The organism is Streptomyces sp. NPDC050546 (assembly GCF_044457425.1).
Taxonomy (GTDB): Bacteria; Actinomycetota; Actinomycetes; order Streptomycetales; family Streptomycetaceae; genus Streptomyces.
In genome coordinates, this window is the sequence record NZ_JBITGX010000007.1 from 1 (window position 1) to 115343 (window position 115343).

The window sequence follows — 115343 nt, forward strand, 5'->3', positions numbered from 1 at the left end:
CTGGCGTTGACTTTTGGCACGCTGTTGAGTTCTCAAGGAACGGTCGCTTCCTTTGTACTCACCCTCTCGGGCTTTCCTCCGGGCGCTTCCCTTCGTTGTTCCAAACTCTATCAGTGTTTTTCCGGCCCCCTGACCACCGCCCTGCGGACATGCAGAAGGTGACCCCGAGATAGGATCTGACAAGTTTGGGTGCCGCCAAGGAAGGACGCGAAGTTGCGTCGCTCAGCCCCAGGCAGGAGTACGACTGTACACGCGGCCACAGAGCGCGTGCAAATCCATTTGCGGTATGGTCTAGACCACTCCGGAGTGCCCGCGCGGAACCGGCACTTCAGGTGACATACCCTGCTGAACAGTGTGCCGTCCGGTACCGACAGGGACGGCCCAACGATCTCCACCCCTGGGAGGCTTCCCATGACCACCGTGACGTCCCCGCTTGCAGGACGCACCATCGGGCTGGCAGCCGTGCCGGATCCCGTCTTCTCCGGGGCCATGGTCGGCCCGGGCACAGCCATCGACCCCGTACGTGAGCCTTCCGAGGCCGTCTCTCCCGTGGACGGCGTCATCGTCTCCCTGCACCCGCACGCGTTCGTCGTCGTCGACGAGAGCGGGCACGGCGTGCTCACGCACCTCGGTATCGACACCGTGCAGCTCAACGGCGAGGGTTTCGAGGTGCTCGTGAACAAGGGCGACACCGTCAGGCGCGGTCAGGGCATCGTGCGCTGGAACCCCGCTGCCGTGGAGGCCGCCGGCAAGTCCGCGATCTGCCCGATCGTGGCGCTGGAGGCCACGGCCGAAGCCCTCTCCGATCTTCGTATCGACGGCGATGTGAAGGCCGGCGACAGTCTCTTCCTCTGGAAGTGACGTCAGTGCCGTCCTATGACGGCGAGTAGGACAACCAACACGGCGGCGGGAGCCGCCGCACTACCGGAGACGGGTGAGATGGAGACAACGCTGCGAGGCGTCGGCGTGAGCCACGGTGTGGCGATCGGCGAGGTTCGGCATATGGGAACGGCGGTGCTCGAGCCGCCTGCGAAGCAGATCCCGGCGGACGAGGCGGAGCGTGAACAGGGGCGCGCCCGCAAGGCCGTGGAGGCTGTGGCGGCCGACCTGATGGCGCGGGGCAATCTGGCGGGCGGCGAAGCTCAGGCGGTGCTCGAGGCGCAGGCCATGATGGCCCAGGACCCCGAGCTGATGGCCGACGTGGAACGGCGGATCGCCGTCGGCAGCACGGCCGAGCGCGGGGTGTACGACGCGTTCGCCGCGTACCGCGAGCTGCTGGCGGGTGCCGGTGAGTACCTCGCCGGCCGCGTGGCCGACCTCGACGACGTGCGGAATCGAATCGTCGCCCGTCTGCTGGGCGTGCCGATGCCGGGTGTCCCGGACAGCGACGAGCCCTATGTCCTTGTTGCGCGTGACCTCGCGCCTGCCGACACCGCGCTGCTGGACCCGACTCTGGTGCTCGGCTTCGTCACCGAGGAGGGCGGTCCGACCAGCCACAGCGCGATTCTGGCGCGCGCGCTCGGTGTGCCGGCCGTGGTGGCGCTGCCGGGCGCCGGTGAGCTGGCCGAAGGCACGATGATCGCCGTCGACGGCAGCACGGGCGAGATCTTCGTGGACCCGAGTGAGGACAAGAAGGCAGAGCTGGAGGCCGCGGCCGCCGCGCGCAGGGCCGCGCTGGCTGCCTCGACCGGGCCCGGTGCCACGGCGGACGGTCACAAGGTGCCGTTGCTGGCGAACATCGGTGGTCCGGCGGACGTGGAGGCCGCCGTCGACGCAGGTGCCGAGGGTGTCGGTCTCTTCCGTACCGAGTTCCTGTTCCTGGACGACAGCAAGCAGGCGCCCTCCGAGGAGAAGCAGGTCGCGGCGTACCGGCAGGTACTCGAGACGTTCCCCGAGGGGCGTGTCGTGGTGCGGGTGCTGGACGCGGGTGCGGACAAGCCGCTCGACTTCCTGACTCCGGCCGACGAGCCGAACCCGGCGCTCGGCGTGCGGGGACTGCGGACCTTGCTCGACCACCCGGAGGTCCTGCGCACGCAGCTGACCGCGCTCGCGAAGGCCGCGGAAGGACTGCCGGTCTATCTCGAGGTCATGGCCCCGATGGTGGCGGACCGTACGGATGCCCGGGCCTTCGCGGACGCGTGCCGTGAGGCTGGGTTGCGGGCGAAGTTCGGCGCGATGGTGGAGATCCCCTCGGCCGCGCTGCGGGCCCGCTCGATCCTGCAGGAGGTCGAGTTCCTTTCGCTGGGGACGAACGACCTGGCGCAGTACACCTTCGCCGCCGACCGTCAGGTGGGCGCGGTCTCCCGTCTGCAGGACCCGTGGCAGCCCGCGCTGCTCGACTTGGTGGCGCTGTCCGCCGAGTCGGCGAAGGCTGAGGGCAAGAGCTGTGGCGTCTGTGGTGAGGCCGCGTCCGACCCGCTGCTGGCTTGTGTGCTGGCTGGTCTGGGCGTCACCTCTCTTTCGATGGGTGCGGCGTCGATTCCCTATGTCCGAGCGACGCTGGCGAAGTACACGCTGGCTCAGTGTGAGCGGGCCGCCGCGGCGGCTCGTGCGTCGGACAGTGCCGAGGACGCGCGCAGCGCGGCGCAGGCGGTGTTGTCGGGCGAGTAGGCCGGGCTTGGTCGGCTCTTGGCTGCCCGTGAGGGGCGCTCCACTGAGGTGGGGCGCCCCTCACGCGTTCAGTGGTTGTGTCCCCGGGCGGGTTGCTCCTCTCCGAGGTCGGGCGGCTCGCAGTAGTCGACATTTGATTCCGGGGAGATGAGGTCGCCGGACTCGACGTCGGTGCAGTAGGCGTCGAAGACCTCTCCCGCGGTGAGGGGGTCGAGTCCGTAGGCGCGCAGGCGCCAGCCGTAGACACGGTCGGGCATGGCTGGGGCGCTGGCGCGGATGACGAGTCCGCCAGGGCTCTCGGTGGCCAGGCCGAGAGCGAGGACTGTGGTGAACTCGAGGGCTTCGGTCTCGTCCAGCTTCAAGCTGCCGCCGGTGTCGGCGGCGTGGAGTGCGGCGATGAGGGTTTCGGGTGCTCCGGTGACGCTGCAGACGAGGTGCCGGTCGCCGGGTGGGGCCGTTTCGAGGATTTTGACGAGGAGGTTCGAGGCCCGGGCGAAGGCGGTGCGTCCGAGGTCCTCACCACAGGACGTACAGGCGCCCAGGCGCGCGAGGAGTGTCGTCGCGTACTCCCAGGTGGCCTGTCGTACGCCCTCGTCGACGAGGGCCGCCAGGAGGTCGGCCAGAGGCTGGCCCTCGTACGGAAGAGTCGGGCCTGTCACCGCGAGTTGGGCCGTGAAGCGTGTGCGGCTGGACGGGTTGTCGGGGTTCAGGCTCTTCTGCGTGCAGAACTCGGCGTACTCCTCGGGATCGAAGAGGGCCACGGTGGTGTGGCTGCCCTGGAGGGTGCGGGTCCTGAGGAGGGCTTCCACCTGCTTCAGGTAGGCCGCGTGGTCGTTGAAGGTGAAGCTGCGGTAGCAGCGCATGGCTCGGAAGTCATGCTCGTCGGTCAGCAGGCCGATGGTGCCGGCGATTTCGCGGTGCAGGACGCGCCGCATGGTCCGGCTGTCGGTGTGCGCCATTCTCTTTCCCCCTGTGCACAGTCGATCAATGCTCACTCACAGTAATCGAAGGCACTGACAACGAGAGCTGGTAGAGGTGGTGGCGCAGGTGAGCGCCATCAAAGTCGCAGGTCAGCGCTGCTATGCCGCGCAGTCCCCGTCTACGACCACGGTGACGGGGAGTGGCTTGCCGCGGCCGTGGGCGACCTCGGTCAGGCGCGTTTGCGGGCGAGGTCCTCGTAGAAAGCCAGGAGGTCGAGGTTGTCGATGGAGCCCGGGTTGACCGCCTTCTCCAGTGGGGTGCCTTGGAGGAGGCGTTTGACCGGGACCTCGATGCGCTTGCCGGTGAGGGTGTGCGGGACGCCGGGTACCTCGATGATCTCGTCAGGGACGTGGCGCGGTGAGAGTTGTTCGCGAATGGTCTGTCTGATGCGGTTCAGCAGGGCCTCGTCGAGGGCAGATCCCGGGGTCAGGTGCACGAAGAGGGGCATCCAGTAGCCGCCGTCGGGCTGCTCGATGCCGATGACGAGGGACTCCCTGATTTCCGGGAGGCGCTCCACGGCTTCGTAGATGTCGGCGGAGCCCATGCGTACGCCCTGGCGGTTGAGCGTGGAGTCGGAGCGGCCGTGGATGACGACGGATCCGTGGGAGGTCACGGTGATCCAGTCGCCGTGCCGCCATACGCCGGGGTAGGTGTCGAAGTAGCTGTCGTGGTAGCGGCTGCCGTCGGGGTCGTTCCAGAAGTGGATGGGCATCGACGGCATGGGGTTGGTGACCACGAGTTCGCCGACCTCGTCGACGAGGGGGCTGCCGCTCGGGTCCCAGGCCTGGAGGTCGGTGCCGAGGCAGGGTGCCTGGAGCTCGCCGACGTGGACCGGAAGGGTCGGTACGGCTCCGGCGAAGCAGGAGCACACGTCCGTGCCGCCGCTGACGGAGGCGATCCACAGGTCGTCGCGGACCTCGTCGTGGAGCCAGCGGAAGCCGTCGGGCGGCAGGGGCGAGCCCGTGGTGGCGACACACTGGACGGTGGAGAGGTCGAAGTCTCGTGACGGGTGCACGCTGGCTTTGCGGCAAGCCATGACGTAGGCGGCCGAGGTGCCGTAGAGGGTGGCCCGCGTGCGTTCGGCGATCCGCCACTGGGCGCCGGTGTCCGGATAGCCGGGGCTGCCGTCGTAGAGGACGATCGTGGTGCCGGTGAGCAGGCCGGAGACGAGGAAGTTCCACATCATCCAGCCGGTCGACGTGTACCAGAAGAAGCGGTCCTCGGGGCCGAGGTCGCAGTGCAGGCCGAGTTGCTTGAGGTGCTCGACCAGGATGCCGCCCTGGGACTGGACGATGGCCTTGGGCAGGCCGGTGGTGCCGGAGGAGTAGAGCACCCACAGGGGGTGGTCGAAGGGCACCTGCTCGAAGACGGGGTCCGTGTCGGCGGAGGTGAGGGCCGACCAGTCGAGGGCCCCCTCGGGTGCCTCGGTGTCGAGGAGGGGGATGTGGATGACGGCGCGCAGGGTGGGCAGTTCGCGGCGCAGTTCGGCGACGGTCTCCCGTCGGTCGTGCTCCTTGCCGCCGTAGCGGTAGCCGTCGACCGTGAACAGCACGACGGGTTCGACCTGCTGGAAGCGGTCGAGGACGCTGCGGGCGCCGAAGTCGGGTGCGCAGGAGGTCCAGACGCCGCCCACGGCGGCTGTGGCGAGGAGGGCGACCACGGCCTGGGGGACGTTGGGGAGGTAGCCGCTGACGCGGTCTCCCGGGCGTACGCCGAGGGCGCGCAGCTCGGCGGCCAGGGAGCCGACCTGGCGGCGTAGGTCGGCCCAGGTGACAGGGCTCGGTTCGTGCGTCTCGTCGACGTACAGGAGGGCCGGTTCGTCCGCGCGGCTGTCGGTGGCGCGCAGAGCGTGTTCGGCGTAGTTGAGGGTGGCACCTGGGAACCACTGGGCCCCCGGCATCGCTCGGTCTCCGAGCACGCGCGCGTACGGGGTCGAGAAACGGACGTCGAACCACTCGGTGACGGCTTTCCAAAAGGCGTCCAGCTCGTCGACGGACCAGCGCTGGAGAGCCGCGTAGCCGCCCTCGGCGGGGGCGCCGTGCTGCTCGGCTGCCCAGGCCTGGAACCTGGTGATCCGTGCCCGGTCGATGCGCTCGGGGTCTGGCTGCCAGAGCGGCTGGGGACTAGCGGTCGACATGGTCGGCTCCCGGACTGTGCGCGTCGTGTGCGTCCTCCGCGCACGGGCTGGGGTGTGCGCGTGAGCGGCTGGCACGGACAATGCCATGTGATCGACTTCGGCACCAGGGCGCGTCCCACATAGTCCGCCTCGTGAAGATGTGGTCCTGACACGGGTGAACGGCAGTTGAACGCCACGCGCGTGTGGCGCGGTCAATGACAGGGTGAGCAGCATGAACGGTCGTGACCTGGTGCGTTCGGTGAAAGCGGTGGGTTCGGTGGGGGCGGCGCAGGGTGTGCGTACAGTACGAGCAGCGTGGCGCAGGCGGCGGGCCGACGCCACCGGGCTGCCGTCGCGCGGGGCGGAGCGTGCGCGGGTGCCCGGGCCCGTGCAGGAGGTGGAGCCGGGGCCGGGGGGCGGTGTCGTCCGTTTCAGCCGGTCGGAGCTGCGGATTCTCGTCGCTGTGAACGGGGCCGTCTTCTGGGGCTGGGACGGGGCGGAGCCCGAGCCGTCGTACGCGCTGGCCGGCCGCTGTCCGGAGCCCGATCCCCGGGCGGTGCTGGAGCCGGACAAGGACGGCGGCTGGCGGGTGGTGGCCGAGCGGGTGACCGTCGTCGTCTCGCGGCACGGCGCGGTGGAGGTGCGTACGCCCGGTGGCGTGACCCTGCGGCGTGATCTGCCGCCGCGGTGGTGGGAGCCGGTCGACGGCAGCCCGGCGCGGTGGTTGCAGCGGTCGGAGGTGGCTGCCGACGCGCGCTTCTTCGGCCTGGGCGGACGTGCCGCGGGTCCGCGGCTGCCGGACGGTACGTACCGGCTGTGGAACACGGACCCCGGCCGCTCCTTCGCGCCGGGCGACGACCCGCTCTACATCACGATGCCGGTGCAGCTGGTGGTGTCCGACGGAGGTACGCATCTGGTGTTCCACGACAGCTCGTGGGACGGTGCGGTGACGCTGCGCGAGGGCGAGGAGGGCGCGGGTTCCGGGCACGACCGCGGCGGGTCGAGCGAGCTGCGGATGGAGGGCGGTCCGCTGCGTTGCTGGGTGATGGTGGGCACCCCCGCGCGCGTGCTGCTCGCCTGGGCCTCGCTCACCGGGGCGCCGGCGCTGCCGCCTGCGTGGGCGCTCGGCCACCAGCACGCGCGGTGGGGGTTCGGCAGCGAGCAGGAGGTGCGGCGGATCGTCGCGGGCTACGTGGAACACGGTCTGCCGCTCGATGCCGTGCACCTGGACATCGACCATCTCGACGCGCATCAGGTGTTCACCGTCGACCAGGACCGCTTCCCGAAGCTGCCCGTGCTGGCCGAGGAGCTCCGGCGGGACGGCATCCGGCTGGTGTCGATCGTCGACCCGGCCGTCAAGGCCCTGCCCGGCAATGCCGTGTACGACGGCGGGACGGCCGAGGACGCGTTCGTGCGGGATGCGTCGGGGCAGGTCGTGCAGGGGGTCGTGTGGCCTGGGGAGGCGGTGTTTCCCGACTTCACGCACGCGCGTGTGCGTGAGTGGTGGGGCGGCCTCTACGAGGAGCGGCTCGCGCAGGGGTTCTCGGGTTTCTGGCACGACATGAACGAGCCGACGTCGTTCACCGCGTTCGGGGAGTCGACGCTGCCTCGGTCGGCGCGGCACTCCCTGGAGGGACGGGGCGGTGACCATCGTGAGGCCCACAACGTGTACGCGCTGTGCATGGCAAGGGCGGGCTTCGAAGGGCTGCGGAAACTCGTGCCGAAGGAGCGGCCTTTCCTGTTCTCTCGCTCCGGGTGGGCCGGCATGCAGCGCTACGGCGGGACGTGGTCGGGGGACGTGGCCACCGGCTGGCCGGGACTGCGGGCGTCCTTGGCGCTGGTGATGGGGCTGGGGCTGTGCGGCGTGCCGTACTCGGGGCCGGACATCGGAGGCTTCGACGGGGATCCTTCGCCCGAGCTGTATCTCCGGTGGTTCCAGCTGGGCGCGTATCTGCCGCTGTTCCGTACGCACGCGAGTCTCAGGGCGGGGCGCAGGGAGCCCTGGGAGTTCGGGCCCGAGGTGCTGGAGCACGCGCGCGTGGCACTCGGGGAACGCCGTCGGTTGCTGCCGTACTTCATGACGCTGGCGCATCTGGCGCGGCGTACCGGAGCACCGTACGTACGGCCCCTGTGGTGGGCCGCGCCGGAGGATCGGACGCTGCGTGACTGCGAGAACGCCTTCCTGCTGGGCGACAGCCTGCTGGTGGCGCCGGTGCTGGACCCTGGCGCGGACCGGCGTGCGGTGCAGCTGCCGCGGGGGCGCTGGTACGACACGGTGACGGAGCGGGCGTACGAGGGGCCGGCGCAGGTGCTCGTCGACGCCCCCCTGTCGCGCATCCCCGTGTTCGCTCGCGCGGGTGCCGTTCTTCCTGTACGCGGGGAGGACGGCGGGTTCGCACTGGAGGTATGGGCGCCCGCCCGCGGACGGACCGGGGGCGGGCTGGTCGTGCCGGACGGGGGCGAGGGAGGGGAGGAGCCGGAGATCGAGCGCTACACCGCTCGGTGGATGGGCTCGCGGGTGGTCGTCGAGCGCGTGGGCGAGGGCGGGAGGGGCGAGCCATCCTGCCCGGTGCGCGTCCGCGGTGCCGGGGAAGGCTGAGCTCAGATGTACCGGCCCTCGAACCAGGCGCGTACGGCCACGGTGTGCAGGGGGAAGGCCAGTTCGTCCGCCCTGCGCAGGAGGCGCCAGCCCTCCGTCTCGTCGGTGGCGGCGGAGGGCGGCAGGCTCTCGACGGGGCGTTCCGGCAGGAGGCCGAAGAGCAGCAGGTGCCCGTCGGGCGAGCTCATCGCGTCGACGAGCCGTACCTCGCGGGCGGCCGCGTCGATGCCGGTCTCCTCCTTGAGTTCGCGTACGACGGCCTGCCGCCAGTCCTCCCGGTCGTCGATGTAGCCGCCGGGCAGGGCCGTGCCCCCGCGCGCGGGAGCGACGGTCCGGGTGATGACGACCAGGGCGGTGCCCTTGGTGTCGTACACGGGCTGGAGGGCCACCGCGACCGGGAGTGGATTGCGGTAGGCCACGGCGCCGCACGCCGGGCAGGGGCGGGGCCAGCCGGAGACGCCCTCTCCGTAGGGCGCGCCGCAGCTCGAACAGTGGGAGTCCGGCGCGGAGTTGGAACTGGAGTGCTGAGTTTCGGACACGCGGCGGACTGTAGCCGATCACGGAGAGGGCGTCGCGGGCGGGCGGCTCAGTGGGTGCCGGTGAGCGACTTCCTGGACACGGGAAAGTCGAAGTAGGTGTCCGGGTAGGGCTCGGGCTTGTAGGTGTAGTGCCACCACTCCTCAGCCAGGTTCACGAAACCGAGGTCTTCCAGGGCGTTCTTGAGCAGCAGCCGGTTGGCGCGCTGTTCGCCCTGAATGCGTGGGTCGAGGGTGTGCGAGAGGGTGTCGAAGCAGTCGAAGCCGGTCCCCATGTCGATCGAGTTGTCGGGGAACCGCTTGCCCATGGGTGCGAAGCACGGCACGAGGGGCTCTTCGGGGTGGTACGGCCGCGTCGGCTTCGCCGGCAGCCTCACCAGTGTGACGTCCAGGGTCGATCCGCGGCTGTGGCCGGATTTCTCGGCGATGTAGCCGTCGGCGAACAGCCGGGTCTTGTCGACGTTCGGGTAGAACTCGCCCTTCATCGCCTCGTCGTCGAGGTCCTCGGCCCAGCGGACGAAGTGGTCCACCGCGCGCTGCGGTCGATAGCAGTCGTACACCTTGAGTGTGTAGCCCTGGCGCAGGAGCTTCCTCTGGGCCTTGTGGAGGGCCTGTGCGGCGGGGCGGGTGAGGATGCAGGTCGGCTGGAGGTAGCCGTCGATGCGTTCGCCGACGAAGTTGTGCGGGGTGACGTAGCGCATCTCCTGGATGATCGTCGGGTCCACGCTTCGCAGCGCCACGAAGTCCTTCGGTGCCTTGGGCTCGGGCTTGGCCTGGGCGGTCGCGGTGGAGGCGGTCGCTGCCAGCAGGGTGGCGAGCACTGTGATGAGGCCGCGTGCCACGGTGGTGAGTCGCGTCATGGCCCTTGCGTCTACCAGGAGACGGGCCCGCCGGGGAAGGGATGCCCAATTCCGGAATGCCGTGGGAGACTTCTGACGTACCGTCAGATCTGGTGTGGGGAGGGGCTGTGTCGCGTTCACGAACACCTGTGGTGGCGGGGTGGTTCGCCGGGGACGGTGAAGCCTTCCGGCTGCTCGGCACGCGCTGTGCGGCGTGCGCCTCGGTCTTCTTCCCGCGTGAGGACCACCACTGCCACAACCCCTCCTGCACGGGCGGGGAGTTGGAAGAGGTCGCGCTGTCGCGACGGGGGCGCGTCTGGTCGTACACCGACAGCCGGTATCGACCGCCGTCACCCTATGTGAGCGATCCGGAACTTCCGTGGGAGCCGTGCGCGTTGATCGCTGTGGAGCTGGAGGCCGAGCGGATCGTGGTGCTGGGACAGGCGGCTCCCGGGGTCACCGTCGCGGATCTGACGGTGGGTATGGAGGCGGAGGTCGTGCCCGGCGTGCTCCATGAGGACACGGAGACGACCTGGACGACGTGGCACTGGCGGCCTACGGGGGCGAAGGCATGACGCAAGAGGTGGCGGTGCTCGGCGCGGGCATGCACCCGTGGGGCAAGTGGGGGCGGAGCTTCGTCGAGTACGGCGTCGCGGCGGCCCGGGTGGCGCTCGCCGACGCCGGGCTGGACTGGCGGGACATCGGCTCGATCATCGGGGCGGACACCGTCCGGGGCGGCTATCCGGGGTATGTCGCCGGAGCGACGTTCGCGAAAGCACTGGGCTGGCAGGGAGCCCGGGTCACGAGCGTGTACGCGGCGTGCGCGTCCGGGGCGCAGGCGGTCGACACCGCACGGGCCCAGATACTCTCCGGGCTCGCCGACGCGGTGCTCGTGGTCGGAGCCGACGCCGCTCCCAAGGGATTCTTCCGTCCCGCGGGCGGGGACCGGCCCGACGACCCCGACTGGCTGCGGTTCCGGATCCTCGGGGCGACCAACCCGGTGTACTTCGGGTTGTACGCCCGACGGCGCATGGCTCTGCACGGCGATACGACGGACGACTTCGCACAGGTGAAGGTGAAGAACGCGGCCATGGGCGCGCTCAACCCCAAGGCGCGCTACCGCAGGCCGGTCACGGCGGAGGAGGTCGCCGCGTCCGCTGTCGTCGCCGATCCGCTGCGGCTGCTCGACATCTGTGCGACCTCCGACGGCGGGGCCGCTGTGGTGCTCTCCAGCTTGGAGTTCGCGCGGCGGCACGGCCATGCGGAGCCGGTGCGGATCCGGGCCGTGTCCACGGTGACGCCGCGTTACCCGAACACCGTGCTGGACCTGCCGGACATCGCCACGGACTCCGCGGTGGCGGTGGATCCGCCCGGTGAGACGTTCCGGAGGTCGATCGCCCGGGCGGCCTACGAGGAGGCGGGAATCGGACCGGAAGACCTGTCACTGGCCGAGGTCTACGATCTGTCCACGGCGCTTGAGCTGCAGTGGTACGAGGACTTGGGGCTGTGCGGCGAGGGCGAGGCCGTGAAGCTGCTGCGGGACGGGGCGACCGCACTGGGCGGGCGAATACCGGTGAACGTCAGCGGTGGACTGGCCTCCTTCGGCGAGGCGGTGCCGGCTCAGGCGATCGCCCAGGTGTGCGAGCTGGCCTGGCAGTTGAGGGGTGATGCGGGTGACCGGCAGGTCGCTGGGGCGCGCGTGGGGATCAGTGCGAATCAAGGGCTGTTCGGGCACGGGTCGGCGGTGATCGCTGTGCGGTGATCGCGAGGAGCGTGATCATGGCGTTGGGAGCGGGCGCGCTGGGGCGGGCATGTGGGCCGCGGTGCCGGCGCGGGTGGGCTGGTCGTGCGGCCGTGGCGGGGCTTGGTCATACGCTGTGTGACCGCGCCGGAATCCTGCGTGAACGTCTCATGAACTGCGCTCGGGGGTGCGCCGGTGGAGTCATCATGCTTCCCGTGCACTCCTGGACGGATACTCTCCGCTTCGCCTTCCAGCCGGTGGTCAATCTGACGACCGGCGCGGTCGCGGGGCTGGAGATACTCGCCCGCCCGGAGACCGGCGACATCCTGGCCGAGGCCCGCCGGGATCCCGAGCTCGACTGCCGGCTGGCGGTCTCGGCGGTCCGCGCGGCGGTGCGCAAGGAGACCCTGCTTCCGCTGTTCGTCAACGTGTTCGCCGGTACCCTCGCCGACCTCGGCGGCCTCCCTTCACTGCACGCCGCCGTGCGCGAGGCGGGGCGGCTGCCGTGGGAAGTCACGATCGACGTCTGTCCGCCGTACACGCACGTACCGCAGCAGGCGTTGCTGGAGGCGGTGGCCGCGCTGCGCGGTCAGGGCTTCCGGATCTGCGCGGACGGCGTCGGGGACGGGGACGTGCCCCTGCGGCTGCTCTCGGACATCGCGCCCGGCCTCGTGAAGCTGGACGCGTCGCTGCTGGCTCGGCCGGCCGTGGTCCGGTCGATGCGGACGCTGTGCGACGAGCTGGGGGCGCTCCTGGCGGTCGAGGGCGTGGAGACCGAAGGGCAGTGCGCGGCGGCGCTGACGGCCGGGGCGCAGCTGGCGCAGGGCGAGCTGTTCGCACCGCCGGCGCGGCTGCCCGCAGCGGACGTCTACGTTCCGCCCCGCTCCCCCGCCGAGCCGGCGGTGCCACGGTCAGGGCCATGGGTGCGCGAGTTCGTGCGGCCCGCGGCGCTGCTGCCTGCCGCGGCGTCCGCGGGGCAGGTGCGAGCGCTGCTGACGGGGTCGCCGGACGTGTCGGGGGTGCTGCTCGTGGACCCCGCGGGCGTGCCGGTCCGGTCGGTGCACCGGTCCCGCTTCCTGCTGTCGATGTCAGGGCGCTACGGGCATGCCCTGTACGCCGACCGGCCCGCGGCGAAGCTCGGCGACCCACCGCGGACGGTGGGTGTCGACGCCACCGCCTGGGAGGTCCTGGACGTGGTGGCGGTCGGCGGGCGGGACCGTACGTCGGACGACGTGGCCGTCGTGGACGAGTACGGACGGTGTGTGGGGGTCGTACGGCTCGCGGACCTGGTGCGAGCGCTGGCCGAGACACGAGTGGAGGAAGCGGCGGGGCTCAATCCGCTGACGCGTCTGCCCGGCTCGGACGCCATCACCGGTGAGGTGGACCGACGGATCGCTGCCGGGCGGCCGTTCGCGCTCAGCTGGCTGGACGTCGATCACTTCAAGCAGGTCAACGACGGGGCCGGCTTCGCGGCGGGGGACGAGCTGATCCGGGCGGTCGGACGGGCGCTGCAGCAGGCCGCGCCGGACAGCGCGCGCGTGGGGCACATCGGTGGGGACGACTTCCTGGTGCTCGCCGATCCGGAGGGTCTCGACCCGCTGGCCACCTCTGTGCTGGACGCCCCTTGGTCGGCGGGGGGCCGGCCGGTCACGCTGTCGCTCGCCACGGTGCTGTGCGCGCCGGGCACTGTGGCGGACCACCGGCAGGCGGCGGCCTGCCTGGCACCGTTGAAGAAGGCGGCGAAATCGTTGCGCGGGGCGAGTTGGGTGCTGGGCCGGGCGGGCCTGCCCGGACATGAGACCCGCCGGGGCGCGGAGCCGGCATCGGCGGCTGCCGGGTGTGGCGTGGCGGAGCCCGGGCGTTGAGAGGGGTACCCGGCGCCCGGGCCACGGAGGGGCAGGAGCGAGGCAGGTACTGGGCTGTGAGGGGGCCGTACGGCCCCTCGTGGGGGCTCTGGCGCTGTCGTGCGACGAGGGCCCGATCGGGTGGCGATCCGCCCGCCAGGGCCCCACGCGGAGGCCTAAGGCCGTGCGTGACTCGTGCGGTTGAGAAACCGCCAGGTCAGGTGGATGCTGGTGGCTAGCAAGCGAGGAGTCAGGTGCGGCTGGGCTGGTGCCGACGGCGGAGCCCAGCGGTGGCCGGACACCACCAGCAGAGCCTCGCGCGGCTCACCCAGGCCGCGCGGTGGCCCCGACCAGATCTGAACAACGACCCGACCGGGCGCCGTCAGGCCGTGCAACCGGCCACCCGGCCCGGCAGGAGCCCGGCCGCCGTCACATGGCCGCCAACCATTGCGGTCGGCGACCTTGACGCCCCTTGGGTGCCGGTGAACACTTCCGGTGTCAGTCGACATCGCCGTACATACTCGGCGTATTCCGGCACTGCGGCGCGTGGGCGCGCCTGCGCCAAGGCCCATTCCTCCACGGGCGATTCGGCTGCGACGGCACGCTCGTCACGGATGCCGGGCGGGACACGAGATCGCTGGATCTCCCTGCATTCGGCTGAAGTCGCCATGGGAAACGCACTCTGCATGTGAGGACCGGGGCGAACCGTCCCGGGCCACGGCCTAGGAGCCGCCATGACTAACGGAGACATCTTCTTCGGCGAGATGATCGGCACGGCGATCCTGATCCTGTTCGGCGCCGGTGTGTGCGCCGCCGTCACCCTCAGGTTCTCGAAAGCACGGGCCTCCGGGTGGATCGTGATCGCGTTCGGCTGGGGCTTCGGCGTGCTGGCCGGGGCGTACACCGCCGCTCCTCTCTCCGGAGGGGTCATCAACCCGGCCGTCACCTTCGGTCTCGCCGTCGACACCGGCGTATGGAGCAAGGTCTGGGTCTATCTGCTGGGCCAGATCACCGGCGCCATGATCGGTGCGATCCTGTGCTATCTCGTGTACTACGCCCAGTTCGCGGCCAACGTGCGGCAGACGGGAACCACTGAGGGCACGGCGGACGAACCGGTTCCGACGCTCGGCATCTTCTCGACGATCCCCGAGATCCGGAACCCGGTCGCCAACCTGGTCACCGAGATCCTGGCCACCATCGCCCTGGTGTTGCCCATCCTCGCTCTGGTCGGTCAGGACAGGCACGTGGAGGGCATCGGCATCGGCCTGATCGAGGGGGGCGGCGGCATCTACGGATCCGGCATCGCGATCCTGCTGGTGTCCCTCCTGGTCGTCGGCATCGGCCTGTCCCTGGGTGGTCCCACCGGTTACGCCATCAACCCGGCACGTGACCTCGGCCCGCGCATCATCCACGCCATCCTGCCGATCCCGAACAAGGGCACCTCCGACTGGGGCTACTCGTGGATCCCCGTCGTGGGCCCACTGATCGGCGGACTGCTCGGCGGTGTCATCTACAACGCAGCCTTCTGAACCAGCCCAAGGGGTAGCCATGACGGACAACGCAGAAAAGTACGTCGCCGCAATCGACCAGGGCACCACATCGAGCCGCTGCATCGTCTTCAACCAGGACGGCGCGATAGTCGCGGTGGACCAGCGCGAACACCGCCAGATCTTTCCCAAGCCGGGCTGGGTGGAGCACGACGCCACCGAGATCTGGTCCAAGGTGCAGGCAGTGGTGGCCGGGGCGATCGCCAAGGCCGGGCTGCGCGCCGACCAGCTGAGCGCGCTCGGGATCACCAACCAGCGCGAGACGACCCTCCTGTGGGACCGCGCCACCGGAAAGCCGGTGCACAACGCCATCGTGTGGCAGGACACGCGGACGGCGGCGCTCTGCAACCAGCTGGGCGGCTCGGACGGGCAGGACCGGTTCCGCGAGCAGACGGGGCTGCCGCTGGCCACCTACTTCTCCGGGCCCAAGGCCGCCTGGCTGCTCGACAACGTGCCCGACCTGCGAGGGCGTGCCGAACGCGGTGAGATCGCCTTCGGCACGATGGACTCCTGGCTGATCTGGAACCTCACCGGCGGCACGGACGGCGGGCAGCACGTCACCGACGTGACCAACGCGGGCCGCACCATGCTGATGAACCTGGAGACCCTCCAGTGGGACTCCTCGATCCTCTCCGCGATGAACCTCCCCGAAGCGATGCTGCCCGAGATCCGGTCCTCCGCCGAGGCGTACGGCACCGCTGTCGGCCAGCTCGCCGGCGTGCCCGTGGCCTCCGCGCTGGGCGACCAGCAGGCCGCCGTGTTCGGCCAGGCCTGCTATGACGTCGGCACGGCGAAGAACACGTACGGCACGGGAAGCTTCCTGCTGCTCAACACGGGCAACCGCCCGGTGCCGTCGAAGAGCGGTCTGCTGACGACGATGGGCTACAAGATCGGCAGTGAGGCGCCGGTCTACTGTCTGGAGGGGTCGATAGCCATAACGGGCGCGCTGGTCCAGTGGTTCCGCGACCAGCTCGGCATCATCCGGACCGCCGACGAGATCGAGCCTCTGGCGGCGAGCGTGGAGGACAACGGCGGCGCGTACATCGTGCCGGCGTTCTCGGGCCTCTTCGCACCGTACTGGCGCTCCGACGCGCGTGGCGTGGTCACCGGGCTGACCCGGTACGTCACGAAGGCGCACCTCGCGCGCGCGGTGCTGGAGGCGACGAGCTGGCAGACGCGTGAGGTAGTCGACGCCATGTACCAGGATTCGGGGGTGCACATCACGACCCTGAAGGTCGACGGCGGCATGACGAAGAACAACCTGCTCATGCAGCACCAGGCGGATGTGCTCGATGTCCCGGTGGTGCGGCCCAAGGTCTCCGAGACGACCTGTCTGGGCGCCGCGTACGCGGCCGGCCTGGCCACCGGGGTGTGGAACGACCTGGACGAGCTCAAGGCCCACTGGCAGAAGGACGTCGAGTGGACGCCGTCGATGGAGGCGTCGGTGCGGGACCGCGAGTACCACAACTGGCGCAAGGCCGTGGAGAAGAGCTTCGGCTGGGAGGAGGACGGCGAGAGCTGACCACGCGCGCGTGGAGCCTCGGTTCTCCGGACTGCGGCCCGTACTCCCGTCGGCGGGGGTGCGGGCCGGGCCGGTGGGCCGGGTGGGACGTGCCGGTGGGCCGGGCGGCCCGCGTCAGGTGGTCACCGTATGGCGTTGGCCCGCCGCGTACGCCATGGCGTGCTGGACGACGCCGATGAGCGCCTCCTTGACCGACTCGCGGTCGCGGGCGTCGCACATCAGGAGGGGCACGCCGTCGTCGAGGTCGAGGGCCTGGCGGACGTCCTCGATCGGGTAGCGCGGGGCGCCCTCGAAGCAGTTGACGCCGACGAGAAAGGGGATAGAGCGCCGTTCGAAGTAGTCGACGGCGGCAAAGCAGTCCTCCAGGCGGCGGGTGTCGGCGAGTACGACGGCACCGAGCGCGCCTTCGGAGAGTTCGTCCCACATGAACCAGAACCGCTCCTGGCCTGGCGTGCCGAAGAGGTACAGCACCAGGTCCTCGCGGAGTGTGATGCGGCCGAAGTCCATGGCCACGGTCGTGGTGTGCTTGCCTTCCACGCCGCTGGTGTCGTCGACCGGGCGGCCCGCCTCGGTGAGCAGTTCCTCGGTGCGCAGCGGCCTGATCTCGCTGACCGCGCCGACGAGCGTGGTCTTGCCCACGCCGAAGCCGCCGGCCACCAGGATCTTGAGCGTGACGGGCTCGACCGGAGGCTTGCCGCGCTCAGAACGCCCGAAGATCATCGATCTCTTCTCCTGCTTGATGGGGGTCGGGCGACGGCGGGCCGTAGCCTCCGCCGCCTGGGGTTTCGATGACGAGTACGTCGCCGCCGGCGACGTCCGCGGAGTCGCTGCCGCCGAGTTCGGTCACCGTGCCGTCGGCGTGTTCGATCCGGTTGGTACCGAGAGCGCCCGGCTCGCCGCCCGCCATGCCGTACGGGGGGACACGGCGGTGCTGGGACAGCGTGGAGACGGTCATGGGCTCCAGGAGCCGGATGCGGCGCACGGCGCCGTCCCCGCCGCGCCATCGGCCGGCGCCGCCGCTGCCGGGCCGTACCGCGAACTCCTCGAGGCGCACGGGCAGCCGCCATTCCAGGACCTCGGGGTCGGTGAGGCGTGAGTTGGTCATGTGGGTCTGGACCACGGGTGCGCCGGGGAAGCCGTCGCCCGCGCCGGAGCCCGAGGCGACGGTCTCGTAGTACTGGTGGCGTTCGTTCCCGAAGGTCACGTTGTTCATGGTCCCGGAGCCCTCGGCCTGGACACCGAGTGCGGCGTAGAGGGCACCGGTGACGGCCTGGGAGGTCTCCACGTTGCCGGCGACGACGGCGGCCGGCGGCTCGGGGGCGAGCAGGGAGCCGGGCGGTACGACGATGTTCAGGGGGCGCAGGCAGCCGTCGTTGAGGGGGATCTCGTCGGCCACGAGGGTTCGGAAGACGTACAGGACGGCCGCGTTGACGACCGAGAAGGGCGCGTTGAAGTTGGTGGGCAGCTGCGCAGACGTCCCGGTGAAGTCGATGGTGGCAGCACGGTTCTCGCGGTCCACGCGCACGCGTACCCGGATGACGGCGCCCGAGTCGGTCTCGTAGGCGTAGTCGCCGTCGTCGAGGGCGTCGATGACGCGGCGTACGGCCTCTTCGGCGTTGTCCTGGACGTGCCGCATGTAGGCCTGTACGACGTCGAGGCCGAAGTCGTCGATCATGCGGCCGACCTCGTCGACGCCTTTCCGGTTGGCGGCGATCTGGGCTCGCAGGTCGGCGAGGTTGGTCTTGGGATTGCGGGAAGGGTAGGGCGCTTCGGTGAGGAGGCGGAGGGTCTCGTCCTCGCGGAAGCGGCCGTCCTCGGCGAGCAGCCAGTTGTCGAAGAGGACGCCTTCCTCCTCGATGGCGCGGCTGCCGGCGGGCATGGAGCCGGGGGCGATGCCTCCGATCTCGGCGTGGTGGCCGCGTGAGGCGACGTAGAACAGGATCTCCGGATCACTCTCCGTGATGCCCGACGGTGCGGCGCCGAAGACCGGGGTGATCACGGTGACGTCGGGCAGATGGGTGCCGCCGTGGTACGGGTCGTTGACGGCGTAGGTGTCGCCCGGGCGCATGCGGGAGCCGCGCCGGCGGATGACCTCTTTGACGCTCGTGCCCATCGAGCCCAGGTGGACGGGGATGTGCGGGGCGTTCGCCACCAGGTTTCCGTCGGGATCGAACAGGGCGCAGGAGAAGTCGAGACGCTCTTTGATGTTGACGGACTGGGCCGTGGACTCGAGGCGGGCGCCCATCTGTTCGGCGATGGACATGAAGAGGTTGTTGAAGACCTCAAGCAGAACCGGGTCGACTTTCGTGTCGAGATCGGAACTCTGCGTAATCACGGCGCGTTCCATGACCAGATGCCCGTCGTCGGTCGCCGCGGCCCGCCAGCCGTCGTCGACGACGGTCGTCGCGCCGGCTTCGGTGATGATCGCGGGGCCGGTGACGGTGTCGCCGGGGGGAAGGTCCTCGCGGCGGTGGAGGGGTACGTCGTGCCATGCGCCGCCCGTGTGGAGGCGGACGGTGCGGGACGCTGCGGGGCTGCCGCCGGTGGTGGCTTCGTAGGGGGCGAGGGCGGAGAGATCGGGGGGTTCTGTGATGCCGGTGGCTTCGACGGAGAGGGCTTCGACGACGATCGGTCGGTCGAGCGTGAAGGAGTACGTGGCGCGATGACGTTCTTCGAAGGCGCGCCGCATCGTGTCGGGCTCGGTCAGCTCGACGGTGAGGGTGGTGTCGGTGCCGTCGTAGCGGAGCTGCGCGCGGCGGGTGATCTCGATGTGTTCCTCGGGGACGTCCTCGGCGCGGAGTTCGGCGCGCGCCGCCGCTTCGAGATCTTCGGCGGTCTTGCGGACGCCGGGCATGGAGGCGGGTTCCAGGGGTGCCTCGACGGACTGTTCGCGCATGGCGGTGGTGTCGGCGAGGCCGATGCCGAGTGCGGAGAGGACACCGGCCATGGGCGGCACGAGGACGGTGCGGATGCCGAGGGAGTCGGCGACCATACAGGCGTGCTGGCCGCCGGCGCCGCCGAACGTGGTGAGGGCGTAGCGGGTGACGTCGTGGCCCTTCTGGACGGAGATCCGCTTCACGGCCGACGCGATGTTCGCGACGGCGATCCGCAGGTACCCCTCGGCGACCTGTTCGGGGGTGCGGTCGTCACCGGTCTGCTCGCGGATCTCGCGCGCGAGGGCGGTGAAGCGGTCCCGGACGAGGGCTTCGTCGAGGGGCTCGTCGCCGTTCGCGCCGAACACCTTCGGGAAGTGTGCGGGCTGGATGCGGCCGAGGAAGACATTGGCGTCGGTGACGGCGAGCGGGCCGCCGCCCCGGTAGCACGCGGGCCCGGGGTCCGCGCCCGCCGAGTCCGGCCCTACGCGATAGCGGGAGCCGTCGAAGTGCAGGACCGAGCCACCGCCGGCCGCGACGGTGTGGATGTCGAGCATGGGCGCACGGAGCCGGACGCCGGCGATCCGGCTGGTGAAGACACGTTCGTACTCGCCCGCGAAGTGGGAGACGTCGGTGGAGGTGCCACCCATGTCGAAGCCGATGACGCGGTCGAAGCCGGCCAGCTGCGACATGCGGGCCATGCCGACGATGCCACCGGCCGGCCCGGACAGGATGGCGTCCTTGCCGCGGAACTGCCCGGCCTCGGTGAGACCGCCGTTGGACTGCATGAACATCAGCCGTACGCCTTGGAGTTCGTCGGCGACGTGGCGGACGTAGCGGCGCAGTACGGGCGAGAGGTAGGCGTCGACGACGGCGGTGTCCCCGCGGGGGACGAGTTTCATCAGGGGGCTGGCCTCGCTGGAGAGCGAGATCTGCGGGAAGCCGATGCGGGCGGCGAGTTCCCCGACGGCCTGTTCGTGGGCGGGGTGGAGGTGGCTGTGCATACAGACCACAGCCACGGCCCGGATCCCGTCGCCGTACGCCTCCCGGAGGGGCCCGGCGAGGGCGTCGAGATCGGGTGCGAGCAGGACGGTGCCGTCGGCGGCGATGCGCTCGTCGACCTCGACGACTCGTTCGTAGAGCAGCTCGGGCAGTTCGATGCGGCGGGCGAAGATGCTCGGGCGGTTCTGGTAGGCGATGCGCAGGGCGTCGCGGAAGCCGCGGGTGATGACCAGCAGGGTGCGCTCGCCCTTGCGCTCCAGGAGGGCGTTGGTGGCGACCGTGGTCCCCATGCGCACGGTCTCGACGGGGTCGCCCGAGTCGGCCAGCAGCGTGCGGACGGCCTCGACCGCCGCGTCGGCGTAGCGGGCGGCGTTGTCCGACAGGAGCTTGTGCGTGAGCAGCCGGCCGTCCGGGCGTCGCGCGACGACGTCGGTGAAGGTGCCGCCTCGGTCGACCCAGAACTGCCAGCCAGTCACGTCAGTACCCCGCTTCCGCGCTGTTCACAGCGCCCGGAGGCCGTTGATCACGTCGCGCAGAATACTCTCGTCCGGCAGTTCGGCAGGGGGTACGGGCCGGTTCACATGGACGAATTCCGAGTCCACGAGATCTCCGACAAGGACCCGTACCACCCCGATCGGCAGGTCGAGTTCCGCTGCGAGTTCGGCGACCGACTGCGGGTCGTCGCGGCACAGCTCAACGATGTCCACGTGCTCCGGGGAGAGCATGTGGTCGGCTTCCGGGTCGTCCGCGTGCGGTTCCGTGACGACGACCGCGATCAGGTCCAGGCGGTGCTGGCCCTGGCTGCTGGTGCGGCCGCGTGTCATGGCGTACGGACGGACGACCGGTCCGGCTTCGTCGTCGAACCAGTGGCTTCTTCCCTGACCGTCAGCGCTCATGTCATCCCACTACCCGCCTGCGGGCAGATCGGTGCGCGGAGCGGCACCCAGATGTACACCGACCCGCTTCACGAGGAGCGTCATCTCGTAGGCGACCTGGCCGACGTCCGAGTCGGCGTCCGAGAGGACGGCGAGGCAGCTGCCGTCACCGGCGGCGGTCACGAACAGGAAGGCGTCGTCGAGCTCGACGACCGTCTGGCGGACGTTGCCGGCCTCGAAGTGGCGTCCCACACCCTTGGCGAGGCTGTGGAACCCGGAGGCGACGGCAGCCAGGTGCTCGCTGTCCTCCCTGGTCAGATCCCTGGACACTCCCGTCGCCAAACCGTCACTGGAGAGCACGAGGGCTTTGCGGATGCTCGCGACTCGGTCCACCAGGTCGTCGAGGAGCCAGTTCAGCTCCCCCTTGATGGTCGCGCTGTGGCCGGTCGCCTTCGGTGCGGTCATCGACCGTCCCCCTCTGTCGTTCCTTGTCGTGCTGCGCCGCTGTGGGCGGCATCGCCCGCGGCGTTCTCGTCACGGCCGCGCTGCCAGCCGCGCTGGAGCGAGGCCATGCGGCTGCGTACTTCCTCGGCGTCGCGTTCGACGGGCTCGGCCTTGTCTTCCGTACGCGGTTCGGTCCCCCGCTTCAGCTGCGGAGCCAGGTTGGCCTGCCGGACGCGCCGGGGCAGTGGCGTGGTGCCGGAGCCGGTTCCCCGCAGCGGGGAACCAGGTGCCGAGCCGGTGTCCTGTGGCGGGGCACCGGAGCCGGTCTCGTGGCGGGTGGGACCGCCGGTGTTCTCCGGCGCGGGCCCGGAGCGGCGGTCGGGTGCGTCCGGGCCGCTGGACGCGATCTCCGCGCGGCGGGTGCGCTTGGGCAGAGTGGGCGGCTCCGACCGGTCGCTGTCGGCCCTGCCGGGCGTGGCCGGGGATTCGGTGTGGTCGGTGTCGCGGCCGGCCGCGCCGATGGCGGGGCGAGCGGATTCCGACCCCCGCCGACGGGCCGGCAGGGGCGGGGGTGCGTCGGTCTGCGCGTCGCTTCCCCGACTGCCACTCGAGGAGTCCTCGGTGCGGCGCCTGACCGGAAGCGCGTGCTCCGGCCCGGACCGGCCCATGGCCCGGCCGCTCGCGGACTCCTCGCCCCGGCGGCGCGACGGGAGCGAGGACGCGGCACCCGATTCCGCTCGGCCGGCGGCCGTGGTGGGCTCGTCGTCGGTCTTCCCCCGGCGGGGGCGCTGGTCGATGACCGGGCGCCCGTGCGAGCTGACCAGCTTGGGGGTGTGGCGGCGGGGCGGGACGGCCGGAGCGCCGAGCTCGTCGCGGGTGTCGGTCCGGTCCCATCCGCTGCGGGCATCGCTCTGCTCCTGCGGATCGGGGCGGCCGGCTGTCTCGTCCTGGGCACGGGTGAGGGAGTGGCGGGAGCGGAACAGAGCGCCGTGTTCACCGCTCTCGTCCTCGAGGGAGCCGGGGAACCCGCTGATGGCGTCCAGGTCCACCGGGGCCTCCAGCTCGACCGGGCCGTCCAGGAGGGAGGCGGGCAGGCCCGGACGCTGTGCGGGCGCCTGGGACAGGGCGGCACGGCGGCTGTCCTGCGGCTCGCTCTCGCCGGCCAGCTGGGGGCGGTCGAGGCGGAAGCCGATGCCGTTCGTGTCCGGGATGTCGTCCGTCAGCAGCGCGTCGGGGATGAAGACGACGGCCGTCGTTCCTCCGTACGGGGAGGGCTGCAGGGAGACCCGGACGTTCTGTCGCTGGGCGAGCCGGCTGACGACGAACAGACCGAGCCGGTCGGTGTCGGACAGCTCGAACTCCGGCGTTTCGGCGAGCCGGAGGTTGGCGTCCAGGAGCGCTTCGGCGGCCATTCCGAGCCCGCGGTCGTGGATCTCCAGGGTGAAGCCGTTGGCGACCCGCTCGCCCAGGACCTGGACGGCGGTGTGCGGAGGCGAGAAGACCGTGGCGTTCTCGAGGAGTTCGGCCACGAGATGGGTGATGTCGGCGACGGCGGGGCCGGTGACGGCGATCCGCGGGAGGCGGCGCACCTCGATGCGTTCGTAGTCCTCGACCTCGGCGACGGCGGCGCGTACGACGTCCATGAGCTGGACGGGCTTGCGCCACTGACGGGAGGGGGCGGCGCCGGAGAGAATCACGAGGCCCTCGGCGTGCCGGCGCATGCGGGTGGTCAGGTGGTCGAGGCGGAACAGGTCGGCGAGTTCTTCGGTGTCCTCGGTCCGGCGCTCCATGGCGTCGAGCAGGGTGAGCTGCCGGTGGAGCAGAACCTGGCTGCGGCGCGCGAGGTTGACGAAGACCTCGGAGACGCCGGCGCGCAGCTCGGCCTGTTTGACGGCGGCTTCGACGGCGGCGCGCTGCAGGGTGTTGAGGGCCTGGCCGACCTCGCCCATCTCGTTCTTGTCGTACTCGAGGTGCGGGACCTCGGTCTCGACGTCGACCTGCTCTCCCGCGGAGAGCCGGCGCATCACGCTGGGCAGTCGCACCCCGGACGCCTCGTGGGCCTCCAGTCGCAGCTGCCGCAGATCGCGGATGAGGGTGCGGCCGACGCGCACGGACAGGAAGAGGGAGACCAAGAGCGCGAGCAGGCCGAGCACACCGGCGATGACCGCCTTGGCGATGACGCCCATGGCCACCGGGTCGACGCGGTCCTGGTAGCGGTCGTTGGCCTGGTCGTTGAGAGTGCCGAGCTCGTCGAGCACGTTTCCGGCGGCGCTGTCCCAGCTCTTCGCGGAGACACCGCGGGGAGCCCCGGCCCCCGAGGAGACGGCCGCTTCCTCGGCCACGCGCAGCGGAGCGGAGGAGGCGTTCTTCCAGAAGCTCTGGTAGCGGTCGCGCTCCGCGACGGGCAGCAGCGGGAGGTTGGCGTCGTACATCAGGGTGCGCTGGGCCACGAGGTCGGAGATGTCGCGCTCTTCGGAGTGGGAGATCCGGCCGACGATCAGGGCGGAGCCGAGGAGGGCGTCCTCACGGGAGAGGAGTTCGCGGGCGCGGGCGAGATTGACCAGCGCGCGGTACTGCTTGTCCAGTTCGACGTTGTCGACCACATGCAGGTTGGCCAGGAGGACGTAGCACGGGTCGACCAGCCGGTTGTAGAGATCGAGGGCCTGAGAACGGTTGACGGTGCCGTCCTCGACACTGCTGCGCAGCGACTCGATGCCTTCGAAGGCGTCGAGGACGGCGGTCAGCCGTTCGTCGGTTTCCTCGCCCATCGCGTCGCGCACGTCAGGGTTCCGGGCGTTGTCGCGGATGCCGTCGACGGCCTTGTCGGTGGCGGTCCGACTGCGCCGGAGCGCTGCGAGCCCGTCCGAGGCGCGGGGGTCGGCGAGGTAGACGAGGGTCTGGCGACGCTCCTCCTGGAGGACGCGGACGGTGTCCTCGATGGGGTAGGCGATCTTCTCCACCACGGACGACACGTTGAACAGGTCGGCCGCCTCACGCCCTGTGAGCACCGTGGCGAAGGCCCAGATCGCGCTCAGGGACACCAGCGGCACGAGAAGCAGCGCCACGATCTTCCGGCGGATGGACTTCCCGCGAAAGCGCATGGCCTCCCCCAGCTCGGGCCCCCGGCCTACCGGGGGTACACATGTGCGTCAACAAACGGCGCGAGCCTACTACCGACCCACAGGGAACTCGAAGACCGGTCCGGAAGGTGAACTTCCGCGCCAGCCACGAGGCATGGGGAGTTGTCCGGGCATTGCGGGAGTTGTCCTCCCGATATCGAGGGCGGCCGTATGGGCCGATCGGCGTGACCCGCCAAGGTGGTTGGCTGAAATTTTTCGGTTCTTGGGAATCTTCGTGGTGGGTTGTTCGTCCTTCTCTACGGGAGATGGGGGCGGAATCGGCCACAGGAGCCGCATCCCGCACCTGGGCGGCGTAATACAGCGCAAGCCGGGCAGCCACTGGGGAGCACGGGTCTTCGGATGCGAGCGAGCGGTCTGCTGGCGGTGGGGAGTGACACGTTGATGGGCACGGCGGAGCGGCGCGGGACGCCCAGGGCTGGTGGGGCGCAAGTGCCGGGGCATCGGAATCGCGAGGCGACTGATCGCGACATTCGGGCCGACGAGGCTGCGACAAGGCCTCACGAAAGAGAAACCCTGGTTCACCAGGTGGGCCGTGGCGTACGCGAGCAGCAGTACAACCGGCCCCTGTGGGTCGAGGAGCCGGCCCGGAGACGGCGGTTGCCGGATCCGGTACGGACGGCGGCCGTGCGGGCGGTGCTCCTCATAGCCTTGACGCTGATCCAGGCGATGGTGGCCTTCCTGTGCACGATGGCCGGGTCCTGGCTGGCGTTCCCCATGGTGATCAGCAGCGTGGTCAGCACGATCGCGGCCACCTGGGGAGCCCTCGACGTATGGGTGACGCGTCAGGTCTGGAACCAGCGCAACGGCGTGGTGTCCATGCCCAGCAGCACGGCACGGGCCCTGCGCCGCGAGCGGCGTCGAGCCCGACGGCAGGCACGCGCGGCCGTGCGGGCGCCGGGGCGGATACGCCGGCGGGGCGGGGCCGGGCAGTTGTCGCACTCGTGACGAGTGACGGCCGGGGCCCCCGGCGAGGCGTCCGGACCTTGGGCCGGACGCCGGACCGGATGCCCTTGCCGGTACTCCTCACCGCGCGGCGGACCGCACCCGCTCCTCCCCCGCGCCCCGGGCGAGTTCGCGTCGCGCCCGCATGAACGGGCGAGGGCGGTCCACGGCGAGTACCGCCGTCGTCCGGCCGTCCCGCTCGTACCGGGCGAGGAAGCCGCCCTCGGCCGCCGCGCCGTCGGAGAGTTCGCCCTCGGTGATGCGGACGGTGTCGCCGTCCGCGCGCCGGCCGGCGAACTGGATGCGGGCGCCGTACTGGTCGGACCAGAAGTAGGGCACGGCGGTCGCGGTCTCGACGGTCCGTCCGGCGAGAAGGTTGGCCACCGCGGCTCTGGGCTGCTGGGTGGCCGACGTCCAGTGCTCGGCGCGAGTACCGCCGACGCGGGCGACGTCGCCGACGGCGACCACCTGGGGCAGGGCCGTCGTACAGCCGTCGTCGCACAGGACGCCGTCGTGCAGGGGCAGGGCCGAACCGACCAGCCAGGCGGTGTTGGGGGTGGCGCCGATTCCGACGATCACGATGTCGGCGGGAAGAGTGCGACCGTCGGTGAGGCCCACACCGGTGACGGTGGTAGTACCCCGCAGTCCGGTCACTCCGGTCCCGGTGACCAGGTCCACCCCGCCTCGATGGTGCAGTGCGGCGCACACGGCGGCCATCTCGGCGCCGAGTTGGGGCACGAGTGGAAGCGGGGCGGCCTCCACGACAGTGACGGAGTGACCGAGGGAGGAACAGGAGGACGCGGTCTCGGCGCCGATGAAGCCGCCGCCGATGACGACCACGCGGCACGGGCCACGGGTGAGTTCCTCGCGCAGGGCACGGGCGTCGTCGAGGGTGCGCAGCGTGTGTACGCCGGCGAGGGTGTCGCCGGGGAGACGGCGGGCCGAGGCGCCGGTGGCGATGACGACGCCGTCGGTGGACACGGTGCGGCCGTCGTCGAGCAGCACGGTGCGGCCGCGGGCGTCGAGGGCGCGGGCACGGACGCCGAGGATCCACTCGGCGCCGAGTTCGGTGGTCTCCTCGGTGTCGGTGAGGGCGAGTCGGGTCTCGTCGGCCCGGCCGGTGAGGAAGTCCTTGGAGAGGGGAGGCCGGTCGTAGGGGTGGTGAGGTTCGTCGCCGACGATCACCAGACGCCCGTCGTAGCCCTGGGCACGCAGTTCCCGGGCCGCGTAGAGGCCTGAGAGGGAGGCGCCGACGATGGTCACGGTTCGCATGCGGCATGCCTCCTCGCGGCGTCCCACGCACTCGCTCCACCGGTCGCGGCACGCCCGATCACGGCACGCCCGATCGCGGCACGCCCGATCGCGGCAGCCGTCCTGCCGGCTCCGCCGCCTGCGGGCCTGCTGCCGGTGTCCGGGGCGTCGGCTCCGCCCGTGGTGACGCGCCTGCTCCCGGCGGCCGGCGGGCGGACGGCACCGCTCACGCCGCACTCTCGTTTCGGGTTCACGCGGCCGTCCCCTCCTCCACTGCGAGGTGGAGGTGGATGAGGCCGTCGTCTACGGTGACGCTGTGGGTGCGGACGGCGCGGCGGGCCGGGAGGCAGGTCGGGTGGCCCGTGCGCAGGTCGAACGAGGCGGCGTGCAGCGGGCATTCGACCAGACAGCCCTCCAGCCAGCCCTCGGAGAGGGAGGCGTCCTGGTGGGTGCAGGTGTCGTCGATGGCGTAGAGGTCACCGTCGTCGGTGTGGAACACGGCGACGGGCGGTGTCGTCTCGATGCGGACGGATTCGCCCTTGGGGAGGTCTTCGAGGCGGCAGACGGGAATCACGGGCCCCCCTTTCGGTCCGGGACGTGGCCGGACCGTTCGGCCAGACTGTAGGCAATTCGTGGAGTGCCACGGGCCGGGGCGGGTCCGGGCACGGAGAGGTGTTGGTGCTCGTCGTCCGGTCGCGCCGTCAGGGCCGAGTCCCCCTTGCGGGAGCTCGTCCCCTTCCGAGATCCGGACGCTTCGGTAACATGATGTTTCACATGGCGCATGAGCAAGCGCTATACGCAACAGAATCCGGGCGGGGCGACCGTCGCGTCAAGGGTTTCCCGCAGATGCGGCCCAAACAGGGCCGACAGGTGGTGAGAGTTCAGCCATGACCCGCACGCAGAAGCAGTCCGACCGCGACGAGAACCCGCAGGAGAACCCCGCGGAGAGCACGGCCAAGCCGGGTGGCAGAGGCGCGGCGAGCGCCGTCCAGTCGGTGGATCGCGCCGTGAGCGTCCTGGAGATCCTCGCCCGGCACGGCGAGGCGGGCGTCACGGAGATCGCCGACGAGCTGGACGTGCACAAGTCCACGGCGTTCCGGCTCCTCGGCGTCCTGGAGAACCGCGGCCTGGTGGCCCAGGCGAAGGATCGCGGCAAGTACTACCTGGGCGCCGGCGTACTGCGCCTCGCGGGGGCGGCGGCAGTGCGGCTGGATGTCTCGCAGGAGGGCGTCCCGGTGTGCCGGGAACTCGCCGACGAGCTGGGCGAGACGGTCAACATCGCGGTCCTGGACGACGACGCGGCGGTCAACATCATGCAGGCCCGCGGCACGGCCTCCGTCACCGCGCAGAACTGGCTCGGCCGCCGCACCCCGCTGCACGCCACGTCCAGCGGCAAGGTGCTGTTCGCCCACATGCCGCCGACCCTGCGCGAAGGCCTGCTGGCGCGCCCGCTGCACCGCTTCACGGAGCGCACGGTCACGGTCGCGTCCATGCTGCGCGGCGAGTTGGACACCGTCGTGCAGCAGGGCTACGCGATCACGGTCGAGGAGCTGGAGATCGGCCTCGCGGCTGCGGCGTCTCCGATCCGCTCGCACGACGGCAAGGTCATCGCGTCGCTCAGCGTCTCGGGGCCGGTGTACCGGCTGAGCCAGGAGCGGCTGCCCGAGGTGGCGAAGCGCACGGAGGCGGCGGCTGCCGAGCTGTCCCGCCGTATGGGATACGGCTTCTGACGTAGCCCGGGCCGGTCGGCCGGAGCGTAGGGCACACAGCGCGGGACCAGGTGGAACCCCTGGTCCCGCGCTGTTGTGTGTCCGGCGTGTTTCGCCCGTCCCGTTCCGTTTTCCAAGGCTTGACTCGTACCTCTTGACGGCTCCTTGATGCGATTCCCACTATGTTCCCCATCGCGCAACCCATCGTGCATTGCGCAACAGCAGAGGAGCTTGGTCGTGCCACACGAGGTCCGTGCCGCAGTTGCTGTCAAGAAAGGCGCACCCGTCGAGGTGCAGACGATCGTGGTTCCCGATCCCGGCCCCGGAGAGGTCCTGGTCGCCGTGCAGGCGTGCGGGGTGTGCCACACGGATCTGCACTACCGGGAGGGCGCGATCACGGACGACTTCCCGTTCCTGCTGGGCCATGAGGCGGCCGGCACGATCGAGGCGGTCGGCGAAGGCGTCACCGACCTCAAGCCCGGCGACTATGTGGTGCTGGCCTGGCGTGCTCCCTGCGGCAGTTGCCGTTCCTGTCGCCGTGGCCGCCCCTGGTACTGCTTCGACTCCCGCAACGCCGCCCAGCCGATGACCCTGCTGGACGGCACACCGCTCACGAACGCCCTCGGCATCGGCGCCTTCGCCGAGAAGACGCTGGTCGCGGCGGGCCAGGCGGTGAAGATCGACCCGGCCGCTCGCCCGGAGGCCGCCGGGCTCATCGGCTGCGGTGTGATGGCCGGCTACGGCGCCGCGGTCAACACCGGAAAGGTCGGCCGGGGCGACTCGGTCGCCGTGATCGGCTGCGGCGGCGTCGGCAACGCGGCGATCGCTGGCGCCTGCCTCAACGGCGCCATGAAGGTCATCGCCGTGGACATCGACGACAGGAAGCTCGACCAGGCGGAGAAGTTCGGCGCCACGCACACCGTCAACTCCCGGGGCACCGACCCGGTCGAGGCGGTGCGGGAACTCACCGACGGATTCGGGGTCGACATCGCCATCGACGCGGTGGGCCGCCCGGAGACGTTCACGCAGGCCTTCTACATGCGCGACCATGCGGGGCTGCTGGTCCAGGTCGGCGTGCCCTCCCCCGAGATGAAGGTCGAGCTGCCGCTGATCGACGTGTTCTCGCGGGGCGGTGCGATCAAGTCGTCCTGGTACGGCGACTGTCTGCCGAGCCGCGACTTCCCGTTCCTCGTCGGCCAGTACCTGTACGGGCTGCTCGACCTGAACGCGTTCGTCAGCGAGACCATCGCGCTGGAGCAGGTGGAGGAGGCGTTCGCGAGGATGCACCGGGGCGAGGTACTGCGCTCGGTGGTGGTCCTGTGAGCGCCGCGTAGACCCAACGTCCCATTCCCCCCGACGCGTTCATCCCATCCCGGCAAGGAGGGGCATGTCCAGCACACCCGAGATCCCCCGCGTGGTCGTCATCGGCGCCGGCATCGTCGGCTGTTCACTCGCCGACGAGCTGACCTCCCGCGGCTGGACCGACGTCACCGTCCTCGAACAGGGGCCCCTGCCCGCACCGGGCGGCTCCACCTCGCACGCGCCCGGTCTCGTCTTCCGGACGAGCCCCTCGAAGACCCTCACCGCCCTCGCCCGGTACACGGTCGAGAAGTTCAGCTCGCTCGACGTCGACGGCGTCTCCTGCTTCAACCAGGTCGGCGGCCTGGAGCTGGCCACCACCCCCGAGCGCCTCGCCGAGCTGCACCGCAGGGCCGGTTACGCCGCCTCCTGGGGCGTGCGCGGCGAGATCGTGGGCGCCGCGCGCTGCAAGGAACTGTGGCCGCTGATCGACGAGTCGGTGGTCCTCGGCGGCTTCCACACCCCGGACGACGGCCTGGCCCGCGCCCTGCTCGCCGCCCGCGCCCAGATGGCACGGGCCACCGAGCGCGGCGCCCGCTTCCTGGACCGGCACACGGTCACCGGCATCGAGCGGCAGGACGGCAGGGTCACCGGAGTCGTCACCGACCGGGGCACCTTCCCGGCCGACCACGTCGTCTCGGCGGCCGGCTTCTGGGGCCCGGTCATCGGCCGCATGGCCGGGGTCGACGTCCCGCTGCAGCCGCTCGCCCACCAGTACGCCAGGACCAAACCGCTCCCCGAGCTGGACGGTGCCACCGCGGAGGCGTCGAAGCCGATCATCCGCTTCCAGGACCGCGACCTCTACTTCCGTGAGCACACCGACCGCATCGGCATCGGCTCCTACGCCCACCGGCCCCTGCCCGTCGACCCCTTCGCGGTCCTGCCGTACGACGAGGCCCGCGCCCGGCACATGGACATGCCGTCCTCCTATCCCTTCACGGAGGAGGACTGGGCCCCCAGCTGGGCCGACTGCCGCCGCCTCATGCCCGCCCTGCGCGACACCGAGATCGAGGCGGGCTTCAACGGCGTGTTCTCCTTCACCCCGGACGGCATGCCCGTCCTCGGCGAGTCCCGGACGCTGCGCGGCTTCTGGCTGGCCGAGGCCGTCTGGGTCACGCACTCGGCCGGTGTCGCCAAGGCCGTCGCCGAGTGGATGGTGGACGGGCGGCCGTCGATCGACCTGCACGAGTGCGACCTCACGCGCTTCGAGGAGGCGCAGCGTTCTCCGTCGTACGTCCGTGACCGGGGTTCGCAGCAGTTCGTCGAGGTCTACGACGTCATCCATCCCCTCCAGCCGATGGAGCGGCCCCGGCCTCTGCGGGTCAGCCCCTTCCACGCCCGTCAGCAGCAGCTCGGCGCGTACTTCCTGGAGGGCGGCGGCTGGGAGCGGCCGCACTGGTACGAGGCGAACGCCCCGCTCGTGGACGCCCTCGGGCCCCTCCCCGAGCGCGATGCCTGGTCGGCCCGCCACTGGTCGCCCATCGCGGCGGCCGAGGCCAGGGCGACGCGGGAGGGGGTCGCCCTCTACGACATGACGCCCCTGCGCCGCCTCGAGGTCACCGGCCCCGGAGCCCTCGGCTTCCTGAACCGTATGACCAGCAACAACCTCCGCAAGAAGCCTGGCGCGGTCACCTACACCCTGCTCCTCGACGAGACGGGCGGCATCCGCTCCGACCTGACCGTGGCGCGTCTCGCCCCCGACCGCTTCCAGGTCGGCGCCAACTCCCCCGCCGACCTGGACCTGCTGCTGCGCCGGGCGCCCGCGGACGTCCACATCCGGGACATCACCTCCGGTACGTGCTGCGTCGGTGTCTGGGGCCCGCTCGCCCGTGATCTCGTCCAGCCGCTCACCCCCGACGACTTCTCGCACGAGGCCTTCGGCTGTTTCCGCGCGCAGGAGACCTACATCGGCCATGTCCCGGTGACCGCCATGCGGCTGAGTTACGTAGGCGAGCTCGGCTGGGAGCTGTACACCACCGCCGACCTGGGGCTCCGGCTCTGGGACACGCTGTGGGAGGCCGGCCGGGACCTCGGCGTGGTCGCGGCGGGCCGCTCGGCCTTCAACTCGCTGCGCCTGGAGAAGGGCTACCGGGCCTGGGGCGTCGACATGACCGACGAGCACGATCCCTTCGAGGCGGGCGTCGGTTTCGCGGTCCGTATGGACAAGGAGGACTTCGTCGGCAAGTCCGCGCTCACGAGGAAGGGCCAGGCCACCCGGCGTCTCACCCCGCTACTCCTCGACGACCCCGCCGCCGTCGTCCTCGGCAAGGAGCCCGTGTACGTCGACGGTGCCCCCGCCGGCTACGTCACCAGCGCGTCGTACGGCTACACGCTCGGCCGCTGCGTCGCGTACGCCTGGCTGCCGGCCCAGCTCGCCACGGGCACGGGCGTGCACATCGAGTACTTCGGTGAGAAGGTCCCGGCCACGGTCACCGACGAGCCGCTGTTCGACCCGAAGATGACCCGTATTCGCCGGTAGGAGGCGTTTCCCTCGTGACGACGACCCCGATCACCCCGAGCCTGATCGCCACCCTCCCCGGGCGTTACTACACCGACCCGGACGTATTCCGGCAGGAGCAGGAGCACATCTTCGAGTCGATGTGGTTCTGCGCGGTCCGCGGCTCCGACCTGGACCGGCCCGGCGCCTTCCGCACCGTCCAGGTCGGCCGCGAGAACGTCATCATCACCCGTACCCGCAAGGGCGAGCTGCGCGCCTTCCTCAACGTCTGCCGCCATCGCGGGGCGCGCCTGTGCATGGAGGAGTCGGGCGAGAACCGCCGCACGCTCCAGTGCCCGTACCACGCCTGGACGTACGACCTCGACGGCAAGTTGATCGCAGCGCCCAACTTGATCAAGATGCCGGACGTCGATCGCGTCGCCTACGGATTGATCAATGTAGCTCTGCGTGAGTGGCTCGGCTACGCCTGGGTGTGCCTGGCCGAGGAACCTCCCTCCTTCGAGGAGACGGTCGTGCGGGCCGCCGTCGAGCGGCTCGGTGACGTGGCGGCGATCGAGCACTACGGCACGGAGAACCTCGCGCTCGGGAAACGCATCACCTATGACGTGAAGGCGAACTGGAAGCTGATCGTCGAGAACTTCATGGAGTGCTACCACTGTGCGACGATCCATCCGGAACTGACCGAGGTGCTCCCGGAGTTCGCCGACGGGTACGCCGCCCAGTACTACGTGGGCCACGGCGCCGAGTTCGGCGACGAGGTCAAGGGCTTCACCGTCGACGGCAGCGAGGGCTTCGGCAGGCTTCCGGCCGTGGGCGCCGACCAGGACCGCCGCTACTACGCCATCACGATCAAGCCGGCGGTCTTCGTGAACCTGGTCCCGGACCACGTCATCCTGCACCGCATGTTCCCGCTCGCCGAGGACCGCACGGTCGTCGAGTGTGACTGGCTGTACGCGCCCGACGTGGTCGAGTCAGGGGCGGACGTGTCGAGGTCCGTGGAGCTGTTCCATCGGGTGAACCTCCAGGATTTCGAGGCCTGTGAACGAACGCAGCCGGCGATGGCTTCCCGGGCGTACCGAAAAGGAGGTGTACTCGTGCCCAACGAGCACCACATCGGGATCTTCCACGAGTGGCTCGTCGAACGGCTGGGAGGCGCGCATGCCGGATCTGTTCATTGACGGTGAGTGGCGGGGCGCCCTCGACGAGCGCACCCGTGAGATCCGCTGCCCGGCCGACGGTTCCCTGGTCGGGATCGTGGACGAGGCCGGCGGCAAGGACACGGTGGAGGCGATCGCCGCGGCCCGCCGGGCCTTCGACGAGGGGCCCTGGCCGCGGATCCCGGCGCATGAACGCGGCGACCTGCTGCTGCGCGTCGCGGACCTCCTCGCGGGGGGCAAGGCGGCCCTCGCCCGCGCCGAGTCCCTGGACACGGGCAAGCGGCTCGTGGAGAGCGAGTACGACATCGACGACGTCGCGAACTGCTTCCGCTACTTCGGGCGGCTGGTGGCGAGCGAGTCCGGCCGGGTCGTCGACACGGGCAGGGCGGACGTCGACAGCCGGGTGGTGCACGAGCCGGTCGGCGTGTGCGGGCTGATCACGCCCTGGAACTATCCGCTCCTGCAGACGGCCTGGAAGGTCGCCCCGGCTCTCGCGGCCGGCAACACCTTCGTGCTCAAGCCGAGCGAGCTGACTCCGCACACCGCGATCCACCTGGTGCGGCTGCTGGCGGAGGCCGGGCTTCCGCCGGGCGCCGGCAATCTGGTCCTCGGCGCGGGCCCGGAGGCGGGCGCTCCGCTGGGCGACCATCCGGACGTGGACCTCGTCTCCTTCACCGGCGGCCTGGAAACCGGCCGCCGGCTGATGGCCGCCGCCGCTCCGACGGTGAAGAAGGTGGCCCTCGAACTCGGCGGCAAGAACCCCAACATCGTCTTCGCCGACGCCGGCTTCGAGGCCGCCGTCGACATGGCGCTGACGGCCGTGTTCCTGCACTCGGGGCAGGTGTGCTCGGCCGGGACGCGGCTGCTCGTCGAGGACTCCCTGCACGACCGCTTCGTCGACGAGGTCGTACGGCGGGCACGGGACATCCGCCTGGGCGGGCCGTTCGACGAGCGGGCCCGGACCGGTCCGCTGATCTCGGCCGCTCACCGCGCCAAGGTCGAGGCCTATGTGGCCAAGGGCATGGCGGAGGGCGCGGTGCTGCGCTGTGGCGGCTCGCGCCCGGACCGGCAGGACCTCGCCGGCGGCTTCTACTACCCGCCCACCGTGCTGGACGAGTGCGCCGCGGGCATGTCCGTGGTCCAGGAGGAGTCCTTCGGCCCCGTCCTCACCGTCGAACGGTTCACCAGCGAGGAGGAGGCCGTACGCCTAGCCAACGACACGATCTACGGCCTCGCGGGCGCCGTGTGGACGAGCGACGAGGCCCGGGCCGCGCGGGTCGCGGACCGGCTGCGCCTCGGAACGGTCTGGATCAACGACTTCCACCCTTACGTTCCGCAGGCGGAATGGGGCGGTTTCAAGCAGTCCGGCTTCGGACGCGAACTCGGGCCCGCGGGGCTCGCGGAGTATCGCGAGACGAAGCACATATGGCGCAACACCCGTCCCACCCCTCAGGGTTGGTTCGACTGATCGAATCCGCCCCGAGGAACACCCATTGAGGAACCGCCCATGAGACCGACCGCGCAGTCCACAGACGCCCCCGGCCAGGACGACGCCGAACTCACCGAGTTCGGCTACAGACCCGAGCTCAAGCGCACCCTCGGCAACTTCCACACCTTCGCCGCCGGGATCAGCTACATATCGATCCTGACCGGCACCTTCCAGCTGTTCTACTTCGGCTACGGCAGCGGCGGGCCCGCCTACTGGTGGTCGTGGCCGATGGTCTTCGCCGGCCAGTTCATGGTCGCGCTCTGCTTCGCGGAGCTCGCCGCCCGCTATCCCGTCGCGGGCTCCGTCTACAACTGGTCGAAGAAGATAGGCAATCCGCATCTGGGCTGGCTCGCCGGCTGGATGATGCTGATCGCCTCGATCGTGTCCATCGCGGCCGTGGCGTTGGCCTACCAGTTGACGCTGCCGCAGATCTCGTCGTTCTTCCAGTTCGTGGGGGACGGCACCGGTACGTACGACGTGGCGACCAACGCGGTCATCCTGGCCGCGGTGTTGATCCTGTTCACCACCTTGGTGAACGCCTTCGGCGTCAAGTTGATGGCGAGGATCAACACGGCGGGCGTGTTCATCGAGTTGATCGCCACTGTCGTACTGATCGTCCTGTTCGCGGTCCACATCACGCGTGGCCCGCAGGTCGTCATGGAGACGCACGGCACCGGCGCGGGGTACGGCAACGGGTACCTGGGTGCCTTCCTGGTGGCCTCGCTGGCCTCCGCGTACGTCATGTACGGCTTCGACACCGCGGCCTCGCTCGGCGAGGAGTCCCTGGACCCGACCCGGAACGCGCCGCGCGCGATCATCCGGGCGATCGTCGCGTCCTTCGTGCTCGGCGGTCTGATCCTGCTGCTTGCGCTGATGAGCGTGTCCAGCCTCAAGGGCGAGAAGCTCTCCACGGACGGTCTGCAGTACATCGTCCTGGACGTGCTCGGCCCGACGGCCGGCAAGGCGATGCTGTGGTGCGTGCTGATCGCGGTGACGGTGTGCGCCCTGGCGGTCCACACGGCGGCCGTCCGGCTGGCGTTCGCGATGGCCCGCGACAACAACCTGCCCGCGTCGTCGAAGCTGGCCAAGTGCCACCCGAAGTTCCAGACGCCGGTGCTGCCGACCGTGATCATCGGGATCCTGGCGCTGGCGATCCTGGTGGTCAACATCCGCCAGCCGCAGATCTTCACCGTCGTCACCAGCATCGGCATCATCATGATCTACCTCGCCTACCTGGGTGTCACGGTGCCGCTGCTCGTCGCCCGGCTGCGCGGAAAGTGGCAGCCCGCGAGCGAGGGCCGTTTCTCCCTGGGCCGCTGGGGTCTGCCGGTCAACATCCTGGCCGTGCTGTGGGGCGGGGCCATGACGCTCAACCTCATCTGGCCGCGGGCCGCGGTCTACAACGCCGCGGCTCCCTACCACTGGTACCTGCGCTGGGGCGCGGTGCTGTTCGTCGCCGTCATCGCGGGCGGCGGCTTCGCCTACTACTGGTTCGTCCAGCGGCACCGGACCGGCGTGCTCGCCGAGCACCGCTCGGACACCACGGCCTCGTCGCCCCTCACCGCGCCGGCGGCCGACTGAAGGAGGACCCATGAGTACACATGAGTTCGACTATGTCGTGGTCGGCGGCGGCACCGCGGGCAATGTGGTGGCGGCCCGGCTGTCCGAGGACCCCTCCGTCACGGTGTGCGTGCTGGAGGCCGGCCCGAGCGACGTCGGCGACGACGACGTCCTGCGGCTGGAGCGCTGGATGGGGCTGCTGGAGTCCGGCTACGACTGGGACTATCCGGTCGAACCGCAGGCCAGCGGCAACAGCTTCATGCGGCACGCCCGGGCGAAGGTGCTCGGCGGCTGCTCCTCCCACAACTCCTGCATCGCCTTCTGGGCACCCGCCGAGGACCTCGACGACTGGGCGGCCGCCGGCTGTACCGGCTGGGGCGCGGCCGACCTGTTCCCGCTGTACCGGCGCCTGGAGAACAATGACGCGCCCGGCGACCACCACGGCCGCACCGGCCCGGTGAAGCTGCGCACGCTGAAGAGCGACGACCCGTGCGGCACGGCCCTGCTGGAGGCGTGCGCGCAGGCGGGCATCCCCACGGTCGCCTTCAACACGGGCCGGACGGTCGTCCGGGGCGCCAACTGGTTCCAGATCAACTCCGACGAGAACAACATCCGCCAGTCGTCCTCCGTCGCCTATCTGCACCCGGTTCTCGGCAAGAGGCCCAATCTGGAGGTACGCACGGGAGTACGCGCCAAGAAGCTGGTGCTCGATGGGCGGCGCTGCGTGGGCGCCGAGTACCTCGACCCGGACCTGATCCACACCCGGACGGTACGGGCCAGGCGCGAGGTGATCGTGTCGTGCGGGGCGATCGACTCGCCGAAGCTGCTGATGCTGTCGGGCATCGGACCGGCCGGGCACCTGCGTGAGGCCGGCGTCGAGGTGGTCGTGGACGCGCCGGGCGTCGGCGAGAACCTCCAGGACCACCCTGAGGGCGTGATCATGTGGGAGGCCCGGCAGCCGATGACCACCACGTCCAGCCAGTGGTGGGAGGCGGGCATCTTCTACGACACCGAGCCGGGGCTCGACCGGCCGGACCTGATGTTCCACTACGGGTCCGTGCCGTTCGACATGAACACCGCCCGGCACGGCTACCCCACCTCCGAGAACGCCTTCTGCCTCACGCCCAACGTGACGCGGGCGAGGTCACGCGGGACGGTGCGGTTGCGGACGCGGGACTTCCGGGACAAACCGAGGGTCGATCCGCGCTACTTCACGCACGAGCACGACGTGCGGGTGATGACGTACGGGCTGAGGCTGGCCCGGCGGATCGCCGAGCAGCCCGCGCTGAGCGGCTGGGCGGGAGCGGAGCTGGCGCCCGGGCCGGACCTGCGGACGGACGAGGAACTGCTCGGGTACATCCAGCAGACGCACAACACCGTCTATCACCCGTCCTGCACGGTGAAGATGGGTGCGGACGACGACCTTTCGGCTCCCTTGGACGCGCGGTTGCGGGTCAAGGGTGTCGAGGGGTTGCGGGTGGCTGACGGGTCGGTGATGCCGGATCTCGTCAGCGTCAACCCGTGCATCACGACCATGATGATCGGCGAGAAGTGTGCGGATCTTCTGAGGGGTACCTGACCGTGGGCGGCTGCGCGACCGTTGTGGCTGGTCGCGCAGTTCCCCGCGCCCCTAAGGCGTTGTGGACGCCGGGCGTTTGTACATTCTGGTCGCCGTGATCTCGCTGTGGACCGCCTCGCCTGCTTCGGGCTGCTGGGGCAGGCCCGGGCGGAGGTGTTCCTCGACGCTGATGTACTTCAGGCCGGCCCGCAGGTCGGCGTCGTTGCGCATGCGGATGACGAGGGGGAACTCGGCCAGCGCGGTGGTGTCGAACAGGCCCGTGGTGTAGAGGAGCTGGACACCGAGGGCGTCCGACACCGCTCGCTGGAGTTCCAGCAGGTACGTGGCATTGGCTCGGCCGATGGGGTTGTCGAGGAACAGGGTGCCGGCGTGCCGGTGCTTGTCACGGCCCCGGTCGTTCGAACGCAGCGCGGCCATCGTGCAGTACAGGGCGATGGCGGCGGTGAGGAGCTGGCCGCCGGAGAAGACGTCGCCCATCTGCCCGACGGGGACGCGCTCGGCGCGCAGCACCGCGTCGGGCTTGAGGATCTCGACGGCGATGCCCTTGGGCTGCAGCGCCGCGGCGACACCCCTCAGCAGCAGGGACATACCGTCGCGCCGCAGGTCGGAGTTCTTCTTGACGGCCGCGCGGGTCGCCTCGTCGATGACCTCGCCCAGCCGCTCGGTGAGCGTGGCCTGGTCGGGCTCCTCGAAGCGGATGCGGAGGAACTCCTGCCCCGACCACTCGCCGAGGCCCTCCGGGAGACGCGACAGCCGCTGGGCGGAGCGCAGGGTGGCCAGGGCCGACTCGACCAGGCCGCGCAGCCGGTCCACGATCGAGTCGCGGTTGCGCTCCAGTTGTTCCAGCTCGTCCGTCAGGACGCGGAGGCGGGGCGCGAAGGCGTCCGCCCACTTCTGGGCGTGCTCGGGCAGCGCGGAGGCGGGCAGTTCGCGGATCTGCTGCCGTGCCGGGGTGCGGACCTGCTCGTAGCGCGTGGAGTTGGCGTGCCGGACGAGGATGTCGCCGGCCTCGCGGACGGCGGCCTCGGCGGCGGACAGGTCGGCGGCGCAGCCGCGCAGGGAGCGGCGGGCCTCGGCGGCCGACTGCCGGGCCTCCTCCGGGGTGCCTGGGTAGGGCTCGGGCTCTTCGTGCTCCTCGTCCGTGGCGTGCTCGCGGAGCAGGTCGCGGAGCATGGCGGCGATCTCGTCGAAGCCGCCCGCCGCGTCCTCGGCGGCGCGATGGGCGTCGAGGAGTTCGGTGTGCGCCTCCCGTGCCTGGTTCAGCGCCTCGGTGTGGGAGGCGAGTTCGCCCGTGGCGGTGCGCAGCAGGGTCTGCGCGTGCTCGGCGTCGCACGGCCGCGATTCCTCGGGGAGTTCCGTGTGGGTTTCGCCGTCCTCCGGAGCGTGCCGTTCTGCCTCGCCGCGCAGCCGCCCGAGCTGCTCGCTCGCGTTCGACATACGGGTCTCCAGGAGCTGCACCAGCTCCTCGGCCCGGGCGGCGGCGGCCTGGCGGCTGGGGCCGTCGGAGCCGTCGGGGGATTCGAGGAGCTGCTCCGCGCGCGTACGGACCTTGTTGCTGAGCCGGTCCAGCTCCGCACGGGCCGCGCTCTCGTCGCTCTCCGCGCGGGCCTGCTCGGCCCGCAGGTCGGCACCCACGCCGACCTTCTCGTACACCTGGGACGCGGCCCGGTAGGCCTCGCGCAGGGCGGGCAGGGAGGCCTTCGGGGTCTGGGTCTCGTCCTCGGGTACGTCGTCGGGGGCGCCCGCGATCTCGGAGCGCTCGGCGCGCAGCGCGCGGGCGGTGCGGCGCGCGTCGTCGGCGGCGCGCTGGGCGCCACGCCGGTCCTCGTCGGCGGCGCGGGCGCGCTCCAGACAGGTCTGGGCGCCGGCCTCGGCCTCGGTCGCCTCGTCGGCCAGTTCCCGCAGCCTGACCTGCCAGCCGGCCCGCTCGCGCAGCCGGAAGGCGAGTCCGGCGAGGGCGTCGGCGGAGCGGCGGGCCTTCTGGGCGGCCTCCTGGCGCTCGTCCCGTACCCGGGCGGCCTCGGTGGCGGTCTCGTCGGCCTCGGCCCGCACCGTGCGCCCCTCGGCCAGTTCGGCCTCCGACTCCTCGGCGAACGCCCGGGTGTCCTGTGCCGCCCGGGCCAGTTCGGTGAGCCGGCCGGCGGGGCAGCCGGTGCGCCAGGAGGCGAGCCGAGCGGCCAGTTCGCGGTCCTTGCCGAGGCGGGCGGCGAGCGCGCGGATCTCCTCGTCACGCTCGGTCGCCCGGGCGCGCAGGGTCTGCCGCTCCTCGTCGGCGGCGTGCTCGTCGTGCATGGCCGGGTTCGGGGGGACGAGGAACACGTCGCCGCTGTCGGCGTCCGGGGCGGGGGCCGGGGCGAGCAGGGCGGCCGCCGTGCCCACGGCCACGGCGGAACGCGGCAGCAGCGCGGCGTCGCCCAGCGCGTCCCGGGCGCGTGCGTGGGAGTCGGGGTCGGTGATGATCACGCCGTCGACGAGTTCGGGCCGGGCAGCCAGCACGCGCGCGTGGTCGGCGGGGTCGACGGCCTGGGCGAGATAGCGCCAGCCGGGCAGCGCGGGGATGCCGTGCTCGCCGAGGTACTCGACCGTGGCCAGCACGTCCGGGCCGGGCGGCAGCAGCCCGCCGTCACCGAGCGCGCCGAGGATCCGGGAGTCGTCGGCGGCGGCCGTACGCAGGTCGAACAGCTGGCGTTCGGCGGAGCCGACGGCGTCGTCCAGCAGGTCGCGCAGGTCGTCGGCGAAGCGGTCGAGCTGCTCGGGGCTGAGCCCCTGTTCGCCGGACGCGGTCGGGAGGGCCGGCTCGCTGTCCGAGCCGTGACGGGGCTGCGGGATGCCCGGGCGGGTCTCGGAGGTGAGGCTCAGCAGCTCCACCAGCCGCTCCTCCCCCGCCAGCGCCTCGGCGGTGCGGCGCTCGGCCTCGTACGACCGCTCCGCCGCCGTGGCCGCGTCCGCCGCGCGGGCCGCGGTGAGTTCCGCGCGGGTCTCGGTGGCGGCTGCCTCGCGCGCGTGCTCCGCGGCCCGGTGGGACGCCTCGCGGGCCGCGTCCCAGGCCGCCACAGCCGTCTTCTCGGCGTCGCTGGCGGCGAGCGCCGCGCGGGCCGGGTCGGCGTCGGGTGCGCTGTCGTCGAGCCAGCCGGCCCGTACCGCCTCGGCGGTCTCCTGCTCGACCTCGGCGAGGCGCTGCTTGAGGTGCCCGACCTCGCTGCGGGCGCGCTGTGCCTCGGTGGCGGCGGCGGTGGAGTCGCGGTAGGCCGCGTCGCTGACCTCCTGGAGGGCGGCGGAGCGCTCCTCCTCCTCGTTGGCGAGGTTCTCGGCCTTACCCGCGGCCGCGTGCAGGGCCCGTACGAGATCGACGGCGGCCTTGGAGCGGGCGGCGAGCGCCGGGGCGGCGTCACGCTCCGCCTCCTGGATCGCTGCGGACACCCGGGCCACGCGGTCGGCGGCGGCGCGGTGGCGCAGTACGGCCTCGGCGGCCTGCCACGCGGAGTACAGCGTGCGGGCGTCGGCCAGTTCGCGCTTCTGCGCGGCGGCGGACTTCTCGGCTGCGGCGAGGGCCAGCGAGGCGTGCCGGTAGGCGAGCTCGGCGGAGATCAGCGCGCTGCGCTCGCGGGCTTCTTCGGCCTGTGTGACCGCGTACGCGGCGGCGGTGACCCGCTGCGCCAGGTCGGCGGCCCGGGTCCGCTCCTGGACACCGCGCGCGGACAGCCTGCGTGCCAGGTTCCGCGTACGCCGCTCGGCCCCGGCGTGGATGTCCCGCGCGCGGGTGCGCGCCTCGGTGGCCTCGACGATCCGCCCGAGCAGGTCGACCGATCCGGCGGTGAAGTCGCGTTCGGCGATCAGCTCGGCACGCCGGCCGAGCTTGTTGCCGAAGCCGCCTACCAGGTCGGCGAGTCCGTCGGTGTCACGGGTGTCGGTGACGGCACGCAGCAGCAGATCGGTGAAGTCGGCGTCCTTCTTGACCGCGAAGAGACCGGCGGCCTCGCCTTCGTCGGCGTTCATCTCCCGCTGGTAGCGGAAGAGTTCCGGGTCGAGGCCGAGATCGCCCAGGTGCTCGATCCAGCGGTCGTGGATCTCCTCCCAGTGCACCTCCAGGTGCGGGTAGGTCTTGCCCGCCTCGGTGAGGGCGTCGCGGAAGCCCTTCATGGTGCGACGCCGGCCGCGTGCGCCGGACTGTCCCTCGACCGGGGCCCGTACGGCGGTGGACTCGGCCACGGGGAGGTTGTCGAGGCTCAGTCCGGGCCCGGGCCGGAAGGAGTACCAGGCCTCGGCGAACTTCCGCGGGTCGTTGGAGACCTGCCGCCCGCGCCACTCGCTGACCTTGCCGACGACGACGCACTCGCCGGTCAGCACGTGCTGCCATTCCAGTGCGACGTGTCCGCAGTCGTCGGCGAGCAGGAACTTGCGCAGCACACCGGAGCTGGCGCCGCCGAGCGTGTTGCGGTGGCCCGGCAGCATCACGGAGAAGATGAGCTTGAGCAGCACCGACTTGCCGCCGCCGTTCTCGAGGAAGAGCACACCCGCGGGCGCGGGCCGGCGCGGCGGGCCGACGGGCTCCTCCTCGAAGAACTCCGCCTGCGTGGGCGCGGGGTCGGGCACGGCCTCGCCCACACCGCGCAGGTCAAGCACGGTGTCGGCGTAGCGCGCACCGGCGGGCCCGATGGAGTAGAGGCGGACCCGGGACAGCTCGTACATGGCGGACTCTCGTAAGTCTTCGTGAAGTCGGAGGGTGTGGGGTTCAGGAGGAGTGGAACGGCAGCCCGGCGTCGGCCACCAGCTCCAGGTCGTCGCTCTCCTCGGCGGGCAGCAGCGTCGGGGTGCCGTCGGTGACCGGGACGACGCCCAGCTCCAGCAGTTCGGCCATCGCGGCACTGCCGGCCATGTCGCGCACCTGGAGCTGGTAGCGGGCGGTGGTGCGGTACGTGCCGCCGTTGTCGTCGCCGGTGCGCTGGAGGAAGCCGGATTCGGTGAGGAAGGCGACGGCCTTGGCGACGATGCCGGTGGTCGAACCGGCGGGCCGGCGCGCGTCCTTGGTGGCCCCGGTCGCGCTGCGCCGCACCCAGATCCGCCAGGCGGCCTCCAGGCCGGGCGTGTCGGTGGCCGGGTCGGTGTTCTCGCCCTGCTCGGCGGCGCGCTCCTCCAGGCGGCGGCAGGCCTGGCGCACGAAGGCGTCGACGCCGTTGACCGTGACCCGGCCGATGTAGCCGTCGTCGGCGAGGTCCTCGGGACGCGGGAACGCCATGGCGGCGACGGCGAGATGGGCGAGTCCGTGCAGGAACCGGTCGCCGCCGTCGGCGGAGGTACGACGCGCGTAGTCGCCCATGCGAACGGCGAACACCGAGTCCTCGGCGGCGGTCACGGCCATGCCCGCGCGCGGGGACACCTCCAGCACGATCAGCCCGAGACCGGTCGCCACGGCGTCGGCGAGCCGCGCGAACGGCGGGTCCTCTCGGTACCGCCGCAGCAGGTCCGCGTACTCCTGGTCGCGGGCGGGCTGCAGCTTGGGCTGCAGCCCGAAGGACACGAGCCGCGCCGCGTCGGCGGCGTCGGCGGGGGTGACGGCGGCGGTGGCCGTCGGCGCCGGTCCCTCCGGCTCACTCCACTCGACGTGCTCGCTCACGGTCGGGGCTCCTTGTTCCTCTGGTTGTCACTCATGCCGCTGGAATTCGCTCATGCAGCTGGTACTCACTCATACCGCCGGTACACACTCATACCGCTCCAGTCCGCCGGTACACACTCATGCCGCTCCAGTCCGCCGGTACACACTCATGCCGCTCCGGTCCGTCGGTACACACTCATGCCGCTTCGGTCCGGTCCGCCGCCATCCCCGCCGCGTCCAGCAACGCCGTACCCACGATCAGATCGGCCCCGCCGAACTCCGGATCATCGAGCTCCGTCCCGTCGTCCACGGCGAACAGCAGCTTCTGCTCCCCCTGGCGATAGGCGGTGCCGACCGGCGGACTGGCGGCGTGCACGGCCAGCAGAGCCACCAGGTACGGCAGTTCGGGATCCTGCCGGCGGGCCTCGGCGAGCAGCCCGGACAGCCGGCGCGGCGCGTCGGCCGGCAGGTCGAGCAGCTCCTGCGCGGCCGCCATCTGCTCCTCGCTGAACCGGCTGTCGTCAGGTGTGGCGATGACGTCCGGCTCGGGCATCTCCGCGCCCAGATGCTCACGCTCCACCGGCGGCGTCAGCAGTATGTCGACGAGGTCCCCGACCCGGACGGACACGGGCGTGCGCAACCCGGTTCCGCGGGCGAAGAAGGCGTCCGTGACGCGGACGGCCTTCTCTAGCGACAGGGGCAGGACGGGGGCGACGAGATGGCCGTAGAGGTCGATCCCGGAGGTGGTCATCGGGGTGGCGAAGGCCTGCCGGTCCTGCTCGGCGCGGAACAGCGGTCCGGCCTCGAGCAGCCGGGACTGCAACTGCGTGTGCCGCCGAATGCAGTCCTTGACGATGTCGACGAGCTCGGCGGCCCGGCGCTTGTGCTCGGGGTCCTCGGACTCGTCACGGGCCTTGCGGATGTTGGTCAGGATCGCGTTCTCATGGCGATAGCGGTCGGCGACGTGCTCCAGGGCCTCGGCGATCATGTCGGGCACGGTGGTCAGCCAGTCCACCGCGCGCACGTTGCGCCGGGTCGCGTCGAGGGCCCTGCGCAGGGTCTCCGAGTACTGCACGGTGCGGTAGCGGGCCTGTTCGGCCGCCAGCTGGGCGTCGGCGAGCCGGCCGCGGCTGATCAGCACCTCCAGCTTGACCTCGGCGGCGATCTGCGCGCTGGTGACATCGGTGTCGAGGGCGCCGACGAGGACGTTGACCGCCTCGTCCGTCGTACGGAGATACACCGTGCCGCCGGGGCCCGGGACCTCCTCGATCAGCTTGAAGTCGTAGTCACGGCGCACATATGTGCCGTCCGCCCCGAACGTGCCGTACACCGCGCGGAAGCCGCGGTCGACGCTGCCGACGTTGATCAGGTTCTCCAGGACCCAGCGGGCCACCCGCTCGTGCTCGGCGGCGGGCCGCTGCGACGCCTGCGCGGCGATGCGCGGGATGAGGCGGGCGACGATCTGGTCGTGGTCCGCGCCCGTGTCGAAGTCCATGTTCAGCGTGACCAGGTCGATGGCCGAGAGGGCGACCTCCGCCATGCCGTACACCGAGTACTCACCCGCGAGGTTGGCCTTGCGCGCGTCCAGGTCGTGCAGCGGCGCGGTGCAGGCGAGCGCGCGCAGGCGCCGCGCCAGGCCCTCGTCGGCGGCCGGCCCCGGCGCGGGGCGCGGCCCCGCGCTGAGCTGGGGCGGAACGCTGTCCGTCGATGCAGGCGAAGTCACGGTGCACAGACTAGGTCCTGGGTCTGACAACCACCCAAACGACGCGGGTACGCCCCCCTCGACGGGCCTTCGGCGGCCCTCTCAGCCGTCCTCGCCGACCCGCCGCCGGTACACCTCGACGACCCGCTCCAGCGAGTCGTCCAGGTAGCCGGCGAGCAGACGCTCGGCCTTGCCGCGCTCCCCGCCCTGAAGAGCCTCAAGAATCGCGACATTTCGCGTGATGTACGGCTCATGCAGCCGCTGCGGCTCGTCCACCACGTGGAACGCGAGACGCAGTTCGGCGAAGACGCTGCGCATCAACTCGTCGGTGCGCTCGCTCGCGGCGAGGGCGACCAGCTCCCGGTGGAAGTGGATGTTGGCCGTACCCACCGCCTTCCAGTCACCTTCCCGGGCCGCCCGCCGCCCCTCGGCGACGGCACCGGCGAGCCCGTCGAGGCCGTAAGGCGGTTCGCCGAGGCCGCGAACGACGGCGCACTCTACGAGTCGGCGCGTGCGGTAGATGTCCTCGACGTCCTCCACGGTCAGGACCCGGACGAAGACGCCCCGGTTCAGCTCGTGGACGAGCAGGCGTTCGTGGGTGAGCAGGCGGAACGCCTCGCGCAACGTGTTGCGGGAGACGCCGAGCGCGCCGCCGATGCTGTCCTCCGACAGGCGCGTCCCGGGCGGGAAGTAGCCCTCGGCGATCCGGCTCCTGAGGATGTCCGAGACCCGTTCGGCGGTACTGGTGCGCCCCAGGAGAGCCCGGTCGTCGGCGAGGTCCTTCAGCTGCTCTGCCATGCCGGAATTCAATCGCAGATCACAAGAAGAACCAACATGGGTATTGAGGGATCGTTGAACAATCCCCTACGGTGCTGGGCACGGCGTCGCCTCCCCCACCGCGGCGCCGACCGCTTCCGCACGGCACGGCTCACCCCGAAGCACCCCCCGTCCTCCCTCTGCGAGGTGCCCATGAGCACGACCCCTCCACCGCAGGCCCTGACCGACGAGACACGCCCCGACGCGGCCGAACGCACCTCCGACGACGGGGCGTTCGGCTGGCTGCGCGCCCTCGGGCCCCGCGGCCGCCGCGCGTTCGGCGGCGCCTTCGGCGGCTACGCCCTCGACTCGTACGACTACTTCACGCTGCCGCTGAGCATGGTCGCGCTGTCCGCCTACTTCGGGCTGAACAGCGGCCAGACCGGTCTCTTCACCACGGTCACGCTGGTGGTCTCCGCGATCGGCGGCGCCCTCGCCGGCGTCCTCGCGGACCGCATCGGCCGGGTGAAGGCGCTGATGATCACGGTGATCACGTACGCCGTCTTCACCGTCGCCTGCGGCTTCGCGCCCAACTACGAGACGCTGCTGGTCTTCCGTGCCCTCCAGGGCCTCGGTTTCGGCGGCGAGTGGGCGGTCGGGGCGATCCTCGTCGCCGAGTACGCGAGCGCCAAGCACCGGGGACGCACCCTCGGCGCGATCCAGAGCTCCTGGGCCGTGGGCTGGGGCCTCGCCGTGATCGCCTACACGCTGGTCTTCTCCGTGGCCGGCGACGATCTGGCCTGGCGCATCATGTTCTGGACCGGGGCGCTGCCCGCGCTGCTCGTCATCTGGCTGCGGCGCAGTGTGCAGGACGCGCCCGAGGCCGCCGCCGCCCGTGAGCAGAGCGCGGAGAAGGGCTCCTTCAAGGCGATCTTCAAGCCGGGCCTGCTGCGTGTCACGCTCTTCTCCGTGCTGCTCTCGACCGGTGTCCAGGGCGGCTACTACACGCTGGCCACCTGGGTGCCGACGTATCTGAAGTCCGAGCGCGAGCTGTCCGTCGTCGGCACCGGCGGCTATCTGACGTTCCTGATATCGGGCGCCTTCATCGGCTACCTCACCGGCGGCTATCTCACCGACAAGCTGGGCCGCAAGCGCAACATCTGGCTCTTCGCCCTGCTGTCGGCGATCTGCATACTGGCGTACGCGAACATCCCGAGCGGCGCCAACACCCTGCTCCTGGTGCTCGGTTTCCCGCTCGGGTTCTGCATGTCGGCGATCTTCAGCGGATTCGGCTCCTACCTGAGCGAGCTGTACCCGACGGCGGTACGCGGCACGGGGCAGGGCTTCACGTACAACACCGGGCGCGCGGTGGGTGCCGTGTTCCCGACGATGGTCGGTTTCCTGGCCGACAGCTGGGGTGTCGGCGGCGCGCTGGTCTTCGGGGCGATCGGCTACGGCCTCGCGGCGCTGGCGCTGCTCGGGCTGCCGGAGACGCGCGGGAAGGAGCTCACGTGAACGGCACCGACACCGACACCCGCACCCGCGCCGCCGCCCTCACCGGCACCGACGCCCGCGCCGGGACAGAAGACCGTCCCGTCGTCCTCGTGGACGAGCACGCGCACGCGTGGAGCCCGGAAACGGCCCGCACCCGCTTCCGGGAGGGCCTGACGGGCCCCACGGCCGGGGTAGCGGCGGGCCACACCCAGGTCAACCTCATCTCGGTACCCGCCGACTGGGCCTACGACATGCTGCTGTTCTGCCAGCGCAACCCCAAGCCCTGCCCGGTCCTCGACGTCACGGACGCCGGATCCTTCACCACCGTGCTCGCCGACGGCGCGGATCTGCGCACCGACCTGCCGCGCTACCGGGTGTGGCGGGACGGCGAGCTCGTGGACGAGCCGACGGACGTGCGCGCGTACTGGCGGGACGACCTGGTGTCGTTCCTGATCGGATGCAGCTTCACCTTCGAGTGGGCGCTGAGCGAGGCGGGCGTCCCGATCCGCCATGTCGAGCAGGGCCGCAACGTCCCCATGTACGTGACCGGTCGGCAGTGCCGTCCGGCGGGGCGGCTGCACGGACCGCTGGTGGTGTCCATGAGGCCGGTGCCGCCCCGGCATCTGGCGGCGGCGATCCGCGAGAGCAGTCTGCTGCCGGCGGTGCACGGCAGCCCCGTGCACTGCGGCGACCCCTCAGCGCTCGGCGTCGACGACCTCGGCCGTCCTGACTTCGGCGACCCGGTGGACACCGAAGCGGACGACATCCCCGTGTTCTGGGCGTGCGGGGTGACCCCGCAGGCGGCCGTGATGGCCTCGCGTCCGCCGTTCGCCCTCACGCACACCCCGGGGCAGATGTTCCTCACCGACGCCCGCGACGAGCAGTACCGCGTGGCCTGACAGGAGATGCGACACGTGACCTCGATCGACCTGAACGCCGACCTCGGCGAGGGCTTCGGCCGCTGGCAACTCACCGACGACGAACGGCTGCTGTCCGTGGTCACCAGCGCCAATGTGGCGTGCGGCTTCCACGCCGGGGACGCGGCCACCATGCGCCGGGTGTGCGAGCTGGCGGCCGAGCGCGGGGTACGGATCGGCGCCCAGGTGTCCTACCGGGACCTGGCCGGGTTCGGGCGGCGCGCGATGGACGTGCCGCCCGCCGAGCTGGCGGCCGAAGTGGCCTACCAGATCGGCGCCCTGGAGGTCTTCGCCCGCGCCGCGGGCTCCCGTGTGGCCTACGTCAAACCGCACGGGGCGCTCTACAACCGGGTCGTGCACGACGAGGAGCAGGCCGCCGCGGTCGTCGAAGGGATACTCCTCGCGGATGCCGCGCTGCCCGTGCTGGGCCTGCCCGGCTCGCGTCTGCTCGACCTGGCGGGCAAGGCCGGACTGCCGGTCGTCACAGAGGCGTTCGCGGACCGCGCGTACACCGACGCGGGCACGCTGGTGCCGCGTACGCGGGACGGCGCCGTGGTCACCGACCCGGAGGCCGTCGTGGAGCGGTCCCTGGACCTGGCCCGCTCCGGCGAGGTCTCCTCCCGGTCGGGGACACGCATCGAGGTACGCGCGCGTTCCCTGTGCCTGCACGGTGACACGCCCGGCGCGGTGGAGCTGGCGCGCCGGGTGCGGGAACGGCTGGAGACGTCGGGGATCCGGGTGGAGGCCTTCGCATGAAGGTCCGGCCCGTCGGTGAGGACGCGCTGCTCGTCGAGGTCGCCTCGGGCGAAGAGGCCCAGGCCCTGCACGCGGAGCTGCTGCGACGCCGCGCGGAGGGCTCGCTGTCGGCCCGCGAGATCGTCCCCGCGGCCCGCACGGTCCTCCTGGACGGCCTCGACTCCCCCGCCCGGCTGGCCGCCGAACTGACCGCCGCCGAACTTCCGCCCTCTCCCCCACGCGCGCGTGAGGTGGTCGAGATCCCCCTGCGGTACGACGGCCCGGACCTGGCCGATGTCGCCGCGCACTGGGGCGTGCCGGAGCGGGAGGTCGCCCGTATCCACGCGGAGACGGAGTTCCGGGTCGCCTTCTGCGGCTTCGCGCCCGGCTTCGGCTATCTCACCGGGCTGCCGTCGCGCGACGACGTCCCACGCCGGGCCACCCCGCGCACGGCCGTCCCCGCCGGGTCGGTGGCCTTGGCGGGCCCGTACACCGGCGTGTATCCCCGCTCGTCGCCGGGCGGCTGGCAGCTGATCGGCACGACGGACACCGTCCTGTGGGACCACGCGCGGGTGCCGGCCGCGCTGCTGTCGCCGGGCACGCGCGTGCGGTTCGTCCCCGAGGCGGCGCCATGACGGATCGTGCCCTCGCCGTCGTACGGGCCGGGGCCCTGACCACCGTGCAGGACCTCGGCCGCCCCGGCCACGCCCATCTCGGCGTCCCCCGCTCCGGAGCCCTGGACGGGCCGGCCGCGGACCTCGCCAACCGGCTGGTCGGCAATCGGCCCGGGGCGGCCGTGCTGGAGACGACGCTCAACGGCTGTGCCGTACGCCCCCGTTCGACGGTCACGATCGCGGTGGCGGGCGCGCACTGCCGGGTCACGGTGGACGGCCGGCCCGTCCCCTGGGGTGCGCCGGTGCGCGTGCCCGCCGGGGCGCTGCTGGACGTCGGTCCGGCCGTGTCGGGCGTACGCGCGTACGTGGGTCTCTCCGGGGGCGTCGCCGTCGAGCCCGTGCTCGGCAGCCGTTCGACGGACCTGCTGTCGGGGCTCGGTCCGGCCCCGCTCACCGACGGCACGGTGCTGCCGCTGGGCCGGCCGACCGGTGTGCACGCGCGCGTGGATGTCGCCCCGCAGCCGGCGCCGCCGGCCGAACTGGTCCTGCGGGTGACCCTGGGCCCGCGCGACGACTGGTTCACGCCGGATGCCGTTCGCGCCTTCGTCTCACGCGCCTACCGGGTGTCCGCCGCCGGCAACCGCATCGGGCTGCGCACGGAGGGCCCCGCCCTGGAGCGGGCCCGGCACGGTGAACTCCCCAGCGAGGGCATGGTGCTGGGCGCGGTCCAGGTCCCGCCCGACGGCAGGCCGGTGGTGTTCCTGGCCGACCATCCGACCACCGGGGGCTACCCGGTGATCGCGGTGGTCCGAGCCACCGACCTTCCGGCCGCCGCCCAGGCGGTCCCGGGTACGCCGGTGCGCTTTGTGGCCGTACGGCGCCGGTAATCCGTCCGGACCGCACCGGCCACCGCTGAACCGTGGGGCCTCGCCCGACTGCTGATCTGTCAAGCGCCGCGTCCGGCTGCTGATCTGGCAGGCCGCGTCCGGCTGCTGATCTGGCAGGTCGCCTCCGGCTACTGATCTGGCAGGTCGCCTCCGGCTACTGATCTGTCACGCCGCGTCCGGCTGCTCCGCCACCGACAGCGCGGCCAGCGCGGCCGACACCGCCGCGGAGGCCCGCAGGTCGAGCCGGGCGCTGGTACCGCGGGCACGGTGCCGCAGTTCGTCGGCGGCCAGGGTCAGGAGCTGGGGGAGCAGGTCGGTGCACCGGCGCGCCACCCATCCGGTGCCGGCCGTGGCCAGCCACCACAGGCTCGCCGACTTCGTCGGAACGGGGAAGTCGGGCTCGGGCGAGGGCGCGGGCCCCGTCGCGAGGCCGTGCTCCGCGAGCAGCGCGTGGAAGCGCAGGGCCAGCTGCCGGTGTCCCCGCTCGCCGGGGTGCAGCCGGTCCGCGCTCCACATGGCGCGGTCCGTGGTCCAGTCGCCCTCGCACGCGTGCAGATGCAGGGCTTCGTACCGGTCGGACAGGGCATGGACGACCGCGTTCACGGCCCGTTGCCGCCGCGCCAGCGGGTGGGCCAGCGCCCCCGGCAGACCCAGCATCGTGCCCGGGTCGGGCAGACACGCGGTGAGCAGGACCGCGCCCTGCTCGGCGCAGGCCTGGTACACGCGGTCGAGCCGGGCCGCCACGGCCTGGATGTCGAAGGTGCAGCGCAGGGTGTCGTTGACGCCGACGACGACGGACACGAGCTCGGGCCGCAGCTCGAGCGCGGCGGGCAACTGCCGCTCCAGCACGTCCCTGGTCTGCGCCCCGCTCACCGCGAGGTTGGCGAACCGGGCCGGCCCCTCGGCGAGCCCGTCGGCGAGCAGCGCGGCCCAGCCGCGCCACCCCTCGCCGACGGGATCGCCGACGCCCTCGGTCAGCGAGTCGCCGAGGGCCACGAAACGCGGGGCTCCCGCGAGCCGCGGGGGTCTCATGCCACGCCTCCGGGCACGTACGGGCGCACGGGGACGGCCGCGTCGTGTGCGGCGAGGAAGGCGTCGACCGCGGCGTTCCAGCCGAAGCACTCCGCACGCGCGCGTGCGGCCTCGCGCCGGTCCGCCTCCAGGCCTTCCAGCAGCAGGTCCACGGCGTCCGCGAAGGCCTCCCCGTGGTCCGCCGCGACGGACCCGGCGGAGCCGATCACCTCGGACAGCGCGGACGACGCGCTGGCCACCACGGGCGTGCCGCACGCCATGGCCTCCAGCGCGGCGAGCCCGAAGGTCTCGGCGGGCCCCGGCGCCAGGGCGACATCGGCGGACGCCTGGAGCGCGCCGAGCAGCCCGCGGTCCGTGACATGCCCGAGGAAGGTGACCGGCAGGGCGCTCTCGCGTGCCCGCTGTTCGAGCCGTGCGCGCAACGGACCGTCGCCCGCCACCACCAGCACCGCCCGTCGCCCGCGCCGCCGTAGCGTCTCCAGGGCGTCCAGCGCCGTGCCGGGCCGCTTCTCCACGGACAGCCGTGAGCACATCACCAGCAGCGTCTCGTCCCCGCGCGCGTGCCGCGCCCGCAGCTCCGGATCGCGCAGCGCCGGGTGCCGCTGCACCAGGTCGACGCCCAGCGGGGCCCGGACGACGTTGCGTGCCCCGATCCGCACGAACTCCCGCTCGGCGAACTCGGTGGTGCACACCACGCGCGCGTAGGTGTGGGCCGTACGGACGTTGAGGGCGTCGGCGGCACGCCGGGCGGCACCCTCGGGCAGGCCCCAGGTGCGCAGCACTCCGTCGGCGGTCTCGTGGGAGACCATCACGGCCGGGACCCGGGCGCGCCGCGCCCACTTGCCGGTCCACCTGAGGGTCGTACGGTCGGACACCTCGAGACGGTCCGGCGCGAGTTCCTCCAGGAGCCGGGCCACCCGCCGCTTGTCGGCGAGGACGCGGTAGCCGCCGGTGCCGGGCAGCAGCGGCCCGGGGAGGGTGATCACCCTCCCCTGCTCGGTCTCGCGGTCGCTCGTCCGTTCGCCGGGGACGACGAGGACGGGCTGGTGCCCCGCCTCCTTGAAGCCCCTGCCGAGTTCCCGCAGGGCGGTGCGCAGACCGCCGGACGCGGGGGCGACGAAGTTGGCGAGCCGGACGATCCGCAGCGACTGGCCGGTCCCGTTCCGCGCGCTCATGCCGCCACCGCCGTCCTGCGTCCGGCGAGCACGTTCGCGTAGTGCCCGATCAACTGGTCGCCGACGGCCGCCCAGGTGCGGCCCTCGACCGTGGCGCGTCCGGCGGCGCCGAAGGCGGCCCGCAGCCCGGGATCGGCGGCCAGGGACCGCACCGCGTCCCGTACGGCACTCGCGTCGCGCGGCGGCACGAGCAGCCCGGTCCGGCCGTGCGCGACCAGGTCCAGCGGCCCGCCCGCGGCGGGCGCCACGACCGGCAGACCGCTGGCCATGGCCTCCTGCACGGTCTGGCAGAAGGTCTCGAAGGGGCCCGTGTGCGCGAAGACGTCGAACGAGGCGAAGACCCGAGCGAGATCGTCACCGGTCCGGCGGCCGAGGAAGACAGCGCCGGGCAACGCCTGCTCCAGGCCGGGCCGGCTGGGGCCGTCGCCGACGATCACGACCCGCACACCCTCCAGGCCGCAGGCACCGGCGAGGAGTTCGACCTGCTTCTCGGGGGCGAGCCGGCCGACGTAGCCGACGATCAGCTCGCCGTTGGGGGCCAGCTCGCGGCGCAGGGCCTCGTCGCGGCGGTCCGGCCGGAAACGTTCGGTGTCCACACCGCGCGGCCACAGCCTGACCCGGGGCACACCGTGCGTCTCCAGGTCCTTCAGGGCAGCGCTGGACGGGGCGAGGGTGAGGTCGGCGGCGCCGTGGACGGAGCGGATGCGCCGCCAGGCGGCGGCCTCTCCTGCGCCCATGTACGTACGGGCGTATCCGGCCAGGTCGGTCTGGTAGACGGCGACGGCGGGGATGCCGAGGCGGGCGGCGGCGGCCATGCCGCGCACGCCGAGGACGAAGGGGCTGGCGAGGTGGACGACATCGGCACGGTGCTCGATGAGGGTGGCGGCCAGGCGGCGGCTGGGGAGGGCGACGCGGACCTGGGGGTAGCCGGGGAGCGGGAGGGAGGGGACGTGGACGACGCGGCACGGCGCGGAGGCGTCGGGCTTGTTCCCGGGCGCCGGGGCCGGGGCCACGACGACGGGGGTGTGACCGCGATCGACGAGGTGCCGGGCGGTCTGGAGCGCGCAGTGAGCCACGCCGTTCACGTCGGGGGGAAAGGATTCGGTCACGATGACGACACGCATACCGGTGTTGTCGCCGGGCCGGACGTGGCCGCGTCAACGTGGATCTTTCCGAACGAGGAACGTCCTATGAGCGTTCTGAGGTGCACCCGCGCAGGTCAGGCCGCGTCCATACGCTCCTGACCCGTGAGTCACCCCGCGTTCACCCGGACGGCCTGAATCCACCCTGGCGTCCTGCCGGAGGGGGGTTCACACAGCGGTCTCCTCAGGACCGATCCGGCTGCGTACGGCCGTCTGGACCTCGGCCTCCTCGGCCGGGTCTGCGGCGAGCCGGCGCAGTCGCTCCACGACCCGGGTGTCGCCGGTCTCGGCGTGCCGGGCGGCGATCTCGCGGGTGGTCTCCTCGCAGTCCCACAGGCATTCGACGGCGAAGCCGGTGGCGAAGGAGGGGTCGGTGGCGGCGAGGGCCCGGGCGGCCCGGCCGCGCAGATGGGAGGAGGCGGTCTCGCGGTAGACGTGGCGGAGCACGGGTGCGGCGCAGGCGATGCCGAGCCGTCCGGTGCCGTCGACCAGGGTCCACAGGGTCTGCGCGTCGGGGCCTTCGCCGCGCACCGCCTCCCGTAGCGCCGCGAGGACCAGGTCCCGGTCGTGCACCCCGCCCAGACAGGCGAGGACGCGTCCGGCGGCGGCTCCCAGCTCGTCGGGCCGGTGTGCCCAGCCGCGCGCCCGGTCCACCGCCGTGAGACTGCGCATCCGTTCGAAGGCGTCGACGGCGGCCTCCACGACGACCGTCGAGCCGGTGGCCACGGCGGCCTCGATCAGATCGAGGGCGTCGGGATCGTTGCCGTCGGCGAGATAGCGCAGGGCGGTGCACCGGGCTCCGTCGCCGCCGTCCTTCGCGGCCTGGACGATCTCGGCGCGGTCCTCGGGCCCTGCCACGGCGGTGAGGCAGCGGGCGGCCGGGACATGCAGTGCGGCACCCCGGTCGAGGCCCTGCTGGGCCCATTCGAAGACGGCCTGCACGCTCCAGCCCGGACGCGGACCCGTCGGCCGCATCTGCCGCTGCCAGCGGTCGAAACTGCCGGTCTCATGGGCGGCACGCACACGTGTGGCGATGGATTCGCGCGGATCCTCGGCCCACAGCCGCCACGGCCGGGGCTCGAAGGCGTCGCGGACGGTGGCGGCCAGCTCGGCCTCGCCCTCCGCATCGGCCGGGAACCGGGCGAGGACGGGCGCGGCGAGGGCCCGCAGGCCGGCGTCGTCGTCCCTGAGGGCGAGTTCGTCGAGGGCCCAGGCCCAGTTCGAGCCGTGGGCGGCGTACCTGCGCAGCAGTTCGAGCGCGTCCCGCCTGCCGTAGGAGGCGAGGTGCCCGAGGACGGCGAGAGCGAGCCCGGTGCGTGACTCCTCGGTGTCGAGGACGTCCTCGGCGTCGAAGAGATGGGCCTGGATCGCGTCCAGCTCGCCGTTCAGGTCGAGGTAGAGGCGGGCGTAGTAGAGGGAGCGGTTCTCCACCTGCCAGTCGTGGCGGGGATCGCGCAGCACACAGTGGTTCAACGCCGCGAGCGCCTCGGGGCGCGGGGCGGTGAGCGCGTGCAGCGTGCCGTCACCGCGGCCCCGCTGGAGCAGGCCGAGCAGCGTACCGCTGGGCGCTATGACCGGATCGAACATGGGAAACAGCCTCACATCAAGCGTCGACGCAACCGGGGACGTGTACTACCTGGCCGCGCGACAACACGTCGGAGTGCCCGCCGTTTCCTGCTTGCTGTAGACCATCTTCCTCTGCCTCTCGTCGGTGGCCCCTGCGGACCGCGTCACGGCCCGCGCGGTGCGGCAACACCTGCCCAACCATCACGTCCGTGAACCACGTCGTCATGATGACTCGGCTGTTCCGTCTGCCGCGACCGAAATTTCGGCGGCCCTGTACCGCCTCCCCCGTTTTCTGTGTCGTTCCAGGTCAGACTGGTCGGCTCAGCGCTCGCCGAACAGTTCGAGCAATTCCGTCCGGCCGAACATCCGGGCCGTGTCGACGGCCGAGGGCGTGCCGGCGGACGGGTCGGCGCCGCCTTCCAGGAGGGCCTTGATCACGTCCGTCTCGCCTTTGAAGGCCGCTCCCGCGAGCGGGGTCTGGCCTCGGTCGTTCACCCGGTCGGCCTCGGCACCGCGGGCGAGCAGCGCGCGCACCGCGTCGGAGTGGCCGTGATAGGCGGCGAGCATCACGAGCGAGTCGCCGCGGTCATTGGTGAGGTTGGCCGGAACACCCGCGTCGACATACGCCACGAGCGCCTCGGTCCGTCCCCGCCGGGCCAGATCGAAGATCTTGGTCGCCAGCTCCACGACCTCGGGGTCGGGGACTTCGGTCATCGGCCGGACCGCCTCTCCACTGCTCATCACGCCGGGTGCGCACGTCTGCGAGCGGTGCAGCCGTACGAGTGAATCGCCAGGGTACTGGCTCGCGCGGCACATGACCCGATGTGCCCGAGGTAAAGATCACCACAGCACCGGGCGGGCACAACACCCCAGCTCGACCGGTTCCGGAACCACGCCGCAGCCTGGGAGAAACCACCCGATTTCCACCCAGTTGCACCTTTTATCGTATGGATACATCCTGTGAGCCTGGAAGTACTCATGGTGACTGTCCCCGCGAACCAGGAGAACCCAAATGATCCTCTCCATCTCAGGCGTGGTCCTGCTCGGCATCGTCGTCTTCATCTTCTTCCGCAAGGACGGCCTCAAGGCGTCGCACGCCGTGGTCGCGATGCTCTTCGGCTTCTACCTGGCCAGCACGGCCATCGCCCCGAGCATCAAGGCAGGCGGCGAGAGCCTGGCGAGCCTCCTGGGCGGAATCAAGTTCTGACGGCCCCGCACCCCGTACGCATCCCGCCCGTAGGCACCCTCTGGAGGCAGCAGTGGCCCGGCGCCCCCTCCCCCGCATTCTGAGCAACGGCAGCGCGCAGCTCGTCCGGAGCCGGGAGCTGGCCCGAACGGCCGCCGACAGCGCCACCGACGTCCTCCATCCGCTGATCACGATCACGCGCGGTCTGCGCCGGCTGGCAGCGGCCGGACGGCGCAGGTGGAGAGAGACACCCAAGGAGAAACGGGGAGCGCTGCTGTTCCTGGTGGCCTCCGTCATCCTCGTCGTGGCCCTGATGCCGTACGGACCGCTGCTCGCCGCCATCACCCTGATGGCGGCGGCCGCATGGCAGGGCCGGGAACGGGCCGCGTCGGCGTCCGACGGGCCCGACGAGTCGCAGAGCCAGCGCCTGCAGTCCCTGTACGAGGCGCTCGTGCCGTACTTCTCCACCGCCGAGGACCCCGAGCCGCTGTACTCCCACGGCGGCACCTGGGAGAAGGCCTTCCCCACCTACGCCTTCGACGGCACCGGCCGCATCTCGCACCTGGTGCTCCACTACCCCGCGTACTTCGCCGACGGCGAGACAGAGTCCCGTGCCCGGATCGAGGGCCTGCTCGCGGCCAAGTCGGGCAAGGGACGTGAGTACCACTTCGCGTGGGAAGAGGAGGGCAACCAGTTGACGGTCAGCGTGCTCATGCCGCTCGCCGTCGACATCGCCGCCCAGCGCTTCGTCACCGCTCCGGGCGAGACGGTCCTCGGCTTCACCGACCCCACCCGGGTCCAGCGCACCCTCCCCCTGGCCTCCGGCGAACAGCGGCGGGACGTGCCCCCGGTCCTCTGGCGCACGGGCCTGCGCTCCACCGAGCCCCATCTGCTCGCCCTCGGCCAGCCGGGCACCGGCACCTCGACCCTGCTGCGGTCCATCGCCCTGCAGGCCCTCCAGCACGGCGACGTGGTGATCGTCGACGGCGGCGGCACCGGCGAGTACGCCTGTCTGACCGGCCGGGACGGCGTCCTGGCCGTCGAATGCGGCCTCCCCGGGGTGCTGGCGAGCCTGGAGTGGGCCGCGACGGAGACCGAGCGCCGGCTGATCGCCGCCAACCGTGCCCACCAGGAGGGCCAACCGCCGCCCGACGACACCAAGCGTCCCCTGTGGATCCTCCTGGACCGTCCCACGGCGTTCACCCACCTGGCCGCCGCGCAGGACCGCAAGGACCCGCAGTCCCTCCTCCAGGTCCCGCTCCGGCACGGCCGCCCGGCGAACGTGACGGTGGTCGTGGCCGAGCAACTGGACACCATGGACGCCCTCGGCGAACCGGTGCGCCAGCACACACGCGCGCGCGTGGTCCTCGGCCCGGCGACGGCCGAGCAGCTCGAGTCCGTACTGGGCGCGCCCCCGCACACCACCCCCGTCGACGAGGTCCCGCCCGGCCGCGGCTACGCCCGCCTCGGTCTGGGCCCGGTCCACCGCCTCCAGGTCCCGGCCACGCCGAACCCCTACGACGACGCCACGTCCGACGCCCACCGTCAGGCGGTGCTGGACCTGCTCCCGCCGCGCACGACACCGGCGGACGGGGAGACGGTCCCCGAGCCGGAGGGGACGGAGGCGGAGCCGCTCACGACGGGTCCGAAGCCGGAACCCGCGCCTGATCCGGTACCGGTCCTGACGAAGCCGAAGGACTCGATTCCGAATCCGGTACCGGTTCTGACGAAGCCGGCGAAGACGAAGGCGAAGGCGACCTAGCCACACCAGGCGACCTAGCCACGCCAGACGCCCCCGACCACGCCAGGTGCCTGACCACGCCAGACGCCCCGACCACGCCAGACATCCTGACCAGGCCAACAGTCCCCACCACGCCAGGCATCCTGGCCACGCCGGCGCGGAGCGCTACGCCACGAACGTCCGCGGCGCCTCTCCGGCCCCCGCGCCGCCCTCCTCCACGATCCGCGCCGCCGCGGCCAACCGCACGGCCGCCTCCTCGGCCACCGCGCCTCCCACGGTGAACGGCAGCCGCACATACCCCTCGAACGCGCCGTCCACGCCGAACCGGGGCCCGGACGGCACCCGCACCCCGACCCGCTCCCCCGCCTCGGCGAGCCGCGACCCGGAGAGCCCTCCGGTCCGCACCCACAGCGTCAGACCGCCCCGGGGCACCTCGAACTCCCACCCGGGCAGCTCCCGCCGCACGGCAGCCACGAGTTCGTCGCGGTTCTCCCGGGCCTGCTCCCGCCGCACCTCCACGGCCTGCTCCCAGCCCCCCGTCCCGAACAGCCAGTTGACGGCCAGCTGCTCCAGCACGGGAGTGCCGAGGTCGGCGTAGGCCCGCGCGGCGACCAGACTGCGGATCACGTCCGGCGCGGCCCGCACCCAGCCGATGCGCATCCCGGCCCAGAACGCCTTGCTCGCCGACCCCACCGTGATCACCGTGGACCCGGCCCGGTCGAAGGAACACACCGGCTTCGGCATGCTCACCTCCGGGTCGAGCCACAGCTCGCTCATCGTCTCGTCGGCGATCAGCACGGTCCCCGCGGAGCGCGCCGCGTCCACCAGTTGCCGCCGCTGGTCCTCGGCGGCGAGCGCACCGGTCGGGTTGTGGAAGTCGGCGACGACGTACGCGATCCGGGGCGCGGCGTCCCGCAGGACCTGCCGCCAGCGGTCCATGTCCCAGCCGGTCAGCCCCTCGGCCATCGCGACGGGCACCAGCCGGGCCCCGGCCTCCCGCATCAGCTGGAGGATGTTGGCGTACGAGGGCGACTCGACGGCGATACGCTCGCCCCGCCCGGCGAACAGATGGCAGATCGCGTCGATCGCGCCCATCGCCCCGGTCGTCACCATGATCTGCTCGGGCATGGTCGGGATCCCGCGCGCGGTGTACCGCTCGGCGATCATCGACCGCAGCGCCGGCAGCCCGGCGGGGTAGTCGCCGTGCGTGTGCGCGTACGGCGGCAGTTCCTCCAGGGCGCCCTGCACGGCACGGGTCAGCCACGGCTCGGGGGCCGGCAGCGCCGCACAGCCCAGGTCGATCATCGAGCCGAGGGTCTCGGGCGGCAGCGGTTCAAGGCCTCGCGCGGGCAGCGGGTTCCCGGCCGGTACGGCGGTCCAGCTGCCCGCGCCGCGCCGGGACTCCAGGAAGCCCTCGCCGCGCAGCGCCTCGTACGCGGCGGCGACCGTCGTACGGCTGACGGACAGGGAGAGGGCGAGTTCCCGCTCGGCGGGCAGCCTGGCGGCCACCGGGACCCGTCCTTCGAGCACCAGCAGGCGGATGCCGTCGGCGAGCGCGCGGTAGGCGGGCGGGCGGCGTGTGCCCGGTCCTGCCGGGCGCTCCTGCTGGGAGTTGAGCAGCCGGGCGAGCTGCGCCGCACCCACGGCCGAAGTCCACTGAGCCATCGGAATCAGTCCACCTTCCCCGGATTGGCCATGGATGACCTCTCCATCCAAGCCACAGGGTGTCATGCATCAGTCCACTGACACCACAGGGGAGCACATCATGTCCACGCGGCGCCATCTCACCCGGCGGCTGACGCAGCTCTACGCCGGTCTCGCGCTGTACGGCGCGAGTTCGGCGCTGCTCGTCCGGTCGGGGCTCGGGCTGGAGCCGTGGAACGTGCTGCACCAGGGCCTCGCCGAGCGGACGGGGCTGTCGATCGGCGTGGTGCTGACGATCGTGGGCGCGGCGCTGCTGCTCATCTGGATCCCGCTGCGTCAGCGGCCGGGCCTCGGCACGGTCTCCAACGTGCTGGTCATCGGCATGGCCATGGACGCGACGCTGGCCCTGGTGCCCGACGCGCAGGGCCTGGTGGTGCGCGTGACGCTGATGGTGGCGGGGATCGTCCTGAACGGCGCGGCGACCGGCCTGTACATCGCGGCGCGCTTCGGCCCGGGTCCGCGCGACGGCCTGATGACGGGCCTGCACCAGCGCACGGGGCTCTCGATCCGCCTGGTGCGCACGGCCATCGAGTTCACGGTCGTGGCGACGGGCTTCGCCCTGGGCGGCACCGTCGGCATCGGCACCCTGCTGTACGCGGTCTCGATCGGCCCGCTCGCCCAGCTGTTCCTGCGTGTGTTCGCCGTCCCTGCGGCATCCGGCGGCAGCACGGTCGTTGCCACCGGTCAACCCCGAGGAGCGATACTGCGTCCGTGACCCCGCGGATACGCCATCCCTATCTCGACCACCCCGGCCCGATCGCCTTCGCCCACCGGGGCGGGGCGGCTGACGGCCTGGAGAACACCGTGCGGCAGTTCCGGTGCGCCGTCGAGGCGGGCTATCGGTACATCGAGACCGACGTCCATACGACCCGGGACGGAAAACTCGTCGCCTTCCACGACGCGACCCTGGACCGGGTGACGGACGGCGCGGGCCGGATCGCGGACCTGCCGTGGCACGACGTACGGCACGCGCGCGTGGCGGGCGAGGAACCGCTGCCCCTCTTCGAGGAGCTGCTGGAGACCTTCCCCGAGGTGCGCTGGAACGTCGACGTCAAGGCGGAGGCCGCCCTGCTGCCCTTCCTGGACCTGGTCGGGCGGACGGGCTCCTGGGACCGGATCTGCCTCGGCTCGTTCTCCGAGGCACGCGTGGTGCGCGCCCAGCGGCTGGCCGGCCCGCGCCTGGCCACGTCGTACGGCACCCGGGGCGTGCTCAATCTGCGGCTGCGCTCCTGGGGACTGCCCGCGGCGGTGCGCCGCTCGGCGGTCGCCGCCCAGGTCCCCGAGATGCAGTCCGGCATCCAGGTCGTGGACCACCGCTTCCTGCACGCCGCCCACGCCCGCGGGCTCCAGGTGCACGTGTGGACCGTCAACGACCCCGAGAGCATGCACCGGCTTCTGGACCTGGGGGTGGATGGCATCATGACCGATCACATCGACACGTTGCGCAAGGTCATGGAGGACCGCGGCGTCTGGGTCTGACACCGCGCCCCGCCGCCTCCGCGCGTTCACGGGGAAGCGAGGGCACGGGTGGGCACCGACACCCTGCGGACACCGCAGGACGACGGGGCGGCTGATCTCAGACGCGAGCAGCGCGGCTGGTACTTCTACGACTGGGCGTGCTCCGTCTACTCGACGAGCGTGCTCACCGTCTTCCTGGGCCCCTATCTCACCTCGGTCGCCGAGTCGGCGGCCGATGCCGACGGGTACGTCCACCCCCTCGGGATCCCGGTGCGCGCCGGGTCCTTCTTCGCGTACTCGGTGTCCCTGTCGGTGATCGTGGCCGTGCTGGTGATGCCCCTGGTGGGCGCCGCCGCCGACCGCACCGGCCGCAAGAAGCCCCTCCTCGCGATCGCCGCCTACACGGGCGCCACGGCCACGGCGGCCATGTTCTTCCTGGACGGCGACCGCTATCTGCTCGGCGGGGCCCTGCTGGTCGTCGCGAACGCGGCACAGTCCGTGGCGATGATGCTCTACAACTCCTACCTGCCGCAGATCGCCCCGCCCGAGCAACGGGACGCGGTCTCCTCCCGCGGCTGGGCCTTCGGCTACGCGGCGGGATCGCTGGTCCTCGTCGTCAATCTCGTCCTCTACACGGGGCACGAGAGCTTCGGCATCTCCGAGAGCACGGCAGTCCGCATCTGCCTGGCGTCGGCCGGTCTGTGGTGGGGCGCGTTCGCCCTCATTCCGCTCCGGCGGCTGCGCGACCGCAGGTCCGCCGCGCGCGAGGCGGCCCTCCCCGGCTTCCGGCAGCTCGCGGCGACCGTCCGCGACATGCGCCGCCACCCCCTGACCCTGGCCTTCCTGCTCGCGTACCTCGTCTACAACGACGGCGTCCAGACGGTGATCTCCCAGGCCTCGGTCTACGGCTCCAAGGAACTGGGCCTCGGGCAGTCCACCCTGATCGGCGCCATCCTGCTGGTGCAGGTGCTGGCGGTGGCGGGCGCACTGGCGATGGGCCGGCTGGCCCGGACCTACGGGGCGAAGCGCACGATCCTCGGTTCGCTGGTCGCCTGGACGGTGACGCTGGCGGCCGGATACTTCCTGCCGGCCGGGGCGCCGGTGTGGTTCTTCGTCCTGGCCGCCGGGATCGGCCTGGTCCTCGGGGGCAGCCAGGCGTTGTCCCGCTCCCTGTTCTCCCATCTCGTCCCGCCCGGGAAGGAGGCCGAGTACTTCTCCGCGTACGAGATGAGCGACCGCGGCATGAGCTGGCTCGGGCCGCTGCTGTTCGGGCTCACCTACCAGCTGACCGGGAGCTACCGGGACGCGATCATCTCGCTGGTGGGCTTCTTCGTCATCGGTTTCGTGCTGCTCGCCCGGGTACCCGTGGGGCGTGCGATCCGCGAAGCGGGGAATCCGGTTCCGGACAGGATTTAGCACTCGGCGCGAAAGGGCTGTAGTGTACGCGTTTGGCCTGCCAGGCGTACCGTTACTGCGCGTCAAAGATGCCGAAACGCTAGGTTACATCTGCTAGCAGATGTGACAAACCGGGCGCTGGTGGGTACTGCAAGGGTTGACAAGGCTGCGGCTACGACGGCGACGCATGACCCGGAACGGGACTCGGAACGGGAATCTTTACCGCCGACCGGACGTTGACCGGATGACGACGACAGCGACACCTGTCCTGTGGGCGACAAGCCCGGGAGGCACGATTCATGAGTGAGCGAGCTCTTCGCGGCACGCGCCTCGTGGTGACCAGCTACGAGACGGACCGCGGCATCGACTTGGCTCCGCGCCAGGCCGTGGAGTACGCATGCGAGAAGGGGCACCGGTTCGAGATGCCCTTCTCGGTCGAGGCGGAGATCCCGCCGGAGTGGGAGTGCAAGGTCTGCGGGGCCCAGGCACTCCTCGTGGACGGCGATGTCCCGGAAGAGAAGAAGGGCAAGCCCGCGCGTACGCATTGGGACATGCTGATGGAGCGGCGCACCCGTGAGGAGCTCGAAGAGGTCCTTGAGGAGCGCCTGGCGGTGCTGCGCTCCGGTGCGATGAACATCGCGATTCATCCCCGGGACAGCAGCCGCAAGTCGGCCTGACCCTCCGGGCCGGCCGAACAGCGCATCAAAACCGCGGGCGCCGTACGTCACGTACGGCGCCCGCGGTTTTGTCGTGCTCGTGTGCGCGCACCTCGCGTGTGCATGTCGGCCGCCCGGAGCGTGTATCTGACGGCCGCCCGGAGCGTGTGCCTGACGGCCGCCCGGAGCGTGTATCTGACGACCGCCCGAAACGTGTGCCCGACGGCCGCCCGGACGCTCAGTGCGTCAGCGGCGGGCGCGGCTCCCTCGGGGCGTCGCCCGGCTCGTCCCTGATGACCTCGCCCTGGACGACCTTGCCGTCGGGCCGGTGCATACGGGCCTGCTGGAACGCACCGCCCAGGGTGCCCGCGTCGGCCTCGCGGAGCTTGCGCTCGAAGGTGCGCTCGGCGGAGCGGCTCACGGCCTTCTGGACCGGCGGCAGCAGCAGAAGCAGCCCCACCGCGTCCGACACCAGACCGGGGATGATCAGCAGCAGACCGCCCAGCATCATCAGGCCGTTGCCCTCGCTGTTCGGCCGGGCCGCCGCCGGCATCGCGCCGCTCTGCTCCTGTTGCAGCGCCTCGGAGAGCTTCCGGAAGGCGCGCCGGCCGGCTCGCTTGATCACGACCGAGCCGAGGACGAGGCCGGCGAGCAGGACGAGGAAGACCACCAGCCCGCTGGACGCCCCCGCGACCACCGTGAGCAGCCAGATCTCCAGCACGAGCCATGCGGCGATCCCCAACGGCAGGAACGTGCGCAGCCGGGAGCGGCGCGGCCGGGCAGGGGTACTGGGGGTCTGAGCGCCAGTCGTCATGCCTCCAGTGTGCCTGGACCCGGCTCAGTCCGGGATAAGGGCTGCTCAGCCGCCCCCGTCAGCGCCCCGGAGGTCCGCTACGGCTTGGCCCCCGGCTTGCCGCCGCGCCCCGTGACCTTGCCGACCCGCTCCCCCACGCCCCAGGCGGTGACCCGCCACAGCGCCTCGACCAGGATGTCGCGGCTCATCTTGGAGTCGCCGAGTTCGCGCTCGACGAAGGTGATCGGCACCTCGACGACGTGGTAGCCGGCCTTGACCGAGCGACGCGCGAGGTCGACCTGGAAGCAGTAGCCCTGCGAGGCGACCTCCTCGAGGCCGAGGCCCTCCAGGGTCTCGCGGCGGAAGGCCCGGTAGCCGCCGGTGATGTCACGCAGCGGCAGGTCGAGCGCGAGCCGGGAGTAGAGGCTGCCGCCGCGGGAGATCACCTCACGGGACTTCGGCCAGTTCACCACCCGGCCGCCGGGCACCCAGCGCGAGCCGAGCACCAGGTCGGCGCTCTTCAGGGCGGTGAGCAGACGGGGCAGTTCCTCGGGCTGGTGGGAGCCGTCGGCGTCCATCTCGATCAGCACGCCGTAGTCACGCTCCAGGCCCCAGCGGAAGCCCGCCAGGTAGGCGGCGCCCAGGCCCTCCTTGCCCTTGCGGTGCAGCACGTGGACGTGGTCGTCGTCCACCGTCAGCTCGTCGGCCAGCTTGCCCGTGCCGTCCGGGCTGTTGTCGTCTGCCACGAGCACGTGCGCCTCGGGGACGGCCTCGCGCACCCGGCCGACGATGCTCTTGATGTTCTCCGCCTCGTTGTAGGTCGGGATGATCACCAAGGCCGTGCCGAGCGGGCCGAACTTCCTCCCCTGGGCTCCTGCCGCGAGGGTTCCGTCGCCGTCGTTCACTGATGCCCCTTCAAGTCCGTACGCAGGGATCCACCATAGTGGGCCCGGCCTGCGATGACGCGACAGGACGTTCGAACAGGGGTGTCGAATCCGCGAGGCGCGGGTAAGAATGCGCTTTCGCGAGCGAGCGTACGGCGGATGGGGGCCCGGCGCCCTTCGGGCCGACCTGGGACCCGCTGGCTGCGGATCGACCGAAAGCCGTTGTCTACTGAGCGTCCGGGCCCCTCCCGGGTCACACCTCCCCGACCGGCCGGAACGTTCCCTCGGCGCTGCGCCGGCCTGAGCCTGGCTCCCAGTGGCGGTGCCCGGTGCGGCACACCGTCCCTGACCCGGCGGCGCTGCGGCGAGTGCGCGGACGTTCCCGGTCGGGCGTCCGGTGGTGGACTCCGCCGAACCTACCGGCCACCCGCTGCCGCCTGTCAACAGCCGTTTGACCTGCGCTTCTCCCGGCAAAGGCCTGGTCAGTGCGGAGGATGCGCAGGTCGCGCGCCGGGGGTGCGGCACAAGATCGCGTGCGCGCCACCCCCGTAGATCACTCGCCCGGCCGTACGAAGACCGTGCGTCCGCCCACCACGGTGCGCAGACAGACGGGCAGGTCGCGGCCGGGGGTCAGGTCGGGCAGCCCAGGGGTGCCGGAGCGGGGATCCGTCGACCAGCGGGCGACCCGGTCGTCCGGGGCCTGCACCACGAGCTCGCCGGTGTGCCACACCGCGTAGTCGGCGGGTGCGCCCGGCACCAGGACGCCCGCGTCGTCCCGCCCGACGGCCCGCCAGCCACCGCGCGTGTGCGCCGTGAACGCGGCGCGCACGGAGACCCGGTGCTCCGGCGTGCGGTGGAAGGCGGCGGCCCGGACCGTGCCCCACGGGTCGAGCGGGGTGACCGGGCTGTCGGAGCCGAAGGCGAGCGGGACACCGGCGCGCAGCAGGGCGGCGAACGGGTTCAGCGCACGCGCCCGCTCGGCGCCCAGCCGCTGCGCGTACATGCCGTCCTCGCCGCCCCACAGGGCATCGAAGGCGGGCTGTACGGAGGCGGTGAGGCCGAGTTCGGCGAAGGCCGCGATCGCGTCCGGGGTGAGCATTTCGGCGTGCTCGACTCGATGGCGGGCGGCGCGGACGCGGGCGAGTCCCAGTTTCCCGGCGGCGGTGCGCACACCCTCGACCACGGCGTCCACCGCCGCGTCGCCGATGGCGTGGAAACCGGCCTGGAGACCCTCCTCCGTGCAGGCGACGACATGGGCGGCCACGGCGGCGGCGTCCAGATAGGCGTTGCCCCGGTGGCCGGCGTCGGCGTACGGCTGGTGCAGACAGGCCGTGTGCGAGCCGAGGGCGCCGTCGACGAAAAGGTCGCCCGCGGCGCCGATCGCGCCCAGCTCCCCCGCCTTGGCGACGTCCCGCTCGGCCCAGTAGCCGACCACGCGCGGTCCGGGTTCCCCGGCGGCGAGGCGCAGCAGGCCGGTGAAGTCGTCCTCGGAGGAGATCTCCGGGCCGGCGCACTCGTGGACCGTGCCGATGCCGAGCGAGACCGCGTGCGCGAGCGCGGCGCGCTGCGCGTCGACGCGCTGCCGAGGCGTCACGGCCGCGAACGCGGCGGCCCGTACGGCGTGGTGGGCGTCGGCGGTGAGCGGCCCGTCCGCCCGGGTGACGCCGGGGACCAGGTCGAGCAGGGCCGTGGTGACGACGGCCGAGTGGACGTCGATCCGGCTGAGGTAGAGGGGCCGGTGCCCGGCGGCCTGGTCGAGCTCCGCACGGGTCGGGGGGCGGCCGCCGGGCCAGCGGGCGGCGTCCCAGCCGTGTCCGAGCAGGACGCGGTCGTCCGGCCGGGAGGCGGCGAAGTCCCGTACCAGGGCCAGGGCGGCCTCGAGAGTGGGGGCCGCGGACAGATCGAGGCCGGTGAGCGCCAGCCCGGTGGCCGTGGTGTGCACATGCGCATCGGTGAACGCCGGAGTGACCAGCGCGCCGTCCAGGTCGAGCACCTCGTCGACCCCGTCCACGAAGGCGTCGGCGGCTCCCTCCGACCCCACCCAGGCAACCTGCCCCCGTTCCACGACCATCGCGGTGGCGAACGGATCGGCAGGGCTGTGCACCTCTCCACGACGGAGCAGGACGGTCTTCGGCGGGGCGCTGGGCTCACTCATGGGCAACAGTCTCGCGCCTGACCCCGAGCACTCCGAACAAGGGTCGCCTTCCACGCCCGGCGGCGATCAGATCCGCGGCGGCCGCGCCTCGTACGGCGTGGACAACACCACCGTCGTCCGCGTCGAGACCCCGGCCAACGACCGCACCCGGGCCAGCAGTTCCTCCAGTTCGTGGGGCGTCGCGACCCGCACCTTGAGGATGTAGTTCTCGTCCCCGGCGACACTGTGGCACGCCTCGATCTCCGGCACGCCCGCGAGCCGCTCCGCGATGTCGTCCGGCGCGCTCGGGTCGAACGGTTTGACCGAGATGAACGCGGTCATGGGCAGCCCGACGGCCTCCGGGTCGACGACCGCGGCATAGCCGCGGATGACGCCGCGCTGTTCCAGCCGGCGCACCCGCTGGTGCACGGCCGACGTGGACAGGCCCGTGGCCTTGCCCAGGTCGGTGTAGCTCATCCGCCCGTCCTTGACGAGCAGCTGCACGATCTGTCGGTCCAGCTCCTCCATGGCGCAAGAACCTACAGTGCGGTTGATCTCCTCGGATACCTGAGCAGCCCAGGTCATGCCCGGTTCGTGATGTGGCCGGAAGCCGACGGTCAGCCGTCCGGGGGACAAACCGACCGCAGTGGGCACCTGCGTGCGGCATGTGACGAACGCCACAGGGCTCGAACGGTCTCCGTGATGTTCTCGTGATTACCGCCGAGAGGGGACGGGAAGTGCTTGCTGTGGCCGAGGCCGCAGCGCCGATACGGCCCAGTCCGAGGGGGAGAACCCAATGCAGAGTCTTAAGCGCCCTGGTCGCACCGCGCCCAAGCGGCCGCAGCTCGTCGTCGAGCCCGAGCCGGAGGGCGTCGAACCCGACACCTTCGACGACGAGCTCGACTCCTACGACACCTTCGAGATGTTCCGGGTCGTCTGCCCGGACTGCGCTCAGCCAATCGCGCTGCTGGCGGACGAAGAGGTTCTGCCGGAGCACGCGCTGTGCGCCTCGCCGTGGAATCCGTTCGGACTCACGGTCTGTGCCGGCACCGGCCGCAGGGCCACGGACGCCCGCCCCGCGGACGAGTCCGTGGATCCTCAGGAGCAGGACACCGCCCTGCTGTTGACGCTCCCTCAGGGGCTCGACTGGCGGACCCAGCCCTTCTCACACGTCGGTGGCCCTGGCTCGCGCCCGATGAGGGTGCCCGTCATGCGCCGCCAAGCGGCCTGAGCCCGGGCGCTCCCGGCCCGCTCGCTCCGCCCAGTAGCTGCCCCGCACCACGGCTCGCAGGCCGCCGTGGTGCGGTTCAGTGTGCCCGGAACGTGAGGCGGCACTCCACACGTGCCCCGGAGGGGACACGGGGACCGGACGCCCGTGAACGCACGCCCGATTCCGCTACCCGGTGACCTGTCCGGCCTCCTCCGCGTTGCCCTGGTATGACCCCCATCTCCTCAGCGACCGGGCGTCAGCGCCTCCTCTTCGTCCCGGCACCCGCAGAATCGGTTCGGCCGACCGCGCCGCGCTACCAGGACCCGCCGATCTACCGCGACTTGATGCGGACCTGGGCCGAGGGCGGCCGCACCCTGCCGGGTCGGCACGACCCGGAGTGGATGCGGCTCGCGGCGCCCTGGCGGGGCCTCGACCAGTTCAGCGCTCCTCTGGACCCACGAGATGGCGGGCGATGACCATCCGCTGGATCTGGTTGGTGCCCTCGACGATCTGCAGCACCTTGGCCTCACGCATGTAGCGCTCGACCGCGAAGTCCGCGGTGTAGCCGTAGCCGCCGAGGATCTGCACGGCGTCGGTGGTGACCCGCATCGCGGTGTCGGTGCAGTGCAGCTTGGCCATGGCGGCCTGCCGGGCGAACGGCCGGCCCGCGTCCCGCAGTCGCGCCGCGGCGAGGTAGAGCGCGCGGCCCGCCTCGATCTGCGTCGCCATGTCGGCGAGCATGAAGCGCAGCCCCTGGAAGTCGGCGATCGCCTTCCCGAACTGGCGCCTTTCGGCCGCGTACACCAGTGCCTCGTCGAGCGCCGCCTGCGCCACGCCGATGGCGCACGCCGCGATGCCGAGCCGCCCCGAGTCCAGCGCGGACAGGGCGATCGCGAAGCCCTGCCCCTCCTCGCCGATGCGCCGGTCGTCGGAGACCCGTACGCCGTCGAAGTGGACCTGGGCGGTGGGCGAGCCCTTCATGCCCATCTTCCGCTCGGGCGCCGCCGCGCTCACGCCCGGCGCGTCGCCGGGGACCAGGAAGGCGGTGATCCCGCGCGGGCCGTCCTCGCCGGTGCGCGCCATGACCGTGTAGAAGTCGGCGATCCCGCCGTGTGTGATCCAGGCCTTGGTGCCGGTGATCACCCAGCTGTCGCCGTCCCGCACCGCCTTGGTGCGCAGGGCCGCCGCGTCCGAGCCGGAGTGCGGCTCGGAGAGGCAGTAGGCGCCGAGCATGCCGCCGCCGAGCATCCCGGGCAGGTGCTCGACCTGCTGCTCCTTGGTGCCATAGGCGGCGAGCGCGTAGGAGGACAGGGAGTGCACGCTGACGCCGAGGCCGACCGTGAGCCGGGCCGCGGCGAGCTCTTCGAGCGCCTGGAGATAGACCTCGTACGGCTGGTCGCCGCCACCGTACTCGGACGCGTAAGGCAGGCCGAGCAGGCCGGAGTGCGAGAGCAGGGTGAACAGCTCACGCGGGAAGCGGCCGGCGTCCTCCTCCTCGGCCGCCTTCGGGGTGATCTCCTGCCGCGCGATGTCACGGACGAGCGAGATCAGTTCCCGGGCCTCCTCCGTGGGCAGTTGTCGGTCCACCGGCTGCGGGGCGCGGTCGGGCATGGCGACGCTCTCCTCCCTGTCGGGCACTGGCGGTCGGGCCCATGGGTGGGGGCGGCGCCGCCGGGTCGATCTGGTGCCTGGCCGATGCTTGCAGTCCCGGGTCTCGGAAGCTGCTGACCAGCGGCTGTGCGCTGTGAGTATGCCCGATCGGAGGCATGCAGTCACCAGTTAACGACCGCTTACTTCAGGTAATACCCGAGTGCATCCGCCGGATCGAAATTGGTCCGCACCATTGACCGAACTGGTCTAGTCCTCCTACCGTTTCGCTTCACCGAGTCATCGCGTTCATGCCAATCGGCGCGCGTTCCCTCTCCCCACGAGGAGACACCGGATGCACACCCCCCACCGTTCCCGCTTCCGGGCCATCGTGTCCGCGGCCTGTTGCGCCGTCCTCGGCGCCGGTCTCCTGGCCGGCGCGGGCACCTCGACCGCCACCGCGGCGACCTCGGCTCAGGAGGCCGCCGCGGCATCGAAGGCCGCACCCGGCTCCAGGGCCGCCGGGTCCAAGGTCATCGGGTACTTCACCGAATGGGGCACCTACGACCGCAAGTACTACGTCAAGAACATCGAGACGTCGGGCTCGGCGGCCAGGCTCACGCACATCAACTACGCGTTCGGCAACGTCACCGGCGGAAAGTGCGCGATGGGCGACGCCTACGCGGCCACCGACCGGGCCTACACCGCCGCCGAGTCCGTCGACGGCAAGGCCGACACCTGGGACCAGCCGCTGCGCGGCAACTTCAACCAGCTGCGCAAGCTGAAGCAGAAGCACCCCGGCCTCAAGGTCCTGTGGTCCTTCGGCGGCTGGACCTGGTCGGGCGGCTTCGGCGAGGCCGCCAGGAACCCGGCCGCCTTCGCCCAGTCCTGCTACGACCTGGTCGAGAACTCCAAGTGGGCCGATGTCTTCGACGGCATCGACATCGACTGGGAGTACCCGAACGCCTGCGGCGCCACCTGCGACACCAGCGGCAAGGCGGCCTTCCGGAACCTGACGCAGGCCCTGCGCGCCAAGTTCGGCTCCGGCAACCTCGTCACCGCGGCGATCACCGCCGACGCCACCCCGGGCGGCAAGATCGACGCGGCGGACTACGCGGGCGCCGCCCGGTACGTCGACTGGTACAACCCGATGACATACGACTTCTTCGGCGCCTGGGACGCCGCCGGCCCGACGGCCCCGCACTCCCCCCTGACCTCGTACTCCGGCATTCCGAAGGCGAACTTCCACACCTCGGCGACCATCGCGAAGCTCAAGGGCCTCGGCATCCCCGCCTCGAAGCTGCTGCTCGGCATCGGCTTCTACGGCCGCGGCTGGACGGGTGTCACGCAGTCGGCCCCCGGCGGGACGGCCACCGGGCCGGCGAAGGGCACGTGGGAGAACGGCATCGAGGACTACAAGGTGCTCAAGAGCACCTGCCCGGCGACGGGGACGGTGGCCGGCACGGCGTACGCCAAGTGCGGGAACAACTGGTGGAGTTACGACACCCCGGCGACCATCGGGACCAAGATGACGTACAAGAACCAGCAGGGTCTGGGCGGCACGTTCTTCTGGGAGCTGAGCGGTGACACGGCGAACGGTGAGCTGATCAAGGCCATCAAGTAAGGCGGGGCGACACCCCCCGGGGGCGGACGGGCCGTGACGGGCCCTCCGCCCCCGTTCTCACGCGTCCTGGCGCGCGGCCGCCTGCGGGGCCGGGTAGGCGGGGTCCAGGTCCTCGATCGCGCGCAGGGCGCCGCCGAGCCCCTTCACCAGCAGTTCGCACATGGTCTCGCGGGGCAGTTCGGGGCGGTCGATCCATTCGAGGGTGGCTCCCTCGACGCTGCACACCCAGGCCAGCAGGCCCATCCTCGCCAGCGGGGTGATGTCGACGCGGCCGTACGCGCCCTCGGCGATGGTGGCGACGATGGCCTCGCGCACACCGTCCCGGATGGCGTGCACCTCGGTGTCGAAGCCGACCCCGCCACTGACGATCGTGCGGTACGCGGCCTGGTGGTTCTCGGCGTAGCGCAGATAGCTGTCGATCGTGCGCTGGACGCGGTCGACCGGGGGCAGTTCGAGTCCGCTCGCCGCCAGGGTGACCAGATCGGTGACCGAGTCCTGGATGATGGCCAGGTAGTAGCCCCGCTTGGACTGGAAGTAGTAGTAGATGAGGCCCTTGGCGACGTGGGCCTGCCGGGCGATGTCGTCCATCGAGAGGGCGTCGTAGGACGTGTCGGCGAACAACCTCCGGCCGATGGCGATGAGTTCGGCACGGCGCGCCAGCGAGCGCTCGGTGCCGCGGGCTCTGGGGCGCGCGGCAGGCTGTTGACTGATATTCAATTTCGACCCTGGTTCCAGGCGGGCGAGGCGGGACATCCGCAGTATGGCAGGTCGGAGGGCCGGGGCGTGGGTCAGGTCACATTGCTCCGGGCCGGGGTCACAGCAGCCCGAGCTGTGTCACGAGCATCGCGACGACCACGACGAGCGTCCAGCCCACGACATGCTCGGCGATCTTCGGCCCGTCGTCCTTGGGGCCGCCCGTGCGGACGCCGGCGGCGGTGGCTGAGTGTGCGGTCATGGCTTCTCGCTGATCCGGTGGGGCGGGCGGACTTCCCCCGAAGTTCCGCCCACCTTGCCACCCTGAGCGGCTTTTGCGGCCGAGAGCTTGCTCACACGCGGACGCCCACGGCGGTCAGCGCCCTGCGCTGGGCAGCGGTCGGGCGCGCCGGGAAGTACAGGTAGCAGACGCCGCCGGTGCCGGAGACGACCTTGCCGGAGGCGTTGTACCGCTTGGTCCGCAGCCAGATGTTCTCCCACTCGCGCCGCCGGTAGACGCGCCGCACGGCCTCGTTGCTCGCCGAGGCGGGGTCGTTCGCGATCACGTCGCCGCCTGCCGTGAAGCCGATGACCGTCATCAGGTGCCCGGCGGTGCCGTACCCGGCGCCGGTCAGCTCCTCCTTCAGGAAGGACTGGGACGTTATGGCAGGGATGCCCGCCGCGATCAGCGTCTCCAGATCGGTGAGCGAGCCGAGCCGGGTGACCACGCCCTGGAGGTCCTTGAACGTGGCCGCGTAAGCGGCGTTGAAGGGCCAGTTGCCGCAGCCCGCGTACTGGTGGTCGTAGGTGAACCGGGCGGCGTGGCACACCTGCGGATCGGCGAACGAGGGATCCACCCAGGCCAGCTGCTCCGGGGTGAGCCGGCCGCCCCAGTACTCGACGATCATCTGGGAGGAGGTCGGGCTGCACCAGGCCTCGCCGCCGTTGTCGTACTCGGGGTACTGCCCCTTGTGGATCTCCTGCGAGTACCGCGGGACGGACAGTTCCTTCGCGAGGCCGGGCGCGGACGCCGGGACGGTGAACCGGTCCGGGACGTCGGAACCCATCGCGCCGAGCCGCCACACGGTGGGTGTGGCCTTGCCTCCGGGCTTGCGGTACAGGGTCAGACGCAGGCGGTAGGAGGCCAGACGCAGGCCGGTCGCGGGGTCGTCGACGGCCAGCGTGTCCGTCCAGACGGTGCTCTTGCCGTCGCTCTGGTCGTCGACCGACGTGCGCTTGATGTCCTTGTCGCCGGACGCCCAGCGGCCCATCACGTACCAGGGGCTGCTGGTGCCGTCTGTGTAGGTGGCCTTGAGTTCGGCCTGGATCCAGGTGCCGGCCGGGGTGCGGGCGTTCCAGGAGACGATCGCCTCCGTCGCGGGGACGGCGAGCCGGTGGACGGCGGACGTCCAGGTGCCGTACTCCCAGGAGGCGGTGGTGCCGGTGTGCGGGTCCCGGTAGTCGGCGGTTCCGGCGGGCTTCGCGATCACCAGACCGGGGCGGGCGCCCGCGACGGCGCGGGTGCCCCGGGCGGTGCCGCCCTGCCAGTCGTCGTACGAGACCCAGGCCCGGTTGTCCACGGTGCGGGCCGGGACCGCCCGGGCGGGGTCTGCGGTGTCGGTCGTCATGGGGATCTCGGTGTCGGCGGCCGCCGGCCCCGCGCTCGCGGTGACGGCGGCGGCGACCGCGGCGGCCAGGACGGTTCTGCGGGACGGCTGTTCGGCTCTGCTCATGGCGGGGACCCCCGGATGTCGGAGTCGGGCAGGGGCGGGGCAGGTCCGTTGCACGGTCGGTCGCACATGCGTGTGCGCCACATATGAGCACAGCCCGCCGGGTCCTGCCAGCACTTCGACCCGCGCCACGCCCACCAATATTGGCGTCGACCAGTGGCAGGAGCCGTGGACCGCGTGGCTCCCCAGGTCGTTAGAGTGCTGCGCGAGATGAATCCGTCCTTCCGCCCCGCACCGGGGCCCGCCGTCCGTGACCTGGCCTCCCGGATCCGCCGCCTCTCCCCCTCCTGCGGCCCGGTCCGTCTGGTCGGCGTCGACGGGCATGCCGGATCCGGAAAGACCACGTTCACCGAGTGGCTGGCCGGGGCGCTCGGCGGCTCGCCGGTGCTGCGCCTCGACGACATCGCCAGCCACGACGAACTGTTCGGCTGGACCGGACGGCTGCTGGACCAGGTGATCGAGCCGCTGGCCGACGGCCGGACCGCGCACTACGCCCCCTACGACTGGCGGGCCCGCCGCTTCGGCCCTCAGCGCCCCCTGCCCCCCGCACCGGTGATCCTCGTCGAGGGCGTCGGCGCGGGACGCCGGGCGCTGCGCCCCCACCTGGCCCTGCTGCTCTGGATGGAACTGCCGCGCGAGGAGGCCTGGGCCCGGGGACGGTCGCGGGACGGGGAGGAACAGCGGGAGTTCTGGGACGGATGGGTCCCTGCGGAGCGCCGGCATCTCGCCGACGATCCCTCTCGGCCCTTCGCTGATCTCCTGGTACGGCAGGGAGAGAAGGGGTACGAGGTGTTTCCGGGACCTGCCGGGACTGCTGGACCGGACCAGTTCCTCACGCACGGTGACGGACCGCCCGCAGTGTGCTGAACTTGTGAAGGCGCTTGCGGTGCAACTTGCCGGAGTGCTTCAACTCGGCTTGACCGGTGGGCCGTACAGGACTTACGTTCTCAATGTGCGGCCATTCGGAGCCGCCCACAGACGCGAAGCCCCCGGTTGTTCCCCCGTGATCGGGGGCTTCGTTCTGTCTTCTTCCGATTTTCCGGGCCCCGCGAGGCGCCGAACGCTCACACTCGGTCACCGTGCGCGAGTGCGCCGCATCCGCTCCCACCTCGTCGAACGGCCCGTGCGGCACCCTTCGGGGGCGCCGCCCCCGCAGGTACGATGCCCTCGTCGCGACCTACGGACGGTTGCTCCGCGCACCTCGCAACTCCGGTCCGTGGCACAGCGGTTCGAGCAGGGCAGCCGGCCGGGGGGACGGCTCGTTGGCATACCGACGGGGGCACGGTTCGTGGGGGACGTGATGGACTTCGGCACGCAGGGCCCGCAGGCCCCGGCCGACCTCGCCTGGCTGCGAGGCGTCGATGCCTACACCATGGGCGCCTATCCGCAGGCGGAGGAGGAGTTCCGCGCCGCCGTACGGATGGACCCCGGGATGGCCGACGGCTGGCTCGGGCTGCACGCGCTGCGCGTCGACACGACGACCGCGCTGCTCAGGATGTTCCGGCACCGGGACCGCTTCGGTGAGCAGCGCTCCCGCTACCGCCGCACCCTCAACTCCTGGTACTGGCTGGGCTGGTGGGTGCAGCCCGTGCTGGAGAGCCCCCGCGACCTGCTGCTCGCGCACGCCTCCCACTGGCTGGACGGCCGGCACGTCCCCGAGCTGGACCGGGCACTCGCCGGGCTGCCGCCGGTGGACACCGACGCCCAGGTCCGCTTCCTGCACGCCTGCCGCGCCTATCTGGTCAAGGACTGGGAACAGCTGGTCCGCCACACCGATCCGCTCCTCGACGACCCGATGCTCGGCATCGAGGCGGGACTCTTCGGCGGCATGGCCCGGGTCCGTCTGGAGATGTACGGCCAGGCCGAACCGCTGCTGTCCGCCGCGCTGATGCGCTGTCGCAGCGAGCAGCCCCAGCGCAAGGAGCTGCGCTACTGGCTCGCCCGGGCCCACGAGGGCACCGGCCGCAGCGCCGCCGCGCTGCCCCTGTACCGGGCCGTGCACCGCGTCGACCCCGCCTTCATGGACACCGCGGCCCGGCTCGCCGCGATCGCCGAGGGCGACGGGTACGACGACACCACCGACCTCGCGGCGATCACGCTCCCGGGTCTCGGCCAGGACGCCGTGGACGGGCCGGAGGGATTCGACCCGCTCTTCGGCACCGAGGGCCGCGACCTGAGGCTGCCCGACCTGGAGCCGCCGGGCTCCGCTCCCCTGCCGCCGGTCACGGACCCGGCCGTACGCGAGAGGTTCTCCCCGGGACCGTCCCTGCCCGCCGGGCCCACCGATCCCGCGTTACTGGAGGAGGCACTCGCCGAGCTGGAGCGCATGGTCGGTCTGGAGCCGGTGAAACGCCAGGTCAAGGCGTTGTCGGCACAGCTGAACATGGCCCGGCTGCGGGCCGGGCAGGGCCTGCCGGTCCAGCCGCCCAAGCGGCACTTCGTCTTCTCCGGCCCCTCCGGCACCGGCAAGACCACCGTCGCCCGCATCCTCGGCCGCGTCTTCTACGCCCTCGGACTGCTCGGCGGCGACCATCTCGTGGAGGCCCAGCGAGCCGACCTGGTCGGCGAGTACCTCGGGCAGACGGCCGTGAAGGCCAACGAGCTGATCGACTCGGCCCTCGGCGGCGTCCTCTTCGTCGACGAGGCGTACTCGCTGTCCAACTCGGGCTACGGCAAGGGCGACGCGTACGGCGACGAGGCGCTCCAGGTGCTGCTGAAGCGTGCGGAGGACAACCGCGACCATCTCGTGGTGATCCTGGCCGGCTACCCGGAGGGCATGGACCGCCTGCTCGCCGCGAACCCCGGGCTGTCCTCCCGCTTCACCACCCGCGTCGACTTCCCCTCCTACCGTCCCCTCGAACTCACCGAGATCGGCAAGGTGCTCGCCGCGGAGAACGGCGATCTGTGGGACGAGGAGTCCCTCGACGAGCTGCGGTCCATCGCCGGGCACGTGGTCGACCAGGGGTGGATCGACGAGCTGGGGAACGGGCGGTTCCTGCGGACGCTGTACGAGAAGAGCTGTGCGTACCGGGATCTGCGGTTGTCCGTGTATCCCGGGGTGTTGGGCAGGGACGATCTGGCGACGTTGCGGTTGCCGGATCTGATGCAGGCGTACGGGGAGGTCTTGTCGGGGCGGGGACCGCAGGATCCGTCGGCGATATGAGTTCGTCGGCCGCGGGCCGGTGAGGGCTGGTCGCGCGGTTCCCCGCGCCCCTGAGTGGGTGCAGTGAAGGCCGGTCGAGCCCCACCCACCTGTCTGGAGGCGCGGGGAACCGCGCGACCAGCCCCCACGCGCCCGCAGCCGACCGCCTACGAAGCCAACGCCTCCTCGCTGCTCCGAGGTTCGGTGACCCGAACCTCCGGCACCTCGCGGTGCGCGGGATCCCGCACCTCCCCCACCAGCAGCTCCAGCACATCCTCCAGCGCGACCAGCCCGAGCACCTTCCCCGAACCGTCGGCCACCTGGGCCAGATGCGTCGCGGCGCGCCGCATCACCGTCAGCGCGTCGTCCAGTGGCAGCTCGGACCGCAGCGTCGTCATGGGCCGCCACAGCTGCTGCGGCACGGCCCGGTCGGAGTGCTCCAGGTCCAGGACGTCCTTCACATGCAGATAGCCCATGAACGCCCCGGTCTCCGCCGCGACCGGGAACCGGGAGTACCCGGTCCGGGCCGTCAGCTCGACAATGCGGCCGGGGGTGACCGACGGGCTGACCGTCACCAGGGACTCGCGCCTCAGCAGGACGTCCGTCACCGGGCGCGACCCCAGCTCCAGCGCGTCCTCCAGGCTTTCGGCCTCCTCGGGGTCGAGCAGACCCGCCTGGCCGGCGTCCTCCACCAGCCGGTTGAGCTGCTCACTGGTGAAGACGGCCTCGACCTCGTCCTTGGGCTCGACGTGGAAGAGCCGCAGGATGCCCTGGGAGACCGCGCCGAGCGCGGCGGTGATCGGCTTGCAGAAGCGGGCGAACCAGACCAGGCCGGGGCTGAGCCACAGCGCGGCCTTCTCGGGGGCCGCCATCGCCAGGTTCTTCGGGACCATCTCGCCGATGACGAGGTGGAAGAAGACCACCGCGGCGAGGGCGATGACATAGGTCAGCGGGTGGATCATGCCGTGCGGCAGATGGACCCACTCGAAGACCGGCTCCAGCAGATGCGCGACGGTCGGTTCGGCGACCGCGCCGAGGGTGAGGGAGCAGATCGTGATGCCGAACTGGGCCGCCGCCATCATCTGCGGCAGCCGCTCGAGCCCGTAGAGGACCTGCCGGGCGCGTGCCGTGCCGAGCGGTTCGATCTGGCTGCGGCGTACGGAGACGAGCGCGAACTCGGCACCGACGAAGAAGCCGTTGGCCAGCACGAGCAGCGCGGCGAAGAGAAGCTGGAGGACGCTCATCGGACGGCCTCCACCATGGCGGCCACCGGGGCCGTCCGCACGAGCCGGACCCGCTCCGCGCGGTAGTGGCCGACCTGGCGCACCGACAGCCGCCAGCCAGGCAGCTCCGCCCTGTCGCCGACGGCCGGGATACGGCCCAGCAGATCGGCGATCAGGCCCGCGACGGTCTCGTACGGGCCTTCCGGCACGTCGAGGCCTATGCGCCGCAGGATGTCGACACGGCAGCTGCCGTCGGCGTCCCAGGCGGGCCTGCCGTCCTCCGGCGGTGCGGAGGCCAGCTCGGGCAGATCGTGTCCGTCGTGCTCGTCGCGGACCTCGCCGACGATCTCCTCGACGATGTCCTCCAGTGTGACGACGCCGGCCGTGCCGCCGTACTCGTCGACGACGACCGCGATGGGCTGCTCGCTGCGCAGGCGGGAGAGCAGCGGCCGTACGGGTAGCGTCTCCGGCACGAGCAGCGCCGGGCGCGCGATGCGGCCGACGGGGGTCCGCAGCCGGTCCCGCACCGGCACGGCCAGGGCGTCCTTGAGGTGGACCATGCCGACCACCTCGTCGATCTTCTCCCGGTAGACGGGGAAGCGGGAGAGGCCGGTGGCGCGGGTCAGGTTGACCACGTCCTCGGCGGTGGCCGAGGACTGCAGGGCGCTGACCTTCACGCGCGGCGTCATCACGTGCTGCGCGGTCAGCTCACCCAGCGACAGGGTCCTGACGAAGAGGTCGGCCGTGTCCTGTTCGAGGGCGCCGGCCCGGGCCGAGTGACGGGCCAGGGAGACGAGTTCGCCGGGGGTGCGGGCGGAGGCCAGCTCCTCGGTGGGCTCGATTCCCAGAGCGCGGACGAGCCGGTTCGCGACGGCGTTGAGGCCGGCGATGACCGGGCGGAACAGCCGGGCGAAGACATGCTGCGGGCCCGCGACGAAGCGCGCGACCTGAAGCGGCCTGGACACCGCCCAGTTCTTGGGCAGGAGCTCGCCGATCACCATCTGCACGGCGGAGGCCAGCAGCATGCCGACGACGACCGTGACACCGGAGACGGCTCCCTCGGGTATGCCGATCGAGGTGAACGGGCCGTGCAGCAGCTCAGCGAGCGCCGGTTCGGCGAGCATGCCGACGACGAGGGAGGTGATGGTGATGCCGAGCTGGGTGCCGGAGAGCTGGAAGGACAGTTCCTTGAGCGACTCGACAACGCGGTGGGCGCGCCGGTCGCCCTCGGCGGCGGCCTTCTCGGCCTCGGGCCGCTCGACCGTCACGAGTCCGAACTCGGCCGCCACGAAGAATCCGTTGGCGAGAATCAGCAGGAACGCGGCTGCCAGGAGCAGCAGGGGGGTGGTCATGATGCCGCCGCCTCCGCAAAGTCGCGTACCTCGAGAACGGGGTACGCGCTATGTCGGCAGGGGGCGGCGCAGGTACTACAGGACGATCCGTCCATCGCCGGAGAGGGTCACTCCTCGGTTAGCAGGGGCCTTCTGTGCACCGGGCGGGGCAGCAGAGGCGGAGGCGCATCCGTACACGCCTCCGCCAACAGATTAATCAAGACACGGCCCGGTGCGGCAGTGGCGATCGCCCAGTGGATTCCCCGAGTCAGCTCTGATGCCGCTCGTGCGCCACGGAACGGGCCTCGGCGAGCGCCCGCAGGGCCCGGGCGTCGGTGATCGCCCGCTGCCTCGCGATACCCGGCTGAATACCGAGGACAGGCAGGCTGGTGCCGTCGCTGAGGTTGAGGAACACCCAGGGGTCGCCGGGCCGGAGGGTCACCTGAAGGATCTCGGCCCACTCCAGCCGGCGCTTGTTCGTGAGGTTCACCACGGTGACCCCCGACTCGTCGGCGACGACCTTGGGCCGGGCCAGCAGGAGCAGCACCGCGTCCAGCAGCAGCGCCGTGACGACGAAGCTGAGACGTTCGGCGGGGCTGAGCTGCTTCAGCAGCATCGCGACGGCCGTGATCACGACCAGGATGGCGACGGCGGCGGAGAGCAGCACCGCTCGGGTGCTGCCCGGCCGGAAAGTGACGGGCAGAGTGGGCAGATCGGACATCGCTGTACGCCCCTCAGAGACGGCAGGCGTGGATGGCCGTGGTCAGGATGGCCCGGGCGCCGATGTCGTAGAGGTCGTCCATGATCCGCTGCGCCTCCTTGGCCGGGACCATCGCGCGGACGGCGACCCAGCCCTCGTTGTGCAGCGGGGAGACCGTCGGCGACTCCAGGCCGGGGGTGAGGGCGACGGCCTTCTCGAGCTGCTCCACGCGGCAGTCGTAGTCCATCATCACGTAGGTCCGGGCGACCAGGACGCCCTGGAGGCGGCGCAGGAACTGCTGCACCTTGGGGTCGTCGGCGTCCGCGCCGGTGCGACGGATCACGACGGCCTCGGACTTCATGATCGGCTCGGCGACGACCTCAAGGCCCGCGTTGCGCAGCGAGGTGCCGGTCTCGACGACGTCCGCGATGACCTGGGCGACGCCGAGCTGGATGGCGGTCTCGACAGCGCCGTCGAGGTGGACGACGGAGGCGTCGATGCCGTGGTCGGCCAGGTGCGCCGCGACGATGCCCTCGTAGGAGGTGGCCACGGTCTTGCCGGCGAGGTCTGCCAGGCCGCCGATGGTGCCGGGCTTGCAGGCGTAGCGGAAGGTGGAGCGGGCGAAGCCGAGCGGGAGGATCTCCTCGGCGTCGGCGCCCGAGTCGATGAGCAGGTCGCGGCCGGTGAGGCCGATGTCGAGCTGGCCGGAGGCGACGTAGATGGCGATGTCGCGGGGGCGGAGGTAGAAGAACTCGACCTCGTTCACCGGGTCGACGATCCGCAGCTCCTTGGACTCCCGGCGCTGCTGGTAGCCGGCCTCATGCAGCATCTCCGCCGCAGGGCCGGACAGGGAACCCTTGTTGGGGACGGCGATGCGCAGCATGAGGTCGGCTTCCTTTGCGTGGTGTCGTACGGGAACGGGTGCGGCGTGCCGCGGCTTACAGGTGGGCGTAGACGTCGTCGAGGGAGATGCCGCGGGCGACCATCATCACCTGGACGTGGTACAGCAGCTGCGAGATCTCCTCGGCGGCCGCGTCCTTGCCCTCGTACTCGGCGGCCATCCAGACTTCGGCGGCCTCTTCTACGACCTTCTTGCCGATGGCATGGACGCCCTTCTCGACCAGCTCTGCGGTGCGGGAAGTGGCGGGATCGCCCTGGGCGGCCTTGTGCTGGAGCTCGGTGAAGAGCTCCTCGAACGTCTTCTTGGACATGGTGACGCCTAGCCTACGCGGTGTAGGGGGCGCCTCAGCGCCAGGGTTCGGATACCGAGCGGAGGGTGGCCGCGGTCGCCACCGCCGCCGTCACCGCCTCGTGTCCCTTGTCCTCGTTCGAGCCGGGCAGGCCCGCACGGTCCAGGGCCTGCTCGTCGGTGTCGCAGGTCAGCACGCCGAAGCCGACCGGGACGCCGGTCTCGACCGACACCTGGGTCAGGCCCTGGGTCACGCCCTGGCACACGTACTCGAAGTGGGGGGTGCCGCCGCGGATGACGACGCCCAGGGCCACGATCGCGTCGTAGCCGCGGCCCGCGAGGACCTTGGCGACCACCGGCAGCTCCCAGCTGCCGGGGACCCTGAGCAGGGTCGGCTCGTCGATGCCCAGGTCGTGCAGGGCGCGCAGGGCGCCGTCGACCAGACCGTCCATCACCTTCTCGTGCCACTGTGCCGCGATGACGGCGACCCTGAGGTCACCCACATTGCGTACGGACAGTTCCGGTGCACCCTTGCCGCTCACGTCTCTCCTCAGAGCTTTCTCACTGCCGACTTGCTGGGCTGTCTCGCTGTGCTGTCTTACTGGTTGCTGCAGGCCGGCACGGTGGTCGTGTCGAGCCAGGGCAGGTCGTGGCCCATCCGGTCCCGCTTGGTGCGCAGGTAGCGGAGGTTGTGCTCGCCGGCGCTCACGGGCATCGGCACACGTGCCTTGACGGCGATGCCGTGGCGGACGAGCGCGTCGGTCTTGTCGGGGTTGTTGGTCAGCAGGCGCACGCCGCGCACCCCGAGGTCGGCCAGGATCTGGGCGCCGGCGGCGTAGTCGCGGGCGTCGGCGGGCAGGCCGAGTTCGAGGTTGGCGTCGAGGGTGTCGCGGCCGCGCTCCTGCAGTTCGTAGGCGCGCAGCTTGGACATCAGGCCGATGCCGCGGCCCTCGTGTCCGCGCAGGTAGACCACCACTCCCCTGCCCTCGGCCTGGATACGGGCCAGGGAGGCGTCCAGCTGGGGACCGCAGTCGCAGCGGGCGGAGCCGAAGACATCGCCGGTGAGGCATTCGGAGTGGACGCGGACGAGGACGTCCTGGCCGTCGCCGATCTCACCGTGCACGAGGGCGACGTGCTCGACGCCGTCGACCGCGGAGCGGTAGCCGTACGCCGTGAACGTGCCGTGGGCGGTGGGCAGTCGGGTCTTGGCCTCGCGGCGGACGGTGGGCTCGCTGCCGCGGCGGTAGGCGATCAGGTCCTCGATGGAGATGATCGTCAGGCCGTGCTTGCGGGCGAAGGGGATCAGCTCGGGCAGCCGCAGCATCGTGCCGTCCTCGCCGGCGATCTCGACGATCGCCCCGGCCGGGCGCAGGCCCGCGAGGCGGGCGAGGTCGACGGCGGCCTCGGTGTGGCCGTTGCGGGTCAGGACCCCGCCGGGCCGGGCGCGCAGCGGGAAGATGTGGCCGGGGCGGACGAAGTCGTCGGGCCCCGTGACGCCGTCGGCGAGCAGCTGGAGCGTGGTGGCGCGGTCGGCGGCCGAGATGCCGGTGCTCACGCCGTGCGCGGCGGAGGCGTCGACGGAGACCGTGAACGCGGTCTTCATCGACTCGGTGTTGTCCTCGACCATCTGCGGCAGACGCAGCCGGTCGAGTTCGTCGCCCTCCATGGGGGCGCAGATCAGGCCGCGGCACTCGCTCATCATGAAGGCGACGATCTCGGGGGTCGCCTTCTCGGCGGCGATGACGAGGTCGCCCTCGTTCTCCCGGTCCTCGTCGTCGACGACGACGACCGGGCGGCCGGCCGCGATGTCGGCGATGGCCTGCTCGACGGGGTCGAGCGCGAAGTCCTCGACGTCGTCGGTGCCGTACAGGACAGATGTCGAGGGGGTGGCGCGATGGGGGTCCCCCCAGGCCTTCTGCTCTGGGGGAGCCTCGTTCAGGGCGGTGGCGGGTGACGGGTGGGCGCTCATGCCGGCGCTCCTTCCAGGGTGGGCTGTGCTGCCGCGCGCGAGCGCAGCCACCAGTCGCGCATGCCCCACAGGACGAGCGCGCCGTAGATGATGTAGACGAAGCCGGAGAAGGCGAAGCCGTTGGCGAAGTTCAGCGGGACGCCGACCAGGTCGACCAGGAGCCAGGCGAACCAGAACTCGACCATGCCTCGGGCCTGGGCGTACATCGCGACGATCGTGCCGACGAAGATGTACGCATCCGGCCAGGGGTCCCAGGAGAGGGTCGGGAAGGCGGTGAACAGGCCGCCGACCGCGAGGGTGCCGACGGCGGCCGCACCGGCCAGTGCCCCGCGCTCGCGCCAGGTGGCGAACCGTACGGCGATGGAGCCGTCCTGGGCCTGCTGCCGGCCCCGGTTCCACTGCCAGAAGCCGTAGGTGGCGACGAGCATCACGACGATCTGCTTGCCGGCACTGCCCGCGAGGTGGGCGGTGGCGAAGGCCGTGAAGAGGATGAGGCCGGAGAGGAACTGGGCGGGCCAGGTCCACAGGGAGCGCCGCCAGCCGAAGGCGAGGCCGATCAGACCGATCACGTTGCCGATCATGTCCGACCACTTGATGTGCTGGCCGAACAGCGTGAACGCCTCGGAGTTGAGCCAGTTCACTTGGCCGCTCCCTGCACACGGTCGCCCAGCATCCGCTCGACGTACTTGGCGATGACGTCCACCTCGAGGTTGACCGGGTCGCCGGGTCCCTTGTGGCCGAGCGTGGTCAGGGCGAGGGTGGTGGGGATGAGGCTCACGGTGAAGTGGTCGGAGCCGGCGTCGACGACGGTGAGGCTGATGCCGTCGACGGTGATGGAGCCCTTCTCGACCACGTAGCGGGTGAGGTCCGCGGGGAGGGAGATCTTCACGATCTCCCAGTTCTCGGAGGGCTTGCGTTCCAGGATCTCGCCCGTGCCGTCCACATGGCCCTGCACGATGTGCCCGCCGAGGCGTTCGCCGACGGCCATGGGGCGTTCGAGGTTGACGCGGGTGCCGACCGCGAGGGCGCCCAGGCTGGAGCGGTTCAGGGTCTCGGCCATCACGTCGGCGGTGAATTCGTCGCCCTCGTGGTCGACGACCGTGAGGCAGACGCCGTTGACCGCGATCGAGTCGCCGTGCTTGGCGCCCTGGGTGACGACGGGACCGCGCAAGCGGAAGCGGCAGGCGTCGTCGAGGGTCTCGACGGCGGTGATCTCGCCCAGCTCTTCGACGATTCCGGTGAACACTTCCCGGGTCCTCCTGCCTCTTGGGGCACGGACTCCGGGGCTGTCGATGACGACAGATGTACGAGCAGAGACACCGGGGGCGACGCCGGACGGAGTCCGCCCCCAGGACGGACTTCTTCGGCGGCACGCACGTATGCCTGCCCGCCGCGCACTGCCTCCCATCCGGACTTTAACCGTCGGTCCAGGAATTTCACCTGGTCAACCGATCGCTGGAGGCGACCGGGTCGCGGACTGTAACCGCCGGTTCGGACTTTCACCGACCCCGGAGTGCGCTGCTACTGGTACACGGCCAGTGTGCCACGCCTGATCGACGTTCAAAGAGGCGATCGGTGTGGGCTGCCTCACAGACCGTGTCGCCGCACTCACCGGGATTGGTACGCACCTATTGACGGTGTGGTCTAGTCCTTTCTAGGGTCGGGCTCCAGGGTTGGCACACCCACGCGGACCGGCCCGGCGACGGTGACGACGGCCCTTGCCCGTCGCCGGGCCTCCCCACGCCGCGCGGACGGCGTTCTGGCAGGGTGAGCCCCATGACCACGACGACCGCCGACGAGTTCGAGGTCCACCGGCCCCGGCTGTTCTCGCTCGCCTACCGGCTGCTGGGCTCCGCCGCGGAGGCCGAGGACGCGGTCCAGGACGCGTATCTGCGCTACAGCGGCGCCGACCGCGCGGGGATCGAGCATCCGGCGGCCTGGCTCGCCAAGGTCGTCACGAACCTCTGCCTGAACCGGCTGACGTCCGCGCGCGCCCGGCGCGAGCGATACGTCGGCACCTGGCTGCCGGAGCCGGTGGTCACCGGGGACGACACGCTCGGCCCGCTGGAGTCGGCCGAGCAGCGGGACGCCGTGTCGATGGCGATGCTGGTGCTGCTGGAGCGGCTCACGCCGACCGAGCGGGCGGTGTACGTACTGCGGGAGGCGTTCGGGTACGGGCATCGGGAGATCGCCGGGGTCCTGGACCTGGGCGAGGCGAACTGCCGCCAGCTGTACCGGCGGGCCGTGCGGCGGGTGGGCGAGCCGCAGGCCCGTTTCGAGCCCCCGTCCGAGCAGCAGGAGGAGCTGGTCGCGTCGTTCATCAGGGCGGCCCGCGACGGCGACCTGGCCGGTCTCGAGAAGCTGCTCGCGGCCGATGCGACCTGGTGGAGCGACGGTGGCGGCAAGGCCACGACGGCCCGGTGGCCGATCGAGGGCGGTCCCAGGATCGCCCGGTTCCTGGCCGGCGGGGGCCCGAAGTTCACGGTGGGCCTGGACTTCGTGCCCGTCGAGGTCAACGGCGCGACAGGGCTGGCGACCTGGGCGGGCGACACGCTCGTCGGACTGGCGGCGTTCGAGGTGCGCGACGGGCTGGTCACCGGGGTGCGGGCTGTGGTCAATCCGGAGAAGCTGGCGTTCGCACGGGGTCAGCTCCCCCGGCCGTAGGGCCATCGGAGACGGTCGTGGTCCCGCCGGGCGCATCTGTCACATTCGGCGAGGGTGTTCGGTCTCAGCTGACGAGGGGCGCTCCGGCCGGGGCGCCCGGGCCTTCGAAGGGACTGAACGGCATGACCACGATTCTGGTGACCGGTGGCACCGGAACACTCGGCCGGCTCGTCGCCGAGCGGCTGCGCGCGGACGGGCACGAGGTGCGGGTGCTCAGCCGGCACGCCCAGCCGTACGCGGTCGACCTGATGGAGGGCGGGGGCGCGCTGGACGCGGCCGTCGCCGGTGTGGACACGATCGTGCACTGCGCGTCGGCGCAGAAGGGCGACGAGCAGGCGGCGGCGAATCTGATCGGGGCGGCACGCGGGGCCGGGGTGCGGCACCTCGTCTACATCTCGATCGTGGGCGTCGACCGGGTGCCCTTCGGCTACTACAAGAGCAAGCTCGCCGTGGAGCGGCTGGTCGAGGAGTCGGGACTCGGCTGGACCGTGCTGCGGGCGACGCAGTTCCACGACCTGCTGGTCATGGTGCTGCAGGGGCTGTCGAAGCTGCCGGTCCTGTTCCTGCCGGCCGGTGTCCGGGACCAGCCTGTCGAGGTGGCCGAGGTCGCGGACCGGCTGGTCGAGCTGGCGGCGGGTGAACCGGCGGGGCGGGTCGAGGACATGGGCGGGCCGGAGGTACGCACGTTCGAGTCGCTGGCCCGCGCGTATCTGAAGGCGTCCGGCCGGCGCCGCGCGGTGGTGAACGTACCGCTGTGGGGAGCGGCGTACCGGGGCTTTCGGAGCGGGGGTCATCTGACGCCGGGGCGGGCGATCGGCACGGGGACCTTCGAGATGTATCTGGCGGGGCGGTTCGGAGGCGGGCAGGTGCGGACGGGGAGCGGACGGTCCCGGGCGTAGCGGAGGGCCGCGCGTAGCGAAGGGGCCCGCACATCCGGGGCCCGCACATCCGGGACCCGCACATCCGGGGCCCGCACGTAGAGGGTGCCGACGAGGAGCGGGCGGTCCCGGGCTTGGCCGGGTGTGGACGAGGAGCGGCGGTCCCGGGTGCGGAGGTTCGGCCGGGAGGCCCGGGGCGGCCTACCAGCGCTGGATCGGCCGCTCCCCGGGGGTGAAGAGTTCCTCCTGGGCCCGGTCGCGGGCCGTGAGAAGGGCGCCGCGCAGGACGGCGCCGCCGCCCAGGGTGGTCGTCCGTACCTCCGTGGGCAGGGGAGTCATCCGGGCGATCCGGTCCTGCACCCGGCCGGCGAGCTCCTCGCCGCCGGCCTGCCCGACCTCACCCCCGAGCACCACACACCCGGGGTCCAGAATCGCCACCACCGAGGCGACCCCGACGGCGAGCCGATCAGCCAGGGCATCGAGGAATCGGGCAGCGGGGGCGGCGGACCCGGGCGGGCCCGACAGCTCGTCCCCACCCTCGGACCGAGACCCCCCGCTCTCCACCCCCCGCACCTGATCCACCGCGGCCCGCACCACTCCCACCGCCGCCCGTACGACCCCCACCGCCGACGCCTCCTGCCCCGGCTCCGCCGGAACCCCGTGCTCCGCCGCCAGATCCACGACCGCGGTCGACGCGGCCAGGCCGTGGAAGCCGCCCTCGCAGTCCGTCGCGGAGGGCAGCGTGGTCGTGCCCGGGACCGGGAGGAAGCCGATCTCGCCGGTGCCGCCCGAGGCGCCGCGGCGCAGCGCGCCGTCGAGAACCACGGCCGCGCCCGTACCGTGTCCCAGCCACAGCAGGACGAACGTGTCCCGGTCCCGGGCGGCGCCGTCGCGCTGCTCGGCCACCGCCGCGAGGTTGGTCTCGTTCTCGACGCGTACCCGTGTCTCGGGCAGTCGCTCCTGGAGGGCGGCGACCAGACGCCGGTGCCACTCCGGCAGCCCGGAGGAGTCACGGAGTTCGCCGCTGGCCGGGTCGATCAGGCCGGGCGCTCCGATGCCGACGGTGTGCAGCCGGTCGGCGCCCGCCTCCTTCACCACCCGCTCGACCAGCGCGACCGCCTGTTCCACGGCGGAACCCGTCGCCATGTCACCCCCGATGGGCACGGAAGCCTCGGCCAGTACCCGGCCCACCAGGTCGGCGACGGCGACGGCGACACCCTCGGTGCGTACGTCCAGCGCGGCGAGGTGCGCCCGGTCGGCGACGATGCCGTACACCTTGGCGTTGGGCCCGCGCCGCTGCTCCCCCGCCTCCCCGACGACCGCGATCAGCCCCGCGGCGGTGAGGCGTTCGACGAGGTCGGCGACGGTCGGCCGGGACAGGCCGGTGAGCTGCTTCAACCGCCCTGCCGTCAGCGGGCCCTCCTGCTGGAGCAGACGCAGGGCGAGCCGGTCGTTGATGGCCCGGGCGGTGCTCGGGGATGCGGGCATGCCGGGATCCTTCCAGATCGGCGGGTCCGTCGGCCGTGGCCCGCCGGGAAACCCTCTTATTATCAGGCAGGCTTCCTGATAGTTTACGCCCGCATGACGTGAGCGCGGCAGAGAGCTGGAGGGGGACCCCAGAATGGGCAACGTGGTCGACGAACTGCGCGAGGTGAAACGGTCCCGGTATGCCGTGGCCGCCGTCTTCGCCGTGCACGGCGCCGTGACCGGCTCGTTCGCCACCCGGGTGCCCTGGATCCAGGACCACGCGGGAGTGAGCGCCGGGCAGCTGGGGATCGCGCTCGCCTTCCCCGCGCTCGGCGCGTCCGTCGCGATGCCGCTCGCCGGCAGTGTCAGCCACCGGTTCGGAGCCCGCAACGCGCTGCGTGGACTGATCGCCCTGTGGACCCTCTCGCTGGTTCTGCCGTCCCTCGCCCCGAACCTGCTCACGCTCTGCCTGGCCCTGTTCGCCTACGGCGCGACGGCGGGCATGGCCGACGTGGCGATGAACGCGCTGGGCGTCGAGGTAGAGAACCGCCTCGGCCGGTCGATCATGTCCGGGCTGCACGGCATGTGGAGCGCGGGTGCCCTGATCGGCTCGGCGGCCGGCACGCTCGCCGCGCACCTCGGTTCGGACGCCCGGCTGCATCACGTGCTGGCCGCCGCGGTCCTCACCGTGATCGGCGTGGTGGCCTGCCGGTGGGTGCTCGATCTCCAGCCCGCCGAGGACGAGGAGCCGCCCCCGAGGTTCGCGCTGCCGCCCCGGTCGGCCCTGCTCATCGGCGCGATCGGGTTCTGCGCGGTGTTCGCCGAGGGCGCGAGCCTGGACTGGTCGGCCGTCTATCTGCGCGAACAGCTGGAGACCTCGGCCGGTCTCGCGGCGGCGTGCACCACGGGCTTCACGCTCACCATGGCCATCGCCCGGATCGCCGGCGACAGGATCGTGGACCGCTTCGGTGCCGTGCGGACCGTGCGGGTCAGCGGTGTGCTCGCCGTACTCGGCGGTCTGCTGATCGTCGTCGCGGACCATCCGGCGGTGGCCATGAGCGGGTTCGCGCTGATGGGGCTGGGCATCGCGGTCGTCGTACCGCTGTGCTTCGCGGCGGCGGGCCGCAGCGGCTCCAACCCGAGCCTGGCCATCGCGGGCGTCGCGACCATCACGTACACCTCGGGCCTGATCGCGCCGAGCGCGATCGGCATGCTGGCCCAGGCGACCAGCCTGATGGTGTCGTTCTGCCTGGTGACGCTGCTGTCCTGCGGCCTGGTGGCGTTCGCGCGGGTGCTGCGCCCGGGCGACCGGGCGCAGATCAGCCGACCGGAGAGGGCGGCGGTTCCCGACCCGCGGCCCTGAGAGGAGCCCCGACCCGGCCGTCCTGGTCCGCCCCGGTCACCGCCGCTCCTGACGCACCCCGACAATGGTCCGGACACTCGCACGCACGACGAAAGCGATACCGCACCATGGATCTCGGCGTCCGCTGGAAACTGCACGGCGACGGACGCACCCCGGCGCCCGGCGCGGTGGTCCGCCCCGACGAGCGGCTCTCGTGGCCCCGCACGGCCGGGCTCGGCGCCCAGCACGTGGTGGCCATGTTCGGGGCGTCTTTCGTGGCTCCGGTCCTGATGGGTCTGGACCCCAATCTCGCGATCATGATGTCGGGCGTCGCGACCGTCGTGTTCCTGCTGGCCACGCGCGGCCACGTCCCCAGTTACCTGGGCTGCTCGCTGTCCTTCGTGGGCGTGGCGGCCGTCATCCGCGCGCAGGGCGGCAGCAGCGCCACCGTCACCGGCGCGGTCTTCGTCGTCGGCGCCGCGCTGTTCCTGGTGGGGCTCGCCGTGCGGCGGTTCGGGGCGCGGATCATCCACGCCACGATGCCGCCGATCGTGACCGGCGCGGTGGTGATGCTGATCGGCTTCAACCTGGCGCCGGTGACGGCCTCGACGTACTGGCCGCAGGACCAGTGGACGGCCCTGCTGACGATGCTGTTCACCGGTCTGGCGGTCGTCTGTCTGCGCGGGTTCTGGTCCCGGATCGCGATCTTCCTGGGGCTGGTCTTCGGCTACGGCGTCTCCTGGGTGTTCGACCTGGTCTTCGGCAAGATCCACTCGGTGGACGCGAGCGGCAAGCTCACCGACCACTGGCGACTCGACCTCTCCGGCGTGGACAAGGCCGACTGGATCGGGCTGCCGACTCTGCACGGCCCGTCCTTCGAGTGGTCGGCGATCCTGGTCGCCCTGCCGGTCGTGATCGCGCTGGTCGCGGAGAACGCCGGGCATGTGAAGGCGGTCGGCGAGATGACCGGCGAATCGCTGGACAACAGGCTCGGCACGGCGATCTCGGCCGACGGCGTCGGCTCGATGCTGTCCACCGCGGTCGGCGGCCCGCCCAACACCACGTACTCCGAGAACATCGGCGTGATGGCCGCGACCCGTGTCTACTCGACGGCCGCCTACTGGGCCGCCGCCGGCTTCGCCCTGCTGTTCGGTGTCTGCCCGAAGTTCGGCGCGGTCGTCGCGGCGATCCCGGGCGGGGTGCTCGGCGGCATCACCGTCATCCTGTACGGCATGATCGGCCTGCTCGGCGCCCAGATCTGGCTCAACGCCAGGGTGGATCTGCGCAATCCGCTGAACCTGGTCCCGGCGGCGGCGGGCATCATCATCGGCGTCGGCAACGTCACCATGAAGTTCACGGACACGTTCTCGCTGAGCGGCATCGCGCTCGGCACGATCGTCGTCATCACCGGCTACCACGCCCTGCGGGCCTTCGCCCCGGCCCATCTGAAGACCCAGCAGCCACTGCTGGACGAGGGCACCTCGTCCTACGACGAGGGCAAGCCGTAGCCCCTGCGGCGGGCGAGGCCGTTGCGTCGTCCGGCGAGGCGAAGCCGTAGCGTCCTCCGGCGAGGCGAAGCCGTAGCGTCCTGTGGCGAGGCCAGTCGCAGCGCCCTACGGCGAGGCCAGTTCGTAGGCGTACGACGCCGTGAACGTCCCCGGTCTGCCCTTGCAGCCGTCCGACTCCCCGGGGAGCTTCACCCACAGGTAGGCGTCGATCCGGGCCTCGCCGGTGCCGAGAGTCGGGGTCCGGCCGAGCTTGCGGCCCGACGGGTCGCACCACTCCCCGTCGGCCGGGGCACCGTTGCCGTTGCGGCTGGTGTCGATGACGGCGCCCAGGCCCGCCGGGCCACCGAGGGCGTCCAGGACCCGCCGGTCGTAGGCGACCTCGTCGGCGGTGGTGTGGAAGTTGGAGACGTTGCTGAAGATCCCGTCGGAGGACTCGGGCGAGGCGGCACCGGCCTGCCGCAGCCATGCCGCCTGCTTGCCGGGCGCGTTCCAGCCGGAGTGTCCCGCGTCGAAGTACACGCGTGCCCGGGGGTTGGCGGCCTTCAGGACGCGCCCTGCCCGGGCCAGCGAGGCGAAGCGGTCCGCGCGTGCGCCGGCGGAGAGGCACTCGGTCTGGGCGACCGAGTCCGGCTCCAGGACGACGATGACCTCGCCGGAACCCAGCCCGGCCGCGAACCGGTCGATCCAGGCGTCGTACGCGTCCAGGTCGGGCGCTCCGCCCTGGGAGTGGCCGCCGCAGTCCCGGCCGGGTATCGCGTACGGCACGACGACGGGCACCCGGCCCTGTGCCGCGCCGCCGGACGTCACCGCGGCGACCCGGGCGGTGAGCGTGTCCGGGGAGTAGTCGGCGAACCAGACGGCGGCCGGCCGGTCGGCTATGCGGGAGGCGATGACCTCGTGGCGCGGGTCGCCGTCGTGGGCCCGGATCCAGTCGAGCACCTGGGAGTCGGGATGGCGGTAGAGCCGGCCGGTCACGGCAGCGGCGGTCTGCTTCCGGGCCTCGGTCCTCGGGGGTGAAGGCGCGGGGACGGCGCTCTTCGTCGGAGACGGTGTGGGCGAGGCGGAGCCGGAGACCGACGGGGACACCGACGGCACCGCGGGCAGGGGCGCCAGGCGGGGCGAGGCGGATACCCCGGAGGGCCGGGCCTCGTCCGACGACGGCCGGTCCCCGACCGCGGAGAGCGCCCCGGCGACCGCGCCGACGGCGACCACACAGGAGGCCGCCACGACCATCGCGCCGCGCCGGGCGGCGCGCCTGCGCTCGGCCCTGCGGGCGGCCAGGCGCTGGGCACGTGAGCCTGACACGGTGCTGCTCCCCCTCCCCCTGCGGCGGGCGGCGTTCCCCCGTTTCGGGGAAGCGCCGGGCCAGCCGGTACTCCCGCCAGCCTAGAGCTGGGACTCTGCCCGCATGCCGCGATGCGAACAAGTCCCCTCAGCCCTGGACACTCCGGTCGACGGAGTCATCTCCCGTATGCGCGCCCTCGACGCGGCACTGCACCCCCGGGACGGGGTGGCGGTCTTCAACCGCGTCTACCTGGCCGTGACGGAGGCGGTGGACCGGTACGTCGACACCGGTCGGTTCGCGGACCCGCATGCCGCGATCACGCTGGACGTACGGTTCGCGGAGCGGTACCTGGAGGCCGTCGAGGCAGCGGCCGCGGAGCGGCGCCCACCCGCCTGCTGGCGGCCGCTGTTCCAGTTCCGCCGCCATCCCGGGGTACGGCCGTTGCAGTTCGCCCTCGCGGGCATCAACGCGCACATCGGGCACGATCTCGCGCTGGCCGTCGTGGACACCTGCCGTACGCTCGGCTGCGCACCCGCCGACCTGGAGGACGAGTTCGACGCGGTGGGCGATCTCCTCGTCTCGCTGGAGGAGCGCATCCGCGAAGATCTGATGCCGGGTCCCGATCTGCTCCAGATCGCCGACCCGCTGACCCATCTGCTGGGCTCCTGGAGCCTGGACCGTGCCCGGGACGCTTCCTGGACCGCGGCCCGGGCCCTGTGGGTGCTGCGCGAACTCCCCGACGTGGCCGAGGACTTCACCACCCGCCTGGACACAGCGGTGGGCTTCGCGGGGCGCATGCTGCTCACGCCGTTGCAGAGCTGATCCAACTCGGTTGCCCTGGCGGCGAATTCGGCCGGGAGCCTGCTGACAGGATCGTTCACTACGCTGTGCGCGCATGGTCGGATTACGCGCGTGGGCGACTCGCCGACGCAGCACGGTGCTCTTGGTCCTCGATGCCCTGGGCGGCGTTTCCTGGGTGGCGCTCGGGCTCTTGCTCGCCCTGGTCTGGGGGAGCTTCGTCGGCTTCGTCATGCCGGGCGAGGAGGAGGACCGGCCCGGTGGCGCCGCGATGGGAACGGCTCCCCCGTCCGACCAGTGGTCCTACGGCGAGGAGATCGAGCGGGAGCGTCGCCGCCTCTTCGACGTCACGGTCGTCCACACGAACCCGCGCGCCCTGGGGCTCGTGGCGGATGCGCCGCCTCGCCGGTTCCGGGTCGAGATTCCGGGCGCCCGGGTCTCGTCCGGCTCCGGCGAGTCCCAGGCGGTCGCCAGCGCGGGTACGCAGATAGGGGTGAAGCTGCGTTGCTCCGGTGCCGGTGTGCGGTGCACGCCGCTGTCGTCGGAACGGCAGAGTGTCCTGAGCCGCGAGGACGTCGCTGTCTGGCTGTGGGAGGTGCGGGCCGAGCGTGCGGGGACGTTCAGTGTCGCGCTCACCATGACCTCCTACCTCCGCGACACCGACACGGTGCTGGTGGAGAAGCCGCCCCTGATCTGGAGCGTGGACGCGGTGCCGCCGCCCGAGGACGACGACTGGCTCTCCTGGGCCGGCGGCCTGTGGCGGCGGGTGACCGAGGCGATCACCGGTCTGGGCGGACTCGCCGTGTCCGTGAGCGCCATCGCCGCCGTGATCGCCATGGTGATCCGCCGCAGGCTGCCGGCCGGCGGGCCGGACGACGACGCCGGCACCGCCGGCACCGCCGATCCCGCACCGGACGTCGGCCGACGTCCGCGGCCACGACCGGTGCCGCGGGTGCGAACGGTGCGGCTGGTGCGACCCGTGCCGCGGATGCGACCGGTGCGGCGGGTACGCTCACGCCTCGGTCGGGCCGCTCGCAGAGCCCGAGCCCGTCAGTCCTCCGGGAGTTCCACCGGCGCGATCTCGTCGTAGACGTCGCCGGGCCCCGGGTTCGTCGGGTCGGTCGTACCGCCGAAGTGGTGCATGACGCCCCAGACCGCGTTGAGGGCGGTCTGGACGGCACCCTCGGCCCAGCCGGCCGTCCAGGAGATGTCGTCGCCGGCGAGGAAGATGCCGCGCTTGTCCTCGGGCAGCTCCTCCTGCATGAAGTGCGTGAACAGACGCCGCTGGTAGCGGTAGTGGCCGGGCAGGTTGGCCTTGAACGCGCCCATGAAGTAGGGCTCGTTCTCCCAGGAGACGGTCACCGGGTTGCCGATGATGTGCTTGCGGATGTCGACCTTGGGATAGATCTCGCCCAGCGACTTCAGCATGACCTCCATCCGCTCGTTCGCGGACAGCGGCAGCCACTTCAGGCTGTCGTCGCACCAGGTGTAGGAGAGGCAGATGACGGCGGGCTTGTCCGGGCCGTCGTCGAGCAGGTAGGTCCCGCGCGTCATACGGTCGGTGAGCGTCATCGACATGACGTCCCGGCCGGTCGGATTTCCCCTGTCGTCGACGGCCTTGTCGAGCCAGAAGGGACGGTCGACCGGCACGAAGAGCTTGGAGCTCTCCATGTAGTGGGTCCGCTCGATGGCCGTCCAGTGGTCGATCGGGAAGAGCGAGTCGTCACAGTCGATCTTCGACAGCAGCATCCAGGACTGGGCGGTGAAGATCGCCGTCCGGTAGGTGCGGATGTCGCCGTGCGCGTCGGTCACGGTGATGCGGTTGCCGGCCGTGCGGTGCAGCCGGGTCACCGCCGGACGCGGCTCTCCGCCCTCGTGCAGACTCGCGAGCGAGGTCCCCTGCGCCCAGTGGACGATCTTCTGGGGCTCACGCTCCCAGAGGCGCAGCGGCAGCTGCTGGGAGCCGCCGACGATGCCGCGGTGGTGGTCGTCGGCCTCGGTGTAGACGACCCGGAGGATCTCCAGGATGGAGTTGGGGAAGTCGGTGTCCCAGCCGCCCGTGCCGAAGCCGACCTGGCCGAAGATCTCGCGGTGCCGGAAGGACTTGAACGCCTCGGAGTCACAGAGGAAGCCGTAGAAGGTCTGGTTGTCGAGCTTCTCGACGAGCCGGGACCAGATCTCGCGGATGCGCGGGACGTCCCGCTCGCGCAGGGCCCGGTTCATGTCGGAGAAGTCGGCGCCCTCCTCCAGGCACCTGTTCCACGCCTCGGCGACGTCCCGGTAGACCTGGGGCAGGTCGGCGACCGTCTCGGCGTAGTGCGACTCGCCCTTGAGGTCGACGACGGTCGACGGGGTTCCCTCCGCGAGGGGGTTGGGGAAGGACTGGGTCTGAAGGCCGACCAGGTCGATGTAGTGCTGGAGCGCGGTGGACGACGGCGGGAAGCGCATCGCGCCCATCTCGGCGGTGAGGGACTCGTCGCACCCGTCGAAGCCCACCGTCCGCAGCCGGCCGCCGATCTGGTCGGCCTCGTACACGACCGGCTTGAGGCCCATCTTCATCAGCTCGTACGCGGCGACGATGCCGGACAGGCCGCCGCCGATGACCGCGACCTCCGTGCCGTGCTCGGTCGCGGGTATCTGCCCGAGACCCGCCGGGTGGGCGAGGAAGTCGTCGTAGGCGTACGGGAAGTCCGGGCCGAACATGGTGATCGGCGGCTGCTGCGCGTCTGCGTGCTCGACGGCGTTGGGCACGGTGGACGTCATGGGGTACGGACTCCTTGCAGAGGAAACAGACAGGTGTGGGGGGGATCAGGCGAGCGACCCGTAGAGGCCCGGGCGCCGGTCCAGCAGATACGGGTTGGCCTCGCGGGACGCGGCGAGGAGGGCCGGGTCGACGTCGGCGAGGGCGAGTTCCTCGCCCCGGCCGGCCCGGGCGCGGGCGACCCCGTCGGGCCCGGCGAGCGTGGACAGTCCCACGAACTCGAACTCGCCTTCCTGGCCGGCTCGGTTGACGTACGCGACGTACATCTGGTTCTCGAAGGCACGCACCGGGATCACCGACTCGGCGACGAACTGGAACGGGTGCATCTGGGCCGTCGGGACGAGAAGCAGGTCGGTGCCGGCGAGGGCGTGGGCGCGGACGTTCTCCGGGAACTCCACGTCGTAGCAGATCAGGATGCCGACGCGCAGACCGTCGATCTCCGCCTGGACGACCGGCTGGTCCCCCGGGGTGAAGTGGTCGCGTTCGAAGCAGCCGAAGAGGTGGGTCTTGCGGTAGTTGGCGAGCCGGGTGCCGTCGGCGGAGATCAGCTGGGCCGAGTTGAACACGGCGTCGCCCGCCCGCTCGGGATAGCCGTAGGCGATCGCCATGCCGTGGCCGGTCGCGATCTCGGCGATCGCGTCCGCGCAGTCTCCGTCGGCGGGCTCGGCGAGGCGGCCGATGTCGTCGCCGATCGCGTACCCCGTCAGGAACATCTCCGACGTGACGAGCAGCCCGGCGCCCGCGGCGGCGGCCCGGCCCGCGGCCTCGTCGAGGACCTTGAGGTTCTCGACGGTGGAGCCGGGGCGGCCGGAGCTCTGGAGCAGGGCGGTGCGCATGCGTGTTCCTCACCGGGGCACGGAGGGTTTTCGGGGGCCTGATAGACGGTACGGTCGGCGGGCTCGGCCGGACAAGGAGCAGCCATTGCGCGCCGGTGAGCTGATCATTGCGTCCGTCGAGGGCTCGGCGGCGATTCGTTGCGGGACCGCGGTCGTACGTCGGTCCACCCGTGGGCGCAGACCGGTGGGGTGCTCCCCCGCCGGGCGGCGGAGGCGGGGTCCCGCCCCCGGAGCGATGTGGGGCGGGCGCCGCGCCGGGACAGTGGTGAGCGTTCCAGCGACCTGCATCCCTGCGGAAAGGACCGCCATGAACCGCCGTACGAAGACCGCCGTGCTCGGGGCCGCGCTGCTGCTCACCGCGACCGCCACGGCGGCCTCCGCCGCCGCGTCCTCCGATTCCGGCTCCGGCTCTCCGGTGCAAGCGCGGGAGGCCGCCGCGCTCACCGGCAAGGCCAAGCTGTACCGCTCGGCCGGGGACGACATCACCTTCTCCTTCGACGCGCATCTGGCCGCGAAGGACAACGCCGACCCGATGAAGGCCACCGGCACCTTCGAGTGGAGCCACTATCTGAACGGCGAGGGCGCCCGGGCGAAGGCGAAGGTGGACTGCCTGGTCACCGGCGGCAAGGTGGCCGTCGTCTCCGGCGTCATCACCTCCTCCGACCTGCCCGGCGCCGAGGGCAAGCGGGTCGGCATCACCGTCCACGACACCGGCCGGATCGACCGGCTCGGCTACAGCTGGGCCTCCACGGGCAACCCCGTCGAGACGAAGGGATTGCCCAAGTGCGTGGGCTCCGCCCCCTTCGAGAAGGTCAGGAAGGGGACGGGCGACTTCACCGTCGTGCCGTGGCGGCCCGACTTCTGACCAGCACGAGGGCCGTCATCAGGTAGGGGATCGCCAGCACCGCGAAGACGGTGCCGTGCGCCAGGTCCGTGCCGAGCAGCACGTACACCCCGAACGTGGCGATCGTGGCCAGCTCGGTGCCCAGGCTCGCCACGGAGGTGAGCGTGGCCCGACTGGAGTCGTCGATACGGTGCTGGAGGCGGACGTCGGCCAGCACCTCCGCCAGCTGGAACCCGGCGAAGGCGACGCCCACGAGAGCGATGCCGGCCAGGGAGCGGGCCAAACCGCCCACGGCCAGGGCGAGGGCGGCGCCCGCGAGCAGGGCTGCGAGACCGGCCGGGCCGAGGCGTTCGGCCGGTCCCGTCAGGAGGCTGCCGACGGTGACGCCCGCCCAGATCATCATGATCAGGTAGGGCACGGTCGCCTCGGCGACGCCGATGTCCCGGACCAGCAGCGGCGTGTACTCGTCGAGGGCGCCCCACACGGCGGCCACGGCCGGGACCAGCAGCAGGGCGCCGCGCACCGCACGGTTGCCGCGGACCTCCGCGAGTCCGGTCCGCAGGGTCGTCGCCCAGCTGTCGTCAGCGCTCTCCCGATGTACCCGGTGTTCCGGGAAGCGGGTCGCGGTGGCAGCGCCCAGCAGACAGGCCAGGACGCTCGCGGCACCGACGGCGGCGTAGCCGCCCTGGGCGAATACCGGCCCCGCGAGGCCGAGCGAGGCCACGGTGCCGACCAGCCGGGCGGCCCGGGCACGGCCCATGACCCGGGCGTAGCGGCCGGCGGCGCCGAGCCGGTCCAGTTCGTCGTAGACCAGCGCCTCCAGCGCGCCGGAGCCGAGCGCACCGCCCGCGCCCCACAGGACGAAGCCGGCCGCGAAGGCCCCGTACGACGGGGCGAGCACCCACAGCGCGAAGCCGGCGGCGGTGAGCAGCGGGCCGATCCACAGCAGCCGGCGTCGCGACACGGTGTCGGCCCAGGCGCCGGACGGCACTTCCAGGACCACCGAGGTGATCGACCACAGGGCGAACAGGGAGGAGGTCTGCCAAAGCGACATGCCGGTGTCGGCGAACAGCAGCGCGTACACCGGGTAGAGCAGGACAAAGTCGTCGAGGAACGCGTAGCCGTACAGCGTGGTCGTCAGCCGCCGGACACCGGTGGCGGGCACGTGTGCGGGTGAGAGTGTCATGAGGCCTTCCCGTATGGACCGTTCGGACGCCGGAGGTACGGCGGCCGAGGCGGTCCTCGGGAGGCACGGCTGGTGGATCAATGTCGCCAGGTCATGGCACCGATGTTAGGCCCGGGTCCGGGGCCGGGCCACCGGCTTACGTGGGCGATCCCGACGAGAAGCGCCGCAGCAGCGGCGACAGCACGAGCACGGACTTGGTCCGCTCGACGAACGGCTCTCCGGCGATCCGCTCCAGGACCCGTTCGAAGTGCCGCATGTCGGAGGCGAAGACCTGGGCGATCGCGTCCGCGTCCCCGGTGACGGTGGACGCGGCCACGACCTCCTGATAGCGCTCCAGGCCCCGCTGAATGGTTTCCGGGGAGGTGTTGCCCCGGCAGTAGATCTCGACGAACCCCTCGGTCTCCCAGCCCAGGGCGCCCGGGTCCACCCGGACGGTGAAGCCGGTGATGGCTCCGGTGGCCCGCAGCCGGTCCACCCGCCGTTTCACGGCGGGTGCGGACAGACCGACGATCTGGCCGATGTCGGCGTAGGAGCGGCGGGCGTCCTCGGCCAGGGCGTGCACGATGCGTTCGTCGAGATCGTTCAGCACAGTGGGTTGATCACTTCTCGGATGGTGCGAGTCGGGAACGGCGATAGCCGTACCCGAAGTAGAACACGAGCCCGACGGCCATCCAGACACCGAAGACCACCCAGGTCACGGCCGAGAGGCTGCCCATCATCCAGATGCAGAAGCCGAAGCCGAGGGCGGGCATGACCGGGGAGAGCGGCACCCGGAAGGTGCGGGGCATGTCCGGGCGGGTCCGGCGCAGCACCACGACGGCCACGTTGACGAGCGCGAAGGCGAACAGGGTGCCGATGCTGGTGGCGTCGGCGAGCTGCCCGAGCGGGATCGCGGCGGCGAGCACACCGCAGAACAGCGACACGATCAGGGTGTTGGCACGGGGGGTCTTGGTCTTCGGGTGGACCTTGGAGAAGACCTTCGGCACCAGCCCGTCGCGCGACATGGCGAAGAGGATGCGGGTCTGGCCGTACAGCACGGTCAGGACCACGCTCGCGATGGCGATGACCGCGCAGAACGCCAGCAGTGTGCCCCAGAAGGTCTGCCCGGTGACCTCGCGCATGATCTGGGCGAGGGCGGCCTCGGAGTCGGTGAAGTTCTTCCAGGGCTTGGCCCCGACCGCGACGGCGGCGACGAGGACGTACAGCGCCGTGACGATGACCAGCGACAGCATGATCGCGCGGGGCAGGTCGCGCTGGGCGTTCTTCGCCTCCTCGCCGGCCGTGGAGGCGGCGTCGAAGCCGATGTAGGAGAAGAACAGCGTCGCCCCGGCGGCGCTCACACCCGCCATGCCCAGCGGCATGAAGTTCTCGTAGTTGCCGGAGCGGAAGCCCTGGACGCCGATGGCGCAGAACATCACCAGCGCGGCGATCTTCACGATGACCATGACGGTGTTGGCGCGGGCGGACTCCTTGGCGCCACCCAGCAGGAACGCCATCGCGAGCAGGACGACGATCAGCGCGGGCAGGTTGAACACGCCGCCGTCGCCGGGCGGGGCGGACAGGGCGGCCGGGATGGTGACGCCTATGGTCCCGTCGAGCAGTTCGTTGAGGTACTCGCCCCAGCCGACCGCGACGGCGGCGACGGAGACGCCGTACTCCAGGACCAGGCACCAGCCGCAGACCCAGGCGATCAGCTCGCCCATCGTTGCGTACGCATACGAGTACGAGGATCCGGCGACCGGGATGGTGCCCGCCAGCTCGGCGTAGGACAGGGCCGAGAACAGGGCGGTGAGGCCGGCGATGACGAAGGAGAGCGTGACGGCCGGGCCCGCCTTGGGGACGGCCTCGCCGAGGACGACGAAGATGCCGGTGCCGAGGGTGGCACCGATGCTGATCATGGTGAGCTGCCACAGGCCGAGGGAGCGCCGCAGCGACCCGCCCTCACCCTGGCCACCCTCGGCGACCAGGCTTTCCACCGGCTTGCGACGCATGAGGCGCGCACCGACGCCCGGGGGTGTGGGGGCGGCATTCTGGCCTGGGTTCTGCGGGGGTGCGCCTTGGTCGAGCACGCGCTGGCTCCTTATCGCTGCCGGTCAGGGCGGCAGGGACGAGCGGCACCCTTGAGCAGGGACCCACCGAGCGGGGTCCCTGCCACGCCACGTACGAGGCGACAGCCTACGAGGATCGGCGTTGCTGGTGAAATGCAGCAACCTTGCGCATGTCCGCAAGATCATTGCGTTGATGGAGACGGGCCGGAGGTTCGTTGCACGACAGCTTTCGTCCGTTGCACAAGGCCTGCTCAGACCAGCTCTTTCAGCAGGAACGTGAGCTCCTCGACGCACTCGTGTGTGCGACCGTCGTGGTCCTCGTAGGACCAGCGGCCGACGTACGCCGCGAGGGGCAGATAGCCGAGCCGGGCGTAGAGGGCGGCGGCGCGCGGGTTGTCGTCGGCGACACCGAGTCCGACGGCCGTGCGGCCCCGCTCCCGGGCCAGTTCCTCGGCGGCCCGGATCAGGGCGCTGCCGATGCCGCGCGAGCGCAGCGTCTCGGGCCACACGGTCAGCGCGTTGATCTCGGGGCAGCCGGGCCGTGCCGCCCGTACGGCCGCGTCGTCGCAGCCGCCCCAGCGCAGTTCCGTGTGCCCCACGGGCCGTTCGTCGAGCCAGGCGACGAGGTACGTGCTCTGGCCCCGCTCCTGGCGCTGGAAGCGGCGCGCGTGGAACGAGGTGGCGGCCATGGAGCCGATGTACCGGTCGAGCAACGCCACGTCGGCGGCCCGGCAGAGGGTGATCTCCATGCCGCACGACGGTAGGGCACCCACGCGCGTACGGCCCCCGGTTTTCCACCGGGGGCCGTATGGACGGGCGTTGGCGCCTCAGCTCCAGCTGGCGTGCAGGGGCTTGCCCTCGGCGTAGCCGGCGGCGCTCTGGATGCCCACGATGGCCTTCTCGGCGAACTCCTCCAGGGAGCCGGCACCGGCGTAGGTGCAGGAGGAGCGGACGCCCGCGATGACCGAGTCGATCAGGTCCTCGACGCCCGGGCGGGCCGGGTCGAGGAACATGCGGGAGGTGGAGATGCCCTCCTCGAACAGCGCCTTGCGAGCACGGTCGTACGCCGACTCCTCCGAGGTGCGGTTGCGCACGGCACGCGCGGACGCCATGCCGAAGGACTCCTTGTACGCCCGCCCCTGCGCGTCGTGCTGGAGGTCGCCCGGGGACTCGTAGGTGCCCGCGAACCAGGAGCCGACCATCACGTTGGACGCGCCGGCCGCGAGGGCCATGGCCACGTCGCGCGGGTGGCGGACGCCGCCGTCGGCCCACACGTGCTTGCCGTACTTCTTCGCCTCGGCGGCGCACTCCAGGACGGCGGAGAACTGCGGCCGGCCGACGCCGGTCATCATGCGGGTGGTGCACATGGCGCCGGGTCCGACACCGACCTTGACGATGTCCGCGCCCGCCTCGATCAGGTCGCGCACACCCGCGGCGGCGACCACGTTGCCCGCGACGATCGGCACCCGCGGGTCGAGGTCGCGCACCAGCTTCAGGGCGCTGATCATCGACTCCTGGTGACCGTGGGCCGTGTCGATGACGAGCGCGTCGACCCCCGCGTCCAGCAGCTCCTGTGCCTTGCCCGCGACGTCGCCGTTGATGCCGACGGCGGCCGCGATGCGCAGCCGTCCCTGCGCGTCGGTGGCCGGCTTGTAGAGCGTGGCGCGCAGGGCGCCCTTGCGGGTCAGGATGCCGGCGAGCGTGCCGTCCTGGTTGACCGCGGGAGCGTAGCGGCGGTTGGCGTGGTCGAGGGTGTTGAAGGCCTCGCCCGGGTCCATGTCCGCGTCGATGAGCAGCAGGTCCCGGGACATGACCTCGGACAGCTGCGTGAAGCGGTCCACGCCGGACAGGTCGGCGTCGGTGACCACGCCGACCGGCGTGTGGGTGTCGTCGACGACGACCCCGGCGTTGTGCGCGCGCTTGGGCAGCAGGGCCAGCGCGTCGGCGACCGTCTGGTGCGGCGACAGGATGATCGGGGTGTCCAGCACCAGGTGCCGGCTCTTCACCCAGGAGACGACGTCGGTGACCACGTCGTTCGGGATGTCCTGCGGTATCACCACGAGGCCGCCGCGTCGGGCCACGGTCTCGGCCATACGGCGGCCCGCGATGGCGGTCATGTTGGCGACGACGAGCGGGATGGTGGTGCCCGTGCCGTCCGGGGAGCTGAGGTCGACGCCCTGCCGCGAGCCGACCGCGGAGCGGCTCGGCACCATGAAGACGTCGTCGTACGTCAGGTCGTACCCGGGCTGGATGTCATTGAGGAAACGCACGTGCTGCACATCCCAGTCGTTCAGAGGTGACCCCCGAACCGGACGGTCCGGGGGAAAGAGCACGTACTTCATTGTCCCACGACGACGGCCCGGACGTCCCTGAGCGGATCATCCAGGCTGGTCAGGGGGCCTCTCGGAGGATGCTCCAAGGCCGAGGGTCACGAAGAGGCCCGGGCCCCGGTCCGTCGCCTCGGCGAAGATCTCCTCGGCGACCTGCCACTCCTCGGGCCGCGTCTCGGCGTACGTCCGCCAGCCCCGCACGACGACCAGCAGCCCCCGCTCCCCTGACCCCTCGGGCCAGAGGGCGGGGTCGGCCAGGCAGTCGGCGAGGGCGTCCCAGTTGCGGCCGAACCAGTCGGGCAGGGCCAGGTCACGGGCGCAGCGGTCCATGAGGCCCGCCTTGTCCGTGACCCCGTCGAGGTCGAGAACGACCACGATCCGGCCCGCCGGGTCGTCCGGCACCTGGTGCGACTCCCTCACCATCCGTCAGACTCCGTCCGGGTCGGCCCTGTTGAGCGCGGACTTCGGCGCCGGGCCCGCCGTCATCAGGTAGTCCGCCGCCGATGTGTCCGTGACCAGGCTGGTGACCAGCCCGGACCGCAGCACCGCGTCGATCGCCGGCCCCTTGCGCTGCCCGCCGGCGATCGCGACGACCTCGGGGACGCGACGCAGCTGGTGGGTCTTGACGGTGATGCACCGCTCGCCCAGGTCGCGGCCGACCCGGCGGCCCTCGGCGTCGAAGAGATGCGCGGACATCTCTGCGGCGACACCGAGGGAGGCGTAGTGCGCGCGCTCCTCGTCGCTGAGCATGTCGTGCACCGTGGAGATGCCCGGCTCCCAGGAGCCGATGGAGACACAGGCGACGGTGACCTTGTCGAAGTGCTCGAAGGCCCGGGCGATCCCCGTCTGATTGCGCAGTGCCGTGGCCGTGGCCGCGTCGGGCAGCAGCATCGGCGCGTAGATGGGGTGGGCGTCACCGCCGGACACCTGGGCGGCGCGGCGTACGGCCTCGACCGAGCCGCGCTCGGCGGTCCCGGCGTCGTACACGCCCGTCAGCTGCACCACCGTGCACGGCGGCAGCCGGTCGAGCGCCGCCGCCATATGGATCGTGGAACGGCCCCAGGCCAGTCCCAGCACATCACCTTCGTTGACCAGTTCGCCGAGCAGGTCGGCGGCCACCTCTCCCAGGTTCTCGGGGTCGGGTGTCTCCTCGGCCTCGGCCGGAGACTCGACCACGACAGCGTGCCTGAGGCCGTAGCGGGCGCGGAGCGCGTCCGAGCGCTCGGCGTCCAGCTCGGCGGGCACACGGATCTCGATGCGTACGAGATCCCGTTCGAGGGCGGTCTCCAGGACCCGGGCCACCTTGAAGCGGCTGACGCCGAACTCCTCAGCGATCTGGATCTTGGACTTGCCCTCGAGGTAGAAGCGGCGGGCCATGGCCGCCGCCTGCACCAGCTCAGCGGGTCCCATCCGCATGGCTGACCGGCCCGCCGACATACCCGACACGGCGATCTCCTCACTGCTGTTCACACTCTGGATTCGCCGTTCATCCTTGCAGATCCGGCGCGCTTGATCAGCCCTGATCGGAGCCGTTCACTTTGCTGTGGCTCAGTGGTCGCAGGCCCAGGATGCCTTGGCCGTCGTCGCCTCAGCCTGCGTGCGTAGTGCACGTACCGCCTCGGCCGGGTCTTTTGCCCCGTAGACCGCCGATCCGGCCACGAAGACATCGGCTCCGGCGTCGGCGCAGCGCTCGATGGTGGACGCCGAAACTCCGCCGTCGACCTGGAGCCAGAGCTCCAGACCGTGCTTGCTGATCAACTCGCGGGTGCGGCGAATCTTCGGAAGCATGATGTCGAGGAAGGCCTGCCCCCCGAAGCCCGGTTCCACCGTCATGATCAGCAGCATGTCGAGCTCGGGGAGCAGGTCCTCGTACGGCTCGATGGGGGTCGCGGGCTTCAGCGCCATGGAGGCGCGGGCGCCCTTGGCACGGATCTCCCGGGCGAGCCGGACCGGTGCGGCGGCCGCCTCGACATGGAAGGTGACGGAACCGGCCCCCGCCTCCACGTACTGGGGCGCCCACCGATCGGGGGCCTCGATCATCAGGTGGCAGTCCAGCGGAGTGTCCGTCGCACGGGCGAGAGACTCCACGACCGGCACCCCGAGCGTGAGGTTCGGGACGAAATGGTTGTCCATGACGTCGACGTGGAGCCAGTCGGCTCCCTCCACGGCCTTCGCCTCGTCCGCGAGACGGGCGAAGTCGGCGGACAGGATGCTGGGGTTGATCTGCGCGGCCATGGCCTAAGCCTATGCGCTGCGCTGGGCTCGGGCGGTGGGGGTCCCAGGACTGGCGGTCTCCGACGGGTGCGGGTTGTGTGTGGCTGGTCGCGCAGTTCCCCGCGCCCCTTCAGGGCATCGGTGCGGAGGTCTTGATGACAAACAACCGGGGCATCGGTCATCTGGTCTGTGGCCGACGGGCCAAGTGGCTGGTTCTGGGCCTGTGGGTGGTCGTGCTGTTCGTGGTGGCGCCGTTCGCGATGAAGCTCACCGACGCCCAGGACAACGACGCGGCGTCCTGGCTGCCGGGGTCCGCGGAGTCGACGCAGGTGCTGGAGTTGTCGAAGGACTTCCGGCCCGAGCAGATCCCCGCGGTCGTCGTCTACGCCCGGGACAGCGGGCTCACCGCACAGGACCGCGCGCAGATCACCGAGGACGCGGCGGAGCTGAGGCAGCTGAGCGACCACGGCATCCGGGGCGCGGAGACCCGGGGGCCCGTCTACGACCGGCCGGCCGATCCCCGGGCGGCGGAGATCCTCGTACCGATCACGATGGACGAGAAGGGCTGGGAGCGGATCGCGCCCGCGGTCGACTCCATGCGGGACGTCACCGGCGACAGCCACGGCGGCCTCGCCGTGCACATCACCGGGCCGGGCGGCACGTCGGCGGACTTCTCCGAGGCCTTCGAGGGCATCGACTCGACGCTGCTGGTGTCGGCCATGGCCGTCGTCATCGTCATGCTGCTGATCACCTACCGCAGTCCCACCCTGCTGCTGGTCCCGTTGCTCGCCGTGATCGCGGCGCTGTTCACCGCACAGGCGCTGATCTACTTCCTCGCCGAGCACGCCGGCCTGACGGTCAACGGGCAGAGCGCCGGCATCCTCACGGTGCTCGTGTTCGGCGCGGGGACGGACTACGCGCTGCTGCTCGTGGCGCGCTACCGGGAGGAACTGCGCCGCCACGAGGACCGGCACGAGGCGATGGCGCTCGCCCTGCACCGGGCGGGCCCCGCCGTGCTCGCCTCCGGGGCGACGGTCGTGCTGAGCATGCTGGTGCTGCTGGTCGCGGAGATGAACTCCACCAGCGGCCTGGGCCCGGTCGCCGCGATCGGCGTGGCGGTCGCCCTCCTGGCGATGATGACCCTGTTCCCGGCCCTGCTGGTGATCTTCGGCCGCTGGATCTTCTGGCCGGTGATCCCGCACCTCGGCTCGGCCGACCCGACCGGGCGCGGCATCTGGGCCCGCACCGGCCGCCGTATCGCCCGCCGTCCGCGCACGGTCTGGGCGGCGACGGCTCTCGTCCTCGCGGTCTGCTCGCTCGGTCTCATCCAGCTGCGTGCGGAGGGCATCAGCAATGCGGACGCCTTCACGGGCAAGCCGGACTCGATCGTCGGCCAGGAGGTCTCCGAGCAGTACTTCCCCGCCGGCAGCGGCAGTCCGCTCGTCATCGTCTCCAACCAGGCGCAGGCCCGGCAGGTGGGCCGCGCGGTCGCCGGGACCGAGGGCGTCGTGCCGACCTCGCTGGGCCTGCCCCCGGCCACGAGACCCGTGTACGAGGGCAAGGTGCTGTTCGAGGCGACCCTGGCCGATCCGGCGGACAGCGAGGCGGCCGAGCAGACCGTCGAAAGGGTGCGGGACGCGGTGCACGCGGTGCCGGACGCGGACGCCCAGGTGGGCGGCGCCACGGCCGGGCTCATCGACATGGACAGGGCGACGATCCACGACAACATCGTGATCATCCCGCTGGTCCTGGCGGTCGTCCTGCTGATCCTGTGCGCGTTGCTACGGTCCTTGATCGCCCCGCTGCTGCTGGTCGGGACGGTGATCCTGTCCTTCACGGCGGCCCTTGGCCTCAGCGCGCTCGCGTTCCGCCACATCTTCGACTACGCGGGCGAGGCGACCGACTTCCCGTTGTTCGTCTTCGTATTCCTGGTCGCCCTGGGCATCGACTACAACATCTTCCTCACCACCCGCATCCGCGAGGAGGCGGCCCGCAAGGGCACCAGAGAGGGCGTGGTCACGGGGCTCGCCGCCACCGGCGCGGTCATCACCTCCGCGGGCCTGGTGCTGGCCGGCACCTTCGCCGCCCTCGGCACCCTCCCGATGGTCGCCTTCGCCGAGATCGGCTTCGCGGTGGCCCTCGGCGTCCTCATCGACACGTTCATCGTGCGCTCGGTCCTGGTGACGTCCCTGTTCCTGGACGTGGGACCGAAGGTGTGGTGGCCGCACCGGCTGGCCAGGGAGGACGGCGGTGCGGCGCGCCAGGAGAGCGCCGGAGCGGGGGTCAGCCGGTCCGGCGAATGAGGGCCAGGTACATGGCGTCGGTCCCGTGCAGATGCGGCCACAGCTGGATGTCTGGCCCCTCGCCCAGATCCGGTACGCCGGGCAGCAGCGGCCGCGCGTCGACGAGGTCGGTGTCCGGGAGCTGCTTGAGCACGTCGGCGACCACGGCCCGGGTCTCGGCGAGGTGCGGGGAGCACGTCGCGTAGCCCACGACGCCGCCGACCCGCACCGACTCCAGGGCGGTGCACAGCAGCCCGCGCTGCAACGGCGCGAACCCCTCCAGGTCGTCGGGCCGGCGCCGCCAGCGTGCCTCGGGGCGGCGCCGCAGGGCGCCCAGACCGGTGCACGGCACGTCGACCAGGACCCGGTCGAAGCTGCCGGGCCGCCACGCCGGACGGGTCCCGTCCGCGGTGATCACCTGATACGGCCCGGGATTGCCTTCCAGTGCGCCCGCCACGAGCCCGGCTCGGTGCGGCTGTTTCTCGGAGGCGAGCAGCAGCGCGCCCCGTTCGGCGGCGAGGGCGCCGAGCAGCGCGGCCTTGCCGCCGGGCCCAGCGCACCCGTCAAGCCAGCGCCGGTCGGGCCCGTCCAACGGCGCGTTGGCGAGGGCGATGGCGACGAGCTGGCTGCCCTCGTCCTGCACGCCCGCGCGCCCGTCCCGGACCGCCTCGATGGCGCCCGGCTCGCCGCCCTCGGTCAGCCGTACGGCATACGGCGACCAGCGCCCCGGCACGGCGGCGTCCTCGTCGAGCAGTTCCCCGGCGGTGGCCCGCCCGGGCCGCGCCACCAGGGTCACCTCGGGCCGCTCGTTGTCGGCGCGGAGCAACTCCTCGATGCCGGCCCGCCCGCCGCCGAGGGAGTCCCACAGCGCGGACACGACCCACCGCGGATGCGAGTGGACGACGGCGAGATTGTCCTCGGGATCCTCGTCGTAGGGCGGCGCGACCCGCTCGAGCCAGCCGTCCAGATCGTCCTGCGCGATCTTCCGCAGCACGGCGTTGACGAACTTGGCCCGTCCGTCGCCGAGCACGACCCGCGCGAGCTCGACCGTGGCGGACACGGCCGCGTGGGTCGGGATCCGCGTCCCGAGCAACTGGTGGGCGCCGAGGCTCAGCACGTCCAGCACCGGCGGATCGACGTCACCGAGCGGCCGGTCCACGCAGGACGCGATGACCGCGTCGTACGTCCCCTGCCACCGCAGCGTCCCGTACACCAGCTCGGTGGCGAGCGCCGCGTCCCGCGCGTCGAACTTCTCGGGTCCCTCGTTCTCCCGCGCTTTGCGCAGCAACGGCGGCAGGACGAGGTTGGCGTAGGCGTCCCGCTCGTCCACGGCCCTGAGCGCCTCGAAGGCGAGGATGCGGACGGGGTCCTTCTTGGGCCGACGGTAGGGCTTGCCGGACGTGCGGGGCCGACGGGGCTGTTCGCTCACGAAAAAGGTGCTCCGGGTGTGAGAAGAAGTGCGCCGTCCAGCCTACGCCGCCGGGAGCAGGGGCATCAGCCCCCGAGCCGCTCCCCGTCGGCGATCCGCACGCCGCGCGCCCAGTCCGCGGCCCTCATCGGCTTCTTGCCCTGGGCCTGCACCCACAGCAGCTCGACACCGTACGAACCGGTGCCGACGTACACGTTGTTCTTCCCCGCGGAGATCTGCCCCGGGGCGAGGTCCGCCCGGTCGGGCACGGGGGTGACCTGGATGAGCTTGAGCCGCTCGCCGCGGAAGGTGGTCCAGGCGCCGGGGGCCGGGGTGCAGCCCCGTACCATCCGGTCGACGCGCAGCGCGGGGGCGGCCCAGTCGAGGTGGGCGTCCTCGACGTTGACCTTCGGCGCGTGGCTGATGCCGTCGGCCGGCTGCGGTACGGCCTTCAGCGTGCCGTCCTCGATCCCGTCCATGGTCGCCGCGAGCAGCCCGGCACCGGCGAAGGCGAGCCGCGTCAGCAGGTCCCCGCTGGTGTCGGTGGCCCGGATCTCCTCGGTCACCGTCCCGTACACCGGCCCCGAGTCGAGCCCCTCCTCGATCAGGAACGTCGATGCCCCGGTGATCTCGTCGCCGGCCATGATGGAGTGCTGCACGGGGGCGGCCCCGCGCCAGGCCGGCAGCAGGGAGAAGTGCAGATTGACCCAGCCGTGCGCGGGGACGTCGAGAGCGACGCGGGGCAGCAGCGCACCGTAGGCGACGACGGGGCAGCAGTCCGGCGCGATCTCCCGCAGCCGCTCCAGGAACTCGGGGTCCTTCGGCTTCGCGGGCTTCAGCACCTCGATCCCGGCCTCCTCCGCCCGCTCGGCGACGGGCGACGCGACCAGCCTGCGCCCGCGCCCGGCCGGCGCGTCGGGCCGCGTGACGACAGCGGCCACCTCGTGCCGCCCGGAGGCGAGAAGAGCGTCCAGAGCGGGAACGGCGACCTCGGGTGTACCGGCGAAGACGAGCTTCATGGGGTGGTGGGGGCCTCTCGGGGGCGGGGATCGACAACGGGCAACGCCCAAGTCTATGAGCCCCGCACGGAAAGCCGCCGACGGCGCCCGGCCCTCACGGGAGAGCTCAGCCTCTTGAACGGCTGTTACTGGCGGCGCGCGGGTGGGAGACACAAGCCGAAGGCCGCAGGCCGAGGCGCACACCCCGCGCAAACAGGCGCACGCATATGCCCCTACGCCCCCACACCGTGACCCGCGGAGCGAATCCGCGTTGGTCAAGACAGAGTTGACCACAACGGGCCGTGATCACGGCCCATTCCTTTCAACGCCGGTTCGAGAGGCTTGTTCATGGCCGACCACGCAACCCACGACGCCCAGGCTCGGGCCAGCCTGCACTTGCTGGTGCGGGACATCGAGCGGGTCCGCCGGCAGGTGGACGCACTGCGCACCCTCACCGCCCAGCTGGGCAATGTCTACCGCCCGCGCCGCTCCGGCCCTTCCACGGGCTTCGTCGTCTACGGACGCGCCCCCGCCCCGACGGTACGTCTCGCCCAGGAGCTGCGGGACAGTGTCGAGACCTTGGTCACCGCGGCCGTGGACTTCGACCGCTCGCTCGGCTTCTCGTGGGACGCGGTGGGCTCCGCGCTCGGAGTCACCAAACAGGCGGTGCACCGCCGTTACGGCGCACGCCGTGCCGCGACCACGGCCCAGGCGGCCGCGGCCGAGCCGGAGCGCACACCGGAGCCGACGGGCGGTCGCGCGGTCGGTATGCCCACCGGCCTGCCCACGGTACCGACGGTCCCCGCCGCCCGCTCCATGCCCACGCAGCCGACGGCAGGCAGCCCCGCACTCCGCGACGAGGCACGGCCGACGGCGTTCCCCGGCCCGCGCAACGGCTGAACCACCCCTCGCCCTGCCCTCCCGGGACGCCTTCGGGAGGGCAGTCGCACATCCGGGCGACGCCCCGCCGGCTCCGGCTGCACCAGGGCCGGCCCGCTGGGTGGCAGCGGTCGACGACCCTTCTGCGGCAGCTCACCCGGCCATCGGCTCACCCGATGTCAGCCGGATCGATCCGTACCCAGACGCCGGCCCCGCTCCCACTCCCCCGGGCCATCCGCGCGGCCTGGGCGGCCTTGAGCGCGGCGGCCAGCGCGGCTCCCTTCCCGGGCGGCACCCGCAGCAACGCACGCTCCCACTGCTCCCCGGGCGGCGGCGCCCCCACCCGCCGCGGTCGCCCCGCAGCCGGGACGGGCAGCGGCACCGGCCCCAGCACCTCGGCCTCCGGCGGCAGTTCGGCCGCACGGAGAAACTCGGCCACCGCCTCGGGCGGCCCCGACACCGCCGCCATCCGCGACACCGGCGGCAACCCCAGCTCGGCCCGCTCGGCGAGTTCCCGCACCGCGTGACCGACGGGATCCCACCGTACGAGCGCCTGGACGGGCCGCAGCGTCGGCTCGGCGACGACCACCACCGTGCCGCCCGCCGACTGCGGCCGGACGAGTGCCCCGGCCGCGATCCACCGCCGCAACGCGTCCTCCCCGGCCCGCAGATCGGGCCGCCCGAGCATGGCCCACCCGTCCAGCAGCAGCGCCGCCGCGTACCCGCCCTCGGCGACCGGCTCGGCCCCCGGCGTGCTCACCACCAGCGCGGGCGTCCCCGGGACCGTGTCGAGCACATGTTCACGCCCCGAGGTCCGCACCGGGACCGCCGGGAAGGCGCGCCCCAGTTCCTCGGCGGTCCGCCGCGCCCCGACCACCGAGGCACGCAGCCGGAAGGCACCGCACTCCGGGCAGTGCCAGCCGCTCTCCTCGCGGCCGCACCATCCGCAGCACAAGGCACCGCCGTCCCGCGTCTCCAGCGGCCCGGAGCAGTGCCTGCACCGCGCGGGCGCCCGGCAGTTGGCGCACGCCATGCGTGGCACATATCCCCGCCGGGGCACCTGCACCAGCACCGGGCCGTGCTTCAAGCCCTCCCTGACGGCCTGCCAGGCGAGGGTCGGCAGCCGGGCGGCCCGGGCGGCCTCGTCCCGGGCGAGGTCCCCGTCCCCCACGGTCCGCACGAGCGGAGCGGCTCCCCGGACCTGCTCCCGTCCGGCGACGAGCGGCCGGGCCCACCCGGTCTCGACGAGCTGTGCCGCCTCCACCGTGCAGCCCCAGCTGCCCAGCAGGAAGCCGCACCTGTCCTGCGCCGCCCGCAGCAGGAGCACCTCCCGCGCATGGGGCTGCGGGGCGTGCTGCTCGCTGTGGCTGTCGTCCCCGTCGTCCCAGAGGGCCACGAGCCCGAGGTCCTGGACCGGCGCGAACATCGCGGCCCGTGTCCCGATCACGGCCCGTACGGAACCGCGCCGCACCGCGAGCCACTGCGCGTACCGCTTCTCGGGCCCCGCGTCGGCGGTGAGCACCGCGTGCCGCCCCTCCCCGAGCAGGGAGGTCAGGGCGGCGTCGGCCCGCGCGACGGCCCGTCCGTCGGGCACGACGACGAGCGCCCCCCGTCCGGAGGCCAGTGTCGCCGCGACGGCGCGGGCCAGCTCCTCGCTCCACCGCGGCCCCGGCAGCGCGTTCCACACGGCCCGTGGGGCACCGCCGGACGCGAGGGACTCCACGAAGGCCGCTCCCCGCTCGTACCGCTGCCAGGACCCGGGCTCGGGGGCCGGGGGCGGCGCCAGGGGCGTGGGCGAGGCGCGCTGCTCGGCGCGCGCGTTACGCGGCGGCACGGCGAGTTGCAGGACATCCGCGAGGCTGCCCGCGTACCGGTCGGCGACCGCCCGGGCCAGCCCCAGCAGTTCCTCGCTCAGCACCCGCTCGGGCGACACGACCTGGGCGAGGGCGGCCAGCGGCCCGGAGTACTCGGACTCGGCCAGTCGCTCGACGAGGAACCCGTCGATCAGCCCGCCGCCCTCGCGGCGTCCGTCCCGCACCCGGCTCCGCCCGGCCCCGAACCGTACCCGCACCCGCACGCCCGGCTGGGCGTCGGCGTCCAGTTCCTCGGGCACCGCGTAGTCGAAGTACCGGTCGAGGTGGAGCACGCCCTTGTCGACGAGGACGCGCGCGACAGGCAGCTCCTTGGCGAGCGCGGCTCCTCGCCAGGTCCGCGGCTTGGCCCGGGGCGTCTTGGCCTTCCGCACGCTCTCCCGGATGAGCGCGAGCTGCTCGGGCGGCGCACCCTCCGCACCGCCGTCCGCCTGTCCGTTCTCGCTGCTCACGCTTGCATTCTTACCAAACACCACTGACAACCGGCGGTGCCGGCGAAGCCCCCGGGCAACGACGAGGCCCGGCCCCCCGAAGGGTGCCGGGCCTCACTCGGTGCCGTGGGGGCGTCGGACCTACAGGCCCGCCGCCTTGCGCAGCGCGTCCACGCGGTCCGCCTGCTCCCACGTGAACTCGGGAAGCTCACGACCGAAGTGGCCGTACGCCGCGGTCTGGGCGTAGATCGGGCGGAGCAGGTCGAGGTCGCGGATGATCGCGGCCGGGCGGAGGTCGAAGACCTCGTCGATCGCCTTCTCGATCTTGTCCGTGTCGATCTTGGCGGTGCCGAAGGTCTCGACGAACAGGCCCACCGGCTCGGCCTTGCCGATCGCGTACGCCACCTGGACCTCGCAGCGGGTGGCGAGGCCCGCGGCGACGACGTTCTTGGCGACCCAGCGCATCGCGTACGCGGCGGAGCGGTCGACCTTGGACGGGTCCTTGCCCGAGAAGGCACCGCCGCCGTGGCGGGCCATGCCGCCGTAGGTGTCGATGATGATCTTGCGGCCGGTCAGGCCGGCGTCGCCCATCGGGCCGCCGATCTCGAAGCGGCCGGTGGGGTTGACCAGGAGACGGTAGTTCTCCGTGTCGATCTTGATGCCCTCGTCGAGCAGCGCCTTCAGCTCCGGCTCGACGACGAACTCCTTGATGTCCGGAGCCAGCAGCGAGTCGAGGTCGATGTCGGAGGCGTGCTGGGAGGAGACCACGACGGTGTCCAGGCGGACCGCCTTGTCGCCGTCGTACTCGATGGTGACCTGGGTCTTTCCATCCGGGCGCAGGTAGGGGATGGTGCCGTTCTTGCGCACCTCGGACAGGCGCTTGGACAGGCGGTGGGCCAGGAAGATCGGCAGCGGCATCAGCGTCGGGGTCTCGTCCGTCGCATAGCCGAACATCAGGCCCTGGTCGCCCGCGCCCTGCTTGTCGAGCTCGTCCTCGTCGCCCTCGACACGGGACTCGTACGCCGTGTCGACACCCTGGGCGATGTCCGGGGACTGTGCGCCGATGGACACCGAGACGCCGCAGGAGGCGCCGTCGAAGCCCTTCTTCGAGGAGTCGTAGCCGATTTCGAGGATCTTGTTCCGGACCAGCGTCGCGATGTCCGCGTACGTCTTGGTCG

94 protein-coding genes and 1 riboswitch (1 of these 95 running past the window's edge) are annotated in these 115343 nt (G+C 71.8%); of the genes, 40 read left to right on the forward strand and 54 right to left on the reverse strand.

Annotated elements, in window-relative coordinates; genetic code table 11:
- Window positions 1–411 precede the first annotated feature (411 nt).
- Both ACIBK5_RS18290 and ptsP read left to right on the forward strand, forming a co-directional pair.
- On the forward strand, window positions 412–861 hold the full coding sequence (locus ACIBK5_RS18290) for a PTS glucose transporter subunit IIA (RefSeq protein WP_399020830.1): 450 nt from the start codon (window positions 412–414) through the stop codon (window positions 859–861).
- Between the two features lie 78 nt (window positions 862–939).
- Window positions 940–2610 (forward strand): phosphoenolpyruvate--protein phosphotransferase, encoded by a 1671-nt coding sequence (gene ptsP / locus ACIBK5_RS18295; RefSeq protein ID WP_399020832.1) that lies wholly within the window; start codon window positions 940–942, stop codon window positions 2608–2610.
- Between the two features lie 68 nt (window positions 2611–2678).
- On the opposite strand, the gene ACIBK5_RS18300 is transcribed toward ptsP, so the two are convergent.
- Both ACIBK5_RS18300 and ACIBK5_RS18305 read right to left on the reverse strand, forming a co-directional pair.
- On the reverse strand, window positions 2679–3569 hold the full coding sequence (locus tag ACIBK5_RS18300) for a hypothetical protein (protein WP_399020833.1): 891 nt from the start codon (window positions 3567–3569) through the stop codon (window positions 2679–2681).
- Window positions 3570–3760: 191 nt separating this feature from the next.
- The gene (locus ACIBK5_RS18305) at window positions 3761–5728 is read right to left on the reverse strand and encodes an acetoacetate--CoA ligase (protein ID WP_399020835.1); all 1968 of its coding nucleotides are present in this window, start codon (window positions 5726–5728) and stop codon (window positions 3761–3763) included.
- Window positions 5729–5939: 211 nt separating this feature from the next.
- Between ACIBK5_RS18305 and ACIBK5_RS18310 the strand changes: the two genes are divergently transcribed.
- The gene (locus ACIBK5_RS18310; protein WP_399020837.1) at window positions 5940–8306 is read left to right on the forward strand and encodes a TIM-barrel domain-containing protein; all 2367 of its coding nucleotides are present in this window, start codon (window positions 5940–5942) and stop codon (window positions 8304–8306) included.
- Between the two features lie 2 nt (window positions 8307–8308).
- Here ACIBK5_RS18310 and ACIBK5_RS18315 read toward each other — a convergent pair whose 3' ends face one another.
- Entirely contained in the window at window positions 8309–8845 is a 537-nt protein-coding gene (locus ACIBK5_RS18315; RefSeq protein ID WP_399020839.1) for an NUDIX domain-containing protein, read from the reverse strand.
- Window positions 8846–8892: 47 nt separating this feature from the next.
- Window positions 8893–9702 carry a M15 family metallopeptidase gene (locus ACIBK5_RS18320; RefSeq protein ID WP_399020840.1) on the reverse strand — a complete coding sequence of 270 codons (810 nt, stop codon included), beginning with the start codon at window positions 9700–9702 and terminating at the stop codon, window positions 8893–8895.
- 128 nt (window positions 9703–9830) lie between these two features.
- Here ACIBK5_RS18320 and ACIBK5_RS18325 point away from each other — a divergent pair, with 128 nt between their 5' ends.
- The 5 genes from ACIBK5_RS18325 to glpK all read left to right on the forward strand — a co-directional run bounded on the left by ACIBK5_RS18325 (window position 9831) and on the right by glpK (window position 16335).
- Complete coding sequence (locus ACIBK5_RS18325; protein WP_399021276.1) at window positions 9831–10256, forward strand: Zn-ribbon domain-containing OB-fold protein; 426 nt, start codon at window positions 9831–9833, stop codon at window positions 10254–10256.
- Window positions 10253–11443 carry a lipid-transfer protein gene (locus ACIBK5_RS18330; protein WP_399020842.1) on the forward strand — a complete coding sequence of 397 codons (1191 nt, stop codon included), beginning with the start codon at window positions 10253–10255 and terminating at the stop codon, window positions 11441–11443. The genes ACIBK5_RS18325 and ACIBK5_RS18330 overlap by 4 nt, the downstream gene beginning before the upstream one ends.
- A 194-nt stretch (window positions 11444–11637) precedes the next feature.
- Window positions 11638–13287 (forward strand): EAL domain-containing protein, encoded by a 1650-nt coding sequence (locus ACIBK5_RS18335; protein ID WP_399021277.1) that lies wholly within the window; start codon window positions 11638–11640, stop codon window positions 13285–13287.
- 713 nt (window positions 13288–14000) lie between these two features.
- On the forward strand, window positions 14001–14795 hold the full coding sequence (locus ACIBK5_RS18340; RefSeq protein ID WP_399020844.1) for an MIP/aquaporin family protein: 795 nt from the start codon (window positions 14001–14003) through the stop codon (window positions 14793–14795).
- 19 nt (window positions 14796–14814) lie between these two features.
- Window positions 14815–16335: a glycerol kinase GlpK gene (glpK, locus tag ACIBK5_RS18345; RefSeq protein ID WP_399020846.1), complete on the forward strand. Its 1521-nt coding sequence runs from the start codon at window positions 14815–14817 to the stop codon at window positions 16333–16335.
- A 114-nt stretch (window positions 16336–16449) separates the two neighbouring features.
- On the opposite strand, the gene ACIBK5_RS18350 is transcribed toward glpK, so the two are convergent.
- Genes ACIBK5_RS18350 through ACIBK5_RS18370 form a run of 5 tightly spaced genes read right to left on the reverse strand, consistent with a single transcriptional unit; the run spans window position 16450 to window position 24630 of the window.
- On the reverse strand, window positions 16450–17055 hold the full coding sequence (locus ACIBK5_RS18350; RefSeq protein WP_399020847.1) for a GTP-binding protein: 606 nt from the start codon (window positions 17053–17055) through the stop codon (window positions 16450–16452).
- Window positions 17036–20686, reverse strand: coding sequence for a hydantoinase B/oxoprolinase family protein (locus tag ACIBK5_RS18355; protein WP_399020849.1), 3651 nt, complete (start codon window positions 20684–20686; stop codon window positions 17036–17038). Before ACIBK5_RS18355 ends, ACIBK5_RS18350 begins: the two co-directional genes overlap by 20 nt.
- Window positions 20687–20710: 24 nt before the next feature.
- Window positions 20711–21106, reverse strand: coding sequence for a DUF742 domain-containing protein (locus ACIBK5_RS18360; protein ID WP_399020851.1), 396 nt, complete (start codon window positions 21104–21106; stop codon window positions 20711–20713).
- Between the two features lie 9 nt (window positions 21107–21115).
- Window positions 21116–21550, reverse strand: a complete 435-nt coding sequence (locus ACIBK5_RS18365) for a roadblock/LC7 domain-containing protein (protein ID WP_399020853.1) — start codon at window positions 21548–21550, stop codon at window positions 21116–21118.
- Window positions 21547–24630 carry a nitrate- and nitrite sensing domain-containing protein gene (locus tag ACIBK5_RS18370; RefSeq protein ID WP_399020855.1) on the reverse strand — a complete coding sequence of 1028 codons (3084 nt, stop codon included), beginning with the start codon at window positions 24628–24630 and terminating at the stop codon, window positions 21547–21549. Before ACIBK5_RS18370 ends, ACIBK5_RS18365 begins: the two co-directional genes overlap by 4 nt.
- Window positions 24631–25032: 402 nt before the next feature.
- Here ACIBK5_RS18370 and ACIBK5_RS18375 point away from each other — a divergent pair, with 402 nt between their 5' ends.
- The gene (locus tag ACIBK5_RS18375; RefSeq protein WP_399021278.1) at window positions 25033–25614 is read left to right on the forward strand and encodes a hypothetical protein; all 582 of its coding nucleotides are present in this window, start codon (window positions 25033–25035) and stop codon (window positions 25612–25614) included.
- A gap of 78 nt (window positions 25615–25692) precedes the next feature.
- Here ACIBK5_RS18375 and ACIBK5_RS18380 read toward each other — a convergent pair whose 3' ends face one another.
- Both ACIBK5_RS18380 and ACIBK5_RS18385 read right to left on the reverse strand, forming a co-directional pair.
- Window positions 25693–26883 (reverse strand): NAD(P)/FAD-dependent oxidoreductase, encoded by a 1191-nt coding sequence (locus ACIBK5_RS18380; protein ID WP_399020857.1) that lies wholly within the window; start codon window positions 26881–26883, stop codon window positions 25693–25695.
- 229 nt (window positions 26884–27112) lie between these two features.
- Window positions 27113–27436: a bifunctional 3-phenylpropionate/cinnamic acid dioxygenase ferredoxin subunit gene (locus tag ACIBK5_RS18385; RefSeq protein ID WP_399020859.1), complete on the reverse strand. Its 324-nt coding sequence runs from the start codon at window positions 27434–27436 to the stop codon at window positions 27113–27115.
- A gap of 313 nt (window positions 27437–27749) precedes the next feature.
- Here ACIBK5_RS18385 and ACIBK5_RS18390 point away from each other — a divergent pair, with 313 nt between their 5' ends.
- The 7 genes from ACIBK5_RS18390 to ACIBK5_RS18420 all read left to right on the forward strand — a co-directional run bounded on the left by ACIBK5_RS18390 (window position 27750) and on the right by ACIBK5_RS18420 (window position 38173).
- Window positions 27750–28592 (forward strand): IclR family transcriptional regulator, encoded by an 843-nt coding sequence (locus ACIBK5_RS18390; protein ID WP_399020861.1) that lies wholly within the window; start codon window positions 27750–27752, stop codon window positions 28590–28592.
- 216 nt (window positions 28593–28808) lie between these two features.
- On the forward strand, window positions 28809–29894 hold the full coding sequence (locus tag ACIBK5_RS18395) for an S-(hydroxymethyl)mycothiol dehydrogenase (protein ID WP_399020863.1): 1086 nt from the start codon (window positions 28809–28811) through the stop codon (window positions 29892–29894).
- Between the two features lie 64 nt (window positions 29895–29958).
- Complete coding sequence (locus ACIBK5_RS18400) at window positions 29959–32409, forward strand: FAD-dependent oxidoreductase (RefSeq protein ID WP_399020865.1); 2451 nt, start codon at window positions 29959–29961, stop codon at window positions 32407–32409.
- Window positions 32410–32423: 14 nt separating this feature from the next.
- Entirely contained in the window at window positions 32424–33566 is a 1143-nt protein-coding gene (locus ACIBK5_RS18405; protein WP_399020867.1) for an aromatic ring-hydroxylating dioxygenase subunit alpha, read from the forward strand.
- Window positions 33547–35013 carry an aldehyde dehydrogenase family protein gene (locus ACIBK5_RS18410; RefSeq protein WP_399020868.1) on the forward strand — a complete coding sequence of 489 codons (1467 nt, stop codon included), beginning with the start codon at window positions 33547–33549 and terminating at the stop codon, window positions 35011–35013. The genes ACIBK5_RS18405 and ACIBK5_RS18410 overlap by 20 nt, the downstream gene beginning before the upstream one ends.
- A gap of 39 nt (window positions 35014–35052) precedes the next feature.
- Window positions 35053–36615 carry an APC family permease gene (locus tag ACIBK5_RS18415; protein ID WP_399020870.1) on the forward strand — a complete coding sequence of 521 codons (1563 nt, stop codon included), beginning with the start codon at window positions 35053–35055 and terminating at the stop codon, window positions 36613–36615.
- A 10-nt stretch (window positions 36616–36625) separates the two neighbouring features.
- A complete protein-coding gene (locus ACIBK5_RS18420) occupies window positions 36626–38173 on the forward strand; it encodes a GMC family oxidoreductase (RefSeq protein ID WP_399020872.1) in 1548 nt (515 codons plus the stop codon).
- Window positions 38174–38224: 51 nt separating this feature from the next.
- Here ACIBK5_RS18420 and ACIBK5_RS18425 read toward each other — a convergent pair whose 3' ends face one another.
- The 4 genes from ACIBK5_RS18425 to ACIBK5_RS18440 all read right to left on the reverse strand — a co-directional run bounded on the left by ACIBK5_RS18425 (window position 38225) and on the right by ACIBK5_RS18440 (window position 46266).
- Window positions 38225–42862, reverse strand: coding sequence for a hypothetical protein (locus ACIBK5_RS18425; protein WP_399020874.1), 4638 nt, complete (start codon window positions 42860–42862; stop codon window positions 38225–38227).
- A gap of 43 nt (window positions 42863–42905) precedes the next feature.
- The gene (locus tag ACIBK5_RS18430; protein ID WP_399020876.1) at window positions 42906–43787 is read right to left on the reverse strand and encodes a hypothetical protein; all 882 of its coding nucleotides are present in this window, start codon (window positions 43785–43787) and stop codon (window positions 42906–42908) included.
- A gap of 175 nt (window positions 43788–43962) precedes the next feature.
- A complete protein-coding gene (locus tag ACIBK5_RS18435) occupies window positions 43963–45489 on the reverse strand; it encodes a hypothetical protein (RefSeq protein WP_399020878.1) in 1527 nt (508 codons plus the stop codon).
- An 81-nt stretch (window positions 45490–45570) separates the two neighbouring features.
- Window positions 45571–46266 (reverse strand): GntR family transcriptional regulator, encoded by a 696-nt coding sequence (locus tag ACIBK5_RS18440; protein WP_399020880.1) that lies wholly within the window; start codon window positions 46264–46266, stop codon window positions 45571–45573.
- A 171-nt stretch (window positions 46267–46437) separates the two neighbouring features.
- Between ACIBK5_RS18440 and ACIBK5_RS18445 the strand changes: the two genes are divergently transcribed.
- From ACIBK5_RS18445 to ACIBK5_RS18465, 5 genes are all read left to right on the forward strand, one after another.
- Entirely contained in the window at window positions 46438–47739 is a 1302-nt protein-coding gene (locus ACIBK5_RS18445; RefSeq protein WP_399020882.1) for an MFS transporter, read from the forward strand.
- Between the two features lie 89 nt (window positions 47740–47828).
- Window positions 47829–48617 (forward strand): putative hydro-lyase, encoded by a 789-nt coding sequence (locus ACIBK5_RS18450; RefSeq protein WP_399021279.1) that lies wholly within the window; start codon window positions 47829–47831, stop codon window positions 48615–48617.
- 15 nt (window positions 48618–48632) lie between these two features.
- Window positions 48633–49391: a LamB/YcsF family protein gene (locus ACIBK5_RS18455; RefSeq protein ID WP_399020884.1), complete on the forward strand. Its 759-nt coding sequence runs from the start codon at window positions 48633–48635 to the stop codon at window positions 49389–49391.
- Window positions 49388–50005, forward strand: coding sequence for an allophanate hydrolase subunit 1 (locus tag ACIBK5_RS18460; RefSeq protein WP_399020886.1), 618 nt, complete (start codon window positions 49388–49390; stop codon window positions 50003–50005). The genes ACIBK5_RS18455 and ACIBK5_RS18460 overlap by 4 nt, the downstream gene beginning before the upstream one ends.
- Complete coding sequence (locus tag ACIBK5_RS18465) at window positions 50002–50871, forward strand: biotin-dependent carboxyltransferase family protein (RefSeq protein WP_399020888.1); 870 nt, start codon at window positions 50002–50004, stop codon at window positions 50869–50871. The genes ACIBK5_RS18460 and ACIBK5_RS18465 overlap by 4 nt, the downstream gene beginning before the upstream one ends.
- Window positions 50872–51036: 165 nt before the next feature.
- Here the strand turns inward: ACIBK5_RS18465 and ACIBK5_RS18470 are convergent, their stop codons facing one another.
- The 5 genes from ACIBK5_RS18470 to ACIBK5_RS18490 all read right to left on the reverse strand — a co-directional run bounded on the left by ACIBK5_RS18470 (window position 51037) and on the right by ACIBK5_RS18490 (window position 56500).
- Window positions 51037–51903: an SGNH/GDSL hydrolase family protein gene (locus tag ACIBK5_RS18470; protein ID WP_399020891.1), complete on the reverse strand. Its 867-nt coding sequence runs from the start codon at window positions 51901–51903 to the stop codon at window positions 51037–51039.
- On the reverse strand, window positions 51900–53078 hold the full coding sequence (locus tag ACIBK5_RS18475; protein WP_399020893.1) for a glycosyltransferase: 1179 nt from the start codon (window positions 53076–53078) through the stop codon (window positions 51900–51902). The genes ACIBK5_RS18470 and ACIBK5_RS18475 overlap by 4 nt, the downstream gene beginning before the upstream one ends.
- Window positions 53075–54202, reverse strand: coding sequence for a glycosyltransferase family 4 protein (locus tag ACIBK5_RS18480; protein WP_399020895.1), 1128 nt, complete (start codon window positions 54200–54202; stop codon window positions 53075–53077). Before ACIBK5_RS18480 ends, ACIBK5_RS18475 begins: the two co-directional genes overlap by 4 nt.
- Before the next feature lie 186 nt (window positions 54203–54388).
- Complete coding sequence (locus ACIBK5_RS18485; protein ID WP_399020898.1) at window positions 54389–55807, reverse strand: HEAT repeat domain-containing protein; 1419 nt, start codon at window positions 55805–55807, stop codon at window positions 54389–54391.
- A 300-nt stretch (window positions 55808–56107) separates the two neighbouring features.
- Entirely contained in the window at window positions 56108–56500 is a 393-nt protein-coding gene (locus tag ACIBK5_RS18490; protein ID WP_184597089.1) for an ankyrin repeat domain-containing protein, read from the reverse strand.
- A 298-nt stretch (window positions 56501–56798) separates the two neighbouring features.
- Here ACIBK5_RS18490 and ACIBK5_RS18495 point away from each other — a divergent pair, with 298 nt between their 5' ends.
- Together ACIBK5_RS18495 and ACIBK5_RS18500 are read left to right on the forward strand one after the other, a co-directional pair.
- The gene (locus ACIBK5_RS18495; protein WP_030843336.1) at window positions 56799–56993 is read left to right on the forward strand and encodes a hypothetical protein; all 195 of its coding nucleotides are present in this window, start codon (window positions 56799–56801) and stop codon (window positions 56991–56993) included.
- A gap of 52 nt (window positions 56994–57045) precedes the next feature.
- Window positions 57046–58734: a hypothetical protein gene (locus ACIBK5_RS18500; protein WP_399020900.1), complete on the forward strand. Its 1689-nt coding sequence runs from the start codon at window positions 57046–57048 to the stop codon at window positions 58732–58734.
- A gap of 144 nt (window positions 58735–58878) precedes the next feature.
- Here ACIBK5_RS18500 and ACIBK5_RS18505 read toward each other — a convergent pair whose 3' ends face one another.
- On the reverse strand, window positions 58879–60378 hold the full coding sequence (locus ACIBK5_RS18505; RefSeq protein WP_399020902.1) for a PLP-dependent aminotransferase family protein: 1500 nt from the start codon (window positions 60376–60378) through the stop codon (window positions 58879–58881).
- Between the two features lie 100 nt (window positions 60379–60478).
- Here ACIBK5_RS18505 and ACIBK5_RS18510 point away from each other — a divergent pair, with 100 nt between their 5' ends.
- The 4 genes from ACIBK5_RS18510 to ACIBK5_RS18525 all read left to right on the forward strand — a co-directional run bounded on the left by ACIBK5_RS18510 (window position 60479) and on the right by ACIBK5_RS18525 (window position 63947).
- Entirely contained in the window at window positions 60479–61132 is a 654-nt protein-coding gene (locus ACIBK5_RS18510; RefSeq protein WP_399020904.1) for a YitT family protein, read from the forward strand.
- Entirely contained in the window at window positions 61129–61896 is a 768-nt protein-coding gene (locus tag ACIBK5_RS18515) for a glycerophosphodiester phosphodiesterase (protein WP_399020906.1), read from the forward strand. Before ACIBK5_RS18510 ends, ACIBK5_RS18515 begins: the two co-directional genes overlap by 4 nt.
- A 48-nt stretch (window positions 61897–61944) precedes the next feature.
- Window positions 61945–63291 (forward strand): MFS transporter, encoded by a 1347-nt coding sequence (locus ACIBK5_RS18520; protein ID WP_399020908.1) that lies wholly within the window; start codon window positions 61945–61947, stop codon window positions 63289–63291.
- A 278-nt stretch (window positions 63292–63569) separates the two neighbouring features.
- Window positions 63570–63947 (forward strand): RNA polymerase-binding protein RbpA, encoded by a 378-nt coding sequence (locus ACIBK5_RS18525; protein ID WP_184597099.1) that lies wholly within the window; start codon window positions 63570–63572, stop codon window positions 63945–63947.
- A gap of 217 nt (window positions 63948–64164) precedes the next feature.
- Here the strand turns inward: ACIBK5_RS18525 and fxsA are convergent, their stop codons facing one another.
- From fxsA to ACIBK5_RS18545, 4 genes are all read right to left on the reverse strand, one after another.
- On the reverse strand, window positions 64165–64740 hold the full coding sequence (fxsA, locus tag ACIBK5_RS18530) for an FxsA family membrane protein (RefSeq protein ID WP_399020910.1): 576 nt from the start codon (window positions 64738–64740) through the stop codon (window positions 64165–64167).
- A gap of 77 nt (window positions 64741–64817) precedes the next feature.
- Window positions 64818–65624: a polyprenol monophosphomannose synthase gene (locus tag ACIBK5_RS18535; protein WP_399020913.1), complete on the reverse strand. Its 807-nt coding sequence runs from the start codon at window positions 65622–65624 to the stop codon at window positions 64818–64820.
- A gap of 532 nt (window positions 65625–66156) precedes the next feature.
- On the reverse strand, window positions 66157–67758 hold the full coding sequence (locus ACIBK5_RS18540) for an amidohydrolase (RefSeq protein ID WP_399020914.1): 1602 nt from the start codon (window positions 67756–67758) through the stop codon (window positions 66157–66159).
- Between the two features lie 66 nt (window positions 67759–67824).
- Window positions 67825–68265: an Lrp/AsnC family transcriptional regulator gene (locus ACIBK5_RS18545; RefSeq protein WP_039932055.1), complete on the reverse strand. Its 441-nt coding sequence runs from the start codon at window positions 68263–68265 to the stop codon at window positions 67825–67827.
- 268 nt (window positions 68266–68533) lie between these two features.
- On the opposite strand from ACIBK5_RS18545, the gene ACIBK5_RS18550 reads away from it, so the two are divergent.
- A complete protein-coding gene (locus ACIBK5_RS18550; protein WP_382497512.1) occupies window positions 68534–68968 on the forward strand; it encodes a hypothetical protein in 435 nt (144 codons plus the stop codon).
- Window positions 68969–69385: 417 nt separating this feature from the next.
- Here the strand turns inward: ACIBK5_RS18550 and ACIBK5_RS18555 are convergent, their stop codons facing one another.
- Entirely contained in the window at window positions 69386–70558 is a 1173-nt protein-coding gene (locus ACIBK5_RS18555; RefSeq protein ID WP_399020917.1) for an acyl-CoA dehydrogenase family protein, read from the reverse strand.
- 331 nt (window positions 70559–70889) lie between these two features.
- On the opposite strand from ACIBK5_RS18555, the gene ACIBK5_RS18560 reads away from it, so the two are divergent.
- Window positions 70890–72158, forward strand: coding sequence for a glycoside hydrolase family 18 protein (locus tag ACIBK5_RS18560; protein WP_399020919.1), 1269 nt, complete (start codon window positions 70890–70892; stop codon window positions 72156–72158).
- A gap of 57 nt (window positions 72159–72215) precedes the next feature.
- On the opposite strand, the gene ACIBK5_RS18565 is transcribed toward ACIBK5_RS18560, so the two are convergent.
- The 3 genes from ACIBK5_RS18565 to ACIBK5_RS18575 form a co-directional block, all read right to left on the reverse strand.
- Window positions 72216–72875 carry a TetR/AcrR family transcriptional regulator gene (locus ACIBK5_RS18565; protein WP_399020921.1) on the reverse strand — a complete coding sequence of 220 codons (660 nt, stop codon included), beginning with the start codon at window positions 72873–72875 and terminating at the stop codon, window positions 72216–72218.
- A 97-nt stretch (window positions 72876–72972) separates the two neighbouring features.
- Window positions 72973–73113, reverse strand: a complete 141-nt coding sequence (locus tag ACIBK5_RS18570) for an SCO1431 family membrane protein (protein WP_399020923.1) — start codon at window positions 73111–73113, stop codon at window positions 72973–72975.
- 91 nt (window positions 73114–73204) lie between these two features.
- On the reverse strand, window positions 73205–74584 hold the full coding sequence (locus ACIBK5_RS18575) for a peptidase C39 family protein (RefSeq protein ID WP_399020925.1): 1380 nt from the start codon (window positions 74582–74584) through the stop codon (window positions 73205–73207).
- A gap of 207 nt (window positions 74585–74791) precedes the next feature.
- Between ACIBK5_RS18575 and ACIBK5_RS18580 the strand changes: the two genes are divergently transcribed.
- Both ACIBK5_RS18580 and ACIBK5_RS18585 read left to right on the forward strand, forming a co-directional pair.
- Window positions 74792–75448: a uridine kinase gene (locus ACIBK5_RS18580; RefSeq protein ID WP_399021280.1), complete on the forward strand. Its 657-nt coding sequence runs from the start codon at window positions 74792–74794 to the stop codon at window positions 75446–75448.
- 433 nt (window positions 75449–75881) lie between these two features.
- The gene (locus ACIBK5_RS18585; protein ID WP_399021281.1) at window positions 75882–77744 is read left to right on the forward strand and encodes an AAA family ATPase; all 1863 of its coding nucleotides are present in this window, start codon (window positions 75882–75884) and stop codon (window positions 77742–77744) included.
- Between the two features lie 146 nt (window positions 77745–77890).
- On the opposite strand, the gene ACIBK5_RS18590 is transcribed toward ACIBK5_RS18585, so the two are convergent.
- From ACIBK5_RS18590 to ACIBK5_RS18630, 9 genes are all read right to left on the reverse strand, one after another.
- Window positions 77891–78967 (reverse strand): hemolysin family protein, encoded by a 1077-nt coding sequence (locus ACIBK5_RS18590; protein ID WP_399020927.1) that lies wholly within the window; start codon window positions 78965–78967, stop codon window positions 77891–77893.
- Entirely contained in the window at window positions 78964–80298 is a 1335-nt protein-coding gene (locus ACIBK5_RS18595) for a hemolysin family protein (RefSeq protein WP_399020930.1), read from the reverse strand. Before ACIBK5_RS18595 ends, ACIBK5_RS18590 begins: the two co-directional genes overlap by 4 nt.
- Before the next feature lie 247 nt (window positions 80299–80545).
- Complete coding sequence (locus tag ACIBK5_RS18600; RefSeq protein ID WP_399020931.1) at window positions 80546–80998, reverse strand: PH domain-containing protein; 453 nt, start codon at window positions 80996–80998, stop codon at window positions 80546–80548.
- 13 nt (window positions 80999–81011) lie between these two features.
- The gene (gene hisG / locus ACIBK5_RS18605) at window positions 81012–81860 is read right to left on the reverse strand and encodes an ATP phosphoribosyltransferase (RefSeq protein WP_189726388.1); all 849 of its coding nucleotides are present in this window, start codon (window positions 81858–81860) and stop codon (window positions 81012–81014) included.
- 55 nt (window positions 81861–81915) lie between these two features.
- Window positions 81916–82188, reverse strand: a complete 273-nt coding sequence (locus ACIBK5_RS18610; protein ID WP_361934420.1) for a phosphoribosyl-ATP diphosphatase — start codon at window positions 82186–82188, stop codon at window positions 81916–81918.
- A gap of 34 nt (window positions 82189–82222) precedes the next feature.
- A complete protein-coding gene (gene ribH, locus ACIBK5_RS18615) occupies window positions 82223–82708 on the reverse strand; it encodes a 6,7-dimethyl-8-ribityllumazine synthase (protein WP_184597131.1) in 486 nt (161 codons plus the stop codon).
- Window positions 82709–82764: 56 nt separating this feature from the next.
- Window positions 82765–84135, reverse strand: coding sequence for a bifunctional 3,4-dihydroxy-2-butanone-4-phosphate synthase/GTP cyclohydrolase II (locus ACIBK5_RS18620; protein ID WP_399020933.1), 1371 nt, complete (start codon window positions 84133–84135; stop codon window positions 82765–82767).
- Window positions 84132–84776 (reverse strand): nicotinamide riboside transporter PnuC, encoded by a 645-nt coding sequence (locus ACIBK5_RS18625; RefSeq protein ID WP_399020935.1) that lies wholly within the window; start codon window positions 84774–84776, stop codon window positions 84132–84134. The genes ACIBK5_RS18620 and ACIBK5_RS18625 overlap by 4 nt, the downstream gene beginning before the upstream one ends.
- Window positions 84773–85381 (reverse strand): riboflavin synthase, encoded by a 609-nt coding sequence (locus tag ACIBK5_RS18630; RefSeq protein WP_399020937.1) that lies wholly within the window; start codon window positions 85379–85381, stop codon window positions 84773–84775. Before ACIBK5_RS18630 ends, ACIBK5_RS18625 begins: the two co-directional genes overlap by 4 nt.
- Before the next feature lie 144 nt (window positions 85382–85525).
- Window positions 85526–85656, reverse strand: a riboswitch (FMN riboswitch).
- A 255-nt stretch (window positions 85657–85911) separates the two neighbouring features.
- Between ACIBK5_RS18630 and ACIBK5_RS18635 the strand changes: the two genes are divergently transcribed.
- Complete coding sequence (locus ACIBK5_RS18635; protein WP_399020938.1) at window positions 85912–86799, forward strand: RNA polymerase sigma-70 factor; 888 nt, start codon at window positions 85912–85914, stop codon at window positions 86797–86799.
- Between the two features lie 122 nt (window positions 86800–86921).
- The gene (locus ACIBK5_RS18640; RefSeq protein WP_399020940.1) at window positions 86922–87698 is read left to right on the forward strand and encodes an SDR family oxidoreductase; all 777 of its coding nucleotides are present in this window, start codon (window positions 86922–86924) and stop codon (window positions 87696–87698) included.
- A 180-nt stretch (window positions 87699–87878) separates the two neighbouring features.
- Here the strand turns inward: ACIBK5_RS18640 and ACIBK5_RS18645 are convergent, their stop codons facing one another.
- Window positions 87879–89165 (reverse strand): ROK family transcriptional regulator, encoded by a 1287-nt coding sequence (locus ACIBK5_RS18645; protein ID WP_399020942.1) that lies wholly within the window; start codon window positions 89163–89165, stop codon window positions 87879–87881.
- Between the two features lie 133 nt (window positions 89166–89298).
- On the opposite strand from ACIBK5_RS18645, the gene ACIBK5_RS18650 reads away from it, so the two are divergent.
- Both ACIBK5_RS18650 and ACIBK5_RS18655 read left to right on the forward strand, forming a co-directional pair.
- Window positions 89299–90507, forward strand: coding sequence for an MFS transporter (locus ACIBK5_RS18650; protein ID WP_399020943.1), 1209 nt, complete (start codon window positions 89299–89301; stop codon window positions 90505–90507).
- Window positions 90508–90614: 107 nt separating this feature from the next.
- Window positions 90615–91994: a uracil-xanthine permease family protein gene (locus ACIBK5_RS18655; RefSeq protein ID WP_399020945.1), complete on the forward strand. Its 1380-nt coding sequence runs from the start codon at window positions 90615–90617 to the stop codon at window positions 91992–91994.
- Window positions 91995–92099: 105 nt separating this feature from the next.
- Here ACIBK5_RS18655 and ACIBK5_RS18660 read toward each other — a convergent pair whose 3' ends face one another.
- Window positions 92100–93227, reverse strand: a complete 1128-nt coding sequence (locus tag ACIBK5_RS18660) for a glycoside hydrolase family 6 protein (RefSeq protein ID WP_399021282.1) — start codon at window positions 93225–93227, stop codon at window positions 92100–92102.
- A 175-nt stretch (window positions 93228–93402) separates the two neighbouring features.
- Here ACIBK5_RS18660 and ACIBK5_RS18665 point away from each other — a divergent pair, with 175 nt between their 5' ends.
- Both ACIBK5_RS18665 and ACIBK5_RS18670 read left to right on the forward strand, forming a co-directional pair.
- Window positions 93403–94101, forward strand: coding sequence for a DUF5995 family protein (locus tag ACIBK5_RS18665; protein ID WP_399020947.1), 699 nt, complete (start codon window positions 93403–93405; stop codon window positions 94099–94101).
- 73 nt (window positions 94102–94174) lie between these two features.
- Window positions 94175–95167, forward strand: coding sequence for a hypothetical protein (locus tag ACIBK5_RS18670; protein ID WP_399020948.1), 993 nt, complete (start codon window positions 94175–94177; stop codon window positions 95165–95167).
- On the opposite strand, the gene ACIBK5_RS18675 is transcribed toward ACIBK5_RS18670, so the two are convergent.
- Both ACIBK5_RS18675 and ACIBK5_RS18680 read right to left on the reverse strand, forming a co-directional pair.
- The gene (locus tag ACIBK5_RS18675; protein WP_399020950.1) at window positions 95128–96840 is read right to left on the reverse strand and encodes a flavin monoamine oxidase family protein; all 1713 of its coding nucleotides are present in this window, start codon (window positions 96838–96840) and stop codon (window positions 95128–95130) included. The genes ACIBK5_RS18670 and ACIBK5_RS18675 overlap by 40 nt on opposite strands.
- A gap of 45 nt (window positions 96841–96885) precedes the next feature.
- Window positions 96886–97674 (reverse strand): carbon-nitrogen hydrolase family protein, encoded by a 789-nt coding sequence (locus ACIBK5_RS18680; RefSeq protein WP_399020951.1) that lies wholly within the window; start codon window positions 97672–97674, stop codon window positions 96886–96888.
- A gap of 307 nt (window positions 97675–97981) precedes the next feature.
- Here ACIBK5_RS18680 and ACIBK5_RS18685 point away from each other — a divergent pair, with 307 nt between their 5' ends.
- Window positions 97982–98539, forward strand: a complete 558-nt coding sequence (locus ACIBK5_RS18685; protein WP_399020953.1) for a Repetin — start codon at window positions 97982–97984, stop codon at window positions 98537–98539.
- Here ACIBK5_RS18685 and ACIBK5_RS18690 read toward each other — a convergent pair.
- From ACIBK5_RS18690 to rpe, 8 genes are all read right to left on the reverse strand, one after another.
- The gene (locus ACIBK5_RS18690) at window positions 98508–99704 is read right to left on the reverse strand and encodes an MFS transporter (protein ID WP_399020955.1); all 1197 of its coding nucleotides are present in this window, start codon (window positions 99702–99704) and stop codon (window positions 98508–98510) included. The two genes, ACIBK5_RS18685 and ACIBK5_RS18690, sit on opposite strands and share 32 nt — an antisense overlap.
- Before the next feature lie 136 nt (window positions 99705–99840).
- Window positions 99841–100293, reverse strand: coding sequence for an Lrp/AsnC family transcriptional regulator (locus tag ACIBK5_RS18695; RefSeq protein ID WP_003988931.1), 453 nt, complete (start codon window positions 100291–100293; stop codon window positions 99841–99843).
- Window positions 100294–100303: 10 nt separating this feature from the next.
- Window positions 100304–101773: an amino acid permease gene (locus ACIBK5_RS18700; protein WP_399020957.1), complete on the reverse strand. Its 1470-nt coding sequence runs from the start codon at window positions 101771–101773 to the stop codon at window positions 100304–100306.
- Window positions 101774–102003: 230 nt separating this feature from the next.
- Window positions 102004–102501, reverse strand: a complete 498-nt coding sequence (locus ACIBK5_RS18705) for a GNAT family N-acetyltransferase (protein WP_399020959.1) — start codon at window positions 102499–102501, stop codon at window positions 102004–102006.
- Between the two features lie 78 nt (window positions 102502–102579).
- The gene (locus tag ACIBK5_RS18710; protein WP_399020961.1) at window positions 102580–104022 is read right to left on the reverse strand and encodes a GuaB1 family IMP dehydrogenase-related protein; all 1443 of its coding nucleotides are present in this window, start codon (window positions 104020–104022) and stop codon (window positions 102580–102582) included.
- Window positions 104023–104130: 108 nt separating this feature from the next.
- Entirely contained in the window at window positions 104131–104484 is a 354-nt protein-coding gene (locus ACIBK5_RS18715) for a barstar family protein (RefSeq protein WP_399021283.1), read from the reverse strand.
- Window positions 104485–104508: 24 nt separating this feature from the next.
- Complete coding sequence (locus tag ACIBK5_RS18720) at window positions 104509–105552, reverse strand: sugar-binding transcriptional regulator (protein ID WP_382497562.1); 1044 nt, start codon at window positions 105550–105552, stop codon at window positions 104509–104511.
- A 78-nt stretch (window positions 105553–105630) separates the two neighbouring features.
- Complete coding sequence (gene rpe, locus ACIBK5_RS18725) at window positions 105631–106317, reverse strand: ribulose-phosphate 3-epimerase (protein WP_189726416.1); 687 nt, start codon at window positions 106315–106317, stop codon at window positions 105631–105633.
- A 134-nt stretch (window positions 106318–106451) separates the two neighbouring features.
- Between rpe and ACIBK5_RS18730 the strand changes: the two genes are divergently transcribed.
- Complete coding sequence (locus ACIBK5_RS18730) at window positions 106452–108599, forward strand: MMPL family transporter (RefSeq protein ID WP_399020964.1); 2148 nt, start codon at window positions 106452–106454, stop codon at window positions 108597–108599.
- Here the strand turns inward: ACIBK5_RS18730 and ACIBK5_RS18735 are convergent.
- The gene (locus ACIBK5_RS18735; protein WP_399020966.1) at window positions 108580–110007 is read right to left on the reverse strand and encodes an RsmB/NOP family class I SAM-dependent RNA methyltransferase; all 1428 of its coding nucleotides are present in this window, start codon (window positions 110005–110007) and stop codon (window positions 108580–108582) included. The two genes, ACIBK5_RS18730 and ACIBK5_RS18735, sit on opposite strands and share 20 nt — an antisense overlap.
- 65 nt (window positions 110008–110072) lie before the next feature.
- Window positions 110073–111005: a methionyl-tRNA formyltransferase gene (gene fmt / locus ACIBK5_RS18740; protein ID WP_399020968.1), complete on the reverse strand. Its 933-nt coding sequence runs from the start codon at window positions 111003–111005 to the stop codon at window positions 110073–110075.
- A gap of 327 nt (window positions 111006–111332) precedes the next feature.
- On the opposite strand from fmt, the gene ACIBK5_RS18745 reads away from it, so the two are divergent.
- Entirely contained in the window at window positions 111333–111884 is a 552-nt protein-coding gene (locus ACIBK5_RS18745) for a hypothetical protein (RefSeq protein ID WP_399020969.1), read from the forward strand.
- Window positions 111885–112032: 148 nt separating this feature from the next.
- On the opposite strand, the gene ACIBK5_RS18750 is transcribed toward ACIBK5_RS18745, so the two are convergent.
- The gene (locus ACIBK5_RS18750) at window positions 112033–114186 is read right to left on the reverse strand and encodes a primosomal protein N' (RefSeq protein ID WP_399020970.1); all 2154 of its coding nucleotides are present in this window, start codon (window positions 114184–114186) and stop codon (window positions 112033–112035) included.
- A gap of 120 nt (window positions 114187–114306) precedes the next feature.
- Window positions 114307–115343 carry the 3' portion of a methionine adenosyltransferase gene (gene metK, locus ACIBK5_RS18755; RefSeq protein WP_399020972.1) on the reverse strand. It continues 172 nt past the right edge of the window, so 1037 of the gene's 1209 nt are visible here — the last part of the coding sequence; its start codon lies off the right edge, out of view; the stop codon is at window positions 114307–114309.

Coding starts and splice junctions, on each gene's coding strand:
- ACIBK5_RS18600 (WP_399020931.1), bottom strand. CDS start 80,998: ATGTCCGATCTGCCCACTCTGCCCGTCACTTTCCGGCCGGGCAGCACC.
- ACIBK5_RS18545 (WP_039932055.1), bottom strand. CDS start 68,265: ATGGAGGAGCTGGACCGACAGATCGTGCAGCTGCTCGTCAAGGACGGG.
- ACIBK5_RS18425 (WP_399020874.1), bottom strand. CDS start 42,862: ATGTACGAGCTGTCCCGGGTCCGCCTCTACTCCATCGGGCCCGCCGGT.
- ACIBK5_RS18645 (WP_399020942.1), bottom strand. CDS start 89,165: ATGCCCGCATCCCCGAGCACCGCCCGGGCCATCAACGACCGGCTCGCC.
- ACIBK5_RS18660 (WP_399021282.1), bottom strand. CDS start 93,227: ATGGTCGTGGCGGCCTCCTGTGTGGTCGCCGTCGGCGCGGTCGCCGGG.
- ACIBK5_RS18365 (WP_399020853.1), bottom strand. CDS start 21,550: ATGACCGCACCGAAGGCGACCGGCCACAGCGCGACCATCAAGGGGGAG.
- ACIBK5_RS18320 (WP_399020840.1), bottom strand. CDS start 9,702: ATGACGCGACTCACCACCGTGGCACGCGGCCTCATCACAGTGCTCGCC.
- ACIBK5_RS18460 (WP_399020886.1), top strand. CDS start 49,388: ATGAAGGTCCGGCCCGTCGGTGAGGACGCGCTGCTCGTCGAGGTCGCC.
- ACIBK5_RS18415 (WP_399020870.1), top strand. CDS start 35,053: ATGAGACCGACCGCGCAGTCCACAGACGCCCCCGGCCAGGACGACGCC.
- ACIBK5_RS18390 (WP_399020861.1), top strand. CDS start 27,750: ATGACCCGCACGCAGAAGCAGTCCGACCGCGACGAGAACCCGCAGGAG.
- ACIBK5_RS18560 (WP_399020919.1), top strand. CDS start 70,890: ATGCACACCCCCCACCGTTCCCGCTTCCGGGCCATCGTGTCCGCGGCC.
- fmt (WP_399020968.1), bottom strand. CDS start 111,005: ATGAAGCTCGTCTTCGCCGGTACACCCGAGGTCGCCGTTCCCGCTCTG.
- ACIBK5_RS18610 (WP_361934420.1), bottom strand. CDS start 82,188: ATGTCCAAGAAGACGTTCGAGGAGCTCTTCACCGAGCTCCAGCACAAG.
- ACIBK5_RS18585 (WP_399021281.1), top strand. CDS start 75,882: ATGGACTTCGGCACGCAGGGCCCGCAGGCCCCGGCCGACCTCGCCTGG.
- ACIBK5_RS18290 (WP_399020830.1), top strand. CDS start 412: ATGACCACCGTGACGTCCCCGCTTGCAGGACGCACCATCGGGCTGGCA.
- ACIBK5_RS18505 (WP_399020902.1), bottom strand. CDS start 60,378: ATGGCTCAGTGGACTTCGGCCGTGGGTGCGGCGCAGCTCGCCCGGCTG.
- ACIBK5_RS18370 (WP_399020855.1), bottom strand. CDS start 24,630: ATGCGCTTTCGCGGGAAGTCCATCCGCCGGAAGATCGTGGCGCTGCTT.
- ACIBK5_RS18670 (WP_399020948.1), top strand. CDS start 94,175: ATGGTCGGATTACGCGCGTGGGCGACTCGCCGACGCAGCACGGTGCTC.
- ACIBK5_RS18305 (WP_399020835.1), bottom strand. CDS start 5,728: ATGTCGACCGCTAGTCCCCAGCCGCTCTGGCAGCCAGACCCCGAGCGC.
- ACIBK5_RS18665 (WP_399020947.1), top strand. CDS start 93,403: ATGCCGCGATGCGAACAAGTCCCCTCAGCCCTGGACACTCCGGTCGAC.
- ACIBK5_RS18690 (WP_399020955.1), bottom strand. CDS start 99,704: ATGACACTCTCACCCGCACACGTGCCCGCCACCGGTGTCCGGCGGCTG.
- ACIBK5_RS18445 (WP_399020882.1), top strand. CDS start 46,438: ATGAGCACGACCCCTCCACCGCAGGCCCTGACCGACGAGACACGCCCC.
- ACIBK5_RS18420 (WP_399020872.1), top strand. CDS start 36,626: ATGAGTACACATGAGTTCGACTATGTCGTGGTCGGCGGCGGCACCGCG.
- ACIBK5_RS18570 (WP_399020923.1), bottom strand. CDS start 73,113: ATGACCGCACACTCAGCCACCGCCGCCGGCGTCCGCACGGGCGGCCCC.
- ACIBK5_RS18310 (WP_399020837.1), top strand. CDS start 5,940: ATGAACGGTCGTGACCTGGTGCGTTCGGTGAAAGCGGTGGGTTCGGTG.
- ACIBK5_RS18555 (WP_399020917.1), bottom strand. CDS start 70,558: ATGCCCGACCGCGCCCCGCAGCCGGTGGACCGACAACTGCCCACGGAG.
- ACIBK5_RS18490 (WP_184597089.1), bottom strand. CDS start 56,500: ATGACCGAAGTCCCCGACCCCGAGGTCGTGGAGCTGGCGACCAAGATC.
- ACIBK5_RS18685 (WP_399020953.1), top strand. CDS start 97,982: ATGAACCGCCGTACGAAGACCGCCGTGCTCGGGGCCGCGCTGCTGCTC.
- ACIBK5_RS18575 (WP_399020925.1), bottom strand. CDS start 74,584: ATGAGCAGAGCCGAACAGCCGTCCCGCAGAACCGTCCTGGCCGCCGCG.
- ptsP (WP_399020832.1), top strand. CDS start 940: ATGGAGACAACGCTGCGAGGCGTCGGCGTGAGCCACGGTGTGGCGATC.
- ACIBK5_RS18380 (WP_399020857.1), bottom strand. CDS start 26,883: ATGCGAACCGTGACCATCGTCGGCGCCTCCCTCTCAGGCCTCTACGCG.
- ACIBK5_RS18340 (WP_399020844.1), top strand. CDS start 14,001: ATGACTAACGGAGACATCTTCTTCGGCGAGATGATCGGCACGGCGATC.
- ACIBK5_RS18550 (WP_382497512.1), top strand. CDS start 68,534: ATGCAGAGTCTTAAGCGCCCTGGTCGCACCGCGCCCAAGCGGCCGCAG.
- hisG (WP_189726388.1), bottom strand. CDS start 81,860: ATGCTGCGCATCGCCGTCCCCAACAAGGGTTCCCTGTCCGGCCCTGCG.
- ACIBK5_RS18705 (WP_399020959.1), bottom strand. CDS start 102,501: ATGGAGATCACCCTCTGCCGGGCCGCCGACGTGGCGTTGCTCGACCGG.
- ACIBK5_RS18330 (WP_399020842.1), top strand. CDS start 10,253: ATGACGCAAGAGGTGGCGGTGCTCGGCGCGGGCATGCACCCGTGGGGC.
- ACIBK5_RS18470 (WP_399020891.1), bottom strand. CDS start 51,903: ATGAGACCCCCGCGGCTCGCGGGAGCCCCGCGTTTCGTGGCCCTCGGC.
- ACIBK5_RS18475 (WP_399020893.1), bottom strand. CDS start 53,078: ATGAGCGCGCGGAACGGGACCGGCCAGTCGCTGCGGATCGTCCGGCTC.
- ACIBK5_RS18745 (WP_399020969.1), top strand. CDS start 111,333: ATGGCCGACCACGCAACCCACGACGCCCAGGCTCGGGCCAGCCTGCAC.
- ACIBK5_RS18675 (WP_399020950.1), bottom strand. CDS start 96,840: ATGACGTCCACCGTGCCCAACGCCGTCGAGCACGCAGACGCGCAGCAG.
- ACIBK5_RS18350 (WP_399020847.1), bottom strand. CDS start 17,055: ATGATCTTCGGGCGTTCTGAGCGCGGCAAGCCTCCGGTCGAGCCCGTC.
- ACIBK5_RS18400 (WP_399020865.1), top strand. CDS start 29,959: ATGTCCAGCACACCCGAGATCCCCCGCGTGGTCGTCATCGGCGCCGGC.
- ACIBK5_RS18620 (WP_399020933.1), bottom strand. CDS start 84,135: ATGAGCGCCCACCCGTCACCCGCCACCGCCCTGAACGAGGCTCCCCCA.
- ACIBK5_RS18495 (WP_030843336.1), top strand. CDS start 56,799: ATGATCCTCTCCATCTCAGGCGTGGTCCTGCTCGGCATCGTCGTCTTC.
- ACIBK5_RS18650 (WP_399020943.1), top strand. CDS start 89,299: ATGGGCAACGTGGTCGACGAACTGCGCGAGGTGAAACGGTCCCGGTAT.
- ACIBK5_RS18580 (WP_399021280.1), top strand. CDS start 74,792: ATGAATCCGTCCTTCCGCCCCGCACCGGGGCCCGCCGTCCGTGACCTG.
- ACIBK5_RS18590 (WP_399020927.1), bottom strand. CDS start 78,967: ATGAGCGTCCTCCAGCTTCTCTTCGCCGCGCTGCTCGTGCTGGCCAAC.
- glpK (WP_399020846.1), top strand. CDS start 14,815: ATGACGGACAACGCAGAAAAGTACGTCGCCGCAATCGACCAGGGCACC.
- ACIBK5_RS18510 (WP_399020904.1), top strand. CDS start 60,479: ATGTCCACGCGGCGCCATCTCACCCGGCGGCTGACGCAGCTCTACGCC.
- ACIBK5_RS18540 (WP_399020914.1), bottom strand. CDS start 67,758: ATGAGTGAGCCCAGCGCCCCGCCGAAGACCGTCCTGCTCCGTCGTGGA.
- ACIBK5_RS18300 (WP_399020833.1), bottom strand. CDS start 3,569: ATGGCGCACACCGACAGCCGGACCATGCGGCGCGTCCTGCACCGCGAA.
- ACIBK5_RS18480 (WP_399020895.1), bottom strand. CDS start 54,202: ATGCGTGTCGTCATCGTGACCGAATCCTTTCCCCCCGACGTGAACGGC.
- fxsA (WP_399020910.1), bottom strand. CDS start 64,740: ATGACGACTGGCGCTCAGACCCCCAGTACCCCTGCCCGGCCGCGCCGC.
- ACIBK5_RS18440 (WP_399020880.1), bottom strand. CDS start 46,266: ATGGCAGAGCAGCTGAAGGACCTCGCCGACGACCGGGCTCTCCTGGGG.
- ACIBK5_RS18680 (WP_399020951.1), bottom strand. CDS start 97,674: ATGCGCACCGCCCTGCTCCAGAGCTCCGGCCGCCCCGGCTCCACCGTC.
- ACIBK5_RS18485 (WP_399020898.1), bottom strand. CDS start 55,807: ATGTTCGATCCGGTCATAGCGCCCAGCGGTACGCTGCTCGGCCTGCTC.
- ACIBK5_RS18525 (WP_184597099.1), top strand. CDS start 63,570: ATGAGTGAGCGAGCTCTTCGCGGCACGCGCCTCGTGGTGACCAGCTAC.
- ACIBK5_RS18635 (WP_399020938.1), top strand. CDS start 85,912: ATGACCACGACGACCGCCGACGAGTTCGAGGTCCACCGGCCCCGGCTG.
- ACIBK5_RS18465 (WP_399020888.1), top strand. CDS start 50,002: ATGACGGATCGTGCCCTCGCCGTCGTACGGGCCGGGGCCCTGACCACC.
- rpe (WP_189726416.1), bottom strand. CDS start 106,317: ATGGCCGCGCAGATCAACCCCAGCATCCTGTCCGCCGACTTCGCCCGT.
- ACIBK5_RS18730 (WP_399020964.1), top strand. CDS start 106,452: ATGACAAACAACCGGGGCATCGGTCATCTGGTCTGTGGCCGACGGGCC.
- ACIBK5_RS18655 (WP_399020945.1), top strand. CDS start 90,615: ATGGATCTCGGCGTCCGCTGGAAACTGCACGGCGACGGACGCACCCCG.
- ACIBK5_RS18360 (WP_399020851.1), bottom strand. CDS start 21,106: ATGAGCGCTGACGGTCAGGGAAGAAGCCACTGGTTCGACGACGAAGCC.
- ACIBK5_RS18595 (WP_399020930.1), bottom strand. CDS start 80,298: ATGACCACCCCCCTGCTGCTCCTGGCAGCCGCGTTCCTGCTGATTCTC.
- ACIBK5_RS18410 (WP_399020868.1), top strand. CDS start 33,547: ATGCCGGATCTGTTCATTGACGGTGAGTGGCGGGGCGCCCTCGACGAG.
- ACIBK5_RS18640 (WP_399020940.1), top strand. CDS start 86,922: ATGACCACGATTCTGGTGACCGGTGGCACCGGAACACTCGGCCGGCTC.